The sequence below is a fragment of the Frigoribacterium sp. PvP032 genome, assembly GCF_017833035.1.
GTDB lineage: Bacteria > Actinomycetota > Actinomycetes > Actinomycetales > Microbacteriaceae > Frigoribacterium.
Window position 1 is genome coordinate 795,155 of record NZ_JAFIBM010000001.1, and the last position, 115,343, is coordinate 910,497.

Below are 115,343 nucleotides of genomic sequence, written 5' to 3' on the forward strand. Positions count from 1 at the left end.
ATCGGGCTCGCGATCGGGGCGGTGCTCGGGGCCGTGAACGGGTTCCTGGTCACCGTCGCCAGGGTGCCGTCCCTCGTGATCACCCTCGGGATGCTCTACATCTACCGCGGCCTCAACAACGCCTGGGCCGGTGGCCAGCAGTACTTCGCCGGCGACCGCCCCGCCGCCTTCGGGCGCCTGTCGGTCGACACGGTGCTCGGCATCCCGATCATCACGGTCATCGCCGTGGTCGTCGTCGTGCTCGTCGCCGTGTTCCTGGCGCGGACCCGGCCCGGTCGCGACCTGTACGCCGTCGGCTCGGACGAGGAGGCGGCGCGCCTGTTCGGCATCGCGGTGAGCAGGCGGGTCGTGACGGCGTTCGTCCTCAACGGCACGCTGACCGGACTGGCGGGCGTGCTCTACGCCAGCCGCTTCAACTCGGTCGGCGCGACGACGGGCACCGGGCTCGAGCTCGACATCGTGGCCGCGGCCGTCGTCGGCGGCATCGCGATCTTCGGCGGCTCGGGCAGCGTCGTCGGCGCGGCGATCGGCGCCGTGCTGCTGACCACCATCACCAGCAGCCTCACCGCCCTCGGCGTCGACAAGTTCTGGCAGCAGGCCATCGTCGGCGTCCTCATCCTGACCGCCATCCTCGTCGAGCGGATCGCCTCGATCCGCAAGGCCCGACGACTGCGCACGAGCGAGGCCACCAATGCCTGACCAGACCGTCACCTCCGCTCCTGAGGCGTCCGCCGCCTCCCCGTCCTCTCCCCGCGCCGGGGCACGCGACCGCGACCCCTCGGCGCGCGCCGAACGAGCGCTGCGCCGCCGTCGCCTCCTCACCGGTCGTGGGGCGATCATGGTCTGGGCCCTGCTCGCGACCCTGCTCGTCTGTGCCCTCACCGTGCCGCGGTTCGCGAGCGTGCAGACCACCGGGTTCCTGCTGCTCGACGCGATCCCCATCCTCATGATCGCCATGCCGATGGCGCTCGTCGTCATCACCGGCGAGATCGACCTGTCGGTCGCCAGCACCGCCGGCCTCACGAGCGCCACGATGGGCGTGCTGTGGGCGGCGGGCTGGGGGATCCCCGAGATCTTCGTCGTCTGCGTGCTGATCGGCGTCGTCTGCGGCGCCCTCAACGGCGCACTCGTGACGACGGTCGGGCTGCCGAGCCTCGCGGTCACGATCGGCACCCTCGCCCTCTACCGCGGGCTCGCCCTCGTTGTGATCGGGGACAACGCGGTCGCGAACTTCCCGCCGGGGCTCACCTCGTTCTTCACCTCGAAGATCGGCGGCACGGGCATCCCCACGGTGATGATCGGCGTCGTCGTCGTGATCCTCTTCTTCGGCGTGCTGCTGCACTTCAGCTCGTTCGGCCGGGCCCTGCCCGCCATCGGCTTCAGCAAGGAGGCCGCGAGCTTCGTCGGCGTCCACGTCGGCCGCGCCAAGTTCTGGATGTTCGTCTCGACCGGCGTCGTCTCGGCGCTGGTCGGCATCTACTGGACCCTCCGCTACTCGAGCGCCCGCAGCGACAACGCGACCGGCATCGAGCTGGCCGTCATCGCCGCGGTGCTGCTCGGCGGCGTCTCGATCTTCGGCGGCCGGGGCTCGATCCCGGGTGTCGTCGCCGGCGTGCTGATCATCTCGAGCATCAGCTACGCGCTGCGGCTCGGTGGCATCAGCGACGTCGTGCTCAACGTCGTCACCGGCCTGCTGCTCGTCGGGAGCGTGGTGACGCCGAGCCTGATCTCGGTCGTCCGCGAGAAGACCCGAGCCAGACGGGCGGCGAGGGCCGTGCTGGCCCGCTCCGCCGAGCACGCCTGAGCCGCGCCCGACCCGCCCCGCCCCGACCCCTCGAACCCACCCGCACCACCACCCCTCACCCGCACCGTCCCACCCACAGCAAAGGACAGAACGATGGAGTTCCCCACCTACACCCGCGGCCGCGCCCTCCGGCGTGCCGCCGCCGCGGTCGCCGCCCTCGCGACCGTCACCCTCGTCGCCTCCGGCTGCGCCCTCACGGCGGCCAGCGACGACGCCAGCTCGGGCTCCGGCTCGGGCGGCACCGAGTCGATCGCCTTCGTGCCGAAGCAGCTGAACAACCCGTACACCGACGTCGTGCTCGGTGGTGGCGAGGCCGCCTCGAAGGCGATCGGCTACGACTACAGCGTCGTGGGCCCGCTCGAGGCCAGCGCCTCCTCCCAGGTCACGTTCCTGAACACGCTCACCCAGCAGGGCACGAACGTGATCGTCATCGCCGCGAACGACCCCGACGCGGTCGGGCCGGCCCTGAAGGAGGCGCGTGACGGCGGCGCGAAGATCGTCGCGTTCGACTCGGACACCGACCCCGGCTCCCGTGACGTCTTCGTCAGCCAGACCGACGCCCAGGCCGTCGCGCAGATCCAGATCCGCCAGATGAGCGAGCAGATCGGCGGGCAGGGCGACATCGCCATCCTCTCGGCGACCGCGAACGCCACGAACCAGAACGAGTGGATCGACTTCATCAAGGAGGAGGTCGACACGAACCCCGACTACGCCGGCATCACGATCGTCTCGACCGTCTACGGCGACGACGACGACGCGAAGTCGTTCCAGGAGGCGCAGGGCCTGCTGCAGGCCAACCCCGACCTCAAGGGCATCATCTCGCCCACCACGGTCGGCATCGCCGCCACCGCCCGTTACCTCTCGACCTCCGAGTACAAGGGCAAGGTCGCGCTGACCGGGCTCGGCCTGCCGAACGAGATGCGCGAGTTCGTCAAGGACGGGACCGTCACGGCCTTCGCCCTGTGGGACCCGGCCGAGCTCGGCGAGGTCGCGGCCTACGCCGGCCAGGCGCTCGTCGACGGCACGATCACCGGCGAGGAGGGCGACACCTTCACGGCCGGCGACCTCGGCGACCGCACCGTCGGTGCCGACGGCGTCGTCATCGTCGGCCCGCCGACCGAGTTCACCGCCGACAACATCGACGACTTCGACTTCTAGTCGTCGCGCGGTCCTCGTGAGCACCACCACCTCCTCGTCGGTCGGCGACCTGTTGCCGCCGTCCCGGCGTCGCCGCACCCGCGTCGGCCTCGTGGCCGGCGGGCTGGGCACCTACTGGCCCCAGTTCCCCGGCCTGCTGCCCCAGCTGCAGGAGTCGACCCGCTACGTCGTCGAGCGCTTCGGCGCCCTCGACGCCGACGTGGTCGACACCGGCTTCATCTCCGACGCACAGGAGGCGCGGGTCGCGGCCGACACACTGCGCCGGGCCGACTGCGACCTGGTCGTCGTGTTCCTGACGACGTACCTGACCTCGTCGATGGTGCTGCCGATCGCCCAGCGGGCCGGGGTCCCCGTGCTCGTGATCGACCTGCAGCCCACCCCGGCGATGGACCACGACCGCTTCGACACCGGGCTCTGGCTCGCCTACTGCGGGCAGTGCCCGGTGCCGGAGGTCGCCAACGTGTTCACCAGGGCGGGCATCGAGTTCCGCTCCGTCACCGGCCACCTCCGCAGCGACCGGGCCTGGAGGCGCATCGAGCGCTGGGTGCACGCCGCCGGCGTCCGCGCACGGCTGCGCGAGGCCCGACACGGGCTGATGGGCCACCTCTACCCGGGCATGCTCGACGTGTCGACCGACCTCACCCTGCTCTCGACGCACTTCGGCTCGCACGTCGAGGTGCTCGAGCTCGACGACCTGCGCGTACGGGTCGACGCGGTGTCGGACGCCGAGGTGCGTGAGCGGACGGCGCTCGCCCGCCAGGTGTTCGACGTCGACGCCTCGGTCGGCGAGGACGACCTCGACTGGGCCGCGCGCGTCTCCGTCGGCCTCGATCGTCTCGTCGACGACTTCGACCTCGACTCGCTCGCCTACTACCACCGCGGGCTCGAGGGCGAGCAGCACGAGCGGCTCGGGGCCGGGCTCATCCTCGGGGCGTCCCTGCTCAACGCCCGCGGGGTGCCGGCGGTGGGGGAGTACGAGCTGCGCACCTCCGTCGCGATGCTCGCGGCCCAGGCGCTCGGGGTCGGAGGGTCGTTCACCGAGATCCAGGCGATCAACTTCGACGACGACGTGGTCGAGATGGGCCACGACGGGCCGGCGCACCTCGCGATCTCGTCGTCACGACCGGTGCTGCGGGGGCTCGGCGTCTTCCACGGCAAGCGCGGCCACGGCGTCAGCGTCGAGTTCGACGTGCAGCCGGGCCCCGTCACGACCTTCGGCCTCGGTCAGGACCGCGACGGCGCACTGTCGTTCGTCACCAGCGAGGGCACCGTGGTGCCGGGGCCGCTGCTCGCCATCGGCAACACGACCTCGCGCGTCGACTTCGGCGGCGACCCCGGCGAGTGGGTCGACGAGTGGTCGCGCAGCGGCATCGGGCACCACTGGGGGCTCTGCGTCGGCCACGTCGCGCGCGACGTCGCGGCGGCCGCGTCGCTGCTCGGCATCGAGCACCGGCACGTCGCGGCGCCGTTCGACGACGCCGACGGGTTCGAGCGGAGCATGGGCCGCGTGCCGTCGTGAGCGGGCGCGCGCCCGGTCGCCGGTCCGTCTTGCCGAGGGCCCGGACGCACGCTACGCTCGACTCATTGAAACGATTCAACGACGAACCGGAGACCACCGCATGACCGCCGACGACCACGAGCGCCACGCGTTCCGGCTGCAGGTCGCGCCCGACCGCCTCGACGAGTACGCGCGTCGGCACGCCGAGGTCTGGCCAGAGATGCTGCAGGCGCTCCACGACAGCGGCTGGCACGGCTACTCGCTCTTCGCCGCCCCGGACGGCCTGCTCGTCGGCTACGTCGAGGCCATCTCGCTCGAGGCCGCCCAGGCCGCGATGGCCCGGACCGAGGTCAACGCCCGCTGGCAGTCCTCGATGGCCGAGTTCTTCACGTCGCTCGACGGCACGCCCCCCGACGAGGGCTTCGAGCTCCTCACGCAGGTCTTCAACCTGGAGGCGCAGCTCGGCCTCCCGGGCGGAGGCCGACAGCCGGCACCTCCGGCCCCCGCGACCACGGCCGCCACGACGGCTGCCGCCACGACGGCTGCCCCCACGACCACGGCGTCATCGACGACGACCGGCACCACGACCCCTGGAGAAGCACCATGACCACCTTCGACGACATCGCGCCGACGCTGACGCGCCAGGCCATCGAGCTGCCCAGCTGGGCGTTCGGCAACTCGGGCACGCGCTTCAAGGTGTTCGGCACGCCGGGCACGCCCCGCACGCCCGAGGAGAAGATCGCCGACGCCGCTCGCGTCCACGAGCACACCGGCCTCGCGCCGAGCGTCGCCCTGCACATCCCGTGGGACGAGGTCGACGACTTCGGCGCCCTGCGCTCGTACGCCGAGGGCCTCGGAGTCGCGCTCGGCACCGTGAACTCGAACACGTTCCAGGACGACGCCTACAAGTTCGGCAGCCTCGCTCACAGCGACGCGGCCGTCCGGCGCAAGGCGGTCGACCACCACCTCCGCTGCCTCGAGATCATGCACGAGACCGGCTCGCGCGACCTCAAGATCTGGCTCGCCGACGGCACCAACTACCCCGGGCAGGACTCGCTCCGCCAACGTCAGGACCACCTGGCCGAGTCGCTCGCCGAGATCTACGCCGGCCTCGGCGACGAGCAGCGCCTCGTGCTCGAGTACAAGTTCTTCGAGCCGGCGTTCTACCACACCGACGTCCCCGACTGGGGCACCAGCTACGCGCAGGTGAGCGCCCTCGGCGACCGCGCGCTGACCTGCCTCGACACCGGCCACCACGCCCCCGGCACGAACATCGAGTTCATCGTCATGCAGCTGCTGCGCCTCGGCAAGCTCGGCTCGTTCGACTTCAACTCGCGCTTCTACGCCGACGACGACCTGATCGTCGGGGCGGCCGACCCGTTCCAGCTGTTCCGCATCCTGTTCGAGGTCGTCGACGGCGGCGGGCTCGACGAGGGCTCGCCCGTGCAGTTCATGCTCGACCAGTGCCACAACGTCGAGGACAAGATCCCCGGCCAGATCCGCAGCGTGCTCAACGTGCAGGAGATGACGGCGCGTGCCCTGCTCGTCGACCGTCCGGCGCTCGACTCGGCCCGCGCCTCCCACGACGTCCTCGGCGCGAACGCCGTGCTGATGGACGCGTTCTACACCGACGTCCGCCCGGCCCTGGCCGACTGGCGCGAGGGCCGCGGCCTGCCGCGCGACCCGATGGCCGCGTACCTCACGAGCGGCACGCCCGAGCGCCTGGCCGCCGAGCGCGTGGGCGGCAAGCAGCTCAGCTGGACCTGACCCGCGCCTCCTGCGCCTCCGACCCGGCGCATGACCCGCGCCTCCCGCGCCTCCCTGACCCGCGCCTCCTCGACCCGACCCTCCTGACCTCGAACGGATCTCCCTCGTGACCAGCAGCTCCACCACCGCAGCCGACCTCGTCGCGCGCAGCAACCGCCTCGGCGCCGACCCGGCGAACACGAACTACGCCGGCGGCAACACGTCGGCGAAGGGCACCGCGACCGACCCGGCGACGGGCGAGCCGGTCGAGCTGCTCTGGGTCAAGGGCAGCGGGGGAGACCTCGGCACCCTCACCGAGCAGGGCCTCGCGGTGCTGCGCCTCGACCGTCTGCGCGGCCTCGCGGGCGTCTACCGCGGCGTCGAGCACGAGGACGAGATGGTCGCCGCCTTCGACTACGCCCTGCACGGCAAGGGAGGCGCGGCGCCGTCGATCGACACCGCGATGCACGGCCTCGTCGACGCGGCGCACGTCGACCACCTGCACCCCGACGCGGGCATCGCGATCGCGACGGCGGCCGACGGCGAGCGGCTGACGGCCGAGATCTTCGGCGGCGCCGTGGTCTGGGTGCCGTGGCGCCGACCGGGCTGGCAGCTCGGCCTCGACATCGCCGCGATCAAGGCGGAGCACCCGGAGGCGCGCGGCACGATCCTGGGCGGGCACGGCATCACCGCCTGGGGCGACACCAGCGAGGAGGCGGAGGCGGCCTCGCGCTGGATCATCGAGACCGCGCAGGCCTGGCTCGACGAGCACTCGCGGCCCGAGCCGTTCGGCCCGGTGCTCGGCGGCTACGCGGCCCTGCCCGTCGACGAGCGCCGCGCGAAGGCCGCCGCCCTGGCGCCCGTCATCCGCGGCATCGCGTCGCACGACCGCCCGCAGGTCGGCTCGTTCACCGACAGCGACGTCGTCCTCGACTTCCTCGCCAGCACCGAGCACCCCCGTCTCGCGGCGCTCGGCACGAGCTGCCCCGACCACTTCCTCCGGACGAAGGTGCGGCCGTTGGTGCTCGACCTGCCGGCCGACGCGACCGTCGAGGAGTCGGTCGCGCGCCTCCGGGAGCTGCACGAGCAGTACCGCCTCGACTACCAGGCGTACTACGACAGGCACGCGACGCCCGACAGCCCGGCGATCCGCGGGGCCGACCCGCTGATCGTGCTCGTGCCGGGCGTCGGCATGTTCTCGTACGGCGGCGACGCCCAGACGGCCCGCGTCGCCGGCGAGTTCTACGTCAACGCGATCGCCGTGATGCGCGGCGCCGAGGGCGTCTCGAGCTACGCGCCGATCGACGAGGCCGAGAAGTTCCGCATCGAGTACTGGGCCCTCGAGGAGGCGAAGCTGCAGCGGCGGCCCGCGCCGAAGCCGCTCGCCACCCGGGTCGCGCTCGTCACCGGAGCCGCGTCGGGCATCGGCAAGGCCATCGCCACCCGGCTCGCCGCCGAGGGGGCCTGCGTCGTGATCGCCGACCTCGACCTCGCGAAGGCGCAGGCCGCGGCGGCCGAGATCGGCGGGCCCGACGTGGCGCGCGGCGTCGCCGCCGACGTCAGCGACGAGGCCGCGGTGAAGGCCTCGATCGCGGAGGTGCTGCTCGCGTTCGGCGGGCTCGACCTCGTCGTCAACAACGCCGGGCTGAGCCTCTCGAAGTCGCTCTTCGACACCACCGAGGCCGACTGGGACCTGCAGCACGACGTGATGGCCAAGGGCTCTTTCCTCGTCGCGAAGAACGCCGCCCGCGTGCTCGTCGACCAGGGCCTCGGCGGCGACATCGTCTACATCTCGTCGAAGAACTCCGTCTTCGCCGGCCCGAACAACATCGCCTACAGCGCGACGAAGGCCGACCAGGCCCACCAGGTGCGGCTGCTCGCGGCCGAGCTCGGCGAGCACGGCATCCGCGTGAACGGCATCAACCCCGACGGCGTCGTGCGCGGCTCGGGCATCTTCGCGAGCGGATGGGGCGCCAACCGCGCCGCGACCTACGGCGTCGACGAGAAGGACCTAGGCGCCTTCTACGCCCAGCGCACCATCCTCAAGCGCGAGGTCGTGCCCGAGAACGTCGCCGCCGCCGTCTACGCCATCTGCACCAGCGACTTCTCGCACACGACCGGGCTGCACGTGCCGGTCGACGCGGGGGTCGCCGCGGCGTTCTTGCGATGAGGGCAGCTGCGATGGGGCAGTCCGCGACGAGGGACGCGCGATGAGCGAGACCGGCCCGGTGCCGTCGGGCAGGTCGGGCGGCGTCGTCGTGGCGGTCGACCTCGGTGCGACGAGCGGTCGGGTCGTGCTCGGCCACGTCGACCGCGACGGCGTCCGGCTGCAGCACGTCGCCCGGTTCGCGAACGAGCCGGTCACGGTGCCCCTGGGCCGGGGCGACGGCCAGGGCGCAGGAGGCGCGGGCCGCGTCGGCCTGCACTGGGACGTCCTGGGGCTCTGGCGGTCGGTCGCCGCGGGACTGACGCAGGCCCTCCGCGACGAGCCGGGCGTGGCGTCGATCGGGGTGGACTCCTGGGCCGTGGACTACGGGCTGCTGCGTGACGGCCGCCTCCTCGGTGCTCCGTCCCACTACCGCGACGAGCGGTCGGCGGCGGGGGTCGAGGTGGTGCACGCCGTCGTCCCGCCCGCGGAGCTCTTCGCCCGCACCGGCCTGCAGCACCTCCCCTTCAACACCGTCTTCCAGCTCGCCGCCGACCACGCGTCGGGAGTGCTCGCCCCGGCCGATCGTGCCCTGCTCGTGCCTGACCTCTTCTCCTGGTGGCTCACCGGCACGGCCGCGACCGAGCGGACGAACGCCTCGACGACCGGTCTGCTGTCGCCGGTGACGGGGGAGTGGGACGTCGAGCTGATGGGCCGGCTCGGGCTCGCCCCCGACCTGTTCGCGCCGCTCGTCGACCCTGGTGCCTCGCTCGGGCCGCTGCTGCCGTCGGTCGCCGCGGCGATCGGGGCACCGGCGTCGCTCGGGGTCACGGCGGTCGGCTCGCACGACACCGCGTCGGCAGTGGTCGCCGTGCCGCTGACGGGCGACGACGCCGCGTACGTGTCGAGCGGCACGTGGTCGCTCGTCGGCCTCGAGCTCCCCTCGCCCCTGCTCGGCGAGGACGTGCGCGCGGCCGGCTTCACGAACGAGGGCGGCGTCGACGGGCGGGTGCGGTTCCTCAAGAACGTGTCGGGCCTGTGGCTGCTGAGCGAGTCGATGCGCGCGTGGAGCCGCTCGGGCACCTCGGGCATCTCGGGCGCCGCCGCCGTCTCGGCCGCCGAGCGCAGCAGCGACCTGGCGGCCCTGATCGCCGAGGCGGCGGCCGTGACCCGGCCCGTCGCCGTCTTCGACGCCACCGACGAGCGCTTCACGCCGCCGGGCGACATGCCGGCACGGATCGAGGCGTGGTGCGTCGAGCACGACGTCGAGCCGCCGCGCGGTCGCGCCGAGACTGTGCGCAGCATCCTCGAGTCGCTCGCGGCGGCGTACGCCGCGACGCTGCGCGACGCCGAACGACTCTCGGGCCGCACGATCAGGACCGTGCACGTCGTCGGGGGCGGCTCGCAGAACGAGCTGCTCTGCCAGCTGACCGCCGACCGCACGGGATGCGCCGTGCTGGCCGGGCCGGTCGAGGCCACGGCGCTCGGCAACGTGCTCGTCCAGGCCCGTGCAGCCGGTCTCGTGCACGGGAGCCTCGAGTCCCTGCGTGCCCTGGTGCGTCGCAGTTCCTCCCCAGTCCGGTACGAGCCGCGGACCACCGCGGCCGCCACCCCGAAGAAAGGCTGAGACCGTGGTCCAGCGTCAGTTCCCCAAGCCCGTCGAGCTGCTCGAGTACCTGAGCTTCAAGAAGCCCGAGCTCGACGGGCGCAAGCGTCGCCTCGAGGCCGCCCTGACGATCGAGGACCTGCGGGCGATCGCGAAGCGCCGCACGCCGAAGGCCGCGTTCGACTACACGGACGGCAGCGCGGAGGCGGAGATCTCGATCACGCGGGCCCGGCAGGCGTTCGAGGACGTCGAGTTCCATCCCGAGGTGCTGCGGGACGTGGCCGAGATCGACACGACGGCGACGGTGTTCGGGGCGCCGTCGGCGATGCCTTTCGCGATCGCGCCGACCGGGTTCACCCGTCTCATGCAGACCGAAGGAGAGACGGCCGGCGCCTCGGCTGCGGCGGCGGCGGGCATCCCGTTCACCCTGTCGACGCTGGGGACGACGTCGATCGAGGACGTGAAGGCAGCCAACCCGCACGGGCGGAACTGGTTCCAGCTCTACGTCATGCGGCAGCGCGACATCTCGTACGGCCTCGTGGAGCGGGCGGCGGCCGCCGGGTACGAGACCCTCTTCTTCACGGTGGACACCCCGGTCGCGGGGGCGCGCCTCCGGGACAAGCGGAACGGGTTCTCGATCCCGCCGCAGCTGACGCTGGGGACGGTGCTCGACGCGTTGCCCCGACCGTGGTGGTGGTACGACTTCCTCACGACGGACAAGCTGGAGTTCGCGTCGCTGAGCGCCACCGGCGGGACGGTCGGCGATCTGCTCGACCTGGCGATGGACCCCACGATCAGCTTCGACGACCTGCGGATCATCCGCGAGATGTGGCCGGGCAAGCTGGCGGTGAAGGGCGTGCAGAGCGTCGACGACGCGAAGAAGTTCGTGGACGCGGGAGTCGACGGGATCGTGCTGTCGAACCACGGCGGGCGGCAGCTCGACCGGGCGCCGATCCCCTTCCACCTCCTCCCGGAGGTGGTGCGCGAGGTGGGCGCTGACACCGACGTCCTCGTCGACACCGGCATCATGAACGGCGCCGACATCGTCGCGTCCGTCGCGCTCGGGGCCAAGACGACGCTGATCGGGCGGGCGTACCTCTACGGGCTCATGGCCGGCGGGCGGCAGGGCGTCGACCGCACGATCGAGATCCTCTCGGACCAGGTCGTCCGGACGATGAAGCTGCTCGGCGCGCACTCGCTCGAGGAGCTGGAGCCGCGGCACGTGACCCAGCTCGAGCGCCTCGGGCCGCGCGCCCGCAGCTGACGTCGAGGCCGACGAGTTGCCCCGAACTGCTGGCGGGAGGACGTGGGGGCAGCAGATCGGGGCAACTCGCCTGGCCCACGACATGACCGGCGGCGAGCGAGCGGGTCGCGTCACGAGCCGTCACCGGCGTGCGGGTGTCGGCGGCGGCGGGCAGGGTGGGGGGATGAGCTCCGCCGTGCCGAACGCCGTCACCCCGCAGCCCCTCGACCAGACGCCCGTGGTCCACGTGCTGCACGACAACGAGGAGTGGCTGCCGCCGCTGCTCGCCGCGCTCGACGACGCGGGGGTGCCGCACGCCGAGCACCTGCTCGACGGGAGCTCGTTCGACCTCTCGTCCGCGCCTCCTGCGGGGGTGTTCTGGTCGCGCCTGAGCGCGTCGGCCGCGACCCGCGGCAGGGCGACCGCGAAGGAGGTGGCGCGCGCGACCCTGCGCTGGGCCGAGCGGCACGGTCGCCGGGTCGTGAACGGCAGCGGCGTGGTCGAGCTCGAGGTGAGCAAGGTCGCGCAGTACCTGGCCCTGTCGGCGCACGGCTTCGACGTCCCGCGGACGGTCGCGGTCTTCGGCACCGACGACCTGAAGGCGCGGGCGCGCGAGCTGCCGACGCCGTTCATCACGAAGCACAACCAGGGCGGCAAGGGCATCGGGGTCCGCCGGTTCGACGACCTCGAGTCGTTCGACGCCTGGGTCGACGGCCCCGACCCCGAGCAGCCCGCCGACGGCGTGATGTTGCTGCAGGAGTACCTGCAGGCCGAGGAGCCGTTCGTCACCCGCGCCGAGTTCGTGGGCGGCCGCTTTGTCTACGCGGTCAGGGTCGACACGTCCGCCGGCAGCTTCGAGCTGTGCCCGGCGGACGCGTGCGTCGTCCCGGCGGGTGCCGACCCGGCGACCTGGGCCCCCTTCGCGGTGCGCCCGTCGGTGACGGCGGAGCACCCGCTCGTGGTCCGGCTCGAGGAGTTCCTCGCCGCCCAGGGCATCGAGGTCGCCGGCGTCGAGTTCATCGAGACCGTCGACGGCCGCGTCGTGCCCTACGACGTCAACACGAACACGAACTACAACCCCGACGTCGAGCGCGAGTCGTCGCTCTCGGCGACGGCGGCGCTCGCCGCGTTCCTCGGGGGCGCGCTGGCGGCCGCGGCGTAGCGCCGCCGAGGCCGCCGCGCGGGTCGCGCCGCGCGGGTCGCGCCGCGCGGGTCGCGCCGCGCGGGTCGCGCCGCGCGGGTCGCGCCGCGAAGGCGACAAAGCGACGCGGGGCCCCGCGGAGGTTTGTCGCATTCGCGTCGGGACAGCCCGGGGGCGCGGCCGCCAGCGCGTCAGCGGCCGTCGAACAGCTCGACGACCTGGCGCCGCACCGAGGCGCGGTCGGTGATCGGCGCGGGCCACGGCACGGTGAGCACGCCCTCGGCGCCGTCGGCGTCCGTGACCGACCAGGTCGTCTCGAGCGCGTCGAAGCCGAGCATCAGCGCGGCCGTCGCCCCCGGGGCCCCGTGCCGCCGCACGATCACGACCCCGTCCGAGGCGTGGTCGTCGCGCATGTGCGCGAGGACCGCCTCCACGACGTCGTCGCCGAAGGGCAGCCGCCGGGCGTCGGCGTCGGCGCGGCTCACGAGGCTGCTCCCGCCACGGCGACCGGGCGCACCGCGGCACCAGGGTCCGGCGAGGGCCCGAGGCCGCGTTCGGCGTCGAGCTCGGCCAGGAGGCGGGCGTTCAGGTCGTAGGCGTGCAGCACCTCCGTGACCACCGCCTCCTGGTCCGCCTCTCCCCAGGGGAGGGAGTCGAGCCGGGCGCGGTACTCGTCCTTGAAGGCGGTCGGGTCGGCGATCGCGTCGAACGTGAAGAACGAGGTCGCCTCGTCGGGCAGCCCGTAGCGCAGCCGCAGGGCGCGCCCGATGTGCTGCCCGCCCGACAGGTCGCCGAGGTAGCGCGTGTAGTGGTGCGCGACGAACGCGGTCGGCGACGACGAGCCGGCAGCCTTCTGCAGGCGGTCGACGTACTCGACCGTCGCGGGCACGGCGGCGAGGTGGTCGCGCCAGGCGGGCCCGACGAGGTGCCCGAGGTCGGCCTCGAGCGACGGCAGCCGCGTCAGCCGGTCGGTGACGAACGCGCCCGCGACCGGGTGTGCGGCCGCGATGACCGCCGCCTGTTCGAGCGCTCCGTACACGTGCCAGTACTGGGCGAGGAGGCGGACGAGGTCGTCCCTGCTGCAGGTGCCGCGCATCAGGTCGGACATGAAGCTCGCCCGGCTGCTCGTCCCGTGGCCGCTGCGCGTGCGGGTGCGCAGCAGCTCGGAGAACGGTACGGGCGCCGGGGGCACGGCGAGGTCGGCCTCGGTGGGAGGTGCAGCGGCGGTGGTCGTGATCGTCACGGTGTCTCCTCGTCGTCGTGTGCGGTGGGGGATGCGCTGACGGCCAGTCGTCGACGGCGCACGAGGAGCCACGCCAGCGCCCCGAGCAGGGCCCCGGCGGCGACCGCCGACCAGGCCAGGGCCGCGGTCGTCGGACCCGCGTCGGCGCTCGCGCTCGCGCCCTCTGAGCCCGACGCCGCCGCGGGCGCGGACGTGGCCGTCTGCGACGCTCCGGGGTCCGCGTCGGAGGCGACCGCCGCCTCCTCGACGTCGACCGGCGCGGTGCAGGCCACCGGCACGTCGGCGGTCAACGGGTCGAGGGCGGTGCCCGGCTCGTAGCTGCCGAACGCGGCGGCTCCCTCGGCGGTCAGCGTCGCCGGCGCGCCCGCGAACGAGAGCGCCCCCGTGGCCGGGTCGACGGGCGAGGCGGTGAGGTCGACGTCGGCGAACGGGACGTCCGGCGAGCTGACGGCCACCCCCTCCTGCGTCGTCCCGGCCACGTCGAGCAGCAGCTGCGCCGTGGTGGGCGACGTGAAGCGCAGCACCGGGTCGGCGATCGTCGTGTCGAGCACGCCCTGGTGGCCGGTGAAGCGGACGCTGCCGGTGAACGCGACGTCGCCGGTGGCGACGTCGCCAGCCGCGTCGTCGCCGAGCTCGCCGGCCCCGGACGACCAGCCGAACGCCGGCGTCGCGTAGGTCGCGCCTCCCTCGGGCGTCCAGGCACCCTTCGCGATCGAGCCGCTGATGTACGACCGGAACGACTCCTTGACGCCCCAGCTCAGGGTCGCCCCCGAGACGGTGCACGAGGAGGCGCCGGTCGCGGCGGCAGCACCGGGCACGGCTCCCGAGGGGGCCGGCAGCACCGCCGCGGCGGCCGCCAGGGCGAGAGCCCCGACGACCACCGCGGCGGTGCGGCGCCGGGCGGCGCCTGCAGCACGAGCAGCACGAGCCTCAGGCACGGGCGACCTCGGGCGCAGCTGCGGCCTGGAACGAGGCCGCGGGTGCGGCCTGGAGCACACCGGCGCGACGACGGCGCACGGCCACCGCCCCGAGCCCGGTGAGCAGCAGCAGCGAGCCGAGCAGCAGGCCGCCGAGGCCCAGGCCGCCGCCCGTGAAGGCCAGGTCGGACCCGGATGCCGCGGTGCTGCCGTCGCAGGCGACGGTCGCGCCGAGCGGCAGCGAGAACGACACGGGGTCGAGCGCCTCGCCCGCGTCGTAGAACTCGCCGAACGCGACGGCGCCCGCCGCGGTCAGCGTCGCGGGGACGCCCGACCAGCCGAGCGTGCCGTCCGTGGCCGTGCGCGAGCCCTGGCCGAGGGCGAGGTTCGCGAGGGCGAGCCCCTTCGTCGTGACTGCTGCCCCGCCGGCCATCGGCTTGCTGGTCATGTCGACGACGAGTCTCGCCTGGCTGCCCGAGACGAGCTGCACGCGCGGTGCCGAGATCGTCATGTCGAGCGTGCCTCCGTGGCCGGTGAAGTGCACCCCGCCGCCCCAGGCGACCGACCCACGGCCGGCCTCGGTGTTCACGGAGCCCGAGCCTCCCGACCAGGCATAGGCCCCGCCGGAGGTGGTGGTCACGCCGTCGAGGGACACGGCGCCCTTGGCGATCGGCCCCGTGATGTACGAGCGGTAGCTCTCCTTGACGCCCCAGCTCAGGGTCGCGCCGCTGACCGCGCGGGCCACGCAGCGGTCCTGCCCGGCGGCGGTGCCGGTCGCGGTGCCGGTGCCGGCCGGGGCGACTCCGGTGCCCGTGCCGTTCCCGGATCCTGCACCCACGCCTCCGCCGGGCAGCGGGGCGACGATCGGGGTCTCGCCGCCGGGCTCGGCGACCGCGGTGCGGAAGCCGAACGACACGGGGTCGGCGGCCTGGCCGCGGTAGAGCTCCCAGCCTGCGGGCGAGAGGGAGTCGCTGAAGGTGCCGGCGACCGCGTCCCAGCGGTCGGTCGGCGCTGCGGCGGCGTCGAGGGCGGCGAGCAGGCTCACGGCGGGAGCGCCGCCGGCCGAGGCCGCGGCCGCCGCGCCCGGGACCGCCGTGCTCGTCGCCAGGCGGACGAGCTCGATCCGCTCGGTCGAGTCGAGGCCGGCCGTGTCGCTGGTCGAGGTGCGCGCGGTCAGCACCGAGCCGCCGTCGGCGGTCGTCGTGACCCAGGGGTCGGCGAAGCCGATGCTGAAGCCGTGCGAGGCGCTCGTGAAGAGCACGGCGCCCGTGTAGCGGATGGTGCCGAGGCCCGTGGCGGGGTCGAAGTCGCCACCGTCGACCTGGTCGAAGACGAAGCGTCCGTCGGGGGCGATGGTGGCGCCTCCGGAGACCGCCGTGGTGCCGGCCGCGATGGTCGCGAGGTAGCCGCGCCACGAGTCCTTGAAGCCCCAGGCGAGGTTGCCCTGCCCGATCTCGGGCACGGTGCCGGGGTCGGGGGTCTCGCCGCCGGGCGTCTCGGGCTCGGGGGTCGTGACGGGCGCGGCGCCCCAGGCGAGCATGACGGGCGACGGCGGCTTGGTCGCGTTCGCGGCCGTGGTGCCCGACGTGTAGTAGAAGGCGCGGACGGCGCTCGGGACCTGCAGCACGAAGGCGTTCGACCAGGCGTCGTCGAAGTCGCGGCTCCAGGTGCCCTGCGCGGTGGTGCCCTCGTAGGCCAGGGGAGCGGTCAGCTCTCCGTCGGCGGCGAGGTCGGGGAACGAGGCTCCGGTCGCGGCCGCGACGACGGTCTCGACGGGCGCGGAGGAGTTCTCCGCGCCGACGCCGGTGCGGACGCCGGCGCTCCAGGTGCCGGTGCCGTCGGACGCGATCGTCAGCGACGGGTCGACGAGCTCGACCCACTGGCCGGCGGGCGGGAAGAAGCTCGCGTAGGCCGCGACCTTCATGGTGCCGGTGAAGTCGACGACGACGCAGTCCGCGTCGCCCGTCGCGGTGCCGCCGGTGAGGGCGAAGGTCTGGCCGTCCTCGGCGAGCGAGATGCCGCCTCCTGCGGTCTTGGTCCAGCCGGAGCTGTAGGCCGACCAGCCCCAGCGGGCCGTGACGTCGTCGGAGGTGCTGACGGCCGAGCTGCCCGGCGTGCACGCCGTGGGCTGCGACGCGTCGACGACGGACCAGTTGGCCGCGGAGGTCGCGCCCTGGCCGGTGCCCGTCAGCTGAGCCGAGGAGGCGCGGAACGCGGTGCTGCCCGAGGTGCCGCCCGCGTAGGCGGCCGAGATCGCGTGGCCGCCGGGGGCGAGGGGCGTCGTGAGCGTCGCCGTTCCGTCGACGAGGGGCGCGCTGCCGAGGTCGACCGGCGTCGTGGATCCTGCCGGGGTCGCGCTGAAGGCGACGGTGCCGGTGGGCGTCGACGTGCCGTCGGCGGCGACCGTCGCGGTGAAGGTCGAGTGGGCAGGCGCGACGACCGGGGCGGGGGTGACCGCCGCCACCTTCGTCGTCGTGTCGAGCGTGGTGGTCGGCTCGGCCGGGGTCGTCGGGTCGGGCGTGCTCGGCTCGGGCGTCGGCTCGGGCTCGGTCGGAGTGCTCGGCTCGGGCGTGGGCTCGGGCTCGGCCGCGAGCGTGCGGTCGACCGTGATCGTGACGGGGTCGAGCGACGACCCGGTCGCGCGCACCTGCGGCGTCTGCGACGCGTCGGAGCCCGCGAGCAGCGCGAGCACCTGGGCGCCCTGGGCGGTGATCGCGGCGGGGGCGGCGGTCCAGGTGATCGAGGTCGGCGTGCTGACGGCCTGCACGGCCGAGAGGTCGACCGTCGCGAAGGTGCGCGTCGCCTTGGCCGCCGTCGGCAGTGCCGGGTTCAGGTCGTGCGACGAGCCGGCGGTGGTGCCGGAGATCGTGGCGACACCTCCGGAGATCGAGACCGTGGGGGAGCCGAGGTGCACGTAGTTGCCCTGGGCCGTGCCGACCTGGGCGTCGCTGCCGAGCACGTAGCCGATGCGCGCCGTGCCGCCGAAGGCGAGCTCGCCCTGCTGCGAGGCGTCGTCCCACGAGCCGCTCGTGAGGGGGAAGGTCGCGCGGTCGTCGACGAACGAGGCCGGTGCCGTGGCCGTGCGGTAGTTCGCGAAGGTCGCGCGGTAGTCGGCGTCGATCCCCCAGCTGAGGGAGCCGGCGGTCGCGTCGACGGGTGCCGCGGACGCGGGTTCGACGGGGCTCGCGAGGCCGACGAGGCCGGCGCCGGCGACGAGCGACGCGGCGACGAGGAGGGACAGGTGGCGGCGCGCCGAGGCGCGCGGGAGTGGTGTCACAGAAGAGCTCCAGAAGTGTCGGAGGGGCAGGTCGATCTCGACCGCCGGGGACACCTGCACCGTATTTAGGTAAGCCTCATTAAGGCAAGGCTTGCCTAACTATTGCCTCCGCCTGTTACCGGACCGTGACGTTCGGTGCCGTCCGGCTGTCTCCTCATTCAGGATGCTGAGTCCTGAGTCCGCGTCGTGCAGGAGTCGCGGTCCTGAGTCGTGCACGATTCAGGAGGTGCGGGTCGCGAACTCCCGAATTGCACGTGTCACTGCCCAGGGGCGTAGACCGCGCGGGCCAGCGCCTCGAGCACCTCCGGGGTGCGGGGGCCGAAGCTGAGCACCTGTCCGTCGGCCATGTCGACGAACCGCCGGTGCTCGCCCGCCGCGGTCATCGCCACGGCGGGCTTCGCCGCGAGCAGGCCGTCGACGCCCCCGGCGCTCTCGAGCCCGCCGGTCATCACGAGGAACACGTCGGGGTCGGCCGCGACGAGCGCCTCGTCGGTCATCGGCCGGGCGCCGACCCAGCCGATGTCCGCGGCGACGTCGACGCCGCCGAGGCCCTCGACGAGCGCGTCGGCACCCGTCCCCTCGCCGAGGAGGTAGTAGATGCCCGCGCTCCCGCGCAGGTAGAGGAACGCGATGCGCAGCCGGTCCGCCTCGGCGGCCGGGGCGAGCCCGGCGATCTGGGCCCGCACCTCCTTCGTCCTGGTGCCCACGGCGTCGGCCAGTGCCTCCCCGGCGGAGGGCACGCCGAGGGCCGCCCCGACCGACCGCGCCAGGTCGCCTGCCCCGGCCGGCGACGGCTCGTTCTCGACGTAGACGACGGTCACGCCCGACTGCCGGAGCTGCTGCACGACGTCGGTCGGCCCGATGCTGCCGTCGGTGATCACCAGCGTCGGCTCGAGCGAGAGCACGGCCTCGGCGTTGATCGAGTGGCCCTCCTTGGTGACGACGGGCAGGTCGGCGGCGCTGTCGAAGGTCGTCGAGACGTCGCGCCCGACGAGCAGGTCGCCGAGGCCGAGACCCGTGACCGTGGCGGCGAGCGCGCCCGAGATGTCGAGCGCGAGCAGCCGCGACGTGTCGGTGACGACCTGCGCCGTGTCGCCGGTGAGGTCGCGCGAGGTCACCTCGACGGGGAGGCTCGCGACGCCCGGCTCGACGAGGGGCAGCACCTCGTCCGAGGCGAGCACCGCGGTCGACGGGCCCTCGAGCGCGCGCAGGTCGTCGGGCAGCTCGAGCTCGTCGAGCGGCGTCGCGGCTGCGGCTGCGGCTGCGGTGCCGGAGCCGGTTCCGGTGCCGGTGCCGCTCGTCCCGTCGCCGCTCGCCGCGCCTCCCGCGCCGGTGCAACCCGTCACGACGAGTGCGACGCCCAGGGCCAGCCCCGTCGCGACACCCGTCCGTCGTCGTCGTGAGCGGGCGGCGGCGGGCGTCGAGCGAGAGGAGGTGGGGGACGACATGTAGGTAAGGCTATCCTTACCGAGTGTCCCTCCGCATCGACCATCGCACCGACGACCACGTCGACCCGCGCACGGCCCGCCGTCTCGACCACCGCACCCGGCACCGCCGGCTGGTCTCGCTCACCCTCGTCGTGCTGGTGGTCCTCGTGGTCGTCGTGGCGGTGCTCTCGGCCGGCATCGGGCAGTACCCGGTCGCCCCACGCGACGTCGTCGGCGCGGTGCTGAGGGCCTGGGGCGCAGGAGGCGCCCCCAGCGACCCCGACGCCCGCTTCGTCGACCAGGTGGTCACCGGCATCCGGCTGCCGCGGGTGGCCCTCGCCCTCGTGGTGGGCGCCGCGCTCGCCGCCGCCGGCACGCTGATGCAGGCCGTGTTCGCGAACCCGCTGGCCGAGCCCGCGGTGATCGGGGTCAGCTCCGGGGCCGCACTCGGTGCCTCCTCGACGGTGGTGTTCGGCTGGGTGTCGGCCGGTCTCTGGGTGACGCCGACGGCGGCCTTCGCGTGCGGGCTCGTCACGACCCTGCTGGTCTACGGCCTCTCGCGCTCTGGCGGCAGGACCGAGGTCGTCACGCTCGTCCTCACGGGCATCGCCGTCAACGCGGTCGCGGGGGCCGGGATCGCGCTGCTGACGTTCCTCGCCGACACCCAGGCGCGCGAGCAGATCGTCTTCTGGCAGATGGGCAGCATCAACGGGGCGCTCTGGTCCGACGTCGCGGTGGCCCTGCCGATCGTCGTCGTCGGCGTGGGAGGCGCCGCCCTGCTGGTGCGGAAGCTCGACCTGCTGGCCCTCGGGGAGCGGAGCGCCGCGCACCTCGGCGTCGACGTCGAGCGCCTGCGGATCGTCGCCATCGTGCTCGTCGCCCTGCTCGTCGGGGCCGGGGTCGCGTTCACCGGCATCATCGCGTTCGTCGGGCTCGTGGTGCCGCACCTGCTGCGCATGATCGTCGGCCCGTCGCACGGCGGGCTGCTCGCGACCAGCACGGTCGCGGGGGCGCTGCTCGTGCTCGTGGCCGACACCGCGGCCCGCGTCGTCGTGCCGAACGCCGACCTGCCGCTCGGGCTGCTGACCTCGCTCGTCGGCGGGCCGTTCTTCTTCTGGCTGCTGCGGCGCACGCGGCGCCGGGCCGGGGGCTGGGCGTGAGGGCCGGGAGCTCGGCGGCCGTGGCCGCCGAGCGCGAGATCCCCGCCGCCGCCCTGCGCGTCCGCGGCCTCGGGGTCGAGCTCGAGGGCACGACGATCCTCGACGGCGTCGACCTCGACGTCGCCCCCGGCGAGGTCGTGGCCCTGCTCGGCCCGAACGGCGCGGGCAAGTCGACCCTGCTCGGCTGCGTGGCCGGCGATGTCGCGGCCGCTCGCGGCACCGTGGAGCTGGACGGGCGCCTCCTCGGCTCGTTCAGCTCCGGTGAGCGGGCCCGTCGTCGCGGCGTCATGACGCAGGAGGCGCACGTCGCGTTCCCCTTCACGGTCGCGGAGGTCGTCGCGCTCGGCCGTGCCCCGTGGTCGCGCAGCCCGGAGGCGGACCGCGACGACGCCGTCGTCGACGAGGTGCTCGCCGCGACGGACACGACGGCGTTGCGCGACCGGCGGTTCCCGTCGCTGTCGGGGGGCGAGCGCGCCCGGGCCTCGTTCGCACGGCTGCTGGCACAACGGACGCCCGTGCTGCTGCTCGACGAGCCCACCGCCGCCCTCGACCTCGGCCACCAGGAGCAGCTGCTCGCCACGCTCTGCGACCTCGCCTCGGCGGGCGCCTCCGTCGTCGTGGTGCTGCACGACCTCAGCCTCGCTGCGGCCTGGGCCGACCGGCTCGTGCTGCTCGAGCGGGGCCGCGTGGTCGCGGCGGGGACACCGGCCGAGGTGCTCACTGCCGAGCGGGTGTCGCAGGTGTACGGCCACCCGGTGACGATCGTGCCCGACCCGTCGACCGGGGCGCCGCTCGTCGTGCCGGTGCGCGTGCACGGCGGGTCGCGCGAGCTACACCCCCGGACCCGCAGTACACCCCCTGTTCCGAGGGTGTAGCGCGGGGCAGGGGGTGTAGCTCGGCCGTCGCGCGCGCCGATACTGTCGACGGAGACCCGAGGAGGCCCATGAGCACGCCCGCACCAGCCGACGCACCCGTGCCGGAGAGCACACGCGAGCGCTGGGACCACGTCGTCGTCGGCGCCGGCGTGATCGGCGCGGCGACCGCGCGGGCCCTCGCCCGACTCGGCGGCAGCAGCGGCGGCGGCAGCGACGGCGGCGCCCGCGTGCTGCTCGTCGAGCAGTTCGGCCGCGGCCACGACCGCGGCTCGTCGCACGGCGCCAGCCGGATCTTCCGTCGCGGCTACACCGCCGACGACTGGGTCGGGCTCACCGGCGACGCGATCGCGGCCTGGCAGCAGCTCGAGGCCGAGACGGGCCGCACCCTGCTCGACTTCACCGGCGCCCTCGACCACGGCGACCCTGTCGTGCTCGACGAGATCCAGGCGGCGCTCGAGCGCGGCGGCGTCGCCCACGAACGCCTCACCCCCGACGAAGCCGGCGCGCGCTGGCCGGGCCTCCGCTTCGACACGAGCGTGTTGTTCCACGCGCAGGCGGGCCGGGTCCGCTCGGCCGACGCGGTCGAGGCGCTGCTCGACAGCGCCGCCGCCGCGGGCGCCGAGCTCCGCTTCGAGACCGCCCTCGCGGGGATCGAGACCGAAGGCGGCGACGTCGTGCTCCGTCTCGAGGGCGCAGGAGGCGCCTCCTCGACGGTCGTGTCGACCAGCGTCGTGCTGGCGGTCGGCTCCTGGGCGCACTACCTCGCCGGCGATCTCGTGAGGCGCGGGGGAGCGTCGCTGCCCGAGGTCAGGGTCACGCAGGAGGAGCCCGCCCACTTCGCGACGGAGCTGCCCGACGACGCCTGGCCGAGCTTCGTGCACCACCCGACCGACCCGGCGCTGCGGGCCAGGGTCAGCACGATCTACGGGCTGCTCACCCCGGGCGAGGGCGTCAAGGTCGGGACCCACGGCACCGGTCGCGAGGTGCACCCCGACGCCCGCCTGCCGTCGCCCGGCGCGGACGGCCAGGCCGTGCTCCGCGACTACGTCTCCCAGTGGGTGCCCGGGGTCGACGTCGACACGCTCGCGCCGATCAGCTGCCTCTACGACACGACCCCGACGGAGGACCCGGTGCTCGACCGAGTCGGCTCCGTCACGGTCGCGACGGGGTTCTCGGGGCACGGCTTCAAGTTCGGCGCCGTCTTCGGCGAGCTGCTGGCGGGGGTCGCGACAGGGACTCCCGCACCCGAGCGGTTCCGGCTGCGGCGCGGCTGAACCCGGTCGGGGCCTGGGCCTCGCGCCGCTCGTGCCTCGTCAGTCGTCCGTGGGCCTCCGCCTGCTGCCCTTGAGCCCCTGGGCGACGAACACGATGCCGACGACGAGCATCGGCAGCCCCGCCCACGGCGTGTCGAGTGCGAGGAACAGCGTGAGGCCGAGCACGCCGGACACCACCCCGATCCCGACGGCGTCGCTGCGCTTCTTCTCCTCCGCGGCGGCCTTCGCACTCGCCTCGGTCTCGGGTCGCTCGTCGTCCATCGCTCCAGGCTAGGCAGGCGCTCGCGTCCGATCCTCCCCCTCCCGACGGACCCGACGAGGAGGAGGTCGTCCCGACCGCCTCCGCGGTCGCGCCGCGTCCCTCCGCGATGGCGACAAGGCGACGCGATCTTCCGCGGAGGTTCGTCGCTTTCGCGGAGGTTCGCGCGGCGACTGCCGGCGCGGGCGGCGGGCAGCGGGAGCGGCGGAGCGCGGCCGCGGAGGTCGGGCGGGGGAGTCCCTCCGCGATAGCGACAAGGCGACGTGATGTTCCGCGGAGTCTTGTCGCTATCGCGGAGGTTCGCGCGGCTGCGGACGGCGGCGGGCGGCGGCGCGTCAGCCGGCGGGGCCGAGCAGGTCGCGCGCGAGCTCGCGCACGGCGGCGCGACCCGCGCGGTTCGCGCCCACGGTCGACTGCGACGGCCCGAAGCCGATCAGGTGCACCCGCCGGTCCCGCGCCGCCCGGGTGCCGACGATCGGCACGCCGCCGAGCGGCCCGCGCAGGTCTAGCCCGTCGAGGTGCCCGACGCTCGGCCGGAACCCCGTCGCCCACAGCACGGCGTCGACGCTCGTCGTCGAGCCGTCGGCCTCGACGACGTGCCGCGGACCCATCGCGGTGAACATCGGTCGGCGGGCGAGGGCTCCCCGGCGCTCGGCGTCGCGGGCGTACCCGGTCCAGATCAGCCCCGTGTACGACACGATGCTGCCGGGGAGGCGCCCCGCGGCTGCGTCCTCGGCGACCCGTCGCTCGACGTCGACGCCGTCCGAGCCCGACGTGAAGTCGTGGTCGAGGAACACCGGCTCGCGCCGCGTGTACCAGAGCGTCGTCGCGACGCGGCTGATCTCGTCGAGCAGCTGCACCGCAGAGATCCCGCCGCCGACCACGGCGACCCGCTGCCCCGCGAACTCGGCCGCGGACACGTACTCGCGCGTGTGCAGCTGGCGACCCGTGAACGAGGAGGCGCCGGGCACGTCCGGCAGCACCGGCTCGTCCCAGGTGCCGGTCGCGTTCACCAGCGCAGACGTCGTCCACGTCCCGGCGTCGCTCGCGACCCGCAGCAGCCCGGCGGGGTGGTCGTCCACGGGCTCGACCCTCGTGACGTGCACGGGGCGGTGCACTCGCAGCTGCTCCGCCTCCTCGTAGGCGGCGAAGTACCGCGGCACGGCGACCCGGCTCGGCTCGGCCTCGTCGACGGGCGGCAGAGCCATGCCCGGCAGGTCGAAGATGCCGTTGACGGTGGCCATCCGCAGCGACTCCCAGCGGTGCTGCCACGCGCCTCCTGGTGCCTCGCCGGCGTCGACGACGACGAACGTCGGCGGACCGTCGACGTCGACGTCGCCCGAGCCCGAGCCCGCGTCGACACGGTCCACAGCGGGCACGAAACCGCGCAGGCGCAGGTGGTGCGCCGCCGACAGCCCCGCCTGCCCGGCCCCCACGACGGTGACCGTCGCGTGCCGCAGGTCGTGGAGTGGGTGCACGGGTCCACGCTACGGCCGTGCTCCGCGAGGCCCGTCGCGCAGCCCGCCGAGCCCCCGAGGAGCACCCGCTCGCGCACCCCCATTCCGGGGGTCGACCGCTCGGATCGGGGGACATGCGGCGAAATAGGACGAGCGATCCTCGCCGACGTGCCCTATCGTCGGCCAGGTAGCGAGTCTGCTGCCTCGGTCTCACCAACCGACGGCGCGGACGCCAACCACCGCTGCCATGAGGATCAGGAGCGAGTCCATGAGGACTGAAGCACTCGCGCGCGCCGAAAAAGGGCGACCGACCGCGCACCGTCACCACTCCAGGGCGAAGCAGGGCGTTGCCGTGCTCACGGCTGCCCTGCTGGGCATCGGCGGCAGCGTGCTCGCCGCGGCCCCGGCCACGGCCGCCCCGACGGCATCGATCGCGGAGGGGAGATTCCTCGGCGGCACGGCCCTCGGGCTCGACCTGGACGCGGTCCTCGCCCTGGCGCCGGCGGCCGCCGTCAACGCGGGAGGCGCGACGGTCACCCAGGCCACGCCGCTCGACGTGACCGTGCTGAACGCGGCGCGTGCCGATCTCGGCAACGGGCTCCAGCTGCTCGGGCCGAACGGCCTGCTCACGGTGGGCGCGATCAACCAGTACGCCCAGGCGAACCCGAACGGCAGCTCGCTCGCCGCCACCGGTGCCGTCACGAACGCGGGCGCGATCGGCGTCGGCGGACAGGGCGGCGTGCCCCAGGCGAACGCGAGCCTGAACCTCGGCTCGTTGACCGGCGGGCAGGGCAACGCCCTGACGAACCTCCAGCTCACGACGGGCGCGCTCTCGGCCACGGCGGCGCAGGCAGCGGGGGCGAACGGCGCCCAGACCGGCGATTACGCCATCGCCGACCTCGACATCGCCCTCACGAGCCCCGTGCTCGGGACGACGGTCAACGGACTCCGCACGACCGTCAACGGACTCCAGCCCGTGGTGAACGGGCTGCCGGCCCTGATCAGGGCGCTGCCGGGGGTCGGTCCGCTCGCGACGGTCACCGGTCTCCCCAACCTCACCACGATCACCAACTCGCTCACGACCGTGACCACCCCGAACGGCGGCATCACCGCCGACCTGCGGACCGGCGCGATCACGATCGACGTGCCGCTCGCGCTGCAGGCCGAGGGGCTCGACCTGAACTCCCTCGACCCGAACACCGAGCTGCTGCCGCTCATCACGCAGGCGCTGACGAACCAGCTGCTGCCCGCGATCACGGTCGCGCTGCAGAACGTCGTGACCCAGCTCACGAACGGCATCAACGGCATCTCGGTGAGCGTCCTCGGGGTCCCCGTCGCACTCGCCGTCCTCGCCCCCGTGCTCAACCCGGTCATCGCCCAGGTCGTCGCCCCGGTCAACGCGGTGATCAGCACCCTCGGAGCGACCGTCGTCACGCCTCTGGCGAGCGCGCTCACCGCCGTCGTCTCACTGCGGGCCAACACGCAGGCCCGCGCCGGCGGGGTCTTCACGCAGGGCGCGCTCCGCGTGGGCCTGCTGGGCGGTCTCCAGGCCGGCACCGCCGTCGAGCTCGCCTCCGCCTCCGTCGGCCCGAACGCCGGCCCGCTCGCCGCGCCGACGCTCACCGGCATCACGCCCGTCGAGGGTCCGGTCGCGGGCGGCACCTCCGTCACGCTCACCGGCACGACCTTCACCGCCGACTCGCGCGTGAGCGTCGACGGCGGCGCGCCGATCACGCCCACGGCGGTCTCGGACGACGGCACCTCGCTCACCTTCGCCACGCCGGCCCACGCCGCAGGACCGGTGCCCGTCACCGTCACCACCGCGGTCGGCACCTCCGGACCGCAGACCTTCACGTACCTCGCGGTCCCCGCGATCACGGGCCTCACGCCCGCGCAGGGCCCCGTCGGAGGCGGCACCTCGGTGACCGTCGCCGGCTCCGGCTTCATCGCGGGCTCGACGGTCTCGGTCGACGGCTCCGCGCCGATCACGCCCGACGCCGTCGCGGCCGACGGCACCTCGCTGACGTTCACGACGCCGGCGCACGCGGTCGGCGGCGCGCCCGTCACCGTCACCACGCGCGGCGGCACCAGCGCCCCGCAGACCTTCACCTACCAGCCCGCACCCGCCGGCGCACCCGTCCTGACCGGCATCACGCCGGTCGAGGGCCCGGCAGGAGGCGGCACCGTCGTCACCCTCACCGGCACCGGCTTCACCGCAGGCTCCACGGTCTCGGTCGACGGCTCCGACCCGATCACGCCCGACACGATCGTCGGCGGCACGACGCTGACCTTCACGACGCCCGCCCACGTCGCCGGCCCCGTGCCGGTGACCGTCACGAACGGCACGGGCACCTCCGCGCCCCAGACGTTCACCTACCTCGCGCCTCCGCTCGCCGCTCCCGTCCTGGCCACGATCGTCCCTGACGAGGGCCCGGTAGGAGGCGGCACCTCCGTCACGATCACCGGCACCGGCTTCACCGCCGGCTCGACGGTCTCGGTGGACGGGTCCGACCCGATCACGCCCGACACGATCGACCCCGCAGGCACGTCGCTGACCTTCACGACGCCCGCGCACGTCGAGGGCACCGTCCCGGTGACGGTGACGAACGCCGGGGGCACGTCCGCCCCGCTGGACTTCACCTACACGCCCGCCCCGGCCGCAGCGCCGGTGCTGACCGACATCGATCCCGAGGTCGGTCCGGCAGGAGGCGGCACCTCCGTCACGATCACCGGCACCGGCTTCACGGCGGGCTCGACGGTCTCGGTCGACGGCTCGGCCGCGATCACGCCCGACACGATCGACCCCGACGGCACCTCGCTGACGTTCACGACGCCCGCGCACGTCGAGGGCACCGTCCCCGTCACGGTGACGAACGCAGGCGGCACCTCCGCCCCGCTCGACTTCACCTACCAGCCCGCACCCGCCGCCGCGCCCGTGCTCGAGACCATCGACCCCGCCCAGGGCCCGGCAGGAGGTGGCACCTCCGTCACGATCACCGGCACCGGCTTCACGGCCGGCTCGACGGTCTCGGTCGACGGCTCCGGCCCGATCACGCCCGACACGATCGACCCCGCAGGCACGTCGCTGACGTTCACGACGCCCGCGCACGTCGAGGGCACCGTCCCCGTCACGGTGACGAGCACGGGCGGCACGTCCGCCCCGCTCGACTTCACCTACCAGCCGGCCCCGCCGACGGCGCCCGTGCTCGAGACCATCGACCCCGCCCAGGGACCGGCAGGAGGCGGCACCACCGTCACCGTGACCGGCACCGGCTTCACCGCCGACTCGACCGTCACCATCGGCGACACGACGGGCGTCGTGCCCGACTCGATCGACCCGGCGGGGACGTCGCTGACGTTCACCACGCCGCCGAACGCCGCCGGCGACGTGACCGTCACGGTCACCACCGCGGGGGGCACGTCCGCACCGCTGCCGTTCACGTACACCGCTCCTCCTGCGGGTGCCCCGGTGCTCACGGCCATCGATCCCGTCGAGGGACCGGCGGGCGGCGGCACCGAGGTGACGATCACCGGCTCGGGCTTCCTGCCCGGCTCGACGGTCTCGATCGGCGACACCACGGGCGTCGTGCCCGACTCGATCGACCCGGCCGGCACGACCCTGACGTTCACCACGCCGCCGAACCCCGTCGGCCCCGTGAGCGTCACGGTGTCGAACCTGGCCGGCACGAGCGCGCCGCTCGGCTTCACGTACCTGCCTGCCCCCGCGGGCGCGCCGGTGCTGACGACGATCGTCCCCGACGAGGGACCGGTCGGCGGCGGCACCGCCGTGACGATCACCGGCACCGGCTTCACGGCCGGCTCGACGGTCTCGATCGGCGACACCACGGGTCTCGTGCCCGACTCGATCGACCCGGCCGGCACGAGCCTCACGTTCACCACCCCGCCGAACGCCGTCGGTCCAGTGACGGTCACGGTGACGAACGGCGCGGGCACGAGTGCTCCGCTGACCTTCACCTACCTGCCTGCCCCGGCTGACGCTCCGGTGCTGACGACGATCGACCCTGCTGAGGGCCCGGCCGGAGGCGGCACCGTCGTCACCGTGACGGGCACCGGCTTCACCGACGACTCGACCGTGTCCATCGGCGACACGGCGGGCATCGTGCCCGACTCGATCGACCCGGCGGGGACGTCGCTGACGTTCACCACCCCGCCGAACGCGGTCGGTCCCGTGAGCGTGACGGTGACCAACGGCGCGGGCACGTCCGCACCGCTGCCGTTCACCTACACCGCGCCTCCTGCGGGTGCCCCGGTGCTCACGGCGATCGATCCCACCTCGGGACCGGTCGGCGGCGGCACCGTGGTGACGGTCACCGGCTCGGGCTTCCTGCCCGGCTCGACGGTCTCGATCGGCGACACCACGGGCATCGTGCCCGACTCGATCGACCCCGCAGGCACGTCGCTCACCTTCACGACCCCGCCGAACGTCGCGGGCGACGTGACCGTCACGGTGACGAGCCTGGCGGGCACGAGCGCGCCGCTCGGCTTCACGTACCTGCCTGCCCCGGCCGGCGCACCCGTGCTGACCTCGGCCACCCCGGCCGAGGGACCGGTCGGCGGCGGCACGGTCGTCACCGTCGCCGGCTCGGGCTTCACGCCAGGCTCGACGGTCTCGATCGGCGACACGACCGGCATCGTGCCCGACTCGATCGACCCGGCAGGGACGTCGCTGACGTTCACCACCCCGCCGAACGCGGCGGGCGACGTGAGCATCACGGTGACGAACGGCGCGGGCACGAGTGCCCCGCTGTCCTTCACCTACCTGCCCGCTCCGGCTGACGCTCCCGTGCTCACCACGATCGACCCGACCTCGGGCCCGGTCGGCGGCGGGACCGTCGTGACCATCACCGGCACCGGCTTCACGGACGGGTCGACGGTCTCGATCGGCGACACGGCGGGCATCGAGCCCGACTCGATCTCGACGGACGGCACGGAGCTGACCTTCACGACCCCGCCGAACGTCGCGGGCCCCGTGAGCGTCACGGTGACGAACGACGCGGGCACCAGTGCCCCGCTGCCCTTCACCTACGTGGCGGCCCCGGCCGGCGCACCCGTGCTCACGGCGATCGACCCCGTCGAGGGACCGGCAGGAGGCGGCACCACGGTGACCGTCACCGGCACCGGCTTCACCGCCGGGTCGACCGTCACCATCGGCGACACGACGGGCGTCGTGCCCGACTCGATCGACCCCGCGGGGACGAGCCTGACCTTCACGACCCCGCCGAACGCCGTGGGCCCCGTCAGCGTCACGGTGACGAACGGCGCGGGCACGAGTGCCCCGCTGCCCTTCGCCTACCTGCCTGCCCCCGCCACCGCACCCGTGCTGACGACGCTGACGCCCGACTCGGGCCCGGTCGGCGGCGGCACCTCGGTGACGATCACCGGCACCGGCTTCACCTCCGAGGCCACGGTGACGATCGGCGGCACGGCCGGCATCGTGCCGGACGGCGTCTCGGACGACGGCACCGAGCTCACCTTCACGACGCCGCCCGGCGTCGCGGGCGACGTGCCGGTCACGGTGACGACCGACGGCGGCACCTCCGCGCCGCTGACCTTCACCTATGAGGCGGCACCGGTCGGCGCACCTGTCCTGGCGTCGCTGACGCCGGAGACCGGTCCGGCCGGCGGCGGCACCTCCGTCACGATCACGGGCTCCGGCTTCCTGCCCGGCTCGACGGTCACGGTGGGCGGCACCGACGGCATCGTCCCCGACGCCATCGGCGTCGGCGGCACGACGCTGACGTTCACGACGCCCCCCGGCGTCGCGGGCGACGTGCCGGTCACGGTCACGAACCAGGCGGGCACCAGCGCTCCGCTCACGTTCACGTACGTGGCGCCTCCTGCGGGCTCGCCCGTGCTGACGGCCATCGAGCCCGACGCCGGACCGGCCGCGGGCGGCACCTCGGTGACGCTCACGGGCACCGGCTTCACCGCCGGGTCGATCATCACGATCGGCGACACGACGGGCATCGTCGGCACCCTCTCGCCCGACGGCACGCAGCTCACGTTCACGACCCCCGGCGGCACCGCCGGCGGCGTGCCCGTGACGGTGACGAACGGGACGGGCACCAGCGCGCCCCTGACGTTCACCTACCAGGCAGCGCCCGTCGCCGCACCGGTGCTGACGAGCCTGACGCCCGACGAGGGCCCTGCAGGAGGCGGCACCCAGGTCACGATCGTGGGCACCGGCTTCACGGGCGACTCGACGGTCACGGTCGGCACCACGACGGGCATCGTGCCCGTCTCGGTCTCGACCGACGGCACCACGCTGGTCTTCGAGACGCCGGCCGGCGCCCCGGGCACGGCGGACGTCTCGGTGACGAACCCGGCAGGCACGAGCGGCACCCTGCCGTTCACCTACCAGCCGGCCCCGGCGGGTGCGCCCGTGCTGACGACGCTGGCACCGACGAGCGGCCCTGCAGGAGGCGGCACCCCGGTGACGATCACCGGCACCGGCTTCACCGCCGGGTCGACGGTCTCCGTCGACGGCTCCGCGCCGATCACGCCGACCGTCATCAGCCCCGACGGCACGTCGCTGACCTTCACGACCCCGGCCCACGCCGCGGGCCCCGTGCAGGTCACGGTGACCAACGACGCGGGCACCTCCGCGCCGCTGCCCTTCCGCTACCTCGCACCTGCCTCGACGGCGCCCCTGCTGCTCGGCCTGACGCCCGCGTCGGGCCCGGTCGGCGGAGGCACCGTGGTGACGATCACCGGCTCGGGCTTCGTGGTCGGCGCGACGACGGTCTCGATCGACGGAGGCGCCCCCCTGACGCCCTCGTCCGTCGCCCTCGACGGCACGTCGCTGACCTTCACCACGACGGCGCACGTCGCCGGCGGGGTGCCGGTCACGGTGACGACCGCGGGCGGCACCAGCGCCCCGCTGCCCTTCACCTACGTCGCGGCTCCCGCCGGGGCGCCTGTGCTGGCCTCGCTGACGCCGAGCTCCGGCCCGGTCGGGGGCGGCACCTCGGTGACGATCACGGGCACCGGCTTCACGGCCGGCTCGACGGTCTCGGTCGACGGCTCCGCGCCGATCACGCCGACGACCATCAGCGCGGACGGCACGTCGCTCACCTTCACGACCCCGGCGCACGCTGCCGGTCTCGTGGGAGTGACCGTGACGAACGCCACGGGGACGAGCGCCCCGCTGACGTTCTCGTACCAGGCCGCAGCCGCGCTGGCTCCGTCGCTGACGTCGCTGACGCCTCCCTCGGGACCGACCGTCGGCGGGACCGTCGTCACCGTGACGGGCACCGGGTTCACGCCCGGCTCGACCGTCTCGGTCGGCGGCTCCGCCCCGATCACGCCGGACAGCATCTCGCCCGACGGCACGACGCTGACGTTCACGACCCCGGCCGGCACGGCGGGCAGCACGACCGTCACCGTGACGAACGGCGCGGGCACCAGCGCTCCGCTGCCCTTCGTCTACGCCGACGCGGACGCCGTGCCCGTGATCACCTCGCCCGTGCAGGGCCAGGTCGTCACGACGGCGAACCCGGTCGTCACGGGAACGGGCACGCCCGGCTACACGGTCACCGTGACCATCCCCGGCCGGGTGCTCTGCACCACGGTCGTGGCGGTCGACGGCACCTGGGCCTGCGCGCCGCTCGGCGGGCTGCCCGACGGCGAGTACACGCTGACCGCGACGCAGACCGGTCCTGACGGGGTCGAGTCGGCCGCGTCGGAGCCCGTCGAGTTCGTGGTCGACCTGCCGGTCGACGGCGGCCCCGGCGACGGCGGCACGCCTGGTACGCCCGGCACGCCTGGGACGCCTGGGACGCCCGGCACGCCTGGGACGCCTGGTGCAGGCGGCAACGGCGGCTCGGGCTCGGGCTCTGGCGGCTACTCCGGCGGCACCGCCGGCAACGGCCCCCTGGCCTTCACGGGCAGCGACACCGCGCCGGTCCTGCTGGCCGCGCTGCTGCTGATGGTCGCCGGCGGGTTCCTCACCCTGCGGAGGAGGTCGCACCGCAGCTGAGCTCCGCTCGGCCCCGAGGAGGTGCCCGTCCGGCCATGCCGGACGGGCACCTCCTCGTCCGCGTCCGCCCGCCCGCCCACGACTCGCTCTACGGCGAGTTGCCCCGATCTGCTGTCTCGGCCCGCTGCGAGCAGCAGATCGGGGCAACTCGATCCTCCGAGAGGCGGGTTCGTTGACACGCCCGGGCGGCGGGACTACGTTCTGGCCATGAGCGGTCCCGACGCCCAGCCCGGCCGCGTGCCGACCTCCTCCTCGCGCCCTGACGGCGCCGACACCCCGTCCGCAGGCAAGGGCCTCGCGGCCGGCACCCTCGGCCTCTGGGGCTCGACCGTCATCGGCCTCGCGAGCACCGCGCCCGTCTACTCGCTCGTCGCGACCCTCGGCTTCGTCGTCGCCGCCATCGGGGCGCAGGCGCCGATCGCGTTCATCGTGGCGTTCATCCCGATGCTGTTCATCGCCTTCGCCTACCGCGAGCTGAACAGGGCAGTGCCCGACTGCGGCACGACGTTCACCTGGGTGACGAAGGCCTTCGGCCCGCGGGTCGGCTGGATGGGCGGCTGGGGAGTCGCCATCGCCGGCATCGTCGTGCTGGCGAACCTCTCGCAGATCGCCGGGCAGTACACCTGGCTGATGGTCGGCGACGGCTCGCTGGCCGAGAACGTGCCGCTGGTCACCGCCACCGGCGTCGTGTTCATCGCGCTGATGACCTGGATCAGCTACCGCGGGCTCGAGCTCGGCGAGCGCGTGCAGAACGTCCTGCTCGCCGTCCAGTACGTGGCCCTCGCGCTGTTCGTCGTCGTCGCGCTCTACAAGATCGCCACAGGCGACGCCCCGAACGCGACCCCGGTCGAGTGGAGCTGGTTCGACCCGACCGCGTTCACCGACTGGTCGGGCTTCGTCGAGGCCGTGCTGCTCGCCCTCTTCATCTACTGGGGCTGGGACGCGTGCCTCGCCCTCACCGAGGAGACGAAGGACCCGCAGCGCACCCCCGGCCGCGCCGCCGTCCTGTCGACGGCGATCCTGCTCGTCACCTACGTCGGCGTCACCGTCGTCGCGATGTCGTTCGCGGGCCTCGGCAGCACGGGCATCGGCCTCGCGAACGAGGCGAACGCCGACGACGTGTTCCTCGCCCTGAAGGACCCGGTGCTCGGCCCGCTCTCGGTCGTGCTCGTGATCTCGGTGCTCGTCTCGGCGGTGTCGTCGACGCAGACCACCATCCTGCCGACGGCCCGCGGCACCCTCGCCATGGCCGTCTACGGCGCCCTGCCCGCCCGGTTCGGCCGGGTGCACCCGAGGTTCCGCACCCCGTCCTTCTCGACCTTCGTGATGGGCGTCGTCGCGATCGTGTTCTACGTCGTCATGACCCTGGTCAGCGCGAACGTGCTGCAGGACTCGATCCTCTCGCTCGGCCTCGCCATCGCCTTCTACTACGGGCTGACCGGCTACGCGTGCGTCTGGTACTTCCGCCGCGAGCTGACGTCGTCGTGGCAGGCGTTCCTCTTCAAGGGGCTGCTGCCGCTGCTCGGCGCGCTGATGCTCACGTACGCGTTCGTGCAGTCGGTGGTCGACATGCTCGCGCCCGACTACGGCTACACGGTGCTGCTCGGCATCGGCGGCACCTTCGTGATCGGCATCGGCTCGCTGCTGCTCGGCGCCGTGCTGATGGTGGTCCGGTCGGCCTTCGCCGAGTCCCGGCCGTTCTTCCGCGGCGAGAGCCTCAACCGCGACACGGAGGTGCTCGTGCCCGACGAGCCCGAGATCTACACGCGTTCCATCGATGGAGGACTGGCATGACCCCCGCACCGACCCCGCCCGCACCAGGCAGCGCTGCCCCGGCGGACGCACCCGCACCGACCACCCCCGCCCGCATCCTGATCGTCGGCGCGGGGGGCGTCGGCTCGGCCGCCGTCCGCATCGCCGTGCGGCGCGCGTTCTTCGAGCTGCTTGTCGTCGCGGACCACGACCCGGCCCGCCCGCAGGCGCTGGTGGACTCGTTGGCCGACCCGCGCCTCCTGGGCGCCTCGGTCGACGCGTCGAACGCCGACTCGGTCACGGCCCTGATCCGCGAGCACGGCATCACGCACGTGCTGAACGCCGTCGACCCGCGCTTCGTGATGCCGATCTTCGAGGGCGCCTTCGCGGGCGGCGCCGTCTACCTCGACATGGCGATGAGCCTGTCGAGCCCGCACCCCGAGAAGCCGCACGAGCTGACCGGGGTCATGCTCGGCGACGAGCAGTTCGCGCAGGAGGCGCGGTGGCGGGACGCAGGACGCCTCGCCCTCGTGGGCATGGGCGTCGAGCCGGGCATGTCCGACGTCTTCGCGCGCTGGGCCGAGGACGAGCTGTTCAGCGAGATCGACGAGCTCGGCGTGCGCGACGGGGCGAACCTCGTGGTCGAGGGCTACGACTTCGCCCCCTCGTTCTCGATCTGGACGACCATCGAGGAGTGCCTGAACCCCCCGGTCGTCTGGGAGGAGGGGCGCGGCTGGTACACCACCGCGCCGTTCAGCGAGCCCGAGGTCTTCGAGTTCCCCGAGGGCATCGGCCCGGTCGAGTGCGTCAACGTCGAGCACGAGGAGGTGCTGCTCATGCCCCGCTGGACGGCCGCGAAGCGCGTCACCTTCAAGTACGGCCTCGGCCAGGAGTTCATCGACGTGCTGCGGACGCTGAACAAGCTCGGGCTCGACAAGACGGCCCCGGTCGACGTCAAGGGCGTGCAGGTCTCGCCGCGCGACGTGGTCGCGGCGGTGCTGCCCGACCCGGCGACGCTGGGCGACGTGATGTCGGGCAAGACCTGCGCCGGCGTCTGGGTGCGGGGCACGGGCAAGGACGGCAAGCCGCGGTCGACGTACCTCTACCACGTGGCCGACAACGAGACCTCGATGCGCGAGTACGGCTCGCAGGCCGTCGTCTGGCAGACGGCGCTCGGGCCCGTGACCGCGCTCGAGCTGCTCGCGACCGGCGTCTGGTCGGGCGTCGGGATCCTCGGGCCGGAGGCGTTCCCGGCCGGGCCGTTCCTCGACCTGCTCGCCTCGCCGGAGGGGCACGACTCGCCCTGGGGGATGGTCGAGAAGCCGCTCTGACCGGAGGGGCGGCGCGGCCTCGGCCCGGCCGCGGCGGCCCTCCGTCGGCGGCGACCGCCAGGATGGGCGGATGGCCCTCTCCCACCGTGCTCGCTCCGTGCGCCGCTCGACGGCGACCTCCGACGCCTCCTCGACGTCGTCCGGCTCGACGTCGTCCGCGGGCTCGTCCGCGACCCGTGACCAGTCGTCCAGCCCGCTGCGGCGGCCCGGGGCGTTCCGCTTCGGCCTGATCGCGACGCTCGGCGGCGGGCTCGGCGTCGGCATCATCGTCGCCCTGATGGCGCTGTCGACGATCCTCGTCTACATCGGCCTCGCGTTCTTCCTCGCCCTGGCCTTCGAGCCCGTCGTGCGCCGCCTGGCTCGCGCGGGCGCCCCGCGCTGGGTCGGAGTGGTGGTCTCCGTCGTGCTCGTGCTCGGCGCGGTCGTGGGCATCCTCGCCGCCGTCGTGCCTGCGCTCGTCGAGCAGGTCGGGCACGTGATCCGCACCGCGCCCGCCGCCCTGCAGGACATCTCGCGCCAGCCCTGGGTGCAGCAGGCCGTCGAGACCCTGGGCCTCGAGGTCGACGTCGACGACGCGGTCGCCGCCGTGAGCTCGTACCTGCTCGATCCCGACCGCCTGCTCGCCCTCGGCGGCGGAGTGCTCGCCGTCGGCCAGGGCATCACGAACGGCATCACCGCGGTGATCATCGTCGCGATCCTCACCATCTACTTCGCCGTCACGCTGCCGCAGATGCTCCGCTCGCTCAGCCGGGCCGTGCCGCGCAGCCACCGTGAGCGCGTGATGGACATCTCGGACGAGATCTTCCTGTCGGTCGGCCGCTACGTCGCCGGGCAGGTGGCGCTGGCGGCGATAAACGCCGTGTTCGTGTTCCTGGTGCTGACGATCGCGGGCGGGCCGGTGCCCGTGCTGTTCGCGGCCCTGGCGTTCCTCGGGGCGCTCATCCCCGTCGTCGGCACCGTGGTGGCGTACGCGATCATCATCGCCGCGACGCTCAGCGTCTCACCGGTGACGGCGATCGTCGTCGGAGTGGTGCTGCTCGTCTACGCGCAGGTCGAGGCGTACGTGCTGACCCCGCGGGTCATGTCCAAGGCGGTCGCGGTGCCGGGCGCGCTGGTGATCGTGGCGGCGTTCGGCGGAGGCGCGCTCGGCGGCGTGCTGGGCGCGCTCGTGGCCATCCCGATCGCGACGGCCGGGGTCGTCGTGTTCGAGCGTGTCGTGGTGCCGCGCCAGCAGAAGGTCTAGGTCCGGCGGCGGCGGTGGTGGCGGCGGCGGCTCAGGTCGAGGGAGCGTCGTCGGCCCAGCCCGCAGGACGGGCAGGGCGAGCCGGCCGGAAGGCGGGCGCCGGCTGGGCGCCGCCCTGGCCCCCGCGGGGCTCGGGCGGGAGGGTGCGGAGCGGTGCGTCCTCGCCGGGCTCCGCCGCGTGCTCCTCCTCGTCGACCGAGCTGCCGGAGGCGGCGTCGACGAAGCGGGCGCCTCCCACGGCGGCCGCGCGACGCACGAGCTCGGCGACGAGGGCGTCGTCCTCGGGCTCGAGCTCGTCGTCGGGGGCCGTCTCGATCATCAGCTGGCTGGCGGGGCCGAGCAGCAGCTCGGCGGTGGTCGCAGACCCGTGCTCGTCGCTCGTGGGCACGTCGACGATGTCCGTCGTGCCGTTCTGCCCGAGCGCCGCGGCGTAGGCGATGACGGCCTCGGCGATGGCGTCGCCCGTCATCACGCGGTTCTCGCCGTAGACGATGTACTTCATGTGCCCCCTCGGTAGGTCTCCAGCATGCTCTGTGGCGCGTGTGCGCGCCCGTGGGAGGCGCCTCCTGGGGGACAGCGGGAAAGTCACCCAATCGGGGGGTGCCTCGGCTCCGAAGACATGCCCGGGTGTTCCCTAGGCACCCGGCGCAGTTCCTGGCTGCGCACCTCCGGGAGCCCGAACTCCCGGCGGACGCCGAGAGACCCGACTCTCGGCACGGGCTCCTGCGTCAAGGGCGACGCACGGGCCTGCCAGGGGGTAGTCAGCGGCGTCGAGCCCTGCCGCGAGGGCGATCTGGACCCTTGCACGGGGACCAGTTCCGGACAAGAGCCCAAACTGAGTGCAAGCTAGGAATCTGCACACGGTCGCCTGCCCCGAAGCGGCCCCTCATCATCTTAAGAAAGGGCTCATCATGGGCTTCCTCGCCTTCATCCTCCTCGGCCTCATCGCCGGCGCCATCGCCAAGCTCATCCTCCCCGGCCGTCAGGGCGGCGGATGGCTCGCCACCCTCGTCCTCGGCGTCATCGGCGCCCTCATCGGCGGCTGGATCGGCGGCGCCGTGTTCGGCGTCGGCTACGACGGCTTCTTCTCCATCCAGAGCTGGCTCATCGCCATCGTCGGCGCCATCGTCGTCCTGCTCATCTGGGGCCTCATCACCGGTCGTCGCGGCGCCAAGCGCTGACTCGACCCGCAGCACCCGAAGGCCCCCGTCGCTCTGCGGCGGGGGCCTTCGCCGTCCCTGCCCGCCCCGCTGCTCTCCTCATTCAGGAACATGAGTCCTGAGTTTCGCGGCGGGGGGACTCTCGCGCCTGATTCGTGCACGACTCAGGAGAACGGGTCAGCCAGTTCCTGAATCACGCAAGTCCCGAGCCGAGAAGGCGAGGGGCCTAGAAGGCGAGGGGCCGAGAAGTCGAGGGGCCGAGAAGTCGGGGAGGCGCGGGTCGCGTCGCGCGGGTTGGTCTCGCAATTCAGGAACCTGAGTCCTGAATTTCGCGGCGGCAGGAGTCTCAGTCCTGATTCGTGCACGTTTCAGGAGAACGGGTCAGCGAGTTCCTGAATCACGAGAGCACGAGTCGAGGAGGCGCGGGTCGCGTTGCGCGGGTCGGTCTCGCAATTCAGGAACGCGAGTCCTGAGTTGCGCAGCAGCAGGAGTCTCGCGCCTGAGTTGTGCACGATTCAGGCAAACGGGTCAGCCAGTTCCTGAATCACGAGAGCGCTCGGCTACCCGCGCCCACGCTCGCGTGCAGGCACCGGTCCCGTCGTGCCGCGCACGACGAGCTTCGTCGGCAGCTGCACCTCCGGCCGGTCGATCACGCCGCCCTCGAGCAGCGTGAAGAGCATGGTCGTGGCGACGGTCCCGAGGCGGTGCATCGGCTGCCGCACGGTCGTCAGCGCCGGCTGCTCGCGCGAGGCCTCGGGGATGTCGTCGAAGCCGACGAGGCTGAGGTCGTCGGGCACGCGCAGCCCGAGCTCGTGGGCGGTGCGCAGCACGGCGATCGCCGACAGGTCGTTGGCGGCGAAGACAGCCGTCGGGCGATCGGCGGGCCGCACGTCGAGCAGCTCCCGCGCCGCGCGGCGTGCCGCGCCCATCTCGAAGTCGCCGTCGCGCGTCAGCGCGGGGTCGCGCACGATGGCTGCCGCCCTCAAGGCGTCCGCGTAGCCGGCCTCGCGCAGCGACGCCGAGCGCAGGTCGGGCCGCCCGGCGAGGAACCCGATGCGCCGGTGCCCCAGGGACACGAGGTGCTCGACCGCCTGCACCGCGCCTCCTCGGCTGTCGGCCTCGACGCTCGGCAGGTCGGCGCGCCCCTTGTGCGGGTCGACCGCGACGACCGGCACGCTCGTGGTCGTCGTGAGGACCGACGGGGTGACGAGGATCGCCCCGTCGATCAGCGTGCCGCTCAGGCGGCTGAGCGAGCGACGCTCCCAGCCGTCGGCCCCGCCCTGGTGCGCCCCGCTGTAGGCGAGCAGGTCGTACTCGGCGCCGAGCTGGCGCACGGCGGTGCCGACGCCCTTGAGCACCTCCGAGCTGAACGGCTCGAAGTCGGCCACGAGCACGCCGATGACCCCGGTGCGCCTGGCGCGCATGCTGCTGGCGACGAGGCTCGACTCGTAGCCGAGGGCGTCGACCACGGCCATCACCTTCGCCGTCGTCTCGGGCGACACCCCGTAGCGGCCGTTGACCGCCTTCGACACGGTCGCGAGCGAGACGCCCGCCGCCGCGGCGACGTCGTGGATGGTCGGACGGGCGTTCACGAGCGCGAGCCTAGCCCCGTCGAAATGGTTTTCGAAAACGTTTGACACCCTGCGGCGCGTTTCTGACACTGGTCCGACGCAGCACGCCGGAGCGCTGCGTCACGGGCCGACCACGGCCGCTCAACGACGAGGGACAGGTGTCAACGATGACGACCACGACGAGAACGACCAGGCGCCTCCTGGCAGGGTCCGCAGCCTTGCTGATGGGAGCAGGCCTCCTGACCGGCTGCAGCGCAGGAGGCGGCGGAGGCGGCGCCGACGACGGCACCCTCACCCTGTGGCAGAACAGCACCACGGGCCCGGGCCAGGACTTCTGGACGAAGGCGGCGGCCGACTTCACGAAGGCGAATCCGGACGTCGCGATCGACGTCCAGACCGTCCAGAACGAGGACTTCGACAGCAAGCTGCAGACCGCCCTCAACTCGGGCGACGCCCCCGACGTCTTCCTTCAGCGTGGCGGCGGCAAGCTGCAGGCGATGGTCCAGGCCGGCCAGGTCAAGGACATCACCGACGGCATCTCCGACGACGCCCGTGCCGACATCAGCGAGGGCACCTTCGGCGCCGGCTCGATCGACGGCAAGGTCTACTCGATGCCGATCGCGGTGCTGCCCGGCGGCTTCTGGTACAGCCAGGACGTGTTCGACGCGGCGGGCATCACGACGCCCCCGACGACGATCGACGAGCTCGACGACGCCGTCACCGCGCTGAAGGACTCGGGCAGGCAGCCCGTCGCCCTCGGCGCCAAGGACGCCTGGCCCGCCGCGCACTGGTACTTCTTCTTCGCCCTGCGCTCGTGCAGCAGCGACGTGCTCGAGCAGGCCGCGACCGACCGCGACTTCAGCGACCCGTGCTGGGTCGACGCGGCGCAGGACCTCGCCGACTTCCGCGACACCGAGCCCTTCAACGACGGCTTCCTCACCACGGCCGCCCAGCAGGGCGCCGGCAGCTCGGCCGGCCTGATCGCCAACAAGCAGGCCGGCATGGAGCTGATGGGCGCCTGGGACCCGGGCGTCATCGCCTCGCTCACCCCCGACGCGAAGCCGCTGCCCGACCTCGGCTGGTTCCCGTTCCCCGCGATCGACGGCGGCGACGGCGAGCCCGGCGCCATCATGGGCGGCGTCGACGGCTACTCGTGCTCGGCCGGTGCACCCGACTCGTGCGTCGACTTCCTGAACTACCTCGCGACCCCTGACGTGCAGGAGGCGTACTACAAGGCCTTCAACGCGCCTCCGGTGAACACGGTGGCCCAGCAGGCCGTCACCGAGCCCTACCTGCAGGAGGTGCTGGCCGCCTACAACGACGCCCCGTTCGTCTCGCAGTGGCTCGACACCGTCTACGGCCTGAACGTCGGCAACGCGATGAACGTCGCCGTGGTCGACCTGCTCTCGGGCGACGGCACGCCGCAGGAGTTCGTGGACGCCGTCGACGCGGCCGCCAAGAAGGCGTAGGCCCCTCGTGAGCCTCCGCGAACCTCCCGTGCGGCCCGCCGCACCAGCCGGGGCTCACGCCACCGCCGGGGGCGAGGCAGTCGCCTCGCCCCCGGCGGCCTCCCGGGCCGTGTCCCGGCAGGGGCGTGGCGCCCGCGGCCTCGAGATCGCGCTGCTGGTCGGCCCGGCCCTCGTGGTCTTCCTGGCCTTCGTGGTCTTCCCGATCGTGATGGCCGCCTACTACGGCTTCTTCAGCTGGCAGGGCTTCGGCCCGCCGACCGACTTCGTCGGGTTCCGCAACTACCTGACGATCTTCCAGGACACGACGTTCCTCGACGCGCTCCGCCACAACGCCACGATCGTGGTGCTCTCGCTCGTGCTGCAGGGTCCGGTCGCGATCGGCCTCGCGCTGCTGCTCAACCGCAAGCTGCGCGGGCAGTCGCTGATCCGGGTGCTGATCTTCGTTCCCTACGTGATCAGCGAGGTCGTCGTCGGCACCGGCTGGAGCCTGATGCTCCAGGGCAGCGGCGCCGTCAACGACGTGCTGACGAAGGTCGGCCTCGGCGCCTTCACGCAGGACTGGCTCGCCGACCCGAGCATCGCCATCTGGACGCTGCTCGTCATCATCACCTGGAAGTACGTCGGCTTCGCCGTCATCCTCTTCCTCGCCGGCCTGCAGGGCGTGCCCGAGGAGCTCAGCGAGGCAGCGGCCATCGACGGCGCGAGCTGGTGGCAGATCCAGCGCCGCATCACGCTGCCGCTGCTCGGGCCGACCCTCCGCATCTGGGCATTCCTGTCGATCATCGGCTCGCTGCAGCTGTTCGACCTCGTCTACATCATCTGGGGCCAGTACATCGCGGCCACCGCCGGCACCTCGACCATGGCGACGTACATGGTCGCCAACGGCCGCACCTCGGGCAGCTACGGCTACGGCAACGCCGTCGCGGTCGTGCTGTTCCTCATCTCGCTCGTCGTCGCCCTCGTCTACCAGCGCTTCGTGCTGCGGCGCGACACGGCCGGGGCCCTCACCACGTCAGGAGACGAGTCATGACCGCCAGCACCCTGCCTGCCCCGGCCGGGCCTGCCCCGACCCGGCCGACCCCGACCCGGCCAGCACCGACCCGCAGGAGGCGCGGCATCGCCGACCCCGGACGCGGCGTCGCGTACGTGGTCGCGGCGGTCGTCATCGTGGCCATGCTCGCGCCCGTCGCGTTCATCGTGATCGGCGGCTTCCGCACCAACGCGCAGATCACGACCGACCCCTCCGGCTTCCCGAGCCCCTGGCAGGTCGGCAACTACCTCGACGTGCTGACCGGCGGCACCTTCTGGCGGCAGGTCGGCAACTCGCTGATCTCGGCCGGCGCCACGACGATCGGCACGGTCGCGCTCGGCCTCGCCGCGAGCTACGTGCTGGCGCGCTACCGGTTCGCCGGGCGAGGTGTGCTCTACGCGCTGTTCGCTGCCGGGCTGATGTTCCCGATGACCGTCGCCATCACGCCCCTCTACCTCGTGATCCGCGACCTCGGGCTGACGAACTCGCTGGCCGGCGTGATCCTGCCGCAGATCGCGTTCGCGCTGCCGACGACGATCATCATCCTCGTGCCGTTCCTCCGCGCGATCCCCGACGAGATCGAGGAGGCCGCGTTCATCGACGGCTGCAGCCGCCTCGGCTTCTTCTTCCGCATGGTCGTGCGCCTGTCGCTGCCCGGCGTGATCACGGTCGGCATCCTCGCCTTCATCGGCGCGTGGAACTCGTACCTGCTGCCGCTGTTCATCCTCAACGACCCGTCGACGTTCACCCTGCCGCTCGGCGTGCAGGCGTTCTCGTCGCAGTACTCGGTAGACACGGCACGCGTGCTCGCCTTCACGGCGCTGTCGATGCTGCCTGCGCTGATCTTCTTCAGCCTGTTCGAGCGCCGCATCGTCGGCGGCCTGACGGGGGCGGTGAAGGGATGACCATCGAGATGCAGCACACGACGGGCCGCCCCGGCGACGAGGGCCGAGCCGAGGGCCGAGCCGAGGAGGCGCGGGCCGCGACGAGCGCGACCGGTCTCGTCCTCAGCGACCGCGTCCGTCGTCTCCTCGAGGACATGTCACTCGACGAGAAGCTGGCCCAGCTGGTCGGCTGGTGGGTCGACCAGGGCGGCGGAGCCGTCGCGCCGATGCAGGGCGCGATGACCCCGAGCGACGACTACGGCGCCGCGACCGAGCACGGCCTGGGCCACCTGACCCGGGTCTACGGGACGCGGCCGGTCGACCCCGTCCAGCGCGCCTCCTGGCTCTGGGAGGAGCAGCGCCGGCTGCGTGCCGAGACGCGTCTCGGCATCCCGGCGATCGTGCACGAGGAGTGCCTGACCGGGCTGGCCGCCTGGCAGGCCGCGACGTTCCCGACGCCTCTCGCGTGGGGCGCCTCCTTCGATCCCGACCTGGTCGAGCGGATGGCGGCGCTGATCGGCGGCTCGATGCGCGAGCTCGGCGTGCACCAGGGCCTCGCGCCGGTGCTCGACGTGATCCGTGACCCGCGGTGGGGACGCGTCGACGAGTGCATCGCCGAGGACCCGTACGTCGTGGGGACCATCGGCACCGCCTACGTGCGCGGCCTCCAGTCGGCGGGCGTGCACGCCACGCTCAAGCACTTCGTCGGCTACTCGCTCTCGGACGCGGGCCGCAACCACGCCCCCGCCAACATCGGGCCGCGCTACCTCGCCGACGTGCTGCTGCCGCCGTTCGAGATGGCCGTGCGCGACGGCGGGGTGCGCTCGGTGATGAACTCGTACGCCGAGGTCGACGGCGTGCCCGTCGGGTCGACGCCCGAGTACCTGACCGACCTGCTGCGCGGTGAGTGGGGCTTCGACGGCGTCGTCGTCTCCGACTACTTCGCCGTCGCCTTCCTCGAGGTGATGCACGCCGTCGCCGCCGATCGCGGCGAGGCCGCCGCGCTCGCGCTCGAGGCCGGCATCGACGTCGAGCTGCCCACCGGAGACGCCTACCTCGCCCCGCTCGCCGAGCGCGTGCGGGCCGGGCTGGTCGACGAGACGCTGGTCGACCTCGCGGTCGCCCGCGTGCTCGCGCAGAAGGATGAGCTCGGCCTGCTCGACGAGGCCGCCCTCGACGCCGCGGAGGCAGCGGGGCCGCCGACCGAGATCGACCTCGACAGCCCGGCGCACCGTGCGGTCGCCCGCCGCCTGGCCGACGAGTCGGTCGTGCTGCTGACCAACGACGGTGTGCTGCCGCTGGCCGCGCCGGCGCGCGTCGCGCTGATCGGCCCGAACGCGGACAGCACCGAGGCGCTGATGGGCTGCTACTCGTTCGTCAACCACGTGCTGGCGCACCACCCGGGGGTGCCCACGGGCATCGCCGTGCCGACGGTCGCCGAGGCGCTCCGTGACGAGCTGCCCGCCGCCGAGCTCGTCGTCGTGCGCGGCTGCGAGGTCGAGGGCTCCGACGACGGCGACGACCTCGCGGGCATCGCCGAGGCGGTCCGCGAGGCAGCCGCCTCCGACGTGGCCGTCGTGGTGGTCGGCGACCGCGCAGGGCTCTTCGGCCGCGGCACCGTCGGCGAGGGCAACGATGTCGAGAGCCTCGAGCTGCCGGGGCCGCAGCGCGACCTCGTGGAGGCGGTCGTCGCCTCCGGCACCCCGGTCGTGCTGGTCGTGCTGTCCGGTCGTCCCTACGCCATCGGCTGGGCCGTCTCGGGGCCGAGCGCCCCGGCGGCGGTCGTCCAGGCGTTCTTCCCGGGGGAGCAGGGCGGGCCCGCGATCGCCGGCGTGCTCTCGGGCAGCGTCGTGCCGTCGGGCCGGCTGCCCGTGTCGCTGCCACGATCGGCAGGCGCACAGCCCTTCTCGTACCTGCACCCGCCGCTCGGCGGCCCGAGCGAGGTGACGAGTGCCGACAGCACGCCCGTGCTGCCGTTCGGCCACGGCCTCTCGTACACGACGTTCGAGCGGTCGGGGCTCGTCGTCGGGGGCTCCGACTCGGGCGCAGGCGCGGGCTCGGGTGCGGCCGAGGTGCCCGCAGGAGGCGCGTTCAGCGCGACCGTGACGGTGCGGAACACGGGCGGCCGGGCCGGCGCCGACGTGGTGCAGCTCTACGCGCACGACGTCGTCGCCTCGGTGACCCGCCCGGTCGCGCAGCTGCTCGGCTACGCCAGGGTCGAGCTAGAGCCGGGGCAGGAGGCGCAGGTGACGTTCCGCGTGCCGACGCAGCGCCTCGCGTTCAGCGACCGCCGGATGCGCCGCGTGGTCGAGCCCGGAGCCGTCGAGCTCTGGGTGGGCCCCTCGTGCGCCGAGCGCGAGACGGAGGCGGCGCTCGCGATCACCGGCCCCGTGCACCTCGTCGGGCTCGACGACGCCCGCGTCGTCGCCGTCGAGGTCGAGCGCCGCTGAGCGGTCCGGGGTGTCGTCGACCGCACGGGGCGTCCATGCTGGGGTGCATGCACGACGACATCCCCCTGACCATCGGACGCGCCCGCCGGGTGCTGGACGAGCGCATCGTGCCGGCCGTGCACGCGACGTCGGTGCCGCTCGAGGTCGCCTGGCACGTGCTGCCGGGCGAGCCGGTGCCGCCGACGGAGGGGCTCGCACTCGACTACGAGCCCTACGAGGTCGGCACCCCGTGGGGCGCGGCCTGGGGCACGACCTGGTTCCGGCTGCGGGGCACGGTCCCCGCCGGGTGGGCCGGACGCCGGGTCGAGGCCGTCGTCGACCTCGGGTTCGACGTCGACATGACCGGGTTCCAGTGCGAGGGCCTCGTCTACCGCGCCGACGGCACGCCGGTGAAGTCGATCGCCCCGCGCAACCAGTGGGTGCTCGTCAGCGAGGAGGCGGGGGCCGGCGACGAGGTCGAGTGGTTCGTCGAGTGCGCGTCGAACCCGGTGCTGCTCGACCACCACCCCTTCCTGCCGACCGACGAGGGCGACGTGCGGACGTCGTCGCCCCGACCGCTCTACACGAGCCGTCGCATGGACCTCGCCCTGTTCGAGTCCGAGCTGCACGAGCTGGCGCTCGACGTCGAGGTGCTGCTCGAGCTGCAGGCCGAGCTGCCGCAGGGCCCGCGGCGCATGCGGGTGCTCCAGGCCCTCGACGACGCCCTCGACGCGCTCGACCTGCAGCACCTCGCCCAGACGGCCCCCGCCGCGCGGGCGGCCCTGGCGCCGGCGCTCGCGTCGCCCGCCGAGGCGTCGGCGCACCGGATCTCGGCGGTCGGGCACGCGCACATCGACTCGGCCTGGCTCTGGCCGGTACGTGAGACGATCCGCAAGGTGGCTCGCACCGCGTCGTCGGTCACCGAGCTGATCGACCAGACCGACGACTTCGTCTACGGCATGTCGAGCGCCCAGCAGTACGCCTGGATCAAGGAGCACCGCCCCGAGGTGTGGGCACGCGTCGTGGCGGCCGTCGAGGCCGGCCGCTTCCTGCCGCTCGGCGGCATGTGGGTCGAGTCCGACACGGTGATGCCCTCCGGCGAGTCGATCGTGCGCCAGTTCTCGCAGGGCCAGCGGTTCTTCGAGCGCGAGTTCGGCATCCGGCCCGCCGGCGTCTGGCTGCCCGACAGCTTCGGGTACTCGCCGGCCCTGCCGCAGCTGATGAACCGCGCGGGGTTCCGCTGGTTCTTCACGCAGAAGATCTCGTGGAACCAGGTCAACAAGTTCCCGCACCACACCTTCGAGTGGGAGGGGATCGACGGGTCGCGCACGTTCTCGCACTTCCCGTCGATGGACACGTACAACTCGCAGCTGTCCGGAGCCGAGGTCGCGAAGGCGTCGGTGCAGTTCCGCGAGAACCGGCTCGCCAGCGGCTCGATCGCCCCGGTGGGCTGGGGCGACGGCGGCGGCGGCACGACGCGCGAGATGACGGGCAAGGCCGCCCGGCTGGCCGATCTCGAGGGCAGTGCGCGGGTGGCCTGGGAGCACCCGGACGCGTTCTTCGAGCGGGCGCGGGGCGAGCTGGTCGACCCGCCCGTCTGGGTGGGCGAGCTCTACCTCGAGCTGCACCGGGCGACCCTGACCTCGCAGCACCAGACCAAGCAGGGCAACCGGCGCACCGAGCACCTCCTCGTCGAGGCCGAGCTGTGGGCGACCACCGCGGCGGTGCGCGTCGGTGCCGACTACCCGTACGACGAGCTGGACTCGCTCTGGCAGACCGTGCTGCTGCACCAGTTCCACGACATCCTGCCGGGCACGTCCATCGCCTGGGTGCACCGCGAGGCCGTCGCCGAGTACGCGCGCGTCGAGGCCGCGGCCAGGGCGATCGTCGAGCGGTCGCAGGCCGCCGTCGTCGGCGAGGGCGACCTCGAGGTCGAGGTCAACTCGTCGCCGGTCGCCCGCGACGGGGTGCCCGCGTTCTCGGCCCGCGTCGTCGAGCCGCGCGAGGTGCGCCCGGTCGACCTCGTCGCCCGGGACGGCGGCTTCGTGCTGACCAACGACCTGGTCCGCGTCGTGGTGGACGCGCAGGGCCTCGTCGTCTCCGCGGTCGACCTCACGACCGGACGCGACGCCGTCGCCCCCGGCCAGGTCGCCGGGCTGCTCCAGCTGCACCAGGACTTCCCGAACATGTGGGACGCGTGGGACGTCGACCGGTACTACCGCAACAAGGTCACGGACCTGCGCGACCTCGACGACATCGAGGCGCACGTCGACGGGACCGGCACGGCGCGGATCGTCGTCCGGCGCTCGTTCTCGGCGTCGTCGGTGGTGCAGACCCTCACCCTCGCGCCGGGCCGGCGCACCCTCGAGTGGGCCCAGCAGACCGAGTGGCACGAGACCGAGAAGTTCCTCAAGGTCGCGTTCCCGCTCGACGTCCGGGCCGAGCACACGATGGCCGAGACGCAGTTCGGCGCCGTCCGACGGCCCACCCACGTGAACACCTCGTGGGAGGCGGCGAAGTTCGAGACCTCGATGCACCGGTTCGTGCTGGTCGACGAGCCCGGCTTCGGCGTCGCGCTCGTCAACGACTCGGTCTACGGCTTCGACACCACCCGCGACAGCGCCGACGGCGCCGTCAGCACGACGGTGCGCCTGTCGCTGCTGCGGGCGCCGAGGTTCCCCGACCCGGCGACCGACCAGGGCACGCAGACGCACCGCTTCGGCCTGGTGATCGGCACCGACCTCGCCGGCGCGACGGCCGAGGGGCTCTGGATGAACGTCGACCCGACGACGACGACGGGTGCCAGGGGCGCGCTGCCTCTCGTGACGGCGTCGGACGGCGTCCTCGTGTCGAGCGTCAAGCTGGCAGACGACCGGTCGGGCGACCTCGTCGTCAGGCTCTGGGAACCGGTCGGCCGCCGGGTGCGGGCGACTGTCCGGGTCGATGCGCCCGCCGCGGCCGTCCGGGCCGTCTCGCTGCTCGAGGAGGCCCTGCCGGACGTCGGGGCCCAGGCAGGCCTGGGCCCCGACGGCTCCGTCGAGATCGCCCTCGGCGGCTTCGAGGTCCGGACGCTGCGCTTCGTGCTCGGGTGCCGCTGAGCCCCGGCAGCCGGCATCAGTCCCCGCTACGCCCGCGTGCGGGCCACCGTGACGAGGGCGTCGACCACGACGAACAGCACGAGCCCGAGGCCGACCATCGGCAGGAACAGCCCGACGACGAGGCCGACGGCGACCACCGCGACGAGGCCCTGCCACGGGGCGCGGACGAGGGCGCCTGCGGCAGCAGGGCGTCCGGCACGGAGGCGGCCCGCGCCTCCTGCAGGGCCTCGTCGCCACCACATCAGGTAGCCGAACACGACCATCGTGGCGACGCCGATGGCCGTGACCACCAGGAGGAGCTGGTTCGGCAGCCCGAACATGGTGCCCATGTGCGTGTCGACGCCCCACCGCGCGAGCTTCGCCATGACCGGGTAGTCCGCGAAGTCGGTGCGGTCGACGACGGCGAGCGTCGTGCCGTCGACCGCCGTGGAGTCGACCTGGGTCGGCCAGCTCCGCTCGATCTCGGTGACGGTCCAGGCGCTGTCGGCGTCGGCGGGCGGCTTGATCTCGACGAGACCCGTGTCGACGTTCACCGTCTGCGCGACGGCGAGCACGTCGTCGAACAGGTCAGGGTCGACCTCGGAGACGCCGGGGGCGGCGGCTCCGTGGTGGCCGGCGTGGGGGTCGACCGCGACGTCCTCGGCGTCGGGTGCCGCGCCTCCTGCGCTCGTGCCCTCGCCTCCTGCGCTCGTGCCCTCGGCGGGCAGGGCGGTGTCGAGCGCCGGAGCGGTCCAGCTGAGCGCGGCCCTCAGCGCGGTGACGTTGTCGCCCGCGTGCTGCGACCAGGTGATGCCCGTCGCCGAGAGGAACAGCGCCCCGATCGTCAGCCCGATGCCGATCGACGCGTGCCACGAGAAGTACCGACGCAGGCCGGTCGCGCGGAGGTCGGGCCGCACGAGGTCGCGGCGTGCACGCTCCCTCGCCGTCCCCGGCCCACGTGCCCGCAGGCGGCGGGCGATCCACAGGCCGAGGCCCGCCAGCACCACGACGCCGAGCCAGCTGGCGGCGAGCTCGCTGTAGAGGCGGCCGGCGTCGCCGAGCCCGAGGCTGCGGTGCAGGTCGGAGATCGTCGTCCGCAGCGGCAGCGAGCCGCTCGTGCCGTAGACGGGCAGGTCGCCGCGGATCTCGGCCGTGGCCGGGTCCACGAAGATCGCCCGGGTCTGGCTCTCGATCAGGTCGTCACCGGTGAAGAGCACGCGCGTGGTGTCGCCCGGCTCGGGCGCGGGACGCACGGCGACGAGCTCGCCGCCGTCTCCGACGACCCGTTCAGCGGCCGCGACCTGGTCGGCGAGGGGGAGCGCGGCGCGCGTGCCCGGCGCCGTCACCGGCGCCGTCAGCTCGTCGGCGTAGACGACCTCCTCGAGCGTCGGCGCGAGCGCGTACGCCGCCCCGGTCAGCGCTGCGGCGAGGATGAACGGCCCCACCACGATCGCGGCCCAGAAGTGCAGCCGGAGCAGCAGCGGGCCGAGCCAGCTGCCGATGCCGCCGCCCGTCGCCCCGCCCGGGCGGGGCGCGCTCGGGACGCCGGGCTCGCGGACGGGGGTGCTGTCCCGCTCAGGCGCTGATCCGTCACGTGACGGATCAGCCGGAGGCGTGGGGGACGTGCCCGCTGATCCGTCTCGTGACGAATCAGCCGGAGGCGTGGGGGACGTGCCCGCTGATCCGTCTCGTGACGGATCAGCCGGAGGCGTGGGGGACGTGCCCGCTGATCCGTCTCGTGACGGATCAGCCTTAGGCGTGGGGGACGTGCCCGCTGATCCGTCTCGTGACGGATCAGCCGGAGGCGTGGGGGACGTGCCCGCTGATCCGTCTCGTGACGGATCAGCCTTAGGCGTGGGGGACGTGCCCGGTGATCCGTCTCGTGACGGATCAGCCGGAGCGGCGACAGGAGGGGTGGTCGCGCTCATCGGCCGGCCTCCGTGCCGCGGCGACGGAGGGTCGTCGTGAGCAGGACGAGCCCGACGACTCCGACGACGAGCGCCCCGACGGCGAGGGCCCTGGCCGTCTCGTCGACGGGGGTCGGTGCGGAGGAGGCGGCGACCGCCTCCTGCGTGCCTGTCGCTGTGGTGTCGGTTCCGGTTCCGGTTCCGGTGCCGGTGCCGGTGCTGGTGCCGGCGCTGCTGGGGTCGGTGAGGGTGAGGACCGGTGCAGGCGAGGCGGGCTCGGCGTCGGAGCCCGGCTCCGCGACCTCGACCCAGTCGTACGAGCCGACCTCGCAGGACTGCACGGTGGGGAACGCGACGACGTCACCGGGCCTGCCCTGGACCGGGAGCAGGGCCGAGACGGCGACCGTGTCGCGGAAGCCCTCGGGGAGGGCCGATCCCGGGTCGGCGGTCCAGGTGACCGTGGTGCCTGTGGTGCCTGTGGTGCCGGCGGTGCCGGCTGCCGGTGCCTCGGTGATCGACCAGCCGGGCTTGATCGTCGGCGTGACTGCCTGCACCTCGGCGGGGAACGTGACGGCGAGGGAGGTGGTGGGGGATCCCTCGCAGCCGTGGCCGACCGCGAAGGTCAGCACGCTGAGCGCCGCAGGGGCGGTCGACGAGGCCTCGAGCTCGACGTGGGCCCGGGCGGCCAGCGGTGCGGCGAGTGCGAGCCCGAGCCCGGTGGCGGTCGCGACGGCCGTGCCGAGGAGGCGGATGCGGGCAGGGGAGGTGCGGGCGGCGGAGGAGGAGCGGGCGGAGGAGGAACGGGCAGGGGAGGAGGTGCGGGCGCGTGGGCGCATGGAGGTGTCCTTCGGGCAGGCGGGGCGGACCCCGCGGCGACGGGGGAGGCCGTGCCGTGCCGGACCGGCGTGAGCGGTCGGGCACGGACGACGCCGCGCCCGCCGTCAGGAGGCGAGCGCGGCTCTAGGTCGTCGCCGGGGCCGGCGGGCCCCTCAGGGCACGCGTGGTCGCGAGCAGCAGCGTCACGAGCGGCCGAGGCGCGCGCTCGACGCGGACAGCCCCGCGCGGACGGTGCGGCACCACGAGCGCGACCACGCGGGCCACGAGCCGCACGAGCACCAGCCTGAGCGCCCGCACGAGCTGCCGCACGGCCGAGGTCCCCGCACGGAGCGACGCGATCGTGACGAGACCGGCCACGACGTGCGCGCCGACCATGCTGCCGTCGTGGGCTCCGGCGGCGAGCTCGGGCAGCACGGCGGTCGCTCCGGGGAGGTGGTGGCCGGCGTGCGCGCCGCCCGCGCCTCCTGCGGGCTGGTCGTCGGCCATCGGGGCCATGCCGCCCGCGAGCGTGAAGACGGCGTGCAGCAGGCCCTGGGTCGCCGCGACGGCGACGACCAGCCGGGGCAGCGTCACGCGACGCCCGCCGAGGGCGAAGCAGAGGAGCACGCTCACGACGACGGCGGTGCCGAGCAGCAGCGCGGGCGGGAACGTGCCGCCGCCGAGCGCGTGCGCGGCGGCCGTGACGAGGGTGCTGACGCCCGCGGACAGCGCGGCGCGCAGCATGCGCTGCCGGCGTGCGTCCACGGGGGCCTCCTGGGGGTCTCGTCCCACGGTAGCCGAGCGCGGGGCCGAGGCCGCGCCGCCGCCTCCTGCGTGAAAGACGACCCGGAAGCGACAAGACGACGTGATGTTCCGCGCCGTCTTGTCGCTTCCGCGTTGGTTCTTCGTGGACGAGGGGTGAGCGGGCCGTGGTGTCGGGGGCCGGGTGCAGGATGGGGCGCATGGCACATCTCCTCGTCACCGGTTCCTCCGACGGCCTCGGGCACGGCTCGGCCGCCGCCCTCCTCGAGCAGGGGCACGACGTCGTCGTGCACGTGCGGGGCGAGCAGCGGAAGGAGGCGGTGGCCGGCCTCCTCGAGCGGGGCGCGCGCCTGCTCGTCGCCGACTTCGGGGTGCGCGACGACGTGCTGCGCGCCGTCGGCGAGCTGAACGACGGCCCGGCCCTCGACGGCGTCGTGCACAACGCGGGCGTCTACTCGGGCGCACCGCTGATCCCGGTCAACGTCGTGGCGCCGTACCTGCTCACCACGCTGCTCGAGCACCCGACCCGGCACGTGTACCTCAGCAGCGGCATGCACCGCAGCGGCACCGACTCACTCGACGGGATCGACTGGAGCGGCGCCCGCGCGACGGGCAGCTACTCTGACAGCAAGCTGATGGTGACGGCCCTCTCGGCCGCGGTCGCGCGCCGGTCGCCCGGCCTGTTCACCGCCTCCGTCGACCCCGGCTGGGTGGCGACCAAGATGGGCGGCCCCTCGGCCCCCGACGACTTCGAGCTGGGTCACCGCACGCAAGACCGGCTGGTGGTCGGCGAAGGCGCCGACGCCGACGTCAGCGGCGCCTACTGGCACCACGACCGGCAGCAGCAGCCTGAGGCGGCGGCGCTCGACGAGTCCTTCCAGGACGAGCTGCTCGCGGCGCTCGCCGCGGCGACCGGGGTGGAGCTGCCCGAGCGCTGACCTGGCGCCGCGGCTGCGGCTGCGGCTGCACCTGTGGCTGCTGCTGCTGCTGCTCCTGCCGGTGCCGGTGCCGGTGCCGCTGCCGAGGCCAGCGCCGCGCCTCCTGCCGCTGCCGCAGGACGACAGGTGATGCCAATGCCGACAGGTGTAGCGTATGAGCCGATCTCGTGCGTGAGCACGCGGTCAGGACTCGCCGCACCGCCGAGCTCCGAGCCCTTCATCGTCGAAGTCAGGAGACCACCATGACCACCACGCCCGCGCCCGCGCCCACGCCCGCCGTCGACCGCTTCGCCGGCAAGGTCGTCCTCATCACCGGCGGGGGCTCCGGCCTCGGCCGTGCCGCCGCCGTCCGTCTCGCCGCGGAGGGCGCCTCGCTCGCCCTCGTCGACGTCAGCGAGAAGGGCCTCGTCGACAGCGTCGAGGCGATCCGTTCGTCCACGCCCGACGCCGAGGTGCTGACCGTCGTCGCCGACGTGTCGAAGGAGGCGGAGGTCGACTCCTACGTCGCCGCCACCCTCGAGCGCTTCTCGCGCGTCGACGGCTTCTTCAACAACGCCGGCATCGAGGGCCGACAGAACCTCACCGAGGACTTCACCGCCGACGAGTTCGACAAGGTCGTCGCGATCAACCTGCGCGGCGTGTTCCTCGGGCTCGAGAAGGTGCTCGCGGTGATGCGTCGCCAGGGCTCCGGCATGGTCGTCAACACGGCGAGCGTCGGCGGGATCCGCGGCGTCGGCAACCAGTCGGGCTACGCGGCGGCCAAGCACGGCGTCGTCGGCCTGACCCGCAACTCGGCCGTCGAGTACGGCCGGTTCGGCATCCGCATCAACGCGATCGCGCCCGGCGCCATCTGGACGCCGATGGTCGAGGCCTCCATGAAGCAGATCAGCGCGGACGACCCGCGTGGCGCGGCGGAGCAGTTCATCCAGGGCAACCCCACCAAGCGCTACGGCGAGGCGACCGAGATCGCGTCCGTCGTCGCGTTCCTCCTCTCGGACGACTCCTCCTACGTGAACGCCGCCGTCGTGCCGATCGACGGCGGGCAGTCCTCCGCGTACTGACGCCGCCTGCCGAGGCCCGTCGCCGTCATCGTCCCGGGAGCGGGCAGGGGAGCGGGCGAGTTCGTCGGTCGCGGGCCGTCGTGGTCGCCCGGCCGCGATGGACCCGCCCGTCTGCGGCACACCGTGCGCGGCACGGCGTAGAACGGAGCCGTGTCCGCCGCCCCGCCGCTCCCGCACCGACCCGTCACGCAGCACGACTGGCGCGAGGTGGTCGGCCTGCACTGGCGTGTCGAGCCCGACCGAGTCGCCCCTCTCGTGCCGCCCGGCACGCGCCCCGACGAGCACGACGGCGCCGCCTGGGCCAGCCTCGTCGCCTACCGCTTCGTCGACAGCACGGTGCCGCCCCTGCCGAGGCTCGGGCGGCTCGGCACGATGACCGAGATCGTCGTGCAGCTCGCGACGGTCGACGACCGGGGCCGACGGGGCGTCGCGTACCGCTCGATCGACACGCAGCACCTCCCGGCCGTGCTTGCCGCCCGCACGATCGGCCTGCCCTACGTCTGGGCCCGAGCAGGCTCACGAGTGCGGCCGGACGACGTCGCGCACCGCACCCGGCGGCACCGAGGAGGCGCGGGCAGCTTCGTCCGGGTCGCCCCGGGCGACGAGGCGGTCGCGCCCGACCCGGCCCTCGAGTTCCTGACGGAGCGCTGGGGCGTGCACGCCGCCTCCTTCGGCTCGACCCGCTGGTGGCGGAGGGCACACGAGCCGTGGCCGCTCCGCACCGCGACCGTGACCCGCGTCGACGACGAGCTGCTCGCGGCGGCCGGCCTGCCCGGCCTCGTCGACCGCGAGCCCGACGTCGCGACGTGGTCGCCCGGCGTCGTCGTCCGCTACTCGCGCGGCTGACCCTCCGCGCCGAGGCTCCGCGCGGCGGACGCTCAGCCTTCGCCCCTACCCTCGCCAAAACGAGACAATCAGTCTCGTAACACGCGAGGGAGCGAGACACCATGACCACGAACGACCGCCCGCTGACCGGCTCCACCACCATCGGCGACTGGCTCGACCACCCCGAGGGCGGCGCCCTCGTCCGTGAGGTCCTCGGGCAGGGAGGCGCGTTCGACGAGTCGTCGCTCGCTCCCGTCCGCGGCCTGCCGCTGCAGCAGCTCGTCGCGCTGAGCCAGGGCCAGCTGCCCCAGGCGGTGGTCGACGACCTGGTGCTCAGGGCCAACGACGGCGTCTTCCCCGAGGAGGCGGCGGTCGGGGCCGACGACGCGACCGGTCCCTGGCGCGAGAAGACCACCCCTGGCCGCTTCGCGGGGAAGACCGTCGTCGTCACCGGCGCGGCCTCCGGGATCGGCCGTGCCACCGCCTCCCGCGTGGCTCGCGAGGGCGGCCGCGTGGTCGCTGTCGACCTGTTCGCCGACAAGCTGGAGGCGCTCGTCGCCGACCTGGCGGACGTCGACGTCGCCCTCGTCACCGTCGCGGGCGACATCACGGCGCAGGACGACGTCGACCGCATCGTCGCCGCCGCCGACGGGCGCATCGACGCCCTGGCCAACATCGCCGGCATCAACGACGACTTCTCGCCGCTGCACGAGACGACCGACGCCATGTGGGACAGGGTCATCGCCGTCAACCTCACCGGCGCCTTCAAGCTCTCGCGGGCCGTGCTGCCGGTCATGCAGGAGGCGGGCCGCGGCTCGATCGTGAACGTCGCGTCCGAGGCGGGGCTGCGCGGCAACGCCTCGGGCAACGCCTACACGGTGTCGAAGCACGGCGTGGTGGGCCTGACGAAGTCGGCGGCGTTCATGTACGCGGGCCAGGGCATCCGGGTGAACGCGGTGGCGCCCGGCGGCGTCGCGACGGGGATCCCGTTCCCGGCGAACGTGTCCGAGGTCGGCTCGGCGCGGCTGCGACCGTTCCAGGCGGCGATCCCGAGCGTCGCGACCGCCGAGGAGCTCGCCGCGTCGATCACGTTCCTGCTGAGCGACGACGCCGTCAACATCAACGGCGCGATCCTCGCGAGCGACGGCGGCTGGTCCGTGCAGTAGCGCGACGCGGGTCCGCGCTCGCGGGGCTGCGGATCCGTGCGTGTGCGCGTGTGCGCGTGTGCGCAGGATTCAGGAATACGCGCGTGCCGCCTCCTGATCTGTGCACGATCCAGGACCGCGAGTCCTGCACGACGCCAACTCAGGACTCAACGTCCTGAATGAGGAGAGAGAGAGACACGAGTCGCGGATGGGCGAAGCTGGAGGCATGGTGACGACACGACCCGGCCGGGTCCGCAGCGAAGACGCGCGCCGGGCGATCCTGCTCGCGGCCCGCGACGAGCTCGCCGAGCGCGGCTACGACAAGCTCTCGCTCGACCGGGTCGCGGCCGCCGCCGGCGTCGGCAAGCAGACGATCTACCGCTGGTGGTCGTCGAAGGCGGCGCTGGTGGCCGAGGGCGTCCTCGAGGGGCACCTGATGCCAGGGCTCGCCGTGCCGACTCCCGAGACCGACAGCGACGACGTGTGGGCCGACGTCGCCGGGTGGCTGCGCGACTTCGGTCGGGCGCTCGCGTCGCCGTCGACCGCCGCCCTGCTGAGGGCGACGTCGGCGGCGACAGCTGAGGACGACGAGGTGGCCGCCCGCTACGACGAGCAGCTCACGACGGTGACGAGGGTCGCCCTGGAGGCGCGGTTCGGCCGAGCCGTCGCGTCCGGCCAGGTGCGTGCCGACGCCCCGACCGCGACGGCGGTCGAGGCGTTGGTGGGGCTGCTGAGCTACCACATCGTCACGCGCCGCGACCTGACGGAGCAGTCGATCGACGGAGTCGTGCGGCTCCTCCGGGACGGCGTCGGGGCCTGAGCGAGCGGGCCTGAGCGAGTTGGCCTGAGCGAGCGGGCCTGGACGCGCGGGCTAGTGCTTGGGCGGGCCCGGCTTCGGGTGCCCGGGGATCGAGTCGCCCGAGAGGTTCAGGTCGGCAGGGTCCACGTCGATCGTGCCGACGTCGTCGGGACCGCCGGAGCCGGGCAGCGTCTTGACGGCGTCCTGGTCGATGTCGTCGTCGATCGCGGGGGAGTCCGACACGGGCGTCGACTGCATCTCCTCGACGGTCTCCTCGCTGGTCGCGGTCGAGGTGGTGGGGTCGTCGGTCTCGTGCTTCGCCTCGGAGGGGCGAGTGGTGTGATCGTCGTTGGTCATGGGCGCGAGCGTACGCCGGGCCCAGGAGCCGACACCCAGGTCGCGGGAGGCGGCGCGCGCGTCCCGAGGGTGGGCCGCCGCCTCCTGCGGGGCCGGCCGCCGCCTCCTACAGGGCCCGCGCGCGCAGCAGCAGCAGCTGCTCCGGGTGCAGCGCGGGCAGCTGCAGCCCCTGCTCGGCGAGCACGCCGCCCGACAGCACGACGCCCCCGTCGGTCATCCACGGCGGCGGCGAGTCGGACCGCGTGCGGGGCGCGTCGCCGGGCGCCTGCAGCTCGACTCGGTAGCGGCGGGCAGGGTCGAGCCCGGGCAGCGGGACGGACCCCGTCGCCGAGGTGAGCGGCGTCGTCAGCTGGACGAAGGCGAAGAGGGCCTCCGAGCCGTCCTGCGAGACGACGCCGTGCAGCAGCGACGACTCGTCGACGTGGTCGGCGCGCACGACGCGACCGGTGTGCACGAGCGGGCGCACCTCCCTGTACAGGTCCACCCAGCGGGCGAGCTCGGCGCGCTCGTCGGCGGAGGCGCGGGAGACGTCCCACTCGATGCCGAAGTGGCTGAACAGCGCGGTGCCGGCACGGAAGGCCAGGTTGTGCGTGCGGCCGGTCGAGTGCGAGTGCGGCGAGCCGACGTGCGAGCCCGTGATCTCGCCGGGCAGCAGCTGCGACGTCCAGCGCTGGATCTGCTGGCGCTCGAGCGGGTCGATGTTGTCGCTGGCCCAGACCCGGTCGGTGCGCTCGAGCACGCCGAGGTCGGCACGGGCGCCGCCCGACGAGCACGACTCGATCTCGACGGCCGGGAACCGCGCGCGCAGCTCGTCGAGCAGGCGGTAGAGCGCGAGGGTCTGGTCGTGCACGCCCGGCGTCCCGGTCGGCGAGTGGCCCGCCTCGAGCAGGTCGCGGTTGTGGTCCCACTTGACGTAGGCGACGTCGTGCGAGCCGAGCAGGTCGGTCAGGCGCTCGAGCAGGTAGTCGTACGCCTCGGGGTGCCCGAGGTCGAGCACCTGCTGGCTGCGGCCGGTCATCGGGAGGCGGCCGGCCGGCGCGAGCATCCACTCGGGGTGGGCGCGGGCCAGGTCGCTGTCGGGGTTGACCATCTCGGGCTCGACCCAGATGCCGAAGTCGAGGCCGAGCTCGCGGACGGCGCTGATCAGCGGCTCGAGGCCGTCGGGCCAGACCGTCTCGTCGACGAACCAGTCGCCGAGACCCGCCGTGTCGTCGCGGCGTCCGCGGAACCAGCCGTCGTCGAGCACGAACCGCTCCGCGCCGACCTCGGCGGCCGCACGGGCGAGCTCGAGCAGACGGTCGAGGTCGTGGTCGAAGTAGACGGCCTCCCAGGTGTTGAGGACGACGGGTCGGGGCGACGACGGGTGCCCGGGGCGCGACCGCAGGTGCTCGTGGAACCGTGCCGCCGCGGCGTCGAGGCCGCGCCCCCACGAGGCGTAGACCCACGGGCCCTCGTACGACTCGCCGGCCGCGAGCCGCACCTCGCCGGGCAGCAACAGCTCGCCGCCGCCGATCACGCTCGCGCCGCTCGCCATGCGCTCGGCGTACTCGCGGTGGTCGCCGCTCCAGGCGACGTGCAGCGTCCAGACCTCACCCGACGAGAAGCCGAAGCCGGGCGTGCCGGCGGCCAGCACCAAGGAGGCGTCGGCCCCGGTGCGACCGCGCCTCGAGTCGCGCAGGTGCGCGCCCACCACGAACGGCAGCCGCTGCGGGGCGCGCTCGCGTCCCCACCGGCCGGCGAGGTCGAGCACTTCCTGGGCCCGGCGGGGCACCGGCAGCGCGAGCTGCAGCGAGTCGACGACGAACTCGTCGCCTGCCGTGCGGGTGACCGCGGCCCGGCTGCGCAGCAGGCCCGACTCGAGCAGCTCGACGACGACGTCGACTGCGAGGCCCGACTGCTCGTCGACACCGTGCACGGTGAGCACGCGCCCCTCGAGCGTGGTGCGCTCGGCCCGGAACAGGGGCGTCCAGGAGGTGCCGGCGCTGTGCCCCTCGAGCCCCGGCTGGCCTCGCCAGCCGCCCGAGGCGAGCGGCAGCAGCTCGACGATCTCGGGCTCGTCGAGCTCGTTCGGCACGACCCCGGCGAGGCCGCTGCGGACGACGGCGTCGAGCTCGCCCGCCGACAGGTCGCCGAGGGCCGCGCCCCACCAGGCGACGACCGGGAGGCGGCCCGCGGTGAGGTCGAGCACCAGGCTGACCCCGCCGGACGAGAGGTGGACGACGGGGGGAGCCGCGGCTGCGCTCGTGGGTCCGTTCGTCGGCGCGGGCGTGGGATCGGACGTCGTCGTCATGGTGCTCCTCCGGCGGGGTCGCGTGCTGCCGAGGGGGTCGACCTCGACGCTTATTTGTAGTGCGCAACGATGTGATCGGTCAAGGCGGTGGGCCGTCACTACACTGCTGATCGTCGGAGGAGGCGCCGTGGACGAGCAGACCGGGAGGGTCCCTGCCCCTGCCTCTGCCTCTGCCTCTGCCTCTGCCGCTGCCGCTGCCCCGGTTCCTGCTGCGGCCTTGGGGCCCGAGCCTGCGCTGCCGCGGCGCGGCACCGGCCACCAGGTGGTCGTCGAGCTGCTGCTGCACGGCCCCCTGACCCGCGGCGAGCTGGGGCTGGCGCTCGGCCTCACGCCGGGCTCGGTGACGCGGGCGGTCAGGCCCCTGCTCGACGCCGGACTGGTGCACGAACTCGACGTGGTGCTCGGCCCAGGGCTCGGCCGACCCGTGACCCCGCTCGACCTCGTCCTCGACCGCGACGTGGTCGTCGGCGTCAAGATCACCGCGGGGCGGGTCTGGGGCGTCGTCGCGGGCCTGCGCGCGGAGGTGCTGCACGAGGCGTCGACCGAGCTCTCCTCGACAGATCCGGCCGTCGTCGTCGACGCGGTCGCCGACATCGTGCGTCGGCTGCTCTCCCGGTGCTCGGACCGGGCCGTCCACGGAGTCGGGGTGAGCGTCGGCGGGCAGGTGGACGACGTCGGTCACGTGTCGGTCGCTCCGCTGCTCGACTGGGTCGACGTCGACCTCGGCGCCGCCCTGCGACAGCGCCTCGACCTGCCGGTCGTCGTCGACAACGACGTCGTCTCGCTCGTCCGCGCGGAGCGCTGGCTCGGGGCCGCACGCGACCTCGACCGCTTCGCGCTGGTCACCGTCGGCGCCGGCCTCGGCTACGCGCTCGTCGTGGGCGGGGCGATCCTCGAGCTGCCGTCGAGCGCGCGGAGCCCGATCGCCCACGTGCCGCTCGGCATCGGCGACGGCGTCTGCGACGAGGGCCACCGGGGGTGCGCCTCCTCGGTGCTCGCCCTGTCGGCGGTGCTCGGCCGAGCCGCGCGGGCGCTCGGGCGCGAGGGCGCCTCGCTCGACGAGCTGCTGGCCGCGCACGCGTCCGGGCACCCGGGGGCGACGGCTGTCGTCGAGGAGGCGGCGGAGGCGCTGGGCGCCCTGCTCGCGCTGGTCGCCGACCTGGCCTGGCCCCGGGCGATCGTCGTCACCGGCGACGGCATCGGTGTCGGCCTGGCGGGTCGCGACGTCGTCGACTCCGCGATGCGTGCCCGTCGCGCCGCCGACGCGGAGCCGGTGACGGTCGACCTGCAGGCGACGGGGTTCACGCGGTGGGCGCGGGGCGCGGCCGTCGCGGCGGTCGAGGCGTTCGTCGTCGATCGCTGAGCGTTGAGCGCTGATCGCAGGCTGCTCGGCGCGGCCGGCGCGGCCTGCGGTCTGAAGCGACGCGAGAGCGACGAACCTCCGTGGAACACCGCGTCGCTTTGTCGCTTCCGTGTTGCTTCGTGTGACCGAGTCCGCCGAGTTCTCCAGATCGGCTGACTTGTTCCGGAATTGTCGTTATGGTGGAGGCATGACTCCTCGCGATCCCGTCCGAGCCGAGCTCGACGAGCTCCGCACGACCCTGGCCGGTGCGCTCGCGCGGCTCGACCTGCTCGAGCAGCGGGCTGCCGACGCCGGTCCCGGCGAGCCGGCGCGAGCCTCCTCCGATGGCGTCGGCGCTGGCGCCGCTGCTGCTGCCGATGGCGCTGCCGCTGCCGTCGCCGCGTCGTCGGGTGATGTCTTCTGGGCGCTCGACGGCGTCAAGCAGCGCCTCGACCCGCCGGGAGGGATCGTGTTCGCCGGTTCCGTCGCGGTGCCCGCTGGTCCCGTCGACTGGCAGATCACGCTGACGACCGACGGGCTGCTCGCCGCGGACTGGTCGCAGGCTGCACCGTCGCTCGCGGCGCTCGGCAACGCGACGCGGCTCGGCCTGCTGCACGCGGTCGTGGGAGGCGCGGACACGGTCGCGCAGATCTCGGCTGAAGGGGGCCTCGGGTCGACCGGGCAGCTGTACCACCACCTCGGCCAGCTCGTCGCGACGGGGTGGCTCGTGGCCGCCGGGCGGGGGCGGTACGCCGTGCCTCCCGAGCGGGTCGTGCCGCTGCTCGTCGTGCTCGGCGCCGTGGGGAGGGCCTCGTGAGCGGGCGCACCGGCGGCACCGGGCGCAGCGGCCGTGGCGGCAACGAGCGCAGCGGGCGTCGCGTCGCCGCCGCCGTGGTCGCGGGCGTGGTGACGCTCGCCCTCGGTGCCGCGGCGATCCCGCGTCCGCCGTCGCTCTCGCCCGAGGTGACCGGCGACGAGGCCCTGATCGGGCAGGTCCGTGACGAGCTGCCCGCCGGCGCCTTCGACCGGCTCGCCGTCGCGGTCGTCGACGGCGACGAGGTCACGCGTGCCGAGTTCGGCACGGCCACGGGGCCGGGGGCCGACGAGTTCGAGATCGGGTCGGTGACGAAGACGATCACCGCCTCCTTGTACGCGGTGGCCCTGCAGCGCGGCGAGGTGCAGCGCGAGAGCACGCTCGGCGACGTCCTCGGGGTGACGGGCGCCGCCTCCTCGATCACCCTCGAGGAGCTGGCGACGCAGCACAGCGGCCTGCCGCGGCTGCCCGCCGACCTGCGGTTCACGGGGCGGGTGCTGCTCGCGAACCTCTCGGGCGCCGACCCCTACACGGACGACGTCGCCGCCCTCGTCGGGCAGGCCTCGCGGGCCGAGGTCGACGACGACAAGCCCTACGGCTACTCCAACTTCGGGATGGCGCTGCTCGGGCAGGCGCTCGCCACAGCGGCCGACACCCCCTGGGAGCAGCTCGTCGCCGAGCGCGTCGCGGAGCCGCTCGGGCTCGCGGACACGTACGCGCCGGGCGATCCGGAGGGGCTCCGTCCGGACGCGCCGACGGGCTTCACGTCGAGCGGCCGACATGCGGACGCCTGGACGATGCGCGCCTTCGGGCCCGCCGGCAGCGTGCGCTCGACCCTCGACGACATGGTCGCGTACACGGTGGCGCAGCGGGACGACCGGGCTCCTGGAGTGATCGCGACGGAGCCGCTCGTCGAGGCGGGCGACGGCGGGGGCGAGATCGGCTGGGCGTGGCAGACCACGCCGCGCGAGGGCGACGGCGGCGGCGACGGCGACGGCGGCGGCACCGTGACCTGGCACGACGGGATGACGGGCGGCTACGCGAGCTTCGTCGGCTTCGACCGTGACTCCGACCGGGCGGTCGTGGTGCTGAGCAGCTCGGCCGTCAGCCTCGACGACCTCGCCTTCGAGCTGCTGGAGGAGGAGAAGTGACCTGGATCCCCGCCGTCGTCATCGGCCTGCTGGCCCTGTTCGTGACGGGTGCGTTCGCGCTCTCCGCCTGGTCCGACAAGGAGGCGCGGCGGGCCCGCAGCCGCGTCGACCTGCTGATCGCCGCGCTGAACTCCGCCGTCGTCCTGGTGGTGCTGCACCAGCTGCTGCCCTGGAGCTCGGTCCCCGTGGCGCTCTGGCTGCTGCCGGTGCTGCTCGTCGCGGGCGGTGTGACGGGCGCCGTGCTGCGCTGGCCGGGCCTGCCGTGGCGGCGGCCCGACCGTGCGCGCTGGCGGGTCGTCGCGAACGTCGTGCTCGAGGTCGTCGTCGCCGCTGCGGTCGTGGTCGTGCTCGTCGTCCTCTGAGCCTGACACCGCCACCCCGCCCTCTGAGCGCGACGCCGGCACCCCGCCCTCTGAGCGCGACACCGCCACCCCGCCCTCTCGCGTCCGACCCCCTGCGGCCCGGCCCGTAATTTGAGCGTGATCTGCCCCGTCGGCCCCGCGAGATCAGCTTCCCGTGGCGCCGCGGGCACCGATCTCTCTCGCTTTGCGGGCTGACCCGTGCCTCTGCACCGCAAATGCCGACCGGGGAAGCTGCAATACGGTGAAATCCACGTGTTGCAGGGTCGTCGGGGCGCGAACGGTCGGCATTTGCGGACCACTCCGCGTGACCCGCGTGACCCGCGTGATCAGTGTGACCGGCGTGACCGGCGTGAGCCGCGTGAGCCGCGTGACCCGCGTGAACAGCCCAGGCCGCAGGAGGCGCCGCCCGCGTCTCGCGCGCTGGGCGACGCGGGAGCGACAAGACGACGGGGAACATCGCGTCGTCTTGTCGCTCCCGCGTCGTCGTGGCGCGTCGTCAGGCGGCCGCGCGGCGGAACAGCTCGCGCTCGATGTCGAGCGCGAACGCGCGCAGCCTCTCGACCTGCACGCCGGAGACGTCGCGGGGTCGCGGATCGAAGACGCAGACGGCGCCGATGCGCGTGCCGTCCGCCGTGTGGACGGGCCAGCCGGCGTAGAACCGGATGTCGTTCCGGGGCAGGTCGAGCCCCTCCTGCCAGGCGTCGGCGACGACGAACGGCTCCTCCGAGCGGATCGTCGTGACGCAGAATGACTCGCTCAGGGGCATGGCCCGAGCGGACCCGAGCGTGCTGACGACGGCCCACTGGTGGTCGTCGAGGATGAGGTCGAACGCGGCTCCGTCGGTCGAGAAGGCCTCCCGGGCCCTGTCCGTGATGTCGTGCAGCGCGGCGGTCGGCGCGGCCTGCTCGAGCCCCGCGGCGCTGATCGCGGCGAGTCGCGCGCGCTCGGGCTGGGGGCGGCTGCGTGCTCGCTGCGGCGAGTCGGTCCGGGCGCGCTGGGCGTGCAGCAGCGGCGCAACGTGCTCGCTGAGGGCCTCGGCCCACTGCTCGTAGAGACGCCCGGTCGGGTCGTCGACGGCGGGGGGCGCCTCCTCGGACCTGGGCCCCTGCGGCGTCGCGGCCGGCACGGGTGCGAGGAGCACGGCCGGAAGCGCGAGGTGCGTCACGCGCGCGTGGGCGGAACAGACGTCGTCGGCGACGTCGCGCAGCAGCTGCGAGTGACGCTCGGACGTGGCCGAGGGATGCAGCCCGAAGGTCGAGAGCGCGTCGGGGAGCGGAGCGGAGACGACCACCACCCGCGCACAGGGCCGGAGCCGTCCGAGCAGCGAGACGACGAGAGCGTCGAGCTCGCGGGCCCAGGCGCGCGGCGATCGCAGGGTGAGGGCGTCAGCTGCTCCGAGGGTGACGACGACGACGTCCCAGTTCTCGAGGAAGACGTCGTCGAGGGCTGCCCGGATCGCCGGCAGCCGGTGGGTCGGCTCCGAGAGCGCCGCCACGTGCGAGCCGCGACCCGTGCGGCGCGCGAGCCGCCGGGAGACGCGTCCCGGCAGGGCGAGGTCGTGCGAGCTGGTGCCCCAGCCGACGGCCGGCCCGGCTCCGACGACGAGCACCCGGTCGGGGTCGACGCCGGCACCGGCGCCGAAGGGCACGTCGCTCGGACGCGGCGTCGAGGTCGCCCTGGCGCGGAGCCTCGCGTACCGTGCGGCCGAGGCAGGGGCACGAAGGAGGCGGCCGGCGGCCGTCGCGAACCGGTCCGGTCTGCCGGCGGTCGGCCCGGTCGGGCCGGTCGCGCTGGTCGGGCCGGTCGCGCTGGCCGTGCGCGGGCTGGCAGGGTCGCCGCCGCCGCCGCCGCCGTTGCCGTCGCTGCCGCTCTCGTTGCCCGTGTTCGTCGTCGTCGACATGGTCCGTCTCCCTGATCTCGTGCCCGCGAGTCGGTGAGCAGCAGGGCTGCCTCGCGTGCGGCACCCCCCCGGTGCCGTGCCTCAACGGTAGCCACGGGGGTGCGGACGGACAAGGCTGTCCGCCCCTCTCGCAGCCAGCTGTCGGCCACGGCGTCCCCCGGCTCGACGCCGTCTCCGTCGAGGGCGGGTCGCTTGCGTCGAGGGCGGGTGCGCAGCGACCCGCCCTCGACGCAGTCGACCCGCCCTCGGCATCGCGCGGCCGCACCGCCTACGATCGCCCGGATGCCCTCCTCACGCTCGCGCGCCTCCTCGACACCTGCCGACGCACCTGCTGACGCACCCGCCGACGCACCTGCCGACGCGTCCGCGAACGCCCCCGCCCCCGTACCGGCCGACGCACCCGGCGCGCCCGTGCCCGCCGGCGCGCCCGCGCCCGGGACCGGCGCGCTCGCCGACGGCTTCGTCCGCGTCCGCGGCGCCCGCGAGAACAACCTGCGCGACGTCGACGTCGACGTGCCCCGAGACCGCATCGTCGCGTTCACGGGAGTCTCGGGATCGGGCAAGTCGTCGCTCGCGTTCGGCACGATCTTCGCGGAGGCGCAGCGCCGGTTCCTGGAGTCGGTCGCGCCCTACGCCCGTCGCCTCATCGCGCAGGGCAGCACCCCGCACGTCGCGTCGATCACGGGCCTGCCGCCGGCCGTCGCCCTGCAGCAGCGCCGTGGGGCGCCGAGCTCCCGCTCGACCGTCGGCACGCTCACGACCCTCTCGAACTCCACCCGCATGCTCTGGTCGCGGGCAGGCAGCTACCCCGCGGGCGCCGAGCGGCTCGAGTCCGATTCCTTCTCGCCGAACACCGTCGCCGGCGCCTGTCCGCGCTGCCACGGGCTCGGCATCGCGCACGAGGTCACCGAGGCCTCGGCCGTGCACGACGACTCGCTGAGCATCCGCGACGGAGCCATCGCCGCCTGGCCCGGCGCCTGGCAGGGCAAGAACCTCCGCGACGTCACCGCGGTGCTCGGCTACGACATCGACCGGCCGTGGCGCGAGCTGCCGAGGGCCGACCGCGACTGGCTCCTCTTCACCGAGGAGCAGCCCGTCGTCGAGGTGGTGCCCCAGCGCGACCGCGTCGCGAAGCCCTACAAGGGCCGGTTCTGGAGCGCCCGCGCCTTCGTGCTGCACACCCTCGCCGACTCCCAGAGCGAGACGCAGCGCGCCAAGGTGCTCCAGTTCGTCGAGTCGGGCCCGTGCTCGCTCTGCGGCGGCACCGGCCTGACGAGGGCGGCGCTCGCCGTGACCTTCGCCGGCCGCACGATCGCCGAGCTGAACGGGCTGCCCCTGTCCGAGGTCGCCGAGGTGCTGCGGCCGACCGCCTCGTTGGCGCACGCGACCGCGGCGACCTCGCGCGCCTCCTCGGGCGAGGGCACCGAGGTCGCCGTGACCATCGCTCGGGACCTGCTGTCGAGGGTCGAGGTGCTCACGGGGCTCGGGCTCGGCTACCTCAGCCTCGACCGCGCGACGCCGACGCTGTCGCCGGGCGAGATGCAGCGGCTGCGCATCGCGACGCAGCTGCGCTCCGGCCTGTTCGGCGTGGTCTACGTGCTCGACGAGCCGAGCGCCGGCCTGCACCCGGCCGACGCGGAGTCGCTGGTCGAGGTGCTCGAGGCCCTCCGCGCCGGGGGCAACAGCGTGTTCGTCGTCGAGCACGACATGGAGATCGTCCGTCGCGCCGACTGGGTCGTCGACGTCGGGCCCGGCGCCGGCACCGGGGGAGGAGAGGTGCTCTACAGCGGCCCCGTCGACGGCCTCGCCGACGTCGAGGCGTCGGTCACGCGACGGTTCCTCGCACCGCGCCGTGACGCAGGTGTCGTGCGTCAGGGCCGGGGCGACGCAGCCGAGGAGGCGCGCGGCACCCCCGAGGACGCACCGACCGAGCGTGCCCCCCGCGTCCCGACCGCGTGGCTCGAGCTGCGCGACGTCGCCCGGCACAACCTCCGCGCCCTCGACGTCGACGTGCCGCTCGGGGTGCTCACCGCCGTCACGGGCGTGTCCGGCTCGGGCAAGTCGAGCCTCGTCGGCGGCGTCCTCGCCGAGCGCGCGACCGACCACCCGCTGGTCGACCGCGTGGTGCAGGTCGACCAGGCGCCGATCGGGCGCACCCCGCGGTCGAACCTCGCGACCTACACCGGCCTGTTCGACGCGGTGCGCGCCTCCTTCGCGGCCACCGACGAGGCGAGGGCCAGGGGCTGGGGCGCCGGGCGGTTCTCGTTCAACGTGGTCGGCGGCCGCTGTGAGGTCTGCCAGGGCGAGGGCTCGGTCACGGTCGAGCTGTTGTTCCTGCCGGGCAGCTGGGCGCCGTGCCCGGAGTGCCACGGTGCGCGCTACACCGCCGAGACCCTCGAGGTGACCTGGCACGGAGCGACGATCGCGGACGTGCTCGGGATGACCGTCGACGAGGCCGAGGGGTTCCTCGGCGACGTGCCGGCCGCCTCCCGCGCGCTCTCGACCCTGCGGCAGGTGGGCCTCGGCTACCTGCGGCTGGGGCAGCCGGCGCCGGAGCTGTCGGGCGGCGAGGCGCAGCGGATCAAGCTCGCGACCGAGCTGCAGCGGATGCGAGGCGGCAACACCCTGTACCTGCTCGACGAGCCGACCACCGGCCTGCACCCGGCCGACGTGGAGCTGCTCGTCGCGCAGCTGCAGCGCCTCGTCGACGCGGGCAGCACGGTCGTCGTTGTCGAGCACGCGATGGACGTCGTCGCGGCCGCCGACCACGTGATCGACCTCGGGCCCGGCGGGGGAGACGCGGGCGGGCAGGTCGTCGCGACGGGCACGCCGCGCGAGGTCGCCGCGTCGCGTGCCAGCCGCACGGCGCCGTACCTGGCGCGAGCCCTCGCCCGCTGAGGAGGCCGGCCGAACTTCCCAGCGATTCCCCACCCTGGCGCCGTGCACCGAGTGCGTCGCTGCACTTAGTGTAGGCAGGTGCCCTCGACCGCCCCCGCCCTCGACCGACGTGCCGCCCTCAAGGCGCGGCACCGTCAGGCGATCCTCGACGCGGCCGACGCCCTGATCGCCGAGCAGGGCGCCCCGCGCTTCAGCGTCGACGAGCTGGCCGACCGGGCCGACGTGTCGCGCCGCACGATCTTCAACCACTTCGCGAGCCTCGACGAGGTCGTGATGACGCTCTGCACGGCGGCGCTGACCGACGCCATCGACGAGTTCCAGACGGCCACGGCGGCCGTGGCGACCTCCGAGGTCGCCGGGACCCGCTCCTCCTTGTTCGACGAGGTGGTGCTCGCCCTGCGCAGCATCGACCTGCCCGCCGTGGTCGCGTACCTCTGGCGCGTGCTCGACGGCGATGCCGAGGCGAACGGGGCGAACAAGGGCGTGCAGGACGTCTTCTCCCGCGCGACCGAGCACCTCGCCGCCGACGCCGCCCGGCGCAGCATCGCGGTCGACCAGCTCGACGTCGAGCTCCTCGTGAGCTCGCTGCTGCACGGCATCGCCGTGATCGCCGAGCACTGGGTGCGCCGTACCGACGGCGCCCTCGACGACGAGGGCCGGGCCGTCTGGGCCGAGCTGCTCGACCGCCTCGTGACCAGCGTGCGCACCGGCTACGCGCCTCCCGACTGACCCGCCCAGCCCGACCCCCACCCCCTGCCCGACCCCCACCTCCTTCCCGACGACGCGACGCGAGGCTCCACCACCCCACGGACCGACCACCGGCCCACCGCACCACCAGGAGGACGACCGCCCATGGCATCCCTGCTCTACCGACTCGGCCGGCTCTCGGCCCGACGCGCCTGGGTGGTGATCGCCGCGTGGATCGTCGTGCTCGGCCTCGCCGGCGGCTCGTTCGCCCTCTTCGGCGGCACCCTCACCACCGCCGTGAGCATCCCCGGGACGAAGACGCAGGAGGTGTCGGACCAGCTGGCGGACGAGTTCCCGCAGGCGAGCGGAGGCACGGGCTCGGTCGTCTTCACGACCAGCGACGACAGCGCCTTCACCGCCGACCAGCAGGCCGACATCGTCTCGCTGCTCGGCAGCATGACCGACCTCGACGACGTCAAGGGCACGGTCGACCCGTTCGCCACGCAGGCGCAGCTCGCCGACTCGCAGTCGCAGATCGACTCCGGTCGTCAGCAGATCGCGGACGGCCGCACCCAGATCGAGTCCGGCCAGGCGCAGATCGACGCCGCGCAGGCGCAGCTGACCGCGGGCCAGCAGCAGCTCGACGCCGCTCGGGCCCAGGCGGAGGCCGCCGGCCAGCTCGACGCCGCGCAGGCGCAGCTCGACGCGCAGCAGGCACAGCTCACGGCTGGTCAGCAGCAGATCGACACGCAGCAGTCCACCCTCGACTCGAGCCTCTCCGAGCTCGAGACGCAGGAGACGACCCTCGAGGACGGCGCCTCGCTGCTCGACCTCTCGTCCGGCATCCGCCAGGTGTCCGAGGACGGCACCACGGCCGTCGCGACCGTCCAGTTCGACAAGGCGCTCAACCTGGTGCCCTCCGAGGCGAAGGAGGCGGTCGTCTCGCACCTGGAGGACGCCGACATCGCCGGCGTCGACGTCGAGGTCTCGAACGACATCGCCGCCACGATCCCCGAGATCCTCGGCCCTGGCGAGGTGGGCGGCGTGATCATCGCCGCGATCGTCCTGTTCGTCATGCTCGGCACCCTGATCGGCGCAGGCCTGCCCCTGCTCAACGCCCTGATCGGCGTCGGCGTCGGCGTGCTCGCGTCGCTGTCGCTGTCGGGCGCCGTCGAGATGCTGTCGGTCACGCCCGTGCTGGGCGTGATGCTGGGCCTCGCGGTCGGCATCGACTACTCGCTCTTCATCCTCAACAGGCACCGGACGCAGCTCAAGGCCGGCGTGCCGCTCGACGAGTCGATCGGGCTCGCCAACGGCACCTCGGGCAACGCCGTCGTGTTCGCCGGCTCGACCGTGCTCATCGCCCTGCTCGCCCTCAACCTGACGGGGATCCCCTTCCTCGGCCTGATGGGCACCGTCGGCGCGGTCTGCGTGTTCGTCGCCATCCTCATCGCGATCACGCTGACCCCGGCGCTGCTGCGCCTCGTCGGCCCGCGCATCCTCACCAAGAAGGCGCGTGCCGCGGTCGGCCGCACCGGTGCCGTGAAGGTGCCGTCGAAGCCCATGGGCACCGGTCGTGCCGTGCTGACGCTGGTCGCCGGCGTCGCCGTGCTGCTGATCATCGCGATCCCGGCGCTCTCGATGCGCCTCGGGCTGCCCGCCGGCTCGTCCGAGCCCGTCGACTCGAGCGCCTACAAGGCGTACAAGATCGTCGAGGACAAGTTCGGGGCCGGCGTCAACGGGCCCCTGCTCGTCGTCGCCGACCTCGACGAGGCAGTCTCGGAGGACGACCTCGTCGCCGAGCAGGTGCGCGTCGGCACCGAGCTGGCCGCCCAGGACGACGTCGCCGCGATCGCCCCCATCGGCGCCTCGGACGACGACACCCTGCTCGCGTTCCAGGTCGTGCCGGAGGGCGGGCCGACGGCCGAGTCGACCGAGCAGCTCGTCCGCGACCTGCGCGCGCTCGACGTCGAGGGCGTCTCGTCGCTCGGCGTCGCCGGGAACGCCTCAGGCAACATCGACGTCAGCGAGAAGCTCGCCGCGGCCCTGCCGCTGTACCTGCTCGTCGTCGTCGGGCTGTCGCTGATCATCCTGATCTTCGTGTTCCGGTCGATCCTCGTGCCGGTGACGGCGACGCTCGGGTTCGTGCTCTCGCTGTTCGCCGCGTTCGGCGGCGTGACCGCGGTGTTCCAGTGGGGCTGGCTGGGGCCGGTGTTCGGGGTGCACGACCCCGGGCCGATCCTGAGCTTCCTGCCGATCCTGATGGTCGGCGTGCTGTTCGGGCTCGCGATGGACTACCAGCTGTTCCTGGTGAGCGGCATGCGGGAGTCGTACGCCCACGGGTCGCCGGCACGGCTCGCCGTCCAGCGCGGCGTGCACGCGGGACGCACCGTGGTCGTCGCCGCGGCGCTGATCATGGCGGCGGTCTTCTCGGGCTTCGTGTTCTCGAACTCCGTGATGATCCAGTCCATCGGGCTGGGGCTCGCCCTCGGCGTGCTCGTCGACGCGTTCGTCGTCCGCCTGCTGCTCATCCCCGCGGTGATGCACCTGCTCGGCGACGCCGCCTGGTGGATCCCGAAGTGGCTCGACCGCATCCTGCCCGACGTCGACGTGGAGGGCGCGTCGCTCGAGCGCTCGCACCCGGGCGCCGGTGCTGATGGCTCGGGTCAGGGCGCGGGTTCGGGCTCCGGCTCGAGCTCCGGCTCGGCGGACGCCGTGTCGCACGTCGCGGCCGAGGCTCCCCTCGACGCCGAGACGTCGACCCGGCACCACGGGGACGGCGCCCACCGGGCCTGACCCCACCCCGGGCTCCGGCCCGACCAGCGTCGAGGAGGCGCGGTGCGGCACCCAGCCGCGCCGCGCCTCCTCGTCTGCGTGCGTCGTGCCGTGCCGGGCCGGGCCGTCGGGGGCGCGACCGGGCACAGTGTGGGGCATGTCCTCCCGTCGCTCCCGCGCCTCCTCTGCCCTCGTGACCCGAGGGTCGAGGGCGGGTCACCGCGGACCCGCCCTCGACCCCGATGACCCGCCCTCGACATCTCGGCGGGTCCCCGTCGTGCTCGGCGGGTCAGAGCAGGTGTCGGCGGGTCGCTGTCGTGCTCGGCGGGTTGCTGGCGTGCCCGGCGGGTCACAGCGGGTGTCGGCGGGTTCCCGGCGCTCGCGGCGGGTCCGCGCTGACCCGCCGCGGGGCACGGGAACCCGCCGACATCCAGTTCGGGCAGGCGGGCGTACCCCGGCAGGAGGCGGCTGGCTGGGAGGCCGGTCAGCCGCTCGTTCGTAATGTCGGCGGTGCCTCGTAGTGTCCGTCGTGGCCCCGCTGTCCGGGGGCACCGCGCCGAGGCCCCGAGGAGCAACCGTGAACACACCCGTCGACGCGTCCCGTCCGACCATCTTCTTCCTGCACGCGCTCGGCATGAGCGCGCGCGAGTTCGACGGCGTCGCCGCCCGGCTCGCCGACACGGCCGACGTGGTCGCGCTCGACCTGCCCGGCTTCGGCGACGCGAGCGCCGCCTCCGGCGTCACGGTCGACGACATGGTCGCGCTCGTCGTCCGCAAGGTGCGGCGTCACGCGCCCGGCCGGTGGGTGCTGGTCGGCCACAGCATGGGCGGCAAGATCGCGTCGGTGGTGGCCTCGCGTGCCCTCGCCGGCGAACACGGGCTCTTCGGCCTGAGCGGCGTCGTGCTGCTCGCGGCCTCGCCGCCGACCCCCGAGCCGATGAGCGACGCCGACCGTGCCGAGAAGCGGGCGATGGCCGACGGAGGCGCGCTCGACGCCGCGTCGGCGCGTGCGTTCGTCGACGCGAACGTGGGCGCGCCGCTCGACCCGACGTCCGACGCGACGGCGGTCGGCGACGTGCAGCGCGCCTCCGCCGAGGCCTGGACGGCCTGGTTCGACCGCGGCAGCCGAGAAGACTGGTCAGAGGCGGTCGGCGTGCTCGACGTGCCCGCCGTCATCCTCGCGGGCGGCAGCGACGGCGACCTCGGCGAGGCGGCACAGCGAGAGCTCAACAGCCGGGTCTACCCGCGGGCCCAGGTGCACGTGCTCGAGGGCGCCGGGCACCTGCTGCCCCTCGAGCGTCCCGAGGAGGTCGCAGCCGCGATCCTCGACTTCTGGCGCGACGAGGCGGGCACCGGCCCGGTCGTGCCCGTCGACGTGGTCCGCACCCTCGCCTCCTCACGGGTCAGCACGCAGACGCGGGCGCTGCACGCGCGGCGGGTCCTGGCCGACGACCCCCGGTACGCCCCCACCGTGCTCGACGAGGTGCAGCTGCGCACCCTGCGCGAGCTGAGCGACCGCATCGTGCCGCAGCGGGCTCCCGAGCCGCACCAGGCGATCGACCTGGCCGCACGGGTCGACGCGCAGGTCGGCTCCGGCCGCGGCGACGGCTGGCGCAACGCCGCGCTGCCGCCCGACCCTGAGGCCTACCGCCGCGGGCTCGACGAGCTGGCAGGGTTCGGCGACCTGCCGCGGGCCGAGCAGGACGCCCTCGTCACGGCGATCATCGCAGGCGAGCACGAGCCCCGTGCCGACGACTTCACCGCCGAGCAGATGACCCTCTGGTTCGAGGACTGCCGGGTCGACCTCGTCCGCACGTGGCTCTCCCACCCGGCGACGATGTCGCGCATCGGCTACGACGGCTACGCGAACGGTGGCGACGGGCCGCGGTTCCAGGGCTTCCAGCTGCTGGCCGCCGACGCCCGAGAAGCGTGGGAACCGACCATGGGGGCAGCACCCACGCAAGCAGCACCCACGCAGGCAGCATCGACGCAAGCAGCACCGACGGAGGCAGCACGATGAAGCTCGACGACATGACCACCTACGGGCACGACGAGGTCGTCGACGCCGTCGTCGTGGGCACCGGAGCCGGAGGCGCGCCCCTGCTGGCGAAGCTGGCCGCGGCCGGCCTGCGAGTCGTCGCGATCGAGGCAGGGCCGAACTTCGAGCCCGAGCAGTACACGAACGACGAGGACGCGGGCACGGCCATCAACTGGATGGACGAGCGCCTCAGCGACGGTGACGACCCGAACGCGTTCGGCCCGAACAACTCCGGTCGCGGCGTCGGCGGCTCGACCCTGCACTGGGGCGCCTTCGTGCCCCGGCCCGACGAGCGCGACCTGCACCTGAAGTCCGTCACGGGCTCGGGCGTCGACTGGCCCGTCGACTCCGCCGAGGTGACGCGCTACATCGAGCAGGTCGAGGCGTTCGTCGGCGTCTCGGGGCCGAGCGACTACCCGTGGGATCCCTCGCGGCACTATGCGTACCCGCCCGCCGGGCGCAACGCGGCGGCCGACATGATGGTGCGCGGCTGCGACGCCGTCGGCATCCGCACTGCCGACGCCCCCGAGGCGCTCATCACCCACGACCACCACCAGGAGCACGCGGGCCTCCGCCATGCCTGCGTCAGCTGCGGCAGCTGCCACCAGGGCTGCCGCAACGGCGCCAAGGTCAGCATGGACGTCACGTACCTGCCGAGCGCGGTCGCCCACGGCGCCGAGATCCGTCCCGACTCGACGGTGACGGGGATCGAGACCGACGAGCACGGCGAGGTCACGGCCGTCGTCTACGTGCACGACGGCGTCGAGCACCGGCAGCGCACCGCTGCCCTGTTCCTCTGCGCCGGCGGCGTCGAGACCCCACGGCTGTTGCTGCACACGGGGCTCGCGAACAGCAGCGACCAGGTCGGTCGCAACTTCATGTGCCACGGTGCCACCCAGGTCTGGGGCACCTTCGAGGGCGAGATGCGCGGGCACCGCGGCTACCCGTCGTCGATCATCACCGAAGACCTGCGGGCGCCTGCCGACGCCGACTTCGTCGGGGGCTACCTGATCCAGAGCCTCGGCGTCCCGCCGCTCACCCTCGCCACCACGTTGGTGCGCGGCGGCGGGCTCTGGGGCGACGAGCTGGCCGACGTCATCGGCGGCTACCGCCACCTGTCGGGCATCGGCATCAACGCCGAGTGCCTGCCGAGCGACGACAACCGCCTCGTCCTCTCCGACGAGCTCGACGAGGTCGGCGTGCCCAAGGCGCGCATCTCGTTCACGGCGGGCCCGAACGAGCAGGCCATCGACGAGCACGCCATCCGCACGATGACGTCGATCGTCGAGGCCGCGGGCGGCACCGACATCCGGGTCCTGGCGCGCACCGCGCACACCCTCGGCACCTGCCGGATGGGCGACGACGCGGCAGACGCCGTGGTCGACCCCGACGGCCGCAGCTTCGACGTCGCGAACCTGTGGGTCTGCGACAACTCGACGTTCCCCAGCGCCGTCGTCGCGAACCCGGCGCTGTTGCAGATGGCGATGTCGCTCCGCACGGCCGACCGGTTCCTGGCGCAGCACCCGACCGCCTCGATCGTCGAGGTGCGCGACGGCGGGGCCGACAGCGGGGCCGACGGCGACGCGGCGCAGGACGACGCGGCCGACCGCCGTACCCTGGTCTCATGACCGAGAAGACCCTCACCAGCGCCGACGCGGCGCGCCTGATCGACCACACCCTGCTCAAGCCCGAGGCGACACGTGCCGACGTCGACGCACTGATCGCCGAGGCCGTCGAGCTCGGCACGTACTCGGTCTGCGTCTCGCCGTCGATGCTGCCCCTCGTGCTCCCTGAAGGCACCGACCTCAAGGTCGCCGTGGTCGCCGGGTTCCCCAGCGGCAAGCACACCTCCGCCGTCAAGGCGGCCGAGGCCGCCGAGGCCGTGCGTGCCGGGGCTGACGAGGTCGACATGGTCATCGACGTCGGCGCCGCGGTCGCCGGCGACTACGCCTCCCTCGAGGAGGACATCGCCGCCGTGCGCCAGGCCGTGCCGGCCCCGACAGTGCTCAAGGTCATCATCGAGTCGGCGGCGCTGAGCGACGACGCGATCGTCGGCGCGTGCAAGGCCGCCGAGTCTGCCGGTGCCGACTTCGTCAAGACCTCCACCGGCTTCCACCCGGCCGGCGGTGCCTCCGAGCACGCGGTCCGGCTGATGGCCGAGACCGTCGGCGGGCGTCTCGGCGTCAAGGCCTCTGGCGGCGTGCGCACGCTGGCCGACGCGCAGAAGTACGTCGCCGCCGGTGCCACGCGGCTGGGCGTCTCGGGGTCGCGGGCTCTCCTCGCGGACTCGGCTGCCGCCTCCTCGGGGGCCGGTTCGTACTAGGCGCACTGCGTAGCCCGGACGCCCCGCTGCCCACCGGCTGCGGGGCGTCCGTCGTTCCGAGAGCGTTCTTCCGTGCCGCCTAGCGCCTGCCGCCTGCCGCGTGCCGCCTACCGCCTGTGGCGTGCTGCCTGCCGCGTGCCGCCTGCCCCCCTGACGCCGCCGAGTGAACGGAACACCGCGTCATCGGCCGGTGTCGCGTTCACTCGGCGGTGTCCGAGGCCTGGCGATGCTGGCCGCTGGAGCTGCCCGGTCAGCGGGCGACGCGGTGCTCGGCGATCAGCGCCCCGTGCGGGCGTGAGCCGGGGTCGATGCGGGTCGTCGTCTCGAGCACGGTGAGCCCGGCAGCCTCGAGCCGTGCCGCCAGCTCGTCGACCGGCCAGCGCCAGGCCGTCACCACCGCGTGGTCGAACGGCCCGAGCGCCTCAGCCTCGAAGAACCCGACGAGGAGGCGCCCGCCCGGACGCAGGACGCGCGCGACCTCCCGCAGCGGCCCGTCGATCGCGTCCGGAGAGTGGTGGATGAGCGAGTACCACGCGAGCACCCCGCCCAGGCTGGCGTCGTCCGCCCGCAGGTCCTCCGCGGAGCCGGTCTCGTAGCGGACGCCCGGGTTCATGCGGCTTGCGTGCTCCACGAACGCGGGGACCGGGTCGACGCCCGTGACGTCGAGCCTGCCGTGCGCCCCATCGTGCTCGGCGAGCCCGCTGTGCCCGCCGCGCTCGCTGTGGGCGCCGGGCTCGCTGTGTCCATCGCGCCAGCTGTGCTTGGCAAGGAACGCCGTCCAGTGGCCTGGTCCGCAGCCGAGGTCGAGCACCGGTCCGTCGAGCTCGTCAGCCCAGCGAGACACGAGGCCGAGGTCGGCGGGGTGGACCGCGCTCATCGAGCCGAGTGCTGCCGCGTACTCCGTCGCCCGAGACGAGTAGGCCGCGCGGACCGCGACGGCATCCACGCCGGCGCCGGCGCCTGCGTCCGCGCCCGCGCCCGCGCCCGCGTCGACGTCCAGTTCGGCGTCGGATCCGGGTTCGCTCGGGGGTCGCTGCACGCCCACCATCATCGCGCGCTGCCCGGACCCCGCGAACCCGCGCACACCCCTCGGCGCGCGCGAGGGTGCGCGCGGGTTCGTGGGGTCCGGACGCCGCGGCGCGGCGGCACGCGCTGGCTGGCGCCGGCACGGGTCCGCGGCGGCCGCGGTCGCGCTCACGCCACTCGGCGCCCGTCCACGAGGTGCACGACGTCGATGCCCGGCCCGCGCAGGGAGTGGTCGTGCGTCGCCTCGACGACGGTCGCTCCGCGGGCGAGCTCGGCGTCGACGGCCCGGCGGATCAGCGCCGTGGCGGCGGCGTCGACCCCGGCCGTCGGCTCGTCGAGCAGAAGCAGGTCGGCCTGTCGGGCGAGCCCCTGTGCCACGAGCACGCGCTGCCGCTGCCCGCCCGACAGCGCCGCCAGCGGACGCCTTGCCAGGTCGGCGACGTCGAGAGCCTCGAGGGACTCGTCCACGACAGCACGGTCCCGCCGCCCGAGGGGCCGCCACGGCCCGAGCGACGCCCACCGTCCCATCGCGACGGTCTCCCGCACGGTGATCGGGAGCCGGTCGGTGACCGCGCTCCGCTGCACCACGAACGCCGTCGTGCCCGGTGTCGGGAGCTCGACCCGCCCCTCCACGTCTCGGTGCGTCCCGGCGAGCACGCCCAGCAGCGTCGACTTGCCCGAGCCGTTCGGGCCCACGAGCACGGTGAGCCGGCCGCCGAGCACGTCGACGTCGACTCCCTGCAGCGCCGTGCGGCCGTCGTGGTGGGCGCTGACGCCGAGGAGGCGCGCGACCGTCCCCGAGGTCGGCTCCGCGAGGCGGGAGGGAAGGCGCGAGGGAAGGTCGGAGGGCGGCGCGAGGGATCCCGGTGCGATGTCCATGCCTCGATCATACTGATAATCATTTTCATGTAGGGTCGTGCCTCGTGACCTTCCTCCTCGACCCGTTCAGCACGGCGTTCATGCTCAGGGCCCTCGTCGGCGGCGTGCTCGTCGCCGTGCTCTGCGGCGTCGTCGGCACCTGGGTCGTCGTCCGCGGGATGGCCTTCCTCGGCGAGGCGATGGCCCACGGGGTCCTGCCCGGCGTGGCCCTCGCGGCGCTCCTCGGGCTGCCCGTGGTGCTCGGCGCCGCCGTGAGCGCCGCCGTCATGACGGCCGGCGTCGGCCTCGTCACACGCCGCTCGCGGGTCGCGCCCGACACCGCCGTCGGCCTGCTCTACGTCGCGATGCTGAGCGTGGGCGTCGTGGTCGTCTCGCGGTCCCGGTCGTTCGCGACCGACCTCACTGCAGTCCTGTTCGGCGACGTGCTCGCCGTCGACCAGGGCGACCTCGTGTTCATCGCCGTCGCGGTCGTCGTCGGGGTCGTGGTCACGGCCGCGTTCCACCGCCCCTTCGTGGCCCTGGCCTTCGACCCCCGGGTCGCGAGCACGTCCGGCCTCCGCCCGGCGCTCGCCCACGTCGTGCTCGTGGGGCTCGTCACCCTCGTCGTCGTCGCCTCCTACCAGGCGGTCGGCAGCCTCCTCGTCGTCGGCCTCCTGATCGCCCCGGCCGTGGCCGCCGCCCAGTGGACCCGCCGCATCCCGACCACGATGGCTGCCGCCGCACTCGTCGGAGCCCTGGCCGTGCTCGTCGGCCTGCTCGTCTCGTGGCACGCCTCGACTGCGGCAGGCGCGAGCATCGCCGCGTGCGCCGTGGCGCTGGCCGGGCTGTCGGCAGCGACGCGTGCCGTGGTCGGCGACCGCGCCTCCTCGGTCCCGACCTCGAGGGCCACCCCCGCCGCACCCTCCGCCGCCCACCCCGCACCTGACCGCCCGACCCTCGACCTCGCGCTCCCGGCGCGACAGGAAGCGACCCCGCACCCGTGACCAGACGAACCACCGCCCTCCTCCCCGCCGCCCTCGTCGCGCTGCTCGCCCTCTCGGCCTGCAGCCCCGGCTCGGACGCCGCCGACGGCACCGACACGAACGGCTCCGACGCGGCCGGCACCGACGAGACCGCCGTCCCGCACGGCTACGTCGAGGGAGCCCGCGAGCTCCAGGAGCCGCAGCTCCGCCTCGTCGCCCTCGACGGCGACGTGCTGAGCGCCCTCGACCCTGCCTCGGGCGAGATCGTCGAGCTGGCGTCCGGAGGCTCGCTCGGTGACGCCTCCTCGCTCACGACCGACGGCCGCCATCTGTTCGCCGCGACCCCGGACGGGCGGCTCACCGTCGTCGACGGCGGCGCCTGGACGGTGCCCCACGGCGACCACTCGCACTACTACCTGGCCGAGCCGCGGATCGTCGCCGAGCCGGATGACCTGAGCGACCTCGGCGTCGAGACCGGCAGCCACAGCAGCACCGGCATCACCGGCACGCCCGGGTCGTCGTCCGACGACGGCGGTGCGCAGGAGGTGCGGGCCGCCTCCAGCGCGTCCCTCACCACCGCGTTCTGGTCCGCCACCGGCACGGGGCTCGTGCTCGACGGGGACGCGCTGGCCGACGGCGAGCTCGACGAGGTCGGGCGGGTCGAGGGCGTGCCGCACGAAGGCGTGCTCGTGCCGCTCGGCGACAAGGTCGTGGCGAGCGTCGTCAGCGACGCGGTCGGTGCCTCCGGCGCGGGCGGTGCCTCCGGCGCGGCCGACACGGCCGACGCCTCCGACACATCAGGGGCTGCGTCCGGCGACGGAGCCGCGCCGGCCGCGCCAGTGCTCGCCGACACCGTCGTCGTCACGACTGCCGAGGGCGAGCCCGTCGACGGGCTCCAGGAGCCCTGCGTCGACCTTCGCGGCTCGGCCGTCACGCGCGTCGGAGTCGTCGTCGGCTGTGCCGACGGCGCCGTGCTCGCCAGCGCGGACACCGCAGGCGACGTGACGCTCGAGCGCATCCCGTACCCGGCAGGCACGGCCGCTTCGGACGTGGCGACCTCGTTCCAGGCGCGTCCCGGACGGCCGGCCGTCGCCTCCGTCGCCGGCACCCGCGGCGCCTGGCTGCTCGACACGCGCGCCCGCAGCTGGACGCTGATCGAGACCCCCGAGCCCCTGCTGCGAGCGACGGCCGTCGGCGACTCGGACGACACGGTCGTGGCGGTGGGCGCCTCCGGACGCGTGCTGGTCCTCTCGCCCGGGGGCGTCCTCGCGCAGACCGAGCCGCTCGTCGCGGCCGACCTCGTCGCGGGAGCCGACGGCCCCGAGCTGCCCGCCGGAGTCGTGCTCGAGGTCGATGCCTCACGCAGCTACCTCGCCTCGCCGTCGGCCGGAGTCGTCCACGAGATCGACCACGCCGACTCGGCGCGGGTCGCCCGCACATTGTCGCTCCCCGGCCGTCTGTTCGTGGAGACGGGTCGATGAGCCGCACGCGCCTCCTCGCCGGCTCCGCCGCCGCGCCCGCGCCCGCGCCCGACCTCCTCCGGCACCCCGGAGTGGACGGGACACCCCGTCGTTCCGGGGTGCATGGTCCAGTCCGGGGTGTCGGAGCGCGACGACCCGGGCGACCCGCGCGAGCAACATCTGCTGCTGCTGCTGCAGCCGCCCTCGCCGTCCTGCTCGTCACGAGCGGCTGCTCCGCGCTCGCCGACGGTCCCAGCGTCAGCGCAGGAGCAGCCGCCGGCGCCCCGCGCGTCGTCGTCACGACGAACATCCTCGGCGACGTCGTCGGCGAGCTGGTCGGCGACCAGGCCGACGTCGTCACCCTGATGCCCCCGGGAGCCGACCCGCACAGCGTCGAGATCTCCGCCCGCGAGGCCGCCGACCTGCGCGACGCCGACCTGGTCGTCTCGAACGGCCTCGGCCTCGAGGAGGGCCTGCAGCAGCACGTCGACTCAGCCGCCGCCGCGGGCGTGCCCGTCGTCGAGGCCGGCGACCTGATCGAGCCCCTGGCCTACGCCGAGGGCGACGCCGAGGGCGAGCTCGACCCGCACTTCTGGACCGACCCGCAGCGGATGCTCGACGTCGTCGACGGGCTCGAGCGCGAGCTGGCGACGCAGGTCGACGGCCTCGACGCCGATGCGCTCGAGTCGGCGACCGCCTCCTACCGGGACCAGCTCGAGCAGCTGGACGCCGACCTCGAGGCGAGCTTCGGCGCGATCCCGGCCGAGAGGCGCGCTCTCGTCACGAACCACCACGTCTTCGGCTACCTCGCCGAGCGGTACGGGTTCCGCGTCGTCGGGGCGGTGCTGCCGAGCGGGACGACGCTGGCGGCGCCGAGCGCGTCCGACCTCGCGGGGCTGACCGACGCGATCGAGGAGGCGGGGGTCGGCACGATCTTCGCCGACGCCTCCCAGCCGGACCGCCTCGTGCAGGTCCTCGCCGACGAGGCCGACGTCGAGGTCGACGTCGTCGCCCTGCACACCGAGTCGCTCAGCGCCCCCGGCGGGGGAGCCGAGACCTACCTCGAGATGATGCGCTCGAACGAGCAGCTCATCGCGACCGGCCTGTCGCCCTGACCGGCCCGCACCACCCCCCATCCCCGAACACGGAAACGGATCACATGACCCAGCGACACACGACAAGGGCCCTTGCAGGCCTCGCCCTCGCCGCCTCGGCCGCGCTCGCCCTCACGGCGTGCAGCGGAACGGCAGGCTCGAACGCAGCAGGCGCGGGCGGCGACGCTGCGACCGGCGCGGCCTCCGAGGGCGGCGCGACCACCGCCTCCTCGGCGCAGCCCCGCATCGCGGCCACCTACGACGGCGGGGTGCTCGTGCTCGACGCGACCACCCTCGAGACCGTGGCCGACATCGAGCTGGCCGGCTTCACCCGGGTCAACCCCGCCGGCGACGGACGGCACGTGCTGGTCTCGACCGAGGAGGGGTTCCAGGTGCTCGACACCGGCACCTGGACCGAGGGCGGGACGCACCACGTCGCCGAGCCCGAGCTCACGGACCTCGTGTTCGAGGCGCCGACGCCCGGCCACGTCGTGCGCCACGGCGACAAGACCATCCTGTTCTCGGACGGGACCGGCGACACCACCGTCTTCGACACGGCGGACCTGCTCGACGTCTCGTCGACCGGCGAGCTGCCCGCGACCGAGACGATCTCGTCGCCCGAGGCCCACCACGGCGTCTCGATCGAGCTCGAGGACGGCACGCTGCTCACCACGATCGGCGACTCCGAGTCGCGGGTCGGCGTGCGGGCGCTCGACGCCGACGGCGAGGAGACCGCCCGCAGCGAGGACTGCCCCTCCGTGCACGGCGAGGGAACCACGGCCGACGAGGTCGCCGTGTTCGGCTGCAGCGACGGAGTGCTGCTGTACGACGACGGCGCCTTCACGAAGATCGCCGCCGCAGACGACTACGGCCGCACCGGCAACGCCTACGTCACCGACTCGTCGCCCGTCATGCTCGGGGACTACAACAGCGACCCCGACGCCGAGGGCTACGAGCTGACCCAGCTCACCGCGGTCGACACGGCCGCGGCGACCTCGCAGGTGCTCGACCTGCCCGACGGCGTCGCGTACACCTGGAAGGGCGTCGGACGCACCGCCGACGACGACGCGCTCGTGCTCGGCACCGACGGAGCGCTGCACCTGCTCGACGTCGCGACCGGCTCCGGCTCCGGCTCCGGCTCGTTCGTCTCCTCGTACCCCGTGATCGAGGCGTGGGAGGGACCCGCCGAGTGGCAGGACTCGCACCCGAGCCTCTCGGTCGTGGGCGACACCGCGTACGTGACCGACCCGGCGTCGGGCTCGATCCACGCGGTCGACGTCGCCACCGGCGAGGTCACGGCCACGGGCGAGCTCGGCGTCGCGGCGAACGAGATCGCGGTCGTCACCGGCTAGCTCTGTCTCTCCTCATTCAGGAGCTTCAGTCCTGAGTTGCGCAACTCAGGTTCGGATCGTCCTGATTCGTGCACAGTTCAGGAGGCGCCGGCCCGCACCTCCTGAATGCTGCCGACCCGAGGTGGCCGGCCCGTCCCGTCCCCGTCCCGTCCCCGTCCCGTCGCGGGGCGGCGAGACGACAGAAAAGGCCCTTTCCCGAGAGGGGAAGGACCTTTTCTGACGGTTCACGACCGGGTGATGGGAGAACCCCGCCCCGCGCCGAGGCGCGGAGCGGGGCCCCACCGGGAACACCGGCCCACGTGCAGGGTCGGGGCCGGTGTCGTCGTCACTCGGGTGAGGGCGGACCCTACTCGGTGGCGACGGTGATCTTCGCGACGCCGACGAGCATCTCGTCCTGGACGGCGTCGGTGTTGAAGGTCTGGTTCAGCAGGGCTGCGGCGTCGGGGCTGATGTGGACGGTGGTGCCCTCGAGGACGGCGTTGGTGCCTTCCATCTGGAGGGGCTTCAGGGTGCCGCCGTAGAGGTTGAAGAGGTAGGCGTCTTCTGCTGCGACGGTGCCGTTGGCGGTGACGGTGCCGTAGAGCTTGCTCTCGCCCGGGTCGATGCGGAAGTCGGTGAGCTCGACGACGGTGCCGTCGGCAGCGGTCAGCGACAGGCCGGAGCCGTCGTGGTCGATCTCGCCCTGGACGTAGGGGCGGACGTCGCTGGCGGGGTCGTAGTAGTCGACGTTGCCGCCGGTGATGGGGAAGGAGAAGGTGCCGTCGGTGAAGCCGGCGGTGCCGACGACTCCGGGGGTGAGGCCGAGGGTGCCTAGGGCGTCGACGAAGGACGCGTCGACGGCGACCTGGGTGTCGACTCCCTTGCTGAGGTCGGGGAGCGAGGCCAGGGGCTCGGTGGACGCGGCCGACGAGGAGGACGACGGGGCGGCGGACGACGACGAGGTCGAGCCGGCGTCGCTGGAGGAGCACGCGGCGAGGCTGAAGATGAGGGCGCCGGAGGCGACGATGCCGAAGGCGGACTTGGTGATGGTCTTGCGTGAGATGTTCACGATGGTTCTCCTTGTCTGTGGTTCCCGGTGGGGAGTTGACAGGGGTTCGCCACGGTCGCTGGATGGGTTTGGTGCGTTACCTGACTGTTACCTCGAGCTGACCAGCCAGTGCCGAGGAGGCGGTGGGCAGGTCCCGGGGACCGGGCCACCGCCTCCTCGGCTCGCGGGGGTCGGGGTTCACGACCTCGGGGTTCAGGAACCGGGCGTGCGCGAGTCCTGAGTCGTGCACAGATCAGGACAGATGGGTCCTGAGTTGCGCGACTCAGGACCCATGTTCCTGAATGAGGAGAGCGCGAACAGGGCGCGGGCGGGTTAGCGGAGGTCGAGCCAGGCGACCTGCTCGTCCGACAGGGAGACGCTGAGGCCGCGCATCGACGACCGCGCCTCCGAGATGGTGCGCGGCCCGAACAGCGGGAACGTCGGGAACGGCTGGTGCAGCACGAACGCCAGCGCGATCGCCGTCGCGGCGACCCCGTGCTCGGCTCCCAGCTGCTCCGCACGGCGCAGACGCTCGAAGTTGTCGTCGCTGTAGTAGCAACGCACGAGTTCGGCGTCGGTGAGGTCGTCAGGTCGGGCCCGGCCCGTGAAGAAGCCGCGGGCCTGTGACGACCAGGGCAGCAGCGGGATCTGGCGCTGCTCGAGCCACTTCTTCGACTCGGGGTCGGTCACGTGCTCGCACCCGGCCCACGGCACGTCGTAGGCCTCGGCCAGCCCGAAGTGGTTCGACAGCACCGAGAACTCGGCCCGGCCGTTGGCGCGGGCGTACTCGTTCGCCTCGTCGACGCGGGCGGGGGTCCAGTTCGAGCCGCCGTAGACGCGGATGCGTCCGGCCCGGCGGTGCTCGTCGAGCACGTCGACGAACTCGCCCACGGGCACGTCGGTGTTGTCCCTGTGCATCATGTAGATGTCGGCGTGGTCGGTGCCCTGGCGGTCGAGGCTCTCGAGCAGCTGGCGGGTCAGCGACTCGGGGTCGCAGTGCGGCGTGTGCGCGCCCTTGGTGATGACGACGACGTCGTCGCGGATGCCGCGGTTGGCGATCCACCGGCCGAGCCGCGCCTCCATCTCGCCGTCGCCGTACAGCCAGCCGGTGTCGAACGTGTTGCCGCCCTGGCTGACGAAGTGGTCGAAGATCGAGGAGGCGTGCGCCAGGTCCTGCTGGTTGTCGACTCCCATCACCAGTCGCGACACCTTCTTGCCGACCCCGGCGATCTCGCCGTAGACCATGGGGGCGTCGGGGGAGACGGCGAGCGGGCGGCCGGTGACGGTGGGGATGTCGACGTCCTCGCGCTCGAACGGGTAGCGCAGGTCGATCGCGGCACGCCACTGGTCGAGCACGCGGGCGGTGCCGACGCTGTCGTCGAGGCTGATCTCTGGGGCCTCGCCGGTGCCGTCGCGCAGGGCGGCGATCGTCGCGGCGGCCTCGAGCCCGTACGGCTGTGCCCCAGGGAACGACAGGGTGCGGGTCTCGCCGTCGACCGTGCGGACGGTCAGCTGCGCGTCGTCGCCGAACCACGGGTCGGTGAGCAGGATGCTGCCGCGCGAACCGGTGATGGTGGCCGAGTTGGCGTCGTCGACGCGCACGCCGCAGCGGACGGCGGCGGTCACGCCGTCGCCGAAGTCGAGCTGGGCCAGGGTCCACTCGTCGACGCCCGTCGGGCCGAGCGTGCCCTTGGCCGTCACGGCGAGGGGCTCGGCGAACGCACGACCGCGTGCCGCCCCGACGACGGCCCGGGCCAGCGAGACGGGGTAGCCGCCCACGTCGAGGATCCCTCCGCCGGCCGTGTCGACGTCGAACAGGCGGCCCTCACGGGTGGCTGCGGCGAACGAGAAGGCGGCGTCGACGTGCACGAGCTCGCCGATCGCGCCGTCGCGGACGAGCTCGAGCAGCGCCCGCGTCTGCGGGTGGAACCGGTACATGACGGCCTCGACGAGCGTCGCGCCCGCCTGGCGTGCCTCGTCGGCCACCGCCATGGTCGTGCCGGCGTTCGGCGTCAGCGGCTTCTCGCAGAGCACGGCCTTGCCGGCCGCGACGGCGTCGAGCACGAGGCGCGCGTGGGTCGTGTGCACGGTCGCGACGTAGACGGCGTCGATCGTGGGGTCGGCGAGGATCTCGGCGTAGGTCCCGGTGCGGACGGTCGCGCCCGCGGCGGCGGCGCCGGTGCCGGCGGCGGTGCCGGTGCTGGCGTCGTCGGTGCCCGTCGTGCCCCCGGCGGGCGCTGCGCCCTGCTCGACGGCGAAGGCGGCGAGCTCGGCGGCCCGCCCCGCGTCCGTGCTGCCCACGGCGGCGAGCACCCCGCCCGACGACGGCAGCTGCGAGACGAACTTCCGGGCGATGGAGCCGGCGCCGAGCACGGCCCAGCGGGCGGCCGCGCCGGGCTCGGCCAGACGGTCGGACACCGAGGACGCAGGTGCCGAGGAGGTGCCAGGTGTCGAGGAGGCGGCGGTCGCGTCGGCGGGAGTGGTCAGGGGAGACATCGGTGTCCTTCACTGGTCTGGCGAGCGACCGTGAACGTTCACGGCCAGGGTCGACGCTACCAGTAACCTCAGGGGGTGACGACTGCCGACCCCCGCCTCCCTCGCCCTGCCACGATCCTCGACGTGGCCAGGGTCGCCGGGGTCTCGCGCCAGACCGTGACCCGTTCGCTCAACGGCCTGCCCGACGTGAGCGCCGCGACCCGCGAGCGCGTCGTGCAGGCGGCCCGCGACCTGAACTACCGGCCGAACCGTGCGGCGCAGGGCCTGGTCAGGGGCCGGCAGATGACGGTCGGGCTCGTGCTCGACGACCTCCGCAACCCGTACTACCCGGAGGTCGCGTCGGAGTTCAGCCGGGCCGCGACCGCACGCGGCTGGGGAGTCCTGCTGTGCGACCTCGGGCACGACGCCTCCGTCGCTCGGGAGAGCCTCGCGTCCCTGGTGCCGCGCGTCGACGTGCTGGTCTCGCTGATGCCGCTCGGCGACCTGCGCGAGCAGGTCGCGGGCGTCCCGACCGTGGAGGTCGACACCGATCCCGACGGAGGCGCCCAGGGCGTCATCGAGATCGAGACGCGGTCGGCCGTCCGCAGCGCCCTCGACCACCTCAGGGCGGCGGGCCGCAGCCGGGTCGCGATGATCGACTCCGGCGTGGAGGGCTCCGGCCGGGCCCTCGCCTACCGCGAGTACCTCGCGGAGCACGGCATGGCGTGGAGCCCCGCCTCAGAGGTGCGCGTCGAGCAGACGCACGCCGACGGGGTACGGGCGGTCTCGGAGTTGCTCAGCACCTACCCGGACGCCGACGCCCTGCTCGCCTTCAACGACGTGCTCGCGATCGGGGCGCTCAAGGGCCTCGCCCGCCTCGGTGTCTCCGTGCCGGACGACGTGGCCGTGGTCGGCATGGACGGCCTCGACCTCGGCTCCCTCGTCACCCCGGAGCTGACCACGCTCTCGATCGACAAGGCCGAGCTGGCCCGCGTCGCCGTCGAGGTCGTGGCCGACATGCTCGCCGGTGCCGAGCCGCCGCGACGCCGAGTCGTGCGCACGCTGCTCCTCCGCGAGTCCGCGTAGCCCTCCTCGCCTCTCGCCCCCTCGCCACCCTCGGGCGCTCCGTGGGCGATGAACCGCGAACCGAACCATGAACCGCGACAAAACGCGGTTCATGGTTCGGTTCGCGGTTCGAGGAGACGCTGCGGCCCGGCTACTCCTCGCCGAGGAGGCGGCGGCGGCGCAGCGTCAGCCACGCGCCGACCGCGATGAGCAGGAACGCCGTGCCGGCGATGCCGACCCACGCGTCCGAGCCGGTGAAGGCGAGGCCGTCCCGGCCCGCCACGGCGACCGCGCCGCCCGCACCCGAGCCCGGCGCGCTGGCACCCGGCGCACCCGCACCCGGAGTGCCCGCACCCGGAGTGCCTCCGCCAGGCGTACCAGGCGTGCCCGGGTCGCCCGGGTCGTCCGGCCCCGCCGCGGCGAGCACCGTCAGCGTCGCCCTGGCGAGTTGCGCGCCGCCCTCGAGCTCGACGACGTGCGCCCCCGGCTCGAGGTCGGCAGGCACGACGAACCGCAGCACGCCGACCCCGGCGGCAGTCGCGGTCGTGTAGCCGATCGACTGAGGCTCGGAGAAGACGGTCCCGGCGAGCTCCTCGCCCGCGACGAACCCGGTCGCGGTGATCGACACCGTGTCGCCCGGCCGTGCCGTGGCCGGCGAGAGCGTGCCCGGCACGACCGACTTCGTCGGCTCGACGACTCCGAGGTCGACGCCCAGCACCGTCGCGAGGCGGGCGAGCGCCACGTCGGGCAGCCCGCGCTGCAGCGCGTTCTCCGCCTCCGCGGTGAGGGCCGCCGAGCCGGCCGCGGCCGTGCCGTCGACCATCGCGTCCTGCGCGAGGTCGCGGGCGACGGACACCAGGTCGTCGGCCGCGGTCATCGCGTCGAGGTCCGTGCCCGAGAACGGTCCGACCGCCTCCAGCAGCAACCGGAGGAGGCGCGCGACGGCGGCCGCATCGGCACCGGCCTCGCCGCCCGCCGCGGTCCCGTCCGCGCCCCAGACGTCCCCGTCCAGCACGCCCTGCACTCCGTCGCGAGCCGCGCCCACGGGCAGCGACGCGACCAGCGCCTCCAGCCGGTCGCGCGCGCCGTCGGTGCGCAGGCCCCAGCCGTACGGGTACAGCGGCGTGTAGTCGGCGTCGCCGACGTTGATCGGCACCTGGTCGGCGCTGGCCGCCCAGGTCACGGGCAGGCGGCCGGCGAAGGGCCGGTCGCCGAAGAGCACGTCGGCCACGCCGGCGCCCTCGGAGCCCGGCAGCGACGACGCGACCACCGCGTCGGCGAGCCCGACGACGTCGCCGAGCAGCTGCGGCCGGCCCGACACGACGAGCACGACGCACGACGAGGTCGCGGCGCAGACCTTCTCGACGACGGCCTGGTCGGCCGGCGTGAGCGACAGGCTCGAGCCGTTGTTGCCGACGTCGCCCTGTCCCTCCGCGTAGGGCCGTTCGCCGACGACCACGACGCCGGTCTGGTCGGCACGGATCGGCTCGGTGGCGCCCGGGCTCACCGTGACGGTCGCACCGGGCGCGACCTCGCGGATGCCCTCGGCGATGCTCGTGCCGGTCGTCGTGTCGCCCGACCCGCCCTGCCAGCTGATCGTCCAGCCGCCCATCTGGCGACCGAGGTCGTCTGCGGTGGAGCCTGCCACGTAGAGGTCGGCGTCCGCTGCCAGCGGCAGGGCGCCTCCTTCGTTCTTCAGCAGCACCTGTGACTCGGCCGCGGCCTGACGGGCCACCGCCCTGTTCGCCGCGCTGCCGACGCCGTCGACGTTGGTGCGGTCGGCGAAGGGCTGCTCGAACAGGTTCAGGTCGAACTTCTGGGTGAGGATCCTCCGCACGGCGTCGTCGACCCGCGACTGCGACACGGTGCCCGACCCGACGGCCGCGACGATGCTGTCGATGAACGCGCCGTAGTTGTAGGGCGCCATCGCCATGTCGAGCCCGGCGTTCACCGAGCGGACGGCCTTGTCGGCGTAGCTGCCGCCCGGGAGCTTGTCGATGCCCTCCCAGTCGCTGATGAGGAACCCCTGGAACCCCAGGTCGCCCTTCAGCAGGTCGTTGTTGAGGGCGGCGTTCTCGTGCATCCGCACGGGCCCGTCGCCGAGGTCGACCGCCGAGTACGACGGCATGATCGTGCCGACGCCGGCCTCGAGGGCAGGCAGGTACGGGTCGACGTGCAGCCGGGTGAAGTCCTCGAGCGACTCGGCCTCGGTGATTCCCTGGTCGATCGGGTACGCGCCGGTGCCGACGACGGACTCGTCGTACGTGGTGCCTCCGTCGCCGGCCCAGTGCTTGGCGGTGGCCAGGACCTCGTCGGCCCCGCCGATGTCGGTCGGGTCGTCGCCCTGCAGGCCGATCACCGAGGGGGCGGCGAAGGTGCGGACCAGGTCGGGGTCCTCGCCGAACGACTCGTAGCTGCGGCCCCAGCGCTCGTCACGCGAGACGCAGAGGCAGGGAGCGAAGGTCCACGGCACGCCGGTCGCGCGCACCTCCTGCGCCGTGACGCGGGCGATCTGCTCGACGAGGGCCGGGTCGCGGGTCGCGCCGAGGCCGGTGTTGTGCGGGAAGATCGTCGCCCCGACCACGTTGCTGTGGCCGTGCACGGCGTCGACGCCGTAGATCATCGGGATCTGCAGGCGGGTCGAGAGGGCCTCGCGCTGGTAGCCGTCGACCATGTCGGCCCAGGCGACCGCGGTGTTGCCCTGCGGCACCGAGCCGCCGCCGCTCAGCAGCGAGCCGAGCGCGCGTCCGCTGATGTCGCTCGGCGACGACAGCCCGAGGCGCTCGGCCTGGGCCATCTGGCCGACCTTCTCCTCGATTGTCATCCGCCCGAGCAGGTCGGCGACGCGCTCCGCGGTCGGCAGCGACGCGTCGAGGTAGGGCAGGTCGTGCGCCCCGATCACGATGCGCGGGCCCTCGCCGACCTTCGCCGTGGTCGACGCGAGCGTCAGCTGCAGCTCCTTCGACTCGGCCGGCCCCGAGGAGGCGCGGGTCGTCACGCTGATCGTCTGCACCGTCCCCGAGGGCGAGCCGGCCGGGAACGTCGCCGTGCCCGAGGCCGCGTCGTAGTCGACGCCCTCGACCGCGCTGCCGTCGGCGGTCGCCCAGTCGACGACGACGTCGGAGGCGAGGGGCTCGTCGCCCGCGGTCGAGAGGGTGAGCGGCACCTCGGCGGTGTCGCCCGCGTCGACGAGCCAGACGTCCTGCGTCGAGTCGACCGTCACCGAGGCGGCGGTCGCCGGCGTCCCCCAGATCTGCGTGTCGTCGATCGCCCAGCCGACCGCCGCCGGGGTGCCGGGGGCGAAGGTGATCGAGTAGCCGAACGCGCTCGTCAGGTCGAGGGTGCCGTTCTTCGTCGCGTCGTCGCCGGGCTGGTAGCCCGACGGCGTGAACGACGAGAAGGGCAGCTCGACGAGCTTCCAGCGGCTGGTGCTGCTGCCCCAGTTGTCCTTGAAGGTGGCGGCCCACAGCTCGCTTGTCTCGGCGGTGTCGCCGCCGCCCGCGGGGTCGCCGTCCTTGATCTCGACCTTGAGGTCGGCGCCGGCTGTGGGCGAGGCGGGGTTGTTCGCCTGCGACGCGTACCACCAGAAGCGCAGGCCCTGGTAGCTCGACCAGTCCTGCGAGTCGGCCAGGTCGTGGCTGAGCCCGCCGTAGCCGCCCTCGGGGATCGAGTACGCGCCGCTCAGCACGTGGTTGTCGGCGACGCCGCCGCGCTCCTGGGTCGTGACCTCGCGGCTGATGGTCGGCTCGAGCGGCGCGGGGGAGCCCCACGTGAAGAAGCCGACGGGGTCGGCCCCGGTGGTGAGCTCCACGTCGCCCTCGAAGTCCTCGATCATCGTCGCGCGGTCGAACACGGCGACGTCGTCGAACAGCCAGGTGCCCGCGCCGAGGGCCGTCAGGGTGACGGCGAAGCCGGTCGAGGCGGAGGGGTCGAAGCGGGCGTCGCTGGTCGGGGCCGTCTTCGAGCGGAGGTCGGCGAACAGCACGCTGACCTGCTTCCACTCGGTGCTGTCGTCGATCACGGTCTGCTCGAAGAGGGCGTCGTTGCCGTTCTTCAGCTCGTACCGCAGGGGCAGGCCGGTGGCGTTCCCCTTGAACCAGAACGAGAAGCCGTCGTGGTCGCTCCAGTCGGTGGCCGCGGTGTCGTGCGCGAAGCCGAACCAGTCGGCCTGCGTGGCCGGGCCGCCGACGACGGCGCTCAGCACCTTCGCGCCCGCGCCCGACGAGTCCGCGCGATCCGCCGCGACGGTGCTGAGGGCCGGCGTCACGGTCGCGTTCGCGCCCCAGGGGAAGTACCCGGCGGGCACGTCGCCCTCGAAGTCGTCGATCACCGTCGTGGCCCCTGCGTTCGGCACCGCGCCGGTCGGCGTGACGGTGACGGCCAGCGTCGACCGCGCCCCGAGCGTCACGGGCTCGCTCGGCTCGGACAGCGTCAGCGTGAAGGCCCGACGGGGGCTGAGGCCGCCCGTCGACAGGGTCGTGACCTCGACGGAGGCGGTGGTCTCGCCGGGCGCGAAGGTCACCTCCTGGTCGACGGCCTCGAAGTCGGTGCCGGCGACGGCGGTGCCGTCGGTCGACCGGACGCGCGCGGTGACCGGCTCGGTGCTCGTGCCCGTCAGGCTGAGCCCGACGGCGAGGGGCTGACCGGCGGCGACCGTGGCGGTCGACCGGTCGAGCGTGACCGCTCGGGTCTGCGACTCCCCGAACACCTGCAGGCCGAAGGCCGAGTAGCCGTACCAGTGCTGGCGCGGCAGGTCCCAGGTCGCGGCGGCGCGCTGCAGCATGCTCAGCCGGACGTAGCGGGCCTCGACGGGTGCGTCGGTCGTGCCGACCGCTTCCTCGTCTCGCGCGCCGTCGCTCGCGACGGTCTTCGCGACGGTCCAGCTCGCCTCGAGGGCAGGATCGCCCTGCGTGGTCTCGATCCGGTAGCTGGAGGCGTACGACGACTCCCAGTCGATGCCGATCGAGTCGACGCGGGCGACTCCGCCGAGGTCGACGGTGACCGACGCGGTGAAGGGGACGTCCTCGTCGGGCCCGTTGCCGCTGGCCCAGCGCGTGGTCGCGTCGCCGTCGATCAGGGCGTCCGCCGGGAAGGTGCCGTCCTTGTCCGACTGCGTCGCCGAGGCCACCACCGTGCCGTAGCGCGCGAGGTCGATCGGCGCGGCCGAGGCGGCGACGGCGGGCAGGCCGCTCAGCAGCAGGGCCGAGACGGCGGTCAGCGCGGCGGGACCGAGCAGGCCGCGGCCGCGGTGCCGGGTGCCGGGCGCGCGCTGCGAGGCCGAGCCGGGGGTGCGAGGTGAACGAGTGCGGACAGGGCGGACGGCCACGATTACTCCCTTGTAATCACGAGCTGACGCGAGACGGGTCGCGTGACCACGTCGTCGTGGCCACGAGCTGTCGCGAGGCAGGACCGCCCTCGTCGGCCCCGCGAACGGGGGCCAGGGGCGGATCGGCTCATCGTATTCACACAGGTGGCGCAGAGGCAAGGGGCCCGGCTTCGCTCTCGCCGTGCGCCCCCTCGGGCGCTCCGTGGGCGATGAACCGCGAACCGAACCATGAACCGCGACAAAACGCGGTTCATGGTTCGGAACACGGTTCAGGGCGGCGGCACCGAGGGCGCGCCACCGGGGACGCGGTCGGCTGCGCGGCCTTGCGTGAACGTTCACGGTGACTTAGTCTCAGGTCCGACAGGGCAGTCGAAGCGCTTCGCTCAGGCGCACCGCACGACACCGCACCGCACGCACGACGACTCGACGAGGAGGCCGAGATGACGACGATCCACGACGTGGCGAAGGCCGCCGGCGTCTCGATCAGCACCGTCTCGTACGCGCTCAGCGGCAAGCGGTCCATCCGGGCCGACACCCGCCTCCGGATCGACGCCGCCGTCCGCGACCTCGGCTACCGCGCCAACGCGGGCGCCCGGATGCTGGCCGGCACGCGGACGAACATCCTCGCCCTCAGCGCCCCGATGCACGCCGAGACGCACCCGCCCGCGTTCATGTCGTTCGTCGTGGCCATCGCCACGGCGGCGCGGCGTCACGACTACGACATCCTGCTGCTGACCGAGGCCGATCCGCTCGAGGGCCTGCGTCGGGTGGCGTCGAGCCAGCTGGTCGACGGCGTGGTGCTGATGGACGTCGACACCGACGACGCCCGCCTGCCGCTGCTCCGCGAACTCGACCTGCCCGCGACGGTCGTCGGCGTGCCCCGTGACACGACCGGGCTCGTCTGCGTCGACTTCGACTTCGAGGAGGCGGCGCGCACGTCGGTCCGTCGGCTCGCCGACCAGGGGCACCGGTCGATCGGCATGGTCGGCCACGCCGCCGCGCTCTACGAGCACGGCTCGAACTTCGCGCCCCGCTTCCGTGACGCCTTCGTCGCCGCGATCGAGGCCGATCCCCGCGGGCTCCGCGGCGTGGTCGCTCACGCCCCGGCGCCCGGCGATCCGCGCGGCGCGGTCGAGGTGCTGCAGGAGGCGCTGCCCGACCTGACCGCGCTCGTCCTGAACTGCAACGAGGGCGCCCACCGCGCCGTGCTCCGGTCGCTCGCCGACCTCGGTCTGCGCGTCCCCGAGGACGTCTCCGTCGTCTCGGCCTGCTCGAGCTTCGACACGAGCGAGTTCGTCCCGGCGCTCGACGTCGTGCCGCTGCCCGCCGAGGAGTCGGGCCGCCGCGCGGTCGAGCTCACGATGGCCCAGCTCGACAGGCGGTCGACGGATCAGGTGCAGCTGATCGCGCCGACCTGGATCGCCGGACGCTCGACGGCGGAGGTCGTCGTCTCCTGACTCCTCGACGCACCTGACAGTCGACGGGCCATCGTCGAAGCGCTTCGACTCCGACGACCCGCCCGCACCGACCACGACCCACCAGCCAGCCAGCACCACAACGACCCGCCGCCCACCACCACGACCCGCCGCACCCACCCACCACCGAGAGGCCCCCGATGCCGACGCTGACGTCCCGCTCCCGCGACCTGCCCGAGCCCCGCACCTTCCCCTGGATCACCGACGGCCTCGCCCTCGGCGGCGACTGGTCGCCCGAGCAGTGGCCCGAGGAGCTCTGGGCCGACGACGTCGCCCTCATGCAGCGCGCCGGGGTGAACAGCATCAACCTCGCCGTCTTCTCGTGGGGCCTGCTCGAGGTCGCCGACGGCGAGTTCGACTTCGGCTGGCTCGACCGGGCGATGGACCTGCTCGCCGACGCCGGCATCGGCGTGAACCTCGCGACGCCGACCGCGGCGCCGCCGATCTGGCTGTTCCGGGCGCACCCCGAGATCGGCCTCGTCACCGACCGCGGCGTGCGGGTCTCGCAGGGCGGGCGGCTCGGCTGGTCGCCGAGCTCGGCGGTGTTCCGCCGCTACGCGCTGCGGCTCGTCGAGACCATGGCCGCGCGCTACGCCGACCACCCGGCCCTCCGCCTCTGGCACGTGAGCAACGAGCTCGGCAACGAGAACTCGCACTGCTTCAGCGACGAGACCTCCGCCGCCTTCGCGACCTGGCTGGAGGCGCGGCACGGCACGGTCGAGGCGCTGAACGAGCACTGGGGCTCGGCCTTCTGGGGCCACCGGTACACGTCGTTCGACCAGGTCGAGGCACCCCGTTTCACCGGCACGAGCCACAACCCCGGCCTGCTCCTCGACTTCGAGCGCTTCAGCAGCGACGCCCTGCTCGGCCACTACCTGGCCGAGCGCGAGGTGCTGCGGCGCGTGACGCCCGACGTGCCGATCACGACGAACTTCATGATCCAGAACCACCCGGGCGTGCACGACTACTCCGGCTGGGCGCGCGAGGTCGACCTCGTCGCCAACGACCACTACACGATCGGCGTCGACCCCGAGCGCTGGGGCGAGCTGGCCTTCAGCGCAGACCGCACGCGCGGCATGTCGCAGGGCGAGCCCTGGCTGCTGATCGAGCACTCGACCTCGGCCGTCAACTGGCAGCCGCGCAACCGCGCCAAGTCGCCCGGCGAGCTCGCGCGCAACAGCCTGGCCCACGTCGCGCGCGGGGCCGACGGCACCCTGTTCTTCCAGTGGCGCCAGTCGACCGCGGGCAGCGAGCAGCACCACTCGTCCGTCGTCCCGCACGCCGGTGCCGACAGCCGCGTCTACCGAGAGGTGGAGGCGCTCGGCGCGACCCTGCGCCGCATCGGCGCCGTGCGCGGGTCGACCGTCGAGCAGGCCCGCGTCGCGATCCTCTTCGACGAGATCAGCCCGAACGCGCTCCGCTCGGGCAACAACCCCAGCGTCGACCTCAGGGCCCTCGACCAGCCGCTCGCGTTCCACCGGGCGCTTACGCGCAGGGGCGTGGCCGTCGACGTGGTCGCGCCGACGAGCGACCTCTCGGGCTACGACCTCGTCGTCGTGGCGACGCTCTACCTGTGCCCAGAGGAGGCGGTGGCCGGCCTCGAGCAGGTCGTCGCCCGAGGCGGCACCGTCGTCGTCACCCCGTTCTCCGGCATCGTCGACCGGCACAACCGCGTGGTCGAGGGCGGCTACCCCGGCGTGCTGCGTGAGCTGCTCGGCGTGCGCTCGGAGGAGTTCTACCCGCTGCTCGAGGGCGTCGAGGTCGAGCTGTCCGACGGCCGCCTCGGCACCGTCTGGAGCGAGCTCGCCGAGCCCCGCGCCTGGGCCGGCGCCGCAGACGACGCGGCCGCCACGGTGACGAGCACCTACGCCACCGGTCAGCTCGCCGGGCACCCGGCGACCTTCCGCCGCGACGCCCCGGGAGGCGGTGCCGCGCTCTACCTCACCACCCACCTCGACGACGCCTCGCTCGCCGCCCTCGTCGACGACCTCGTCGCCGAGCAGGGGATCGCGCCCACCGCGGCCGGCGACGACGGCCTCGAGAGGGTGCGCCGCACCTCCTCGACCGGGTCGTGGCTCTTCGCGATCAACCACGGCGACGTCGACCAGCAGGTCGAGGCGACCGGGGTCGACCTCGTGTCGGGCGAGCGGGCCGACGGCTCGTTCACCGTGCCCGCCGGCGCGGTCGCCGTGATCGAGGAGTCCCTGACCCGCTGACCCGGTCCGGGCCGGGCCGGGACGGCACCGGCAACCGCGCCGCAGCAGCACACGAAGCACCGCACCAGCACCAGCACCGCTCAACCCGCGTCGAAGGAGATGCCGATGAGACACCCGAAGACCGCGAGGGCCGCCGCCCTCGCGACCCTGTTGATCGGGGGAGCCGCGCTGAGCGGCTGCTCCGCCGTGGGCGGCGACGACGTCGTCCGCCTCGAGTACTGGGGCTGGGGGGTGGGCCAGAGCGAGCAGGTCGCCCTCTGGAACGCCGCGAACCCCGATGTCCAGGTGCGGCACACCGACGCAGGAGGCGGCACGGACTCGGCCGCGAAGCTCCTGACCTCGAGCCGGGCCGGCAACGCCCCCGACGTGGCGCTCGCCGAGTACACGACGATCCCGTCGCTGGTGATCGCCGACGTGCCGCGCGACATCACCGACCTCGTGGCCGACGTCGACGACGCCTTCACCGAGGGCACCTGGGCCCAGACGACCTTCGGCGGCCAGGTCTACGCGCTGCCGCAGGACGCCGGGCCGATGGTGCTCACGTACCGCGCCGACCTGCTCGCCGAGACGGGCCAGGCCGTGCCGACGACGTGGCAGGAGTTCGGCGACGTCGCCCGTGCCGTGCACGAGCAGCGCCCCGACACCGTGCTGGCGGCGGTCCCCGCCGGCGAGCTCGGCTTCTGGGCCGGCGTCTCGGCCCAGGCCGGCGCCGACTGGTGGTCGGTCGACGAGGACGGCTGGACCGTCGGCATCGCCGACGAGCGGATGCTCGAGGTGGCCGACTTCTTCGAGCAGCTCGCCGCCGACGGCTCGATCGACACCGACCCGGTGCTGTCGCCCGAGTACAACAAGCGCGTCAACGACGGCACGATCGGCGGCTGGGCCGCGGGCATCTGGGCGCCGAGCGTGCTCGGCGGCGTCGCCCCCGACACCTCCGGCTCGTGGGAGATCACACCGCTGCCCGAGTGGACGCCCGGCGACGCCGCGGTGCCGTTCCAGGGCGGATCGGCGTTGATCGTCACGAAGGACAGCGAGCACCCCGAGGAGGCGGCGGCGTTCGCCAAGTGGATGAACGCCAGCACCGAGGGCAACCAGTCGTTGCTCGACGTGCGCGGCGTCTACCCCGCGTCGATCGAGGGGCAGGAGCTCGCGATCGGCAACGCCCCGCCCTCGCTGATGCCGCAGCAGACCGACTTCTACGACGTGGCCGCCGAGGTCTCGGAGGACGTCCTCCCCACCACGTGGGGCCCGAACGTCGCGCTCGCGACGACCACGCTCACCGACGAGCTCAACGCGGCGATCGCGGCCGGCACCCCGTGGCGCGACGCCTTCGTCGCGACCCAGGCCGTCGTCGTGGCCGACATGGAGGATGTGGGATACCAGGTGACCACGAATGGCTGACACCGCGCTGCGCCCCGAGATGACGCACCCCGTGACCGCGAGCCCGGCCCCGCGCCCGGCACGCGGCCGTCGCCGGGGCCCGCTGGCTCCCTACCTGTTCGTCGCGCCGGCCGTCGTGCTGTTCGTGGTGTTCATGTTGATCCCGCTCGGCTACACGATCTGGTCGAGCCTCCGGGCCTACCGGATCGAGGAGGGCGCCTCCGTGCTCGGCGTCCGCGTCGACCGCTTCGTCGGCCTCGACAACTACGTCGCCGTGCTGCAGGACGCCGAGCTGCTCGCCAGCTTCGGCCGGCTCGGCATCTACGGCGTGATCGCCGTGCCGCTGACGCTCGGGCTCGCGCTGCTCTTCGCGCTGCTGCTCGACGTCCCCGCCGTCCGGGCCAAGCGCTTCGCGCGCACGGCGATCTTCATCCCCTACGCCGTGCCCGGCATCACCGCGGCGCTGCTCTGGGGCTTCATGTACCTGCCGAGCACGAGCCCGTTCTCGTACGTGACCAACGCCCTCGGCTGGGGCCCGATCCCGTTCCTCGAGGCCGGCGGCCTGTTCGGGTCGCTCGCCAACATCGCCATCTGGGGCGGCGTCGGCTTCAACATGATCATCATCTACACGTCGCTCCGCGGCATCCCGGCCGAGATCTACGAGTCGGCCCGCCTCGACGGCGCGAGCGAGTTCCAGGTCGCCCTGCGCATCAAGGTGCCGCTCGTCGTGCCCGCGCTCGTCCTCACCGGCGTCTTCGCGCTGATCGGCACGCTGCAGCTGTACGGCGAGCCGAACACCCTCCGTCCCCTGACCACCGAGATCACGCAGAGCTGGGCCCCGCTGATGACCATCTACCGCGACGCGTTCCTGACCGACGACCTCCCGTCGGCAGCCGCCTCCTCGACCATCCTCGCTCTCGGGACGGTCGCCCTCTCGGCGATCGTGCTCGGCGTCGCGAACCGCCGCCGCAAGGAGGGCGTCTCGTGACCGCCCTCGACACGCGCCCCGGTGCGGGCTCCCGACGAGGAGGCGCGGACCGCGACCGCAGGACGCCCCGCCCCGGCGCCGCGCGTGCCTCGCGCGTGGGGAAGCTGCTGCCCACGATCGTGCTGCTGATCGGCGCGTTCTACTGCCTCGTGCCGGTCGGCTGGGTGTTCATCGCCTCGTCGAAGTCGCCGGGCGAGCTGTTCACGTCGTTCTCGTTCGCCCCCGGCACCGGCTTGCTCGGCAACCTCGGCGACCTGTTCGCCTACGAGGGCGGCCAGTACGGGCTGTGGGCCGCGAACTCGCTGCTCTACGCGGGTGTCGGCGGCGTGCTCTCGACGCTCGTCTCGACGATGGCGGGCTACGCCCTGGCCAAGTTCGCGTTCCGCGGGCGGAACCTGATCTTCTTCATGATCCTCGCGGGCGTGCTGATCCCGGGCATCACCCTGGCGATCCCGCAGTACATCCTGCTCAGCGAGATCGGGCTGGCGGGCGGGCCGATCTCGGTGCTGCTGCCGATCATCATCAGCCCGTTCGGCATCTACCTCTCGCGGGTGTTCGCGCAGTCGGCGGTGCCGCAGGAGATCCTCGAGGCGTCGCGCATCGACGGCGCGGGCGAGTGGCGGATCTTCCGGCACATCGTGCTGCCGATCATGGTGCCCGGCATGGTGACCGTGTTCCTGCTGCAGTTCGTCGGCATCTGGAACAACTTCCTGCTGCCGTTCGTGATGCTCAGCGACCAGGCCGACTACCCGCTCACCGTCGGCCTCTACACGCTGCTGTCGAAGGGCTCCGGCGCGCCCGCGCTGTACTCGCTCGCCATCACCGGGGCAGCCGTGTCGATCATCCCGCTCACGCTGCTCGTGCTGTTCCTGCAGCGCTTCTGGCGGCTCGACCTGATCTCGGGAGGGCTGAAGGGCTGATGACCGAGCCGAACCGCACCTCCTCGGCCGTCAGCTCGCCGGCCACCACCTCCTCGACCCCCGCGTCCCGCGCGCGCCCGGAAGGCAGCACCGCATGAAGTTCACCGACGGCTACTGGGAGATCCTGCCCGGCGTCACCGCCCTCTACGCCCAGGAGGCGCACGACGTCTGGGAGCAGGACGGCGGCCTGGTCGCCTACGCCCCGACGAGGCGCATCGCGGGGCGCGGCGACACGCTCAACCGGCCGATGCTCACCGTGTCGCTGTCGTCGCCGGCCGAGGGCGTCATCCGCGTCCGCATCGACCACCACCAGGGCACGCGCGGCCGCGGCGGCTTCGACCTGCCGGGCGACGACGGCTCGCGGGTCGGCGAGGTGAGCGTCGTCGACGGCGTCGGCACGCTCACCTCGGGGGCGCTCACCGCGACCGTCTCCGAGGGCGCGCCCTGGTCGCTCGAGTTCAGCTCGGGCGGTGAACGGCTGACGGGCTCGGGGCACCGCTCCGTCGGGTACGTGACCGACGCCTCCGGCCGGTCGTTCGTGCACGAGCAGCTCGACCTGGGCGTCGGCGAGCACGTCTACGGGCTGGGGGAGCGCTTCGGACCGCTCGTCAAGAACGGCCAGACGGTCGAGATCTGGAACGCCGACGGCGGCACGTCGAGCGAGCAGTCGTACAAGAACGTGCCCTTCTACCTGACGAACAAGGGCTACGGGGTGCTCGTCGACGACCCCGGCGCGGTCTCGTTCGAGGTCGGCACCGAGTCGGTCGAGCGCGTGCAGTTCTCGGTCGAGGGCGAGTCGCTCGAGTACCTCGTGATCGCCGGCCCCACGGGCAAGGACGTGCTCGAGCGCTACACGGCGCTCGCCGGCCGCCCAGCCCTCGTCCCGGCCTGGAGCTACGGCCTGTGGCTGACGACGAGCTTCACGACCAGCTACGACGAGGCCACGGTGACCTCGTTCATCGACGGGTTCGCCGAGCGCGACCTGCCGCTGTCGGCGTTCCACTTCGACTCGTTCTGGATGCGCGAGTTCCAGTGGACCGACTTCGTCTGGGACGACCGGGCGTTCCCCGACCCCGACGCGATGCTCGCCCGCCTGCACGACAGGGGCCTGCACACCTGCGTCTGGATCAACCCCTACATCGCGCAGCGCTCGCGGCTCTTCGCCGAGGGCGCGGCGGCCGGGTACCTGGTGAAGAAGGCGAACGGCGACGTCTGGCAGTGGGACATGTGGCAGGCCGGCATGGCGCTGGTCGACTTCACGAACCCGGAGGCGGTGGCCTGGTACCAGGGCCACCTGCGGCAGCTGACCGCGCAGGGCGTCGACTCGTTCAAGACCGACTTCGGCGAGCGGATCCCCACCGACGTGGTGTGGCACGACGGCAGCCACCCGGAGGCGATGCACAACCTCTACGCGCAGCTCTACAACCGCGCGGTGCACGAGGTGCTCGTCGACGAGCGGGGCGAGCGCGACGCGGTCGTGTTCGCCCGCTCGGCGACAGTCGGCGGCCAGACGATGCCCGTGCACTGGGGCGGCGACAACTCGTCGAGCCACGTGTCGATGGCCGAGACGCTGCGCGGCGGCCTGTCGCTGTCGATGGGCGGCTTCGGCTTCTGGGCGCACGACATGGGCGGCTTCGAGGGGCTGCCCGACGCGGGCGTCTTCAAGCGCTGGCTCGCGTTCGGCCTGCTCTCGTCGCACTCGCGCCTGCACGGCTCGAGCTCGTACCGGGTGCCGTGGCTGTTCGACGACGAGGCCGTCGACGTCACGCGGTCGTTCACGAAGCTCAAGCTGTCGCTGATGCCGTACCTGTTCCAGGCGGGCGTCGAGGCCCATGAGAGGGGCATCCCGGTGATGCGGCCGATGGTGCTCGAGTTCGACCGCGACCGCGCCGTGGTGCACGTCGACACGCAGTACATGCTCGGCCCCGACCTGCTCGTCGCGCCTGTCTTCTCGGCCGACGGCAGCGTCGAGGTGTACCTGCCGCACGGCCGTTGGACGAGCTGGTTCACCGGCGAGGTCGTCGAGGGCGGGTCGTGGCGCACCGAGCGGCACGGCTTCGACACCCTGCCGCTGTACGTCCGCGAGGGCGCCGTCGTGCCCGTCGGCGCCCGGGACGACCGACCCGACTACGACTACCTCGACGGGCTCACGCTGCACGTGTTCCCTGGCCCCGACGGCGTGCGCGAGGTCACGGTGACCGACCAGGCGACGGCGTCGCCGACCGTCTTCCGCGTCGAGCGACGAGGAGGCGCGGTGGAGGTGACCGGGCCGGAGGGCGCGACCCTGCCTGCGGTCGTGGTGCGCGCCTCCTAGGCTCGCTCGCCCTGCCGCCGGCCGGGCTGGCCCTCGACCGGGGGCCAGCCCGGGTACGCCGCGACGCCACCGGCCGGGGTACGTGCTGCCGCGTGCCCGCCGAGAGAACCGGCGCGATCATTGTGCTAGTTACGAGAAGCGCGTATATCTCAGGTAACGGGGAACACCAGCACGTCCGACACGTGTGGTCTGGTGCCTCCTCTCCGCAGTCAGGTGCCGCCATGGCCCGCACGACGTCCACCCTCCCCTTCGCGCGGACGGCCGTCGTGATCGGCGTCGCCGCCGCCCTCACGCTCACGGCCGCGCTGCCGGCCCAGGCAGACACGGTCATCGGCGGCCCGGTGGGGCTCGGCACCGCCGCGACCTACGGCGTGCTCGCGAGCTCGGCGATCACCAACACCGGCCCCAGCGTCGTCGAGGGCGACATCGGCGTGAGCGCCGAGGGCGCGATCACCGGGTTCGACCCCGCGACGGGCCCCGGCGTGATCGCGCCAGGAGGCGTCGTGCACGTCAACGACGCCGCCTCGGCCCAGGCGCAGGCCGACCTCACGACCGCCTACGACGTCGCACGGTCGCTGACCCCGCAGGAGTCCGGCATCACCGAGCTGGCGAACCGGTCGCTGACCCCAGGCGTGTACTCGGGCGGCGAGGTCGCGCTGTCCGAGAACGGCACCCTGACCTTCGCCGGCACAGCGGAGTCGGTCTGGGTGATCCAGGCGGCGAGCAGCCTCACGATCGGCTCGGCGACGTCGATGATCCTGCCTCCCGGCGCGAGTGCCTGCAACGTCTTCTGGCAGGTCGGCAGCTCGGCCACCATCGGCAGCGGATCGCAGTTCCGAGGCACCGTCCTCGCGCAGACCTCCGTCAGCGTGAACGACGGCACGACCGTCATCGGCCGCCTCCTCGCCCGCACCGGAGCCGTCACGCTCATCAACGACGCGATCACCGTGCCGCAGGACTGCGCGGCCGGCGACGTGACCAGCAACCCGACCATCACCTCCGGCGCCCCCACGACCGCCACGGCGGGCACGCCGTACACGTTCCCCGTGACGGCCTCCGGCGCCCCCTCGCCGACCTTCACCGTGACCGCGGGCACCCTGCCTGCCGGGCTGAGCCTCGACTCGACCACCGGAGTCATCTCGGGCACGCCCACCACGCCCGGCTCGACGACCGTGACGATCACCGCGTCCAACGGCGAGGCGCCCGTCGACAGCGAGACGTACGTCGTCACGGTCGACGCGGCAGCCGTCGTGCCGCCGGTCGTCGTGCCGCCGGTGACGCCGCCCGTGACGACGCCGCCGGTCACGACGCCGCCGGTCACGCCTGCCGTGCCCGTCACGCCCGTCGCCGACCGCACGCGCGGACAGCTGTCCGCAGGGCGCCTCGCGAACACGGGCGCCGAGAGCACGGCGCCCGCCCTCGTTGCCGGGCTGGCGCTGCTGTCGGGCGTCGCCCTCGTCGTCACCGCGTCGGTGCGCCGACGTCGCGGCGCGCACGTCGCCCGCTGATCCGTCCGGCCGGTCGGTCGATCGGCTGGTCGGTAGGTCGGCCCGAGGTCGGCCCGGCCGGCTGACCGGTCGGCCCGGCCGGCTGACCGGTCGGCTGGTCGCGCCGCGGTCGTGGCCGAGCCGCACCTGTGCTTGCATGGGCGCCTGCGGATGTCGACTCCCGACCCGGATGCTCGCGGACCGATCGAGAGGCCCTGATGAGCGACGAGACGACCGTGACCTCCGACGCTGACGAGGGGGCGCCTCCTCCAGTCGGGCACGAGGTGCGGACCGAGGGCGACAGCGGCGTCCTCGCCGCCATCTACGCCATGCAGGACGCCGAGGCGCTCTTCCGCGCCAGGCTCCGCAAGAAGCTGGGGATCGGCGCGAGCGAGCTCGCCGCCGTCCAGTTCCTGGCGCGGCTCGAGCTGCGCGGTGCCGACGCCCGGCCCGTCGACGTGGCCGCCCACCTCGGGATCTCGACGAGTGCGATCTCGCCGGTGGTCGTCCGGCTCGAGGGGCGCGGCTACGTCATCCGGCGGCCCGACCCGGCCGACGGCCGCGGGATCCGGCTCGCGCTGACCCCGGCGGTGCACGCCGCCGTGTTGGCGGCTGCCGGCGGCGGCAGCCTCGGGGCCCTGACGGCGGTCGCCGGCCTGGGCGACGTCGAGTCACGCCGGCTCGTCGCCTTGCTGGCGGGGGTCACGTCGGGCTACGCCGGAGGGGCCGCGCCCGACGTGCTGCTGCCTGCGAGCTGACCGGCCCGGGCCGCGGCTGCCGCATCACGTCCCGAGCATCACGTCGCGTCGCGGCGGGACGCGATGCTCGGAACCCGATGCGACACGGGCCGCGGTGCGGGCACCGCCGGGCAGGCCCGTGCTCTGGGGTGGTGACGTGGGGTCGTCGGTGCGAGAAGATGACGTCGCGACATCCCCGTGCCTGCACCTACGTGCCCGCACCTCCGTGACGAACCGGCTCGCCGCGACGTCCTGAGAGAGGCGGGTCCGCCTCACCAGCGGGCGGCGCCGGCCGGGAACGGACCAGGAGAACCACTCATGACCAGCACCGAGACCACCGACGTCACCGAGATGAGCGACGTCACCGGGATGAGCGACGCTCGGACCGCCGCGGCCGCCGCCGCCGACTTCGACACGGATCACGTCGTCGCCGTCGGCCCCGACGCGGAGCCGACCTTCGAGAAGGTCCAGTTCGCGACCGACGACCTCGAGGAGGCGCGCCGCAGCCTCGAGAGCGTGCTCGACGGCCGTCAGTTCCGGGCACGCCTCGCGGGGGAGCCGTTCGTCTCCCGCTTCGCCTCCGCGGGCGACTCACGCCTGAGCCTGCAGACCGGCACCTTCACCGCGCATCTCCAGGGCGTGATCCCGTGGTCGCGCGACTACGTCATGTCGTGGTTCCGCTCCGGGTCGGTGACCGTCGACTACCCGGTCGGACAGCTGACGAGCCAGGGCTCGCGACCGTTCCTCACGCCGAGCGAGACGTCGTTCGCGTTCTCGATGACGCCGCACCGGCACGGCATCGTCCACGTCGACGCGGCGTTCCTCGAGGCGGTCGCCACCGAGCGGCACGCGGGGCCGCCGCAGCGGATCGTCTTCGACTACGCCGCCGTGCCGACGGACGAGGCGCTCGACGCGTGGCGGACGACCCTCGGCGAGGTGACCCCGTTGATCGTCGGCGAGGAGACGCCCGCGCTGGCCCGCCACGCCGCCCAGCAGGCGCTCGTCCGGGGCATGCTCGACCTGTTCCCCTGGCGGGCGGTGGACGTCCCCGACACCCTGCGGACCGAACGCACCCGACGCCTCCGCCAGGCTGCCGAGTACGTGCACGCCTACGCCGACCGGGCCATCACCTCCGCCGACATCGCGACCGCGGCGGGCATGCACACCCGCACCCTGCAGCTGCTCATGAGCGAGCACCTCGGCTCGAGCCCGACGAACTACGTGCGGCACGTCCGCCTCGACCGTGCCCGGCAGGACCTGCTGTCGTCCGAGCCCGGCTCGGTGCTCGTGTCGGACGTCGCCCGCAGGTGGGGCTTCGGCAACCTCGGGCGCTTCTCCGCGTCGTACTCGGCGCGGTTCGGCGAGTACCCGCGCGACACGCTCGCGCGCTGACCGCGTCGCGTCGCGGGGCGTCCTGCGGCGGCCGGCCCGCGCCTCCTCGGGTGCCCTGTGGTGGCCGGCACGCGCATCCTCGGGTGTCCTGTGGTGCCCTGCCCGCGCCTCCTCGGGGCGAGGTTCACAGCGGGCTCGGGGCGCCCTTGCGGCAGGCGGGCGTACGGTCCGCGACATGAGCACAGACGACAAGTCCGCCGAGACGATGACCAGCCCGATGATGGACGGCGCCGAGGAGGCGACGGCCGAGGAGAAGACGGACGGCCTGTCCGAGCAGGCCGAGGCCGACCACCGCGACGGAGGCGGCACCGGCAGCCGCGAGGACGACGTGCGCGAGCGCGCCGCGCAGCACGACGCGCAGTCGGACGTCTAGCCGCAGGCTGAGCCGCACCGCACCGCACCGCACCGCATCGCGCTTCGTGCACTGCACCGGTTCCAGACCCGGTGCAGTGTACGAAACGAGGTGCGGTGTCGTGCGTCCGGCAGAGCCTGGGACGTCAGGCGCCCGCGGGCACCGGCGCGCGGAACCAGTCGAGCAGCGCGCGCACCGCAGGGTCGAGGTCGGGCCGGCGACGTGAGCCGTCGAGAGCAGCGCCGGTGACGTCCGCGTAGCCCGGGATCGCCCCGGCGAGCTCGTCGGTCGTGGGGCGGTAGCCCATCGACCAGTCGCCGAAGCGGGGCTCGTCGATCGACTCGCGCAGCAGCTCGACCACGTCGGTGTGCCGCGGATCGGCGGCGATGAGCTCGTAGCGGGCCTGCACGACGTCGTCGGGCCCCTCGAGCACCTGGACGAAGCGCCCCTGCTTGTGCATCAGGAATCCCGACAGCCCGAGCCGGCGGTTGTTCGCGCGGCTGTTCATGAGCAGGGTGGCGAGGTCGCCGTCGGTGTAGGGGACGCGCGAGGCGCTGGTGTAGACGATCGAGAGCATGGGGGCCTTTCGGGGGATCCCTCGAGCTTGCCCGTCGTGCCGCGAGTCGTCACGCCCCAGTCAGGGGGCGGCGCGGGTGCGCCCCTGCCCGCACCCGCGACCCGCACCCGTGGCTGCCGCACATCCCGCCCGCGCCCGCGCCCGCACCCGCTGAACCCGCGCACACCCGTCAGCGCGCGCGAGGGTCCACGCGGGTTCAGCGGGTGTCGACCGTGCGCCGTGACCGGCGACGGCCGCGCAGCAGGATGGCCAGGTACGCGAGGGCGCTGGCGCCGCACAAGGCGCTGCCGGTCCAGGCCACCGCTGCCGGGCCGTGGTCGAAGACGGCGCCGAGCACGAACGACAGGCCGACCGCGAAGGAGGTGAGCAGCAGTGAGAGGACCGGCTCCAGCCACGCCGGGCCGAGCAGTGCGGCTCGGGAGGTGTCGCGTCCCTCGTCGGCACGGCTCCGGGCGTCGTCCAGGCGGTCGCGGATCGTGAGGCCGATGACGGGGCCCCAGAAGGCGACGACTGCGGGCTGGCCCACCTGGGACGCGACGATCACGACGATCGAGGCCACCGCCCCGGCGACGTACCACCACGGGAACACGCGGCTGACGGGGACCGCGCGAGCGGACCTCCCGGTCACGCCGAGCTCGCAGTCAAGGGCACGTCTCCACGCTAGCCGCCTCCCACCCGCGAGGTGGCTGCTGAGTGCCCGCACCCGCGCGAACCGCGCACACCCGTCGGCGCGCGGCAGGGTGCGCGCGGGTTCTGCGGGTGCCGACGCCGCAAGCCGCCGCACCGTCCGCAAGCCGCCGCACCGTCCGCGTGCCGCCGCACCGTCCGCACCCGCGCGAACCGCGCACACCCGTCGGCGCGCGCGAGGGTCCGCGCGGGTTCGGCGGGTGCCGACGCCGCGAGCCGTCACCCCGTCCACGAGCTGTCGCACCCCGCAGCGGCGGGCGGGCCGGGGGCCGGCTTGGCTGGCGCGGCTGCGGCCGCAGCCGGCTAGCGCGCGAGCGTGTCGCGGGGGTACTCGCCGACGTGGTCGGCGTAGCTGGCCGAGAAGCGGCCGAGGTTGCCGAAGCCCCAGCGGCGGGCGACGGCGGCGATCGTCGTCTCGTGCGGCGACGCGGCGAGCAGGTCGGCGCGCACGCGGTCGAGCCGGACCTGACGGAGGTACGCCGACGGCGACGTGCCGAGGTGCTCGCTCATCGCGAGCTGCAGGCTGCGGGTGTGCAGGCCGACGGCGGCCGCGACGTCGGACGGGCTGATCGGCTCGGCCGCGTGCGCGTGCAGGTACTCGAGGGCGTGCCGCACCCGGACCGTGCCGGGCGTGCGGAGCGAGCGGGGCACGTCGACGACCTGCCAGCGCCAGGTGCGGAGCACCGCCCTCGCGGTGCTCAGCTGGGCCTCCAGACGGAGCAGGGGAGGGACGACCTCGCCGACGACGGCCTCGGTGGCCCCTGCCATCGTCGACCGCCAGTCCGCGATCGACTCGGCGCGGGGCGTGCTCGACACGTCGAAGGCGACGCGCTGCGACGGACCGCCGTGCAGCTCGGTCGCCGTCTGCTCGAGGAACTCGGTGCCGAGCCGCACGAGGTGGCTCTGCCGTGGCTCGAACTCGAACTCGAACGAGTCCTCGGCGGGGATGAGGAACGGCGTCGAGCCGTCGGTGTGGTAAGCGTCGGATCCCCGGTGCACCGTCGCCGAGCCGCTGCGGAACCACATCACGAAGTGCGTGTCCGGGAAGGGGACCTCGCCCTCCATGTGACCCGTGAAGTGCGACGTCTGCAGGGTGACCCGTTCGTCGCCCGCGGTGACGTACCGGTACGAGAACGGCGCCCCGGAGGGGCGGGCGTCGAAACGGCGCCCCCCGTGGTGGTCGGACCTGCTGCGGAGCACCTCGTGCAGGTCGGTGCCCTGGACGACCGTGCGGCTGTAGGCAGGCACGTCGAGGCGCTCGGACTCGTCCGGCATCACGGGCTCCTCTTGTCTCTGCGGGGACTGGGCAGAACGAGGTGCATCGTGCCACACACCGCCGACGCCCGACCTGATGGCGGTCAGTCGTCGTGGTCGAGCGACGCCGAGAGGTCGCGAAGGGCGTCGATCTGCCGCTGCACCGTCGCCTGCTTGGTCTCGACGGCGCGCATCGCGTCGGCGCCGGCGACGAAGCGCGCGGGCAGCTCGGGACCGTCCGACAGCGTGACGAGCGCGTCCGCCAGCTTCGCGGGATCGCCTCCTTGCTTGCCGTTCATGCCCTTCCAGCTCTCGATCGTGCTTGCCGTGCCCTCGGCGTAGTCGTCGACGTGCAGCTCGGGCCAGGTGGTCGACGAGCCCTCGACGAGCAGCTCGGTGCGGAAGAAGCCGGGCTCGACGGCCATCACCGAGATGCCGAAGCGGGCGACCTCGGCGGCGAGCGAGTCCGACCAGCCCTCGAGCGCGAACTTCGACGCGGCGTAGGCCGAGGTGAACTCGGCGCCGACGAACCCGGCGGTCGAGGTGACGGTGATCACCTGCCCCGAGCGCTGCTCGCGCATCACCGGCAGCACGGCGCGGGTCACCGCGAGCGGCCCGAAGAAGTTCGTCTCCAGCTGCGAGCGGAACTGCTCGGGGCTGAGCGTCTCGAAGTACCCCGCGAAGAAGTTGCCGGCGTTGTTGACGAGCACGTCGACTCGGCCGAACCGGTCGACGGCCTGGGCCACCGCGCGCTCGGACGCGGCCGGGTCGGTGATGTCGAGGGCGACGACGAGGAGGCGGTCGTGGGCTCCCACGGCCGACTCGACCGCCGCGACGTCACGGCCGGTGGCGACCACCGAGTGGCCGGCGGCCAGGGCGGAACGGACGATGTCGGTGCCGAGCCCCCGGCTCGCTCCGGTGACGAACCAGACGTGGCTGTCGGTCATGAGGTGCTCCTTCGTGAGAGGCGGGCGGCAGGTCGCCGCCGCGGGACTGTTCCCAGTCAAGACGCACGAGAGTGGCCCAGGGAGGCCCGCTCGTGAGGCGCCCTGCCAGGGCGCGTATCAGGCGCGCGAGCGCGCCTCCGCGTCGACGAGCGCGAGAGACACGTCCCAGAGACGGTCGGCCGCCGCGGGGTCGAGCGCCCAGGCGCGGACGCCGTGCAGCCCGTCGACGATCTGGTCGACGACCTCCGCCTCGTGACAGTCGTCGAAGTAACGGCCCCGCACCTCCGCCAGCTCGGGCGCGGTGGCGAGCAGCACGGAGGTCGCCGCACCCTGCTCTGGCGTCTTGACCGCGTCGGCCGCAGCGGGCGGCGAGCACGTCAGGGTCCCAGTGCTTCTGCAGGCCCGTCCAGATGCCGCCGGGCATGCACGAGTTCGCCACGATGCCGTCGTCGGCCCAGCGGGCACTCGCGCCGACCGCGAACAGCGCGTTCGCCGTCTTCGACTGGGCGTAGGCGAGCCCGGGCTCGTAGCGGCGCCGCCGGAAGAACAGGTCGTCGAAGACGACGGGCGACCCGCCGTGGCCGCTCGACGAGACGGAGACCACGCGGGCGCCGCCGGCCGCGGCGAGGGCGCCGTGCAGTCCGAGCGCGAGGGCGAAGTGGCCGAGGTGGTTCGTCGCGAACTGGAGTTCCCAGCCCGCCGGCGTGTACGTCTCGGGGGAGTCCATCACCCCCGCGTTCGCGATCAAGATGTCGAGCGGGCCGGTGAACTCGGCCGCGACGGCTTCGACCGAGGCAGGTCGGTCGAGGTGCAGCTCGACCACGTCGGGCACAGGCCCGCCGGTGGAGCGGGCGATGTCGTCGGCGACCGCACGCCCCGCTGCGACGTCGCGCACGGCGAGCGTCACCCGGGCGCCGGCCCCGGCCAGGGCGCGGGCCGTCTCGACCCCGATGCCCGAGGAGGCGCCCGTCACCAGGGCCGTCCGCCCGCCCAGGTCGACGCCCTCGAGTGTCTCGGCCGCAGTCGTCCTCGCCCCGAAGGTGCTGATGTCGCGTGTCGTCACGTGGTCCCTCTCGCTCGTTGCCGCGACCCTACGCCGGGCCGCCGACACTTCTGGCCCGCGGCCCCGGACCGACACGGGAGCGACAAGACGACGCGTTCTCCCACGTCGTCTTGTCGTCATCGCGACGGTTCGCCCGGCCGCCGTCCGGCCAGGAGCATGCTGGGGGCAGCCCCGGCGCAGCAATCCCGCCCGCCTCGACGGAAGGACCTCTCGTGCAGATCGACCTCACCGGCAAGACCGCCCTCGTGACCGGCTCTACCCAGGGCATCGGCCGCGCGATCGCGCTCGGCCTGGCCCGCTCGGGCGCGACCGTCGCGGTGAACGGACGCACGGCCTCCCGCGTGGACGAGGCGATCGTGGGCCTCCTCGAGGACGCGCCGGGCGCCTCCTTCGTCGCAGCCCCCGGCGACGTCTCGACCGACGAGGGTGCGCAGCAGGTGCTCGCCGCCGTGCCGCACGTCGACGTGCTGACGAACAACCTCGGCATCTTCGCCTCGGCCGACCCGCTCTCGATCGACGACGACGAGTGGCGCCGCTACTTCGAGGTCAACGTGCTCTCGGCGGTCCGCCTGATCCGCGCGTACCTGCCGGGCATGACCGAGCGCGGCTGGGGCCGGGTGCAGAACATCGCGAGCGACTCGGCGGTCGTGATCCCGGCCGAGATGATCCACTACGGCATGTCGAAGACGTCGTTGCTCGCGGTCTCGCGCGGCTTCGCCAAGGCCGCCGCGGGCACCGGCGTCACCGTGAACTCCGTCATCGCGGGCCCCACCCACACCGGCGGCGTCGAGGACTTCGTCTACGAGCTCGTCTCACGGGACCTGCCCTGGGAGGAGGCGCAGCGCGAGTTCATGAAGCAGCACCGGCCGCAGTCCCTCATCCAGCGTCTCATCGAGCCGGACGAGATCGCGTCGATGGTGGTCTACCTCTCGTCGACCTTCGCGTCCGCGACGACCGGGGCCGCGGTGCGGGTCGACGGCGGGTACGTCGACTCGATCCTGCCCTGACCGCGCGACGCCGGGGGCGGGCCCGCGGCGCGAACCTACGCGAAAGCGACAAGGCGACGTGATCTTCCACGTCGTCTTGTCGCTTTCGCGTCGCTCCGCCCGAGCAGCAGCGGCGGCGCGGCGGCGTCAGGCGGCGGCGCGGCGCGACCGGCGGTCGGCCTCGAGGCCGTCCAGGAGGCGGGTGTCCAGCGAGTGGGCCAGCGCGACCTCGGCGACCACCGCCTCCTTGTCGGCGTCGGTCCACGGGGCAGCGTCGAGCTGTTCGTGGTAGGTGGCGCGGAACAGCGCAGGGTCCGCGACCTCGGCGAAGACGTAGAAGCCGACCCCGTTGACGTCGAAGCCGTAGTGCTTCTGCAGCAGCGTGCTGATGAAGCGACCGCACGACAGGTCGCCGAGGTAGCGCGTGTAGTGGTGGGCGACGAACGCCCCGGCCGAGGTCGCGGCGACGGTCTCGAGCCTCTCGACGTACTCGCGAGTGGCCGGCAGAGCGACGACACGGTCGCTCCAGGCGTCGCCGAGAAGGAACTCGAGGTCCGACTCGAGAGCAGGCAGCCGGCTCATGCCGGTCGTCACGAACGGTGCGGCGACCGGGTGTCCGGCCATGGACGAGGAGGCGCCCTCGAGCGCGCGGTACACGAACCAGTACTGCGCCACCAGCTGGGCGTAGTCGTCGACGCCGCAGGTGCCGCGCAGCAGGTCGGTCATGAAGTCGGCGCCGCCGCTGGTGCCGTGACGACTGGTCGTCCGGGCCCGCAGGAACTCCGAGAAGGGGACGACGTCGGTCACGATGGACTCCGCTCGGTCGGACGGTGCTGCTGGCGGGGGTGGTGCTCGAGACGGCGGGGCCGCCTCCTGCTCGATCGTACTTAGGCGACCCTTACTTTGTCGAGTGGTCGGGTTCCATCTTCAGCATTCAGGAATTCGTGGCCCACGGCTCCTGATCCGTGCACGGTTCAGGACCGAGGCTCCCCCCGCCGCGAGGATCAGGAGCGATCTTCCTGAATGAGGAGAAGAGAGGAGGGGGAGAGGAGGGGAGAGGGGAGAGGAGGGCATGGCGCGAGGGGCGGGGGCATGCTGGGCCGATGGACGACGACGAGAAGAAGAGCATCCGCGACGACTTCCACGACGCAGTGAACATGACGCCGCACGAGCTCGAGCAGTGGCTCGAGACCGATGAGGCGAAGGAGGTGGGGCAGAAGTCCTCCGACGGCGCGGAGTCGGTCGGGCACGACAGCGGCCGCAAGATCGTGGGCATCCTGCGCACGAAGGTGGCCGACCTGGGCGACGACGACTACGCGCACATGAAGAAGGTCACGGGCTACGTGCACCGGCACGCCGCGCAGGGGCCCGAGGGCGACGCGCACGACTCGAAGTGGCGCTTCTCGCTGATGAACTGGGGCAACGACCCGGAGAAGAACGAGAAGTAGCAGCAGCAGCAGCAGCAGCGGCAGCGGCGGCACCAGCAGCGGCCGCAGCGCGACCGCGCACGACGACGGCCCCGCTCCTCCGGGAAGGAGGAACGGGGCCGTCGTCGTCTGCGGGCCGGAGCCCGCCGGTGCGGGCTACGCCTGCACGTCGCCGCGCCAGGCGCCGTCGGCCTGGCCCTTCGACTCGATGTACTGCTTGAAGTTCGCGAGGTCCTTCTTGATGGCGCGTCCGTCGGAGCCGATCGCCGCGCCGAGCTTCTCGAGCAGGCCGTCGGTCGTCCAGTCGATCTGCACGGTGACGCGCGTCTCGGAGTCGCTCAGCTTGTGGAACGTCACGACGCCGGCGTGGTCGACCTCGCCGCCGGTGCTCGTCCAGGCGACGCGCTCGTCGGGGTGCTGCTCGGTGATCTCCGCCTCGAAGGTCTTCTCGACCGGTCCGACCTTGACCTTCCACACCGTGAGGGTGGGGGTGGTCTGCGTGATCGACTCGACCTCGTCGAGGAACTTCGGGAACTCCTCGAACTGGGTCCACTGGTCGTACGCGGTGCGGACGGGGACCTCGACGTCGATCGTCTCGATGGCCTGTGCCATGGTGTTCTCCTCTTGTCGTGATGTCGTGGGGCAGGCGGACGAGCCCTCGAGGGGCTCTTGCCTGCCGACGTGAACGGTAGGAGGCGCGGAGCGGCGGCGTCCACGTGCAGAGGCGATGGTCAGGTGCCGGGTGACGCGGCGTCCCCCGGCTCCCGGTGCGGGCGGGGAGCGTACTCGCCCCGTCCGACGACGTGTCGCAGCGGAGTGCGGCTAGAAGAGGCCCAGTGCCGTGAACACGCCCGCCGTGGCCGTCGCGGTCGCGGCGAGGGCGGAGCCGACGATCACGAGGAGGGTCACCCGGCGCTCCCGGTCGCCGACGGACCGGGCGGAGGAGGCACGATGTGGTTCGGGGTACGTCACGGGTGCCTCCCTCAGGTCGGTCCCGGATCAGCCGGGCGCGCCCAGCATGGCCCTCCCTCGGCCGGAGCGCACCCACCAGTCCGGGGCACGTCGCTCAGCGGACAGGAGCGCCTGCGATCGGGAGGTCAGGGAGCCGCTGGTGCTCCGACGCCGCCCAGGTCGACCCCGGTGCCGCCGACTCCCTTGCCGTTGCCGTTGCTGACCCCCGCGCCCGCGCCGTTGCCGTTGCCGTTCCCGCCGCTGTTGCCGCCGTTCCCGTTCCCGTTGCCCGGTGCGGCAGGCTCGCTCGGCTGGGTCGGTGCCGGCACCTCCTCGACGGGTGTGCTCGGCTCCGGCGCGGGAGCCTCCGAGGTCTGCTCGTCGGTCGGCTCGGACGTCGACGGCTCGGGGGCGGGCTCCTCGACCTCCGTGGAGGGCGAGGGCGTGTCCGCGGGCTCCGGCTCCGTCTCGGCCGGGGTCGACTCGGCCGGTGCCGGGGTGTCGCTGGTCGCCGGTGCGACCGGCTCGTCGCCGCCCTGGGTCACGGCGAAGCCGATCAGGGCCGCGGCGCCCAGGGCGAGCGCGACCAGCCCGGCGATCACGACGCCGCGACGGCTGCGCCGCTCAGCAGGTGCGGAGGAGGCGCCGCCCCGGCCCCCGGGGGAACCGGCACCAGCACCAGCCCCAGAGCCCGCACCGGCACCGGTCCCGTCGCCCACGGCGCTGAAGCGCTCGGTCGCCGCGTCGGCGGCCCCGGGTCCCGCGAGCGCACCGGCGGCCCCGAGCCCGGCAGCAGCTCCCAGCCCGGCGGCAGCACCTGCCGGCAGGCGTCGCGTCGCTGCATCGCCGGCGCCGGCGCCGTCGGCGCTCGGCATCAGCGCCGTGGCCGCGCCCGTGCGCGCATCGTCGGCGCGTCCGCCTCCCGCGACCAGCGCCTCCGCCCGGGTGTGCACCTCGAGGGCGGTCGGCCGGGCGTCGGCCTCGCGCGCGGTCATGGCGCGCAGCAGCGACGCCCACTCCGGGCCGAGCGCGTCGGGCACGACGGGGTCGCGGTGCAGGCGCCCGGTCAGCGACTCCATCATGGATCCGGGGAAGGCGCGCTCGCCGGTCAGCGCCTCGAGCACGACGAGCCCGAGCGAGTAGACGTCGGAGGCAGGCCCCACCCGCGTGCCGAGCGCCTGCTCGGGGCTCAGGTAGGCGGCCGTGCCGAGGACGGCGCCCGTCGCGGTGACGCGGGTCGAGTCGACGAGCGAGGCGATGCCGAAGTCGGCGAGCTTGGGCGTCCAGCGGCGCCCCGGCACCGGCGAGGGGGCGAGCAGCACGTTGCTCGGCTTGACGTCGCGGTGCACGATCCCGGCCGCCTGCACGACGTGCAGGGCCCCCGCGAGGTCGGCGAGCAGCTGGGCTGCCTCGGTGGTGTCGAGCGGCCCCTCGGCCAGGCGCGACGAGAGCGACGGCCCGTCGACGAGCTCCATCGCCAGCCAGCCGGGCCCGCGGCTCGGCGCGACGTCGGCGTCGTACAGGGTCACCAGGGCGTGGTGGCTGAGCGAGGCCAGCACGGCGACCTCGTTCTGGGCCCGCTGGGCGTCGCCGGGGTCGGAGCCCTGGGCGCTCAGCAGCTTGACGGCGATCGTCCGGCCGAGCAGCTGGTCGTCGGCGCGGTGCACCGTCGACATGCCGCCGCGCCCGAGGACGTCGCCGAGGAGGTAGCGGCCGGCGAGGAGGCGCGGTGCGTCCCGGTCGTCCACGGTCGCGTCGTCGTCCCGGTCGTCCATGTCCCCGAGGTTACCGGGCGGCTGCGGGGTCGGTTCTCCGGCCGCCCGCGACGACCTGCGCGCCCGCGACGACCTGCGCGCCCGCAACGACTTGCGCGCCCGCGACGACATGCGCGCCCGGCCGGCCTGACGCGGCTAGCGCGCCGAGACGGGCGCGGCGGTCTGCTGCGCGGCGATCACCGAGCTGAGCTCGTCCAGGAACGCGCTGACCGCCTCCGCCTGTTCTGCGGGCACGCCCATCAGGAACTTCCGCACGTGCGGAGCGCTCGTGACCGTGTCGCAGGCGTCGCGCCCTGACTCGGTGGTCGTGACGATCTTGCGTCGGCCGTCGGCAGGGTCGGGGGTACAGGTGATCAGCCCCGCGTCCTGGAGGCGGTGCAGCA

The 115,343-nt window shown here is 73.7% G+C and carries 85 protein-coding genes and 1 pseudogene (2 of these 86 running past the window's edge); 55 read left to right on the forward strand and 31 right to left on the reverse strand.

The features are described 5' to 3' along the window. From JOE35_RS03665 to JOE35_RS03710, 10 genes are all read left to right on the forward strand, one after another. On the forward strand, positions 1-699 hold the 3' portion of the coding sequence (locus tag JOE35_RS03665) for an ABC transporter permease (protein WP_209559910.1). Its footprint begins 333 nt before the window's first position; the window shows 699 of its 1,032 coding nt (coding positions 334-1,032); its start codon lies beyond the left edge, outside the window; its stop codon occupies positions 697-699. Continuing rightward, on the forward strand, positions 692-1,804 hold the full coding sequence (locus tag JOE35_RS03670; protein WP_209559911.1) for an ABC transporter permease: 1,113 nt from the start codon (positions 692-694) through the stop codon (positions 1,802-1,804). Before JOE35_RS03665 ends, JOE35_RS03670 begins: the two co-directional genes overlap by 8 nt. Before the next feature lie 93 nt (positions 1,805-1,897). Continuing rightward, positions 1,898-2,962, forward strand: coding sequence for a rhamnose ABC transporter substrate-binding protein (rhaS, locus tag JOE35_RS03675; RefSeq protein WP_209559912.1), 1,065 nt, complete (start codon positions 1,898-1,900; stop codon positions 2,960-2,962). A gap of 16 nt (positions 2,963-2,978) precedes the next feature. After that, positions 2,979-4,481 carry an L-fucose/L-arabinose isomerase family protein gene (locus tag JOE35_RS03680; RefSeq protein ID WP_307802922.1) on the forward strand — a complete coding sequence of 501 codons (1,503 nt, stop codon included), beginning with the start codon at positions 2,979-2,981 and terminating at the stop codon, positions 4,479-4,481. A gap of 100 nt (positions 4,482-4,581) precedes the next feature. Continuing rightward, complete coding sequence (locus JOE35_RS03685) at positions 4,582-5,067, forward strand: L-rhamnose mutarotase (RefSeq protein WP_209559913.1); 486 nt, start codon at positions 4,582-4,584, stop codon at positions 5,065-5,067. Then, complete coding sequence (rhaI, locus tag JOE35_RS03690) at positions 5,064-6,227, forward strand: L-rhamnose isomerase (RefSeq protein ID WP_209559914.1); 1,164 nt, start codon at positions 5,064-5,066, stop codon at positions 6,225-6,227. Before JOE35_RS03685 ends, rhaI begins: the two co-directional genes overlap by 4 nt. A gap of 106 nt (positions 6,228-6,333) precedes the next feature. Continuing rightward, complete coding sequence (locus tag JOE35_RS03695) at positions 6,334-8,376, forward strand: bifunctional aldolase/short-chain dehydrogenase (RefSeq protein WP_209559915.1); 2,043 nt, start codon at positions 6,334-6,336, stop codon at positions 8,374-8,376. Positions 8,377-8,416: 40 nt separating this feature from the next. Continuing rightward, on the forward strand, positions 8,417-9,979 hold the full coding sequence (locus JOE35_RS03700) for a rhamnulokinase family protein (protein ID WP_209559916.1): 1,563 nt from the start codon (positions 8,417-8,419) through the stop codon (positions 9,977-9,979). A gap of 4 nt (positions 9,980-9,983) precedes the next feature. Then, complete coding sequence (locus tag JOE35_RS03705; protein ID WP_209559917.1) at positions 9,984-11,222, forward strand: alpha-hydroxy acid oxidase; 1,239 nt, start codon at positions 9,984-9,986, stop codon at positions 11,220-11,222. A gap of 163 nt (positions 11,223-11,385) precedes the next feature. Then, entirely contained in the window at positions 11,386-12,363 is a 978-nt protein-coding gene (locus JOE35_RS03710) for a RimK family alpha-L-glutamate ligase (protein WP_209559918.1), read from the forward strand. Between the two features lie 170 nt (positions 12,364-12,533). Here the strand turns inward: JOE35_RS03710 and JOE35_RS03715 are convergent, their stop codons facing one another. From JOE35_RS03715 to JOE35_RS03735, 5 genes are all read right to left on the reverse strand, one after another. Continuing rightward, on the reverse strand, positions 12,534-12,827 hold the full coding sequence (locus JOE35_RS03715; protein WP_209559919.1) for a DUF2470 domain-containing protein: 294 nt from the start codon (positions 12,825-12,827) through the stop codon (positions 12,534-12,536). After that, the gene (locus JOE35_RS03720) at positions 12,824-13,585 is read right to left on the reverse strand and encodes a biliverdin-producing heme oxygenase (protein ID WP_307802923.1); all 762 of its coding nucleotides are present in this window, start codon (positions 13,583-13,585) and stop codon (positions 12,824-12,826) included. The genes JOE35_RS03715 and JOE35_RS03720 overlap by 4 nt, the downstream gene beginning before the upstream one ends. After that, positions 13,582-14,523, reverse strand: coding sequence for an HtaA domain-containing protein (locus JOE35_RS03725; protein ID WP_209559920.1), 942 nt, complete (start codon positions 14,521-14,523; stop codon positions 13,582-13,584). Before JOE35_RS03725 ends, JOE35_RS03720 begins: the two co-directional genes overlap by 4 nt. Continuing rightward, complete coding sequence (locus JOE35_RS03730; RefSeq protein WP_209559921.1) at positions 14,516-17,779, reverse strand: HtaA domain-containing protein; 3,264 nt, start codon at positions 17,777-17,779, stop codon at positions 14,516-14,518. Before JOE35_RS03730 ends, JOE35_RS03725 begins: the two co-directional genes overlap by 8 nt. Before the next feature lie 257 nt (positions 17,780-18,036). Then, positions 18,037-19,227, reverse strand: coding sequence for a hemin ABC transporter substrate-binding protein (locus tag JOE35_RS03735; protein WP_209559922.1), 1,191 nt, complete (start codon positions 19,225-19,227; stop codon positions 18,037-18,039). Between the two features lie 23 nt (positions 19,228-19,250). On the opposite strand from JOE35_RS03735, the gene JOE35_RS03740 reads away from it, so the two are divergent. From JOE35_RS03740 to JOE35_RS03750, 3 genes are all read left to right on the forward strand, one after another. Next, positions 19,251-20,366: an iron ABC transporter permease gene (locus JOE35_RS03740; RefSeq protein ID WP_307802924.1), complete on the forward strand. Its 1,116-nt coding sequence runs from the start codon at positions 19,251-19,253 to the stop codon at positions 20,364-20,366. After that, complete coding sequence (locus JOE35_RS03745; protein WP_307802925.1) at positions 20,363-21,241, forward strand: heme ABC transporter ATP-binding protein; 879 nt, start codon at positions 20,363-20,365, stop codon at positions 21,239-21,241. Before JOE35_RS03740 ends, JOE35_RS03745 begins: the two co-directional genes overlap by 4 nt. A 68-nt stretch (positions 21,242-21,309) precedes the next feature. Then, complete coding sequence (locus JOE35_RS03750) at positions 21,310-22,515, forward strand: FAD-dependent oxidoreductase (RefSeq protein ID WP_209559923.1); 1,206 nt, start codon at positions 21,310-21,312, stop codon at positions 22,513-22,515. A 39-nt stretch (positions 22,516-22,554) separates the two neighbouring features. Here the strand turns inward: JOE35_RS03750 and JOE35_RS03755 are convergent, their stop codons facing one another. Both JOE35_RS03755 and JOE35_RS03760 read right to left on the reverse strand, forming a co-directional pair. Further along, on the reverse strand, positions 22,555-22,776 hold the full coding sequence (locus tag JOE35_RS03755; protein ID WP_209559924.1) for a hypothetical protein: 222 nt from the start codon (positions 22,774-22,776) through the stop codon (positions 22,555-22,557). Between the two features lie 333 nt (positions 22,777-23,109). Then, complete coding sequence (locus JOE35_RS03760; protein WP_307802926.1) at positions 23,110-24,252, reverse strand: NAD(P)-binding domain-containing protein; 1,143 nt, start codon at positions 24,250-24,252, stop codon at positions 23,110-23,112. A gap of 247 nt (positions 24,253-24,499) precedes the next feature. Between JOE35_RS03760 and JOE35_RS03765 the strand changes: the two genes are divergently transcribed. From JOE35_RS03765 to JOE35_RS03780, 4 genes are all read left to right on the forward strand, one after another. Next, entirely contained in the window at positions 24,500-32,230 is a 7,731-nt protein-coding gene (locus JOE35_RS03765) for an IPT/TIG domain-containing protein (RefSeq protein WP_209559925.1), read from the forward strand. 207 nt (positions 32,231-32,437) lie between these two features. Beyond that, positions 32,438-34,024 carry an APC family permease gene (locus tag JOE35_RS03770; RefSeq protein WP_209559926.1) on the forward strand — a complete coding sequence of 529 codons (1,587 nt, stop codon included), beginning with the start codon at positions 32,438-32,440 and terminating at the stop codon, positions 34,022-34,024. Then, on the forward strand, positions 34,021-35,313 hold the full coding sequence (locus JOE35_RS03775) for a saccharopine dehydrogenase family protein (protein ID WP_209559927.1): 1,293 nt from the start codon (positions 34,021-34,023) through the stop codon (positions 35,311-35,313). The genes JOE35_RS03770 and JOE35_RS03775 overlap by 4 nt, the downstream gene beginning before the upstream one ends. A 70-nt stretch (positions 35,314-35,383) precedes the next feature. Then, a complete protein-coding gene (locus JOE35_RS03780) occupies positions 35,384-36,556 on the forward strand; it encodes an AI-2E family transporter (protein WP_209559928.1) in 1,173 nt (390 codons plus the stop codon). A 31-nt stretch (positions 36,557-36,587) separates the two neighbouring features. On the opposite strand, the gene JOE35_RS03785 is transcribed toward JOE35_RS03780, so the two are convergent. Continuing rightward, positions 36,588-37,058: a hypothetical protein gene (locus JOE35_RS03785; RefSeq protein ID WP_209559929.1), complete on the reverse strand. Its 471-nt coding sequence runs from the start codon at positions 37,056-37,058 to the stop codon at positions 36,588-36,590. A gap of 409 nt (positions 37,059-37,467) precedes the next feature. Between JOE35_RS03785 and JOE35_RS03790 the strand changes: the two genes are divergently transcribed. Continuing rightward, positions 37,468-37,737: a GlsB/YeaQ/YmgE family stress response membrane protein gene (locus tag JOE35_RS03790; RefSeq protein ID WP_123546987.1), complete on the forward strand. Its 270-nt coding sequence runs from the start codon at positions 37,468-37,470 to the stop codon at positions 37,735-37,737. Between the two features lie 539 nt (positions 37,738-38,276). On the opposite strand, the gene JOE35_RS03795 is transcribed toward JOE35_RS03790, so the two are convergent. After that, positions 38,277-39,308: a LacI family DNA-binding transcriptional regulator gene (locus JOE35_RS03795; RefSeq protein ID WP_209559930.1), complete on the reverse strand. Its 1,032-nt coding sequence runs from the start codon at positions 39,306-39,308 to the stop codon at positions 38,277-38,279. A 203-nt stretch (positions 39,309-39,511) separates the two neighbouring features. On the opposite strand from JOE35_RS03795, the gene JOE35_RS03800 reads away from it, so the two are divergent. The 5 genes from JOE35_RS03800 to JOE35_RS03820 all read left to right on the forward strand — a co-directional run bounded on the left by JOE35_RS03800 (position 39,512) and on the right by JOE35_RS03820 (position 48,197). Beyond that, positions 39,512-40,756, forward strand: a complete 1,245-nt coding sequence (locus tag JOE35_RS03800) for an ABC transporter substrate-binding protein (protein ID WP_245186044.1) — start codon at positions 39,512-39,514, stop codon at positions 40,754-40,756. Between the two features lie 7 nt (positions 40,757-40,763). Next, positions 40,764-41,786 (forward strand): carbohydrate ABC transporter permease, encoded by a 1,023-nt coding sequence (locus JOE35_RS03805; RefSeq protein ID WP_123546985.1) that lies wholly within the window; start codon positions 40,764-40,766, stop codon positions 41,784-41,786. Continuing rightward, positions 41,783-42,691, forward strand: a complete 909-nt coding sequence (locus JOE35_RS03810) for a carbohydrate ABC transporter permease (protein WP_209559932.1) — start codon at positions 41,783-41,785, stop codon at positions 42,689-42,691. The genes JOE35_RS03805 and JOE35_RS03810 overlap by 4 nt, the downstream gene beginning before the upstream one ends. A 134-nt stretch (positions 42,692-42,825) precedes the next feature. Beyond that, positions 42,826-45,120, forward strand: a complete 2,295-nt coding sequence (locus JOE35_RS03815) for a glycoside hydrolase family 3 N-terminal domain-containing protein (RefSeq protein ID WP_245186286.1) — start codon at positions 42,826-42,828, stop codon at positions 45,118-45,120. A 47-nt stretch (positions 45,121-45,167) separates the two neighbouring features. Beyond that, on the forward strand, positions 45,168-48,197 hold the full coding sequence (locus JOE35_RS03820; RefSeq protein ID WP_209559933.1) for a glycoside hydrolase family 38 C-terminal domain-containing protein: 3,030 nt from the start codon (positions 45,168-45,170) through the stop codon (positions 48,195-48,197). Between the two features lie 26 nt (positions 48,198-48,223). On the opposite strand, the gene JOE35_RS03825 is transcribed toward JOE35_RS03820, so the two are convergent. From JOE35_RS03825 to JOE35_RS03835, 3 genes are all read right to left on the reverse strand, one after another. Next, a complete protein-coding gene (locus tag JOE35_RS03825) occupies positions 48,224-49,678 on the reverse strand; it encodes a PepSY-associated TM helix domain-containing protein (protein ID WP_307803119.1) in 1,455 nt (484 codons plus the stop codon). A gap of 422 nt (positions 49,679-50,100) precedes the next feature. Further along, complete coding sequence (locus JOE35_RS03830) at positions 50,101-50,919, reverse strand: DUF1775 domain-containing protein (protein WP_209559935.1); 819 nt, start codon at positions 50,917-50,919, stop codon at positions 50,101-50,103. A gap of 124 nt (positions 50,920-51,043) precedes the next feature. Continuing rightward, on the reverse strand, positions 51,044-51,664 hold the full coding sequence (locus tag JOE35_RS03835; protein ID WP_209559936.1) for a hypothetical protein: 621 nt from the start codon (positions 51,662-51,664) through the stop codon (positions 51,044-51,046). Between the two features lie 197 nt (positions 51,665-51,861). Between JOE35_RS03835 and JOE35_RS03840 the strand changes: the two genes are divergently transcribed. The 5 genes from JOE35_RS03840 to JOE35_RS03860 all read left to right on the forward strand — a co-directional run bounded on the left by JOE35_RS03840 (position 51,862) and on the right by JOE35_RS03860 (position 56,450). Continuing rightward, a complete protein-coding gene (locus JOE35_RS03840) occupies positions 51,862-52,599 on the forward strand; it encodes an SDR family NAD(P)-dependent oxidoreductase (protein ID WP_209559937.1) in 738 nt (245 codons plus the stop codon). Between the two features lie 242 nt (positions 52,600-52,841). After that, on the forward strand, positions 52,842-53,660 hold the full coding sequence (locus JOE35_RS03845) for an SDR family oxidoreductase (protein ID WP_209559938.1): 819 nt from the start codon (positions 52,842-52,844) through the stop codon (positions 53,658-53,660). Between the two features lie 150 nt (positions 53,661-53,810). Further along, the gene (locus JOE35_RS03850) at positions 53,811-54,506 is read left to right on the forward strand and encodes a YqjF family protein (protein ID WP_209559939.1); all 696 of its coding nucleotides are present in this window, start codon (positions 53,811-53,813) and stop codon (positions 54,504-54,506) included. Between the two features lie 101 nt (positions 54,507-54,607). After that, positions 54,608-55,651, forward strand: coding sequence for an SDR family NAD(P)-dependent oxidoreductase (locus JOE35_RS03855; RefSeq protein ID WP_209559940.1), 1,044 nt, complete (start codon positions 54,608-54,610; stop codon positions 55,649-55,651). Between the two features lie 205 nt (positions 55,652-55,856). Next, the gene (locus JOE35_RS03860; protein WP_209559941.1) at positions 55,857-56,450 is read left to right on the forward strand and encodes a TetR/AcrR family transcriptional regulator; all 594 of its coding nucleotides are present in this window, start codon (positions 55,857-55,859) and stop codon (positions 56,448-56,450) included. Between the two features lie 51 nt (positions 56,451-56,501). On the opposite strand, the gene JOE35_RS03865 is transcribed toward JOE35_RS03860, so the two are convergent. Together JOE35_RS03865 and JOE35_RS03870 are read right to left on the reverse strand one after the other, a co-directional pair. Next, a complete protein-coding gene (locus tag JOE35_RS03865; protein WP_194613423.1) occupies positions 56,502-56,786 on the reverse strand; it encodes a hypothetical protein in 285 nt (94 codons plus the stop codon). A 106-nt stretch (positions 56,787-56,892) separates the two neighbouring features. After that, positions 56,893-59,076, reverse strand: a complete 2,184-nt coding sequence (locus JOE35_RS03870) for an alpha-galactosidase (protein ID WP_209559942.1) — start codon at positions 59,074-59,076, stop codon at positions 56,893-56,895. 217 nt (positions 59,077-59,293) lie between these two features. Between JOE35_RS03870 and JOE35_RS03875 the strand changes: the two genes are divergently transcribed. The 4 genes from JOE35_RS03875 to JOE35_RS03890 all read left to right on the forward strand — a co-directional run bounded on the left by JOE35_RS03875 (position 59,294) and on the right by JOE35_RS03890 (position 62,745). Then, positions 59,294-60,439, forward strand: a complete 1,146-nt coding sequence (locus JOE35_RS03875; RefSeq protein WP_209559943.1) for an ROK family transcriptional regulator — start codon at positions 59,294-59,296, stop codon at positions 60,437-60,439. Between the two features lie 187 nt (positions 60,440-60,626). Then, positions 60,627-61,235, forward strand: coding sequence for a helix-turn-helix transcriptional regulator (locus tag JOE35_RS03880; RefSeq protein WP_209559944.1), 609 nt, complete (start codon positions 60,627-60,629; stop codon positions 61,233-61,235). Further along, positions 61,232-62,383 (forward strand): serine hydrolase, encoded by a 1,152-nt coding sequence (locus tag JOE35_RS03885; RefSeq protein WP_209559945.1) that lies wholly within the window; start codon positions 61,232-61,234, stop codon positions 62,381-62,383. The genes JOE35_RS03880 and JOE35_RS03885 overlap by 4 nt, the downstream gene beginning before the upstream one ends. Further along, positions 62,380-62,745, forward strand: coding sequence for a hypothetical protein (locus JOE35_RS03890; RefSeq protein WP_209559946.1), 366 nt, complete (start codon positions 62,380-62,382; stop codon positions 62,743-62,745). The genes JOE35_RS03885 and JOE35_RS03890 overlap by 4 nt, the downstream gene beginning before the upstream one ends. A 496-nt stretch (positions 62,746-63,241) precedes the next feature. Here JOE35_RS03890 and JOE35_RS03895 read toward each other — a convergent pair whose 3' ends face one another. Further along, complete coding sequence (locus tag JOE35_RS03895) at positions 63,242-64,645, reverse strand: GDSL-type esterase/lipase family protein (RefSeq protein WP_209559947.1); 1,404 nt, start codon at positions 64,643-64,645, stop codon at positions 63,242-63,244. A 282-nt stretch (positions 64,646-64,927) separates the two neighbouring features. Between JOE35_RS03895 and JOE35_RS03900 the strand changes: the two genes are divergently transcribed. The 6 genes from JOE35_RS03900 (at position 64,928) to deoC (ending at position 75,366) form a co-directional block, all read left to right on the forward strand. Next, entirely contained in the window at positions 64,928-67,543 is a 2,616-nt protein-coding gene (locus JOE35_RS03900; RefSeq protein ID WP_209559948.1) for an excinuclease ABC subunit UvrA, read from the forward strand. A 78-nt stretch (positions 67,544-67,621) separates the two neighbouring features. Beyond that, a complete protein-coding gene (locus JOE35_RS03905; RefSeq protein WP_209559949.1) occupies positions 67,622-68,272 on the forward strand; it encodes a TetR/AcrR family transcriptional regulator in 651 nt (216 codons plus the stop codon). Between the two features lie 123 nt (positions 68,273-68,395). Then, positions 68,396-71,026: an MMPL family transporter gene (locus JOE35_RS03910; protein ID WP_209559950.1), complete on the forward strand. Its 2,631-nt coding sequence runs from the start codon at positions 68,396-68,398 to the stop codon at positions 71,024-71,026. A 556-nt stretch (positions 71,027-71,582) separates the two neighbouring features. Further along, positions 71,583-73,025 (forward strand): alpha/beta hydrolase, encoded by a 1,443-nt coding sequence (locus tag JOE35_RS03915; protein WP_209559951.1) that lies wholly within the window; start codon positions 71,583-71,585, stop codon positions 73,023-73,025. Then, the gene (locus tag JOE35_RS03920) at positions 73,022-74,671 is read left to right on the forward strand and encodes a GMC family oxidoreductase (protein WP_209559952.1); all 1,650 of its coding nucleotides are present in this window, start codon (positions 73,022-73,024) and stop codon (positions 74,669-74,671) included. The genes JOE35_RS03915 and JOE35_RS03920 overlap by 4 nt, the downstream gene beginning before the upstream one ends. Continuing rightward, a complete protein-coding gene (deoC, locus tag JOE35_RS03925) occupies positions 74,668-75,366 on the forward strand; it encodes a deoxyribose-phosphate aldolase (protein ID WP_209559953.1) in 699 nt (232 codons plus the stop codon). The genes JOE35_RS03920 and deoC overlap by 4 nt, the downstream gene beginning before the upstream one ends. A gap of 250 nt (positions 75,367-75,616) precedes the next feature. Here deoC and JOE35_RS03930 read toward each other — a convergent pair whose 3' ends face one another. Both JOE35_RS03930 and aztA read right to left on the reverse strand, forming a co-directional pair. Continuing rightward, a complete protein-coding gene (locus JOE35_RS03930) occupies positions 75,617-76,405 on the reverse strand; it encodes a class I SAM-dependent methyltransferase (protein WP_307802927.1) in 789 nt (262 codons plus the stop codon). 155 nt (positions 76,406-76,560) lie between these two features. Then, positions 76,561-77,271, reverse strand: a complete 711-nt coding sequence (gene aztA, locus JOE35_RS03935) for a zinc ABC transporter ATP-binding protein AztA (RefSeq protein ID WP_209559954.1) — start codon at positions 77,269-77,271, stop codon at positions 76,561-76,563. 44 nt (positions 77,272-77,315) lie between these two features. Here aztA and aztB point away from each other — a divergent pair, with 44 nt between their 5' ends. The 4 genes from aztB to aztD are packed head-to-tail and all read left to right on the forward strand — an operon-like array spanning position 77,316 to position 82,139. Continuing rightward, positions 77,316-78,254: a zinc ABC transporter permease AztB gene (gene aztB / locus JOE35_RS03940; RefSeq protein WP_209559955.1), complete on the forward strand. Its 939-nt coding sequence runs from the start codon at positions 77,316-77,318 to the stop codon at positions 78,252-78,254. Next, positions 78,251-79,714, forward strand: coding sequence for an ABC transporter (locus JOE35_RS03945; protein WP_209559956.1), 1,464 nt, complete (start codon positions 78,251-78,253; stop codon positions 79,712-79,714). Before aztB ends, JOE35_RS03945 begins: the two co-directional genes overlap by 4 nt. Further along, positions 79,711-80,808 carry a zinc ABC transporter substrate-binding protein AztC gene (gene aztC, locus JOE35_RS03950; RefSeq protein ID WP_209559957.1) on the forward strand — a complete coding sequence of 366 codons (1,098 nt, stop codon included), beginning with the start codon at positions 79,711-79,713 and terminating at the stop codon, positions 80,806-80,808. The genes JOE35_RS03945 and aztC overlap by 4 nt, the downstream gene beginning before the upstream one ends. A 44-nt stretch (positions 80,809-80,852) precedes the next feature. Continuing rightward, positions 80,853-82,139, forward strand: a complete 1,287-nt coding sequence (aztD, locus tag JOE35_RS03955) for a zinc metallochaperone AztD (RefSeq protein ID WP_209559958.1) — start codon at positions 80,853-80,855, stop codon at positions 82,137-82,139. Positions 82,140-82,485: 346 nt separating this feature from the next. Here the strand turns inward: aztD and JOE35_RS03960 are convergent, their stop codons facing one another. Beyond that, positions 82,486-83,187, reverse strand: a complete 702-nt coding sequence (locus tag JOE35_RS03960; protein WP_245186035.1) for a hypothetical protein — start codon at positions 83,185-83,187, stop codon at positions 82,486-82,488. Between the two features lie 312 nt (positions 83,188-83,499). Next, positions 83,500-85,662, reverse strand: a complete 2,163-nt coding sequence (locus tag JOE35_RS03965) for an aldo/keto reductase (protein ID WP_209559959.1) — start codon at positions 85,660-85,662, stop codon at positions 83,500-83,502. 75 nt (positions 85,663-85,737) lie between these two features. On the opposite strand from JOE35_RS03965, the gene JOE35_RS03970 reads away from it, so the two are divergent. After that, positions 85,738-86,727: a LacI family DNA-binding transcriptional regulator gene (locus JOE35_RS03970; protein ID WP_209559960.1), complete on the forward strand. Its 990-nt coding sequence runs from the start codon at positions 85,738-85,740 to the stop codon at positions 86,725-86,727. Positions 86,728-86,857: 130 nt separating this feature from the next. On the opposite strand, the gene JOE35_RS03975 is transcribed toward JOE35_RS03970, so the two are convergent. After that, the gene (locus JOE35_RS03975; protein ID WP_209559961.1) at positions 86,858-92,032 is read right to left on the reverse strand and encodes a glycoside hydrolase family 3 N-terminal domain-containing protein; all 5,175 of its coding nucleotides are present in this window, start codon (positions 92,030-92,032) and stop codon (positions 86,858-86,860) included. A 440-nt stretch (positions 92,033-92,472) separates the two neighbouring features. Between JOE35_RS03975 and JOE35_RS03980 the strand changes: the two genes are divergently transcribed. The 10 genes from JOE35_RS03980 (at position 92,473) to JOE35_RS04025 (ending at position 105,314) form a co-directional block, all read left to right on the forward strand. Then, positions 92,473-93,489, forward strand: a complete 1,017-nt coding sequence (locus JOE35_RS03980) for a LacI family DNA-binding transcriptional regulator (RefSeq protein ID WP_209559962.1) — start codon at positions 92,473-92,475, stop codon at positions 93,487-93,489. 158 nt (positions 93,490-93,647) lie between these two features. Continuing rightward, on the forward strand, positions 93,648-95,723 hold the full coding sequence (locus JOE35_RS03985) for a beta-galactosidase (RefSeq protein WP_209559963.1): 2,076 nt from the start codon (positions 93,648-93,650) through the stop codon (positions 95,721-95,723). A gap of 105 nt (positions 95,724-95,828) precedes the next feature. Further along, complete coding sequence (locus JOE35_RS03990) at positions 95,829-97,124, forward strand: ABC transporter substrate-binding protein (protein WP_209559964.1); 1,296 nt, start codon at positions 95,829-95,831, stop codon at positions 97,122-97,124. Further along, positions 97,117-98,091, forward strand: coding sequence for a carbohydrate ABC transporter permease (locus JOE35_RS03995; RefSeq protein WP_245186046.1), 975 nt, complete (start codon positions 97,117-97,119; stop codon positions 98,089-98,091). The genes JOE35_RS03990 and JOE35_RS03995 overlap by 8 nt, the downstream gene beginning before the upstream one ends. Further along, positions 98,088-99,011 carry a carbohydrate ABC transporter permease gene (locus tag JOE35_RS16025; RefSeq protein ID WP_209559965.1) on the forward strand — a complete coding sequence of 308 codons (924 nt, stop codon included), beginning with the start codon at positions 98,088-98,090 and terminating at the stop codon, positions 99,009-99,011. The genes JOE35_RS03995 and JOE35_RS16025 overlap by 4 nt, the downstream gene beginning before the upstream one ends. Before the next feature lie 94 nt (positions 99,012-99,105). After that, positions 99,106-101,325 (forward strand): alpha-xylosidase, encoded by a 2,220-nt coding sequence (gene yicI, locus JOE35_RS04005; RefSeq protein ID WP_209559966.1) that lies wholly within the window; start codon positions 99,106-99,108, stop codon positions 101,323-101,325. Positions 101,326-101,546: 221 nt separating this feature from the next. After that, positions 101,547-102,833: an ice-binding family protein gene (locus tag JOE35_RS04010; protein ID WP_209559967.1), complete on the forward strand. Its 1,287-nt coding sequence runs from the start codon at positions 101,547-101,549 to the stop codon at positions 102,831-102,833. Positions 102,834-103,030: 197 nt separating this feature from the next. Further along, on the forward strand, positions 103,031-103,570 hold the full coding sequence (locus JOE35_RS04015) for a MarR family winged helix-turn-helix transcriptional regulator (protein WP_209559968.1): 540 nt from the start codon (positions 103,031-103,033) through the stop codon (positions 103,568-103,570). A gap of 297 nt (positions 103,571-103,867) precedes the next feature. Continuing rightward, the gene (locus JOE35_RS04020; protein ID WP_209559969.1) at positions 103,868-104,941 is read left to right on the forward strand and encodes a helix-turn-helix domain-containing protein; all 1,074 of its coding nucleotides are present in this window, start codon (positions 103,868-103,870) and stop codon (positions 104,939-104,941) included. A 175-nt stretch (positions 104,942-105,116) separates the two neighbouring features. After that, positions 105,117-105,314: a hypothetical protein gene (locus tag JOE35_RS04025; RefSeq protein ID WP_209559970.1), complete on the forward strand. Its 198-nt coding sequence runs from the start codon at positions 105,117-105,119 to the stop codon at positions 105,312-105,314. Between the two features lie 124 nt (positions 105,315-105,438). On the opposite strand, the gene JOE35_RS04030 is transcribed toward JOE35_RS04025, so the two are convergent. From JOE35_RS04030 to JOE35_RS15470, 6 genes and pseudogenes are all read right to left on the reverse strand, one after another. Then, positions 105,439-105,870, reverse strand: a complete 432-nt coding sequence (locus JOE35_RS04030; protein ID WP_209559971.1) for a BLUF domain-containing protein — start codon at positions 105,868-105,870, stop codon at positions 105,439-105,441. A gap of 196 nt (positions 105,871-106,066) precedes the next feature. Further along, positions 106,067-106,498: a hypothetical protein gene (locus JOE35_RS04035; protein WP_209559972.1), complete on the reverse strand. Its 432-nt coding sequence runs from the start codon at positions 106,496-106,498 to the stop codon at positions 106,067-106,069. Between the two features lie 362 nt (positions 106,499-106,860). Continuing rightward, on the reverse strand, positions 106,861-107,832 hold the full coding sequence (locus JOE35_RS04040; RefSeq protein ID WP_209559973.1) for a helix-turn-helix transcriptional regulator: 972 nt from the start codon (positions 107,830-107,832) through the stop codon (positions 106,861-106,863). 83 nt (positions 107,833-107,915) lie between these two features. After that, a complete protein-coding gene (locus tag JOE35_RS04045; RefSeq protein WP_209559974.1) occupies positions 107,916-108,758 on the reverse strand; it encodes an SDR family oxidoreductase in 843 nt (280 codons plus the stop codon). A gap of 117 nt (positions 108,759-108,875) precedes the next feature. After that, positions 108,876-109,073: a hypothetical protein gene (locus tag JOE35_RS15465; RefSeq protein WP_245186784.1), complete on the reverse strand. Its 198-nt coding sequence runs from the start codon at positions 109,071-109,073 to the stop codon at positions 108,876-108,878. 124 nt (positions 109,074-109,197) lie between these two features. Beyond that, positions 109,198-109,941, reverse strand: a pseudogene (locus tag JOE35_RS15470) (SDR family NAD(P)-dependent oxidoreductase); the annotation flags it as partial. A 92-nt stretch (positions 109,942-110,033) separates the two neighbouring features. Between JOE35_RS15470 and JOE35_RS04055 the strand changes: the two are divergent. Further along, positions 110,034-110,828: an SDR family NAD(P)-dependent oxidoreductase gene (locus JOE35_RS04055; protein ID WP_209559975.1), complete on the forward strand. Its 795-nt coding sequence runs from the start codon at positions 110,034-110,036 to the stop codon at positions 110,826-110,828. A 126-nt stretch (positions 110,829-110,954) separates the two neighbouring features. Here the strand turns inward: JOE35_RS04055 and JOE35_RS04060 are convergent, their stop codons facing one another. Then, positions 110,955-111,614: a heme oxygenase (biliverdin-producing) gene (locus JOE35_RS04060; RefSeq protein ID WP_209559976.1), complete on the reverse strand. Its 660-nt coding sequence runs from the start codon at positions 111,612-111,614 to the stop codon at positions 110,955-110,957. Positions 111,615-111,910: 296 nt separating this feature from the next. Here JOE35_RS04060 and JOE35_RS04065 point away from each other — a divergent pair, with 296 nt between their 5' ends. Next, entirely contained in the window at positions 111,911-112,255 is a 345-nt protein-coding gene (locus tag JOE35_RS04065; RefSeq protein WP_209559977.1) for a DUF3140 domain-containing protein, read from the forward strand. A gap of 135 nt (positions 112,256-112,390) precedes the next feature. On the opposite strand, the gene JOE35_RS04070 is transcribed toward JOE35_RS04065, so the two are convergent. The 4 genes from JOE35_RS04070 to JOE35_RS04085 form a co-directional block, all read right to left on the reverse strand. Next, complete coding sequence (locus JOE35_RS04070) at positions 112,391-112,846, reverse strand: SRPBCC family protein (RefSeq protein WP_209559978.1); 456 nt, start codon at positions 112,844-112,846, stop codon at positions 112,391-112,393. Between the two features lie 210 nt (positions 112,847-113,056). After that, a complete protein-coding gene (locus JOE35_RS04075) occupies positions 113,057-113,206 on the reverse strand; it encodes a hypothetical protein (protein WP_209559979.1) in 150 nt (49 codons plus the stop codon). Positions 113,207-113,331: 125 nt separating this feature from the next. Next, the gene (locus tag JOE35_RS04080) at positions 113,332-114,960 is read right to left on the reverse strand and encodes a serine/threonine protein kinase (RefSeq protein WP_209559980.1); all 1,629 of its coding nucleotides are present in this window, start codon (positions 114,958-114,960) and stop codon (positions 113,332-113,334) included. Between the two features lie 135 nt (positions 114,961-115,095). Next, a protein-coding gene (locus tag JOE35_RS04085) for a MarR family winged helix-turn-helix transcriptional regulator (protein WP_209559981.1) crosses the window boundary here: on the reverse strand, positions 115,096-115,343 show its 3' portion. It continues 217 nt past the right edge of the window; only the last 248 of its 465 coding nucleotides appear in the window; its start codon lies off the right edge, out of view; it ends in the stop codon at positions 115,096-115,098.

Excerpts from the sequence above, each read along its gene's own strand:
- JOE35_RS03965 (WP_209559959.1), bottom strand. The coding sequence starts at position 85,662 with ATGTCTCCCCTGACCACTCCCGCCGACGCGACCGCCGCCTCCTCGACA.
- JOE35_RS03995 (WP_245186046.1), top strand. The coding sequence starts at position 97,117 with ATGGCTGACACCGCGCTGCGCCCCGAGATGACGCACCCCGTGACCGCG.
- rhaS (WP_209559912.1), top strand. The coding sequence starts at position 1,898 with ATGGAGTTCCCCACCTACACCCGCGGCCGCGCCCTCCGGCGTGCCGCC.
- JOE35_RS03790 (WP_123546987.1), top strand. The coding sequence starts at position 37,468 with ATGGGCTTCCTCGCCTTCATCCTCCTCGGCCTCATCGCCGGCGCCATC.
- JOE35_RS03910 (WP_209559950.1), top strand. The coding sequence starts at position 68,396 with ATGGCATCCCTGCTCTACCGACTCGGCCGGCTCTCGGCCCGACGCGCC.
- JOE35_RS03990 (WP_209559964.1), top strand. The coding sequence starts at position 95,829 with ATGAGACACCCGAAGACCGCGAGGGCCGCCGCCCTCGCGACCCTGTTG.
- JOE35_RS03870 (WP_209559942.1), bottom strand. The coding sequence starts at position 59,076 with ATGACGACGACGTCCGATCCCACGCCCGCGCCGACGAACGGACCCACG.
- JOE35_RS03685 (WP_209559913.1), top strand. The coding sequence starts at position 4,582 with ATGACCGCCGACGACCACGAGCGCCACGCGTTCCGGCTGCAGGTCGCG.
- JOE35_RS03820 (WP_209559933.1), top strand. The coding sequence starts at position 45,168 with ATGCACGACGACATCCCCCTGACCATCGGACGCGCCCGCCGGGTGCTG.
- JOE35_RS03855 (WP_209559940.1), top strand. The coding sequence starts at position 54,608 with ATGACCACGAACGACCGCCCGCTGACCGGCTCCACCACCATCGGCGAC.
- JOE35_RS03895 (WP_209559947.1), bottom strand. The coding sequence starts at position 64,645 with ATGTCGACGACGACGAACACGGGCAACGAGAGCGGCAGCGACGGCAAC.
- JOE35_RS03735 (WP_209559922.1), bottom strand. The coding sequence starts at position 19,227 with ATGTCGTCCCCCACCTCCTCTCGCTCGACGCCCGCCGCCGCCCGCTCA.
- JOE35_RS03700 (WP_209559916.1), top strand. The coding sequence starts at position 8,417 with ATGAGCGAGACCGGCCCGGTGCCGTCGGGCAGGTCGGGCGGCGTCGTC.
- JOE35_RS03785 (WP_209559929.1), bottom strand. The coding sequence starts at position 37,058 with ATGAAGTACATCGTCTACGGCGAGAACCGCGTGATGACGGGCGACGCC.
- JOE35_RS03775 (WP_209559927.1), top strand. The coding sequence starts at position 34,021 with ATGACCCCCGCACCGACCCCGCCCGCACCAGGCAGCGCTGCCCCGGCG.
- deoC (WP_209559953.1), top strand. The coding sequence starts at position 74,668 with ATGACCGAGAAGACCCTCACCAGCGCCGACGCGGCGCGCCTGATCGAC.
- JOE35_RS04010 (WP_209559967.1), top strand. The coding sequence starts at position 101,547 with ATGGCCCGCACGACGTCCACCCTCCCCTTCGCGCGGACGGCCGTCGTG.
- JOE35_RS03770 (WP_209559926.1), top strand. The coding sequence starts at position 32,438 with ATGAGCGGTCCCGACGCCCAGCCCGGCCGCGTGCCGACCTCCTCCTCG.
- yicI (WP_209559966.1), top strand. The coding sequence starts at position 99,106 with ATGAAGTTCACCGACGGCTACTGGGAGATCCTGCCCGGCGTCACCGCC.
- JOE35_RS03845 (WP_209559938.1), top strand. The coding sequence starts at position 52,842 with ATGACCACCACGCCCGCGCCCGCGCCCACGCCCGCCGTCGACCGCTTC.
- JOE35_RS03800 (WP_245186044.1), top strand. The coding sequence starts at position 39,512 with ATGGGAGCAGGCCTCCTGACCGGCTGCAGCGCAGGAGGCGGCGGAGGC.
- JOE35_RS04025 (WP_209559970.1), top strand. The coding sequence starts at position 105,117 with ATGAGCACAGACGACAAGTCCGCCGAGACGATGACCAGCCCGATGATG.
- aztC (WP_209559957.1), top strand. The coding sequence starts at position 79,711 with ATGAGCCGCACGCGCCTCCTCGCCGGCTCCGCCGCCGCGCCCGCGCCC.
- JOE35_RS03860 (WP_209559941.1), top strand. The coding sequence starts at position 55,857 with ATGGTGACGACACGACCCGGCCGGGTCCGCAGCGAAGACGCGCGCCGG.
- JOE35_RS03815 (WP_245186286.1), top strand. The coding sequence starts at position 42,826 with ATGTCACTCGACGAGAAGCTGGCCCAGCTGGTCGGCTGGTGGGTCGAC.
- JOE35_RS03880 (WP_209559944.1), top strand. The coding sequence starts at position 60,627 with ATGACTCCTCGCGATCCCGTCCGAGCCGAGCTCGACGAGCTCCGCACG.
- aztD (WP_209559958.1), top strand. The coding sequence starts at position 80,853 with ATGACCCAGCGACACACGACAAGGGCCCTTGCAGGCCTCGCCCTCGCC.
- JOE35_RS03920 (WP_209559952.1), top strand. The coding sequence starts at position 73,022 with ATGAAGCTCGACGACATGACCACCTACGGGCACGACGAGGTCGTCGAC.
- JOE35_RS03710 (WP_209559918.1), top strand. The coding sequence starts at position 11,386 with ATGAGCTCCGCCGTGCCGAACGCCGTCACCCCGCAGCCCCTCGACCAG.
- JOE35_RS03840 (WP_209559937.1), top strand. The coding sequence starts at position 51,862 with ATGGCACATCTCCTCGTCACCGGTTCCTCCGACGGCCTCGGGCACGGC.
- JOE35_RS04030 (WP_209559971.1), bottom strand. The coding sequence starts at position 105,870 with ATGCTCTCGATCGTCTACACCAGCGCCTCGCGCGTCCCCTACACCGAC.
- JOE35_RS04015 (WP_209559968.1), top strand. The coding sequence starts at position 103,031 with ATGAGCGACGAGACGACCGTGACCTCCGACGCTGACGAGGGGGCGCCT.
- JOE35_RS04020 (WP_209559969.1), top strand. The coding sequence starts at position 103,868 with ATGACCAGCACCGAGACCACCGACGTCACCGAGATGAGCGACGTCACC.
- JOE35_RS03830 (WP_209559935.1), bottom strand. The coding sequence starts at position 50,919 with ATGCGCCCACGCGCCCGCACCTCCTCCCCTGCCCGTTCCTCCTCCGCC.
- JOE35_RS04070 (WP_209559978.1), bottom strand. The coding sequence starts at position 112,846 with ATGGCACAGGCCATCGAGACGATCGACGTCGAGGTCCCCGTCCGCACC.
- JOE35_RS03810 (WP_209559932.1), top strand. The coding sequence starts at position 41,783 with ATGACCGCCAGCACCCTGCCTGCCCCGGCCGGGCCTGCCCCGACCCGG.
- JOE35_RS03755 (WP_209559924.1), bottom strand. The coding sequence starts at position 22,776 with ATGGACGACGAGCGACCCGAGACCGAGGCGAGTGCGAAGGCCGCCGCG.
- JOE35_RS04040 (WP_209559973.1), bottom strand. The coding sequence starts at position 107,832 with ATGCCGGACGAGTCCGAGCGCCTCGACGTGCCTGCCTACAGCCGCACG.
- JOE35_RS03900 (WP_209559948.1), top strand. The coding sequence starts at position 64,928 with ATGCCCTCCTCACGCTCGCGCGCCTCCTCGACACCTGCCGACGCACCT.
- JOE35_RS03985 (WP_209559963.1), top strand. The coding sequence starts at position 93,648 with ATGCCGACGCTGACGTCCCGCTCCCGCGACCTGCCCGAGCCCCGCACC.
- JOE35_RS03980 (WP_209559962.1), top strand. The coding sequence starts at position 92,473 with ATGACGACGATCCACGACGTGGCGAAGGCCGCCGGCGTCTCGATCAGC.
- aztA (WP_209559954.1), bottom strand. The coding sequence starts at position 77,271 with ATGGACATCGCACCGGGATCCCTCGCGCCGCCCTCCGACCTTCCCTCG.
- JOE35_RS03780 (WP_209559928.1), top strand. The coding sequence starts at position 35,384 with ATGGCCCTCTCCCACCGTGCTCGCTCCGTGCGCCGCTCGACGGCGACC.
- JOE35_RS03670 (WP_209559911.1), top strand. The coding sequence starts at position 692 with ATGCCTGACCAGACCGTCACCTCCGCTCCTGAGGCGTCCGCCGCCTCC.
- JOE35_RS03765 (WP_209559925.1), top strand. The coding sequence starts at position 24,500 with ATGAGGACTGAAGCACTCGCGCGCGCCGAAAAAGGGCGACCGACCGCG.
- rhaI (WP_209559914.1), top strand. The coding sequence starts at position 5,064 with ATGACCACCTTCGACGACATCGCGCCGACGCTGACGCGCCAGGCCATC.
- JOE35_RS04065 (WP_209559977.1), top strand. The coding sequence starts at position 111,911 with ATGGACGACGACGAGAAGAAGAGCATCCGCGACGACTTCCACGACGCA.
- JOE35_RS04080 (WP_209559980.1), bottom strand. The coding sequence starts at position 114,960 with ATGGACGACCGGGACGACGACGCGACCGTGGACGACCGGGACGCACCG.
- JOE35_RS03750 (WP_209559923.1), top strand. The coding sequence starts at position 21,310 with ATGAGCACGCCCGCACCAGCCGACGCACCCGTGCCGGAGAGCACACGC.
- JOE35_RS03865 (WP_194613423.1), bottom strand. The coding sequence starts at position 56,786 with ATGACCAACGACGATCACACCACTCGCCCCTCCGAGGCGAAGCACGAG.
- JOE35_RS04045 (WP_209559974.1), bottom strand. The coding sequence starts at position 108,758 with ATGACCGACAGCCACGTCTGGTTCGTCACCGGAGCGAGCCGGGGGCTC.